Consider the following 115,343-nt stretch of genomic DNA (forward strand, 5'->3'; position numbering starts at 1 on the left):
TAGCCTGCAAAACAAAGATCGTCACCGCCACTCAAGAAGGTACAACCATTCGCGTCGAACCCATGAATAACATGCCCGTCATTAAAGACCTCATCACGGACATGTCGGCCTTTTGGGACAAGATTCGCCAGGTTCGGCCCTGGCTGCAACCAAGCGGAGCGACGCCAGAGGCTGAATACCTCGCGCCGGCAGAAGCCATGAGTCATCTGTCTGGCGTCATGACCTGCATTATGTGTGGCGTCTGCGTCTCCGACTGTACGGTGCTGGAAGTCGATTCGCGATTTGTGGGCCCGGCGGCTTTGGCCAAAGCCTATCGATTCGTCGCCGATCCTCGTGACGGACAGAAAGCCCAACGGCTCAACGCCCTGAACGAGCCAGGCGGCATGTGGGATTGCACCAGATGCATGGAATGCATACAAGTCTGCCCCAAAGGGGTTGGTCCGATGGACCGCATCATGTCATTGCGCGCCAAAGGCATGGACGAACACGTTTCATCGACATGCGGCTCACGCCATGCCGAAGTCTTTACGGATATTATTGAGCGTAAAGGGCTGCTCGATGAACCGATGCTGGCCCTGCGAACGTTTGGACTGGGAAACTGGCGCCGCCTGCTCGGCATGATTCCAGTGGCACTTCAATCGTTGCGCCACAAGAAAGTTCCACCGTCCGGCCCTTTCCACCGTGCAATTCCCGGCATTGAACAGATCAAGCGGCTGTTTGCTCGCGTAAGGAGAAACCCATGAAATACGCCTTCTTCCCCGGCTGTGTCTCGAAAGGCGCGTGCCCTGAACTGTATCAATCGGTCATGCAAGTCTACCCCAAGATCGGGATCGAGCTTGAAGAAATGACCACGGCCTCCTGCACCGGTGCAGGCGTGCTCCAGGAAAAAGACCGGCGGTTAGGCGATGTGCTCAACGCGCGGACATTTGCCCTGGCCGAACAACAGCAGTTGCCCATCATGACGATCTGTTCGACCTGTCAAGGAGTGATGAGTCAGGCCAACCATCGCATGACGACCGACCCGGCGTACCTCGCGGAAATCAATCAGATACTGGGAGAGGAAGGCTTACAGTATCAAGGCACCACGAGCATCCGGCACTTCGTGTGGATCTTATTGGAGGACGTCGGAGAGGATACACTCAGGCAGTACATCACAAAACCCCTGACCGGGTTGCGAGCCGCCCCTTTTTATGGTTGTTACCTGCAACGTCCGACCGATGCCCTCCAGTTTGACCAACATCCCGATCGCCCCAAAGCCCTGGAGCGCGTCATCGAAATCCTCGGGGCGGAAGTCGTGGATTTTCCCGGCAAGAGTCGATGCTGCGGATTCCCGATTCTCACGATCAATGAACCAAACTCTCTCACGATGGTCGCGACGCATACCTCGGACGCCAAAAGGCATGGAGCCGACATTATGGTCACGCCTTGCCCGCTTTGCCATTTAAATTTAGATGGGATGCAGGCGAAAGCTGCGGGCCAGCAGAAGACATCGATCGATCTCCCGATCCTCCACCTCCCTCAACTCCTGGGTCTGGCTATCGGAATGACGCCTCAATCGCTTGGCCTAGGCCGCAATCTCGTTTCTCCGGATTCTGCGTTGCGCAAGCTTGCCGGTGCGGGAGTTTCGTAGCAGCCATGTGAGGAAGCCGAAGATTTTTTGAGGTTGGAGAAAACAGATTATGAATTTCGACCCAGCGATAGCCGCACGTCAAGCCCTCAGACAAAGCGAAGAATGTGGAGAACTCGGTGAGTTCGAGGATGATGTGCTCGAAACCGAGGAGACGTTTTCGTCCATTCAAGGCCCCGAGGCCACACAGGCATACAAGCAGTTACAGTGCTATGGCGAGCAATTGCCCGACGCGCGGTATTTTCAGGAATTTCTCGTCTACATCACCTGGCAACAGGTGACCGAGGGACCACTGCCAGAATTTTTCCAGCAAGGACTCACATTGTGCGACCGATTTATGGAACGTTTTTCGAAAGACATCATCAATACCCCATCCTATGACCATGTCCTCGCCCTCCGACAGTCGTTCCAGGCGGGACTGGGGATTGAAACGGAAGACATCATCGAAGAACATGAAGAAGACGCATTCGCTGGCGGTGATTGAGTGCGTCGAAACACTTGGCCTGTGAATACGAACGTTCAACCCAGTCCCATCAATGGGAAAGGACTCTTCGCCGCAGAGCCCATTCGAGCAAGGCAAAAAATAGGAGAATTCGAAGGTGAAGTGATTAGCCAACGAGTAGCACGACGACGGGCGAAGACACGCCGTCACATCGCGATCGTGGAAGTGAATAATGGCAAGGCCATCGATGCGGCCGGACAGAAACACGGCTTTCGCTTCATCAATCACTCGTGCAGCCCGAATACCTACATGCGAATCATTCGAGAACGGGTAGAATTTTACTCGCTACGCCACATCAAGGTCGGCGAGGAACTCACCTGTCACTACGGTGAGTCCCACCATGAAGGCTTACGCCGATGCACCTGTCAAAGCGCCAACTGTCGGCTCTTCCTCTAGAGATCATCGAGAACCCTCGTGAACGACGGCTGTTTTTCAACGAACAGCAACCAGCAACGTTGCCTGAGAACCTCCACCAAGTATTCGTCAAGGCTTCGCGCGAAAGGACCGAAAAGATTTCTAGTTGAAGTGCTTACAAACCATTCTCCAGGAGGCGCCCTATGGATGGCCTTGCCGCATTAAACGCCGCGAATATTCAAGCCATGAAGGATCTTCCATTGATTGAATCGGCGACCAGCGTCCAGTCATCCAGACAAGTCAAAACCCCGACGGCCTTCTCGATCGACTCTGTGAGTATTTCTCCGGAAGCCGCCGCATTACAGAAAAAGAACCCGTAACCTCACGCTCCCCTGCTCCCCTCTTTTTATCGCCTCCAGCTGTTTGTAAGAACAGTCACCCCCTACAAGCAAGCCGTTGGACCTGTTGTCTTTGACTCCAAAAATTTGCCTTCCAGAGAATAGTTGCATACATTGTGTCTATTGCCCGTTTATCGCGAATCCCAATACGTTTCAAAGGGCCATGGGGCTGATGAGATTTTCCATGGTCTATTCACTCAACCGAGGACACACGTAGTATGAATATTATCCGGTTTCAAGATGCGACAGGTCACATTGGCTACGGCCAACCTCTTGGCAACAACATGGCCCAACGTATCCATGGGGATCTGTTCGGTGATTTTCAGGTAAGTGATCAAACGGCCGAGGTCGCCAAGCTCCTTGCCCCGATCGTTCCCCCCACGATCTTATGCATCGGGCTGAACTATAAAGCCCATGCGGAAGAAACAGGCGCCAAACTTCCGGAATTTCCCGTTCTCTTCATCAAGGCCGCCAACACGTTGAATCATCCGGAAGAGCCGATCATGATTCCGAGGGTCGCTCCTGGGCAAGTGGATTATGAGTGCGAACTCGCGGTTATCATCGGCAGGTCAGCAAAAAACGTGAAAAAGGCCGAAGCGCTCGATTATGTACTGGGGTACACCTGCGCGAATGACGTCAGCGCCCGACGCTGGCAAAAAGAGGGCGGAGGAAAGCAGTGGTGTCGCGGCAAATCGTTCGATACGTTTTGTCCACTTGGCCCACATCTCGTGACTCGAGACGACATCCCGAATCCGAATGACTTGAGGATTAGCACACGGTTGAATGGCGAGGTCATGCAAAATTCAAATACGTCAGACATGATCTTCGATATTCCATCATTGATCAGTTTCTTGAGTCAGAGCACCACGCTCTTGCCGGGTACGACTATTTTGACCGGCACCCCCTCTGGCGTGGGATTCACGCGGACACCGCCCGTATTCCTCGAACATGGCGATCAGGTCACGGTCGAGATAGAGCAGATTGGCGCTCTTAAAAACCCAGTGCAGGATGAAAAATAAGCTAGAGTTTAGTCTTTCTCCACCTTACCCCGCTTCCCCTTGGAAAGCGTCGGCAAAACACTTTGCATATTCCTGAGTAATGCTTGCGCCACGACTCGGTGTCCGTCTTCATTCCAATGAACATCACCTTCGATGAAGTACCTCTCGATGACCTGCTTCGCCTCACCGTCACGGGAAATGAACAGGGGGAACAAATTTAAAAAATTGACTGAACGCTCCCTGGCCCATGCTTGCCAAACAATCACTTGCCTGGAATATAGGTCGTTGTGAACGATCTGGTCCGGCCAGGGATACACGGCAAGCGTCATTCCTATTTGATGGTCCTGAAGTAACCGATACAACCGTTCCATCATCCGCCGGACCTTCTCCAAGCCTCGCTCTCCGTACTCGCGAAACAGGCGTTCATCGACCGTCCATAAACTTTTTTGTTGATTGATCCCATACCGTCGTTCCGTCTCTGTGCGGAGATCTTCGTGAGTCGGATCAAGAGCTGTCTGGATCTTGACGACCACAGTCCAGATATTTTTGAGTAGACCCGTATATTCATACACAAACTCTTTCAGCCTGGATGTTTGACTCTCGAGACCCACCACTCGCCCATCTTGCATGTCATACCGTTTTACTTCATCCTCGATATCGGAGATATCTAAAAACACGACAAGATGATCAAAATCCAACCCGACCGTCTCGAGCAGGCATTCAACTTTTTTGAAATAGATCGTGGGGGAATAGGAAGAAACGCCGGCATTCAGGACTTCAATCTTGTCCAGAGACAAGGCGTGATCCACGATGCCGACAAACGTCTTTTCATACGCGATCCCGATGCCTTCTGTGAACGAATCGCCGATAAACAAGATACGATAATTATCAGTTTTTAGCTGAACCTGACCAACGCGCTTGTCTTTAAAGCCAAGCGAATTGGTATAGAATGGACTGGAAAGATTGCCCCACTTTTGCTCCCGCTGCTCTCCATTGGCCTTGAGCGTATGATGAAAAACCGGAGACGATTCACGTAACGCTCGTCGCTCCGCATACTTATGAATCGTGCCGTATTTTTGAATATGATAGATCCCGGTCAGGACGAAGTCTGCGATGAGCGTAAGGCCAACCATGACCAGCGCCAGTATGGTCTTGGGGTACCGTTCGAACCGATTGACTCGTGAAGGCGTTTCCCGTGTAAAAGTCTTCATCGAACTCGGAAGCCAGAAGAGTCAGAGGCAATACATACGAGTATGAAGCCGAACGTAAAGGAGGAGAGCGTTGTAACCCGAAACAACGCAGATGGACTTCCAGCCCTCAGTGAACGAGGGCATCCGGAAGAGGATTCCAAATTGGCGCAAACAGGGTTCTCGGTAGAGCCGTGTCTATGACGGATTACAGCTTGAGCTGTTCTAAATTCCGGACAGCCCCTTTATCGGCGCTCGTCGTTAGGGCGGCATAGGCCTTAAGGGCGGAAGACACCACACGGCTTCGAACTTCGGTCGGCATCCACGCATCGTGCCCTTTGGCTTTCATTCGCCCACGACGCTCGACTAATTCGTCATCGGACACGTTGAGATGAATCGTTCGTTTGGGGATATCGATCTGTATTTCATCACCCTCTTCCACAAGGCCGATCGCGCCCCCCTCTGCCGCTTCAGGGGAAACATGGCCGATGGAAAGACCCGATGTACCGCCTGAGAACCGGCCGTCGGTCAGAAGGGCGCAAGCCGCACCCAAGCCTTTAGATTTGAGATAGCTAGTCGGGTACAACATTTCCTGCATCCCTGGCCCTCCCTTCGGGCCTTCATACCGGATGACGACAACATCCCCTGCCAAGATTCGATTATCGAGAATGGCCTCAACGGCAGAATCTTGTGATTCAAAAACGCGCGCGGGGCCAGAAAAGACCCAAAGCTTCTCATCGACACCGGCCGTTTTCACGATACAGCCGTTTTTGGCGATGTTGCCATAGAGCACGGCGAGACCGCCCTCTCGGCTATAGGCATGTTGGATATCGCGAATACATCCATTCTGCCGATCAAGATCCAAGGTCTCATAACGGGTGTCTTGGCTAAAGGCCGTTTGGGTGGGAATTCCAGCGGGCCCGGCCCGAAAGAACTTCTTGACAGCCTCGCTCTTCGTCACGGCCACATCCCAGTGCTCGAGTGAATCCCCAAGCGATTCACTATGCACACTCTTCACCTTCATGTTCAGCAAGCCACCTCGATTGAGCTCACCAAGAATTCCCATCATCCCGCCGGCTCGATGCACGTCTTCCATATGATACGTATCGATTGCTGGAGCCGCCTTACAAAGATTGGGAACCTTTCGCGACAACTGGTCAATATCCTGCAACGTAAAGTTCACTCCCGCCTCCTGCGCCGCCGCGAGCAAATGCAGGATCGTGTTGGTGGATCCTCCCATGGCGATGTCCATGCTCATGGCATTCGCGAACGCCTCATACGACGCAATGCTTCGAGGAAGGACTGATCCATCATCCTTTTCATAGTAACGTTTACAGAGTGCGACGATCTGACGGCCGGCTTCCAAGAACAATTCTTTTCGATCGGCATGCGTGGCCAGTAATGACCCATTACCGGGCAACGCTAGCCCCAACACTTCCGTCAGACAATTCATGGAATTCGCGGTAAACATCCCGGAACAAGACCCGCATGTGGGGCAGGCCGATCGTTCATATTCCTCCACTTCGCCATCAGACAGCTTGTCGTCTGCAGCTTTGACGATGGCATGAATGAGATTCGTATGATGATCCGCTAACTTCGTGCGTCCCGCTTCCATCGGTCCCCCGGAAACAAAAATGGTCGGGATATTCAACCGCAACGTCGCGTTCAACATGCCGGGAGTGATCTTGTCGCAGTTCGAGATACACACGAGGGCATCAGCGCAATGGGCGTTTACCATGTATTCGACAGAGTCCGAGATGATATCTCTGGATGGCAGACTGTACAGCATCCCGTCATGGCCCATCGCAATGCCATCATCGATCGCGATCGTGTTGAATTCTTTGGCGACGGCTCCGGCCTTTTCGATTTCCCTGGCCACTAATTGACCTAAGTCATGTAAATGCACATGACCAGGCACAAACTGGGTAAACGAATTGGCGATCGCGATAATGGGTTTGCCAAAGTCATCATTCTTCATTCCAGTCGCCCGCCAAAGGGCACGGGCACCGGCCATATTCCTGCCTTGGGTAGAGGTCTTTGATCGAAGTGGGGGCATCTCACAAACTCCTGTGTGTTGAAAGCTGTTTACGTGCTGCTTGCATGCTGAAAGATAATGTCAGAGATTCTAGCATCATTGGCCCACATCTGAGAAATAAGCCCCCTGTCCCAACTTTAGAGCTCTTCACAAACATTACCATTTGATCATTTCGTTGACTCTATTCGACTGAAAACAGTAAACAGAATCCCACGATGAACGGACAGATTATGGCGTCGAACGATACATGATCTTCTATCGCGAGGAGGAAAAGCTATGAAGGTAAAACACCATGTTCTGTATCTGCTGACCACCTTGTCATTGTTGGCTCCTAGCGGAGTTTGGGCAATGCCATTTCTGCCGGATTTCAATGCGGCCACATTCATCCCCGGTGCTCCCATCGACAACGCGTACTTCCCAATAGTCACAGGCGTCAGTCAAACCTACCAAGGACAGAAGGAGGAGGATGGGGAGATCGTCACAGAGAAGTTCACATTTTCCAATCTGGGTCCTGGGCCGACGATACTTGGAGTCCAGACCACCATACAGCGTGACCGCGCATTCGAAGATGGTGTGATCGTCGAAGATACGTTTGACTATTATGCGCAGGACACGGTCGGCAATGTCTGGTACTTTGGGGAAGATGTCACCAACTTTGTCTATGACGACGACGGCAATCTGATTGAAACAAACAATGAAAGCGCATGGAGAGGTGGCGTCAACGATGCGCTGCCTGGATTCATCATGCCCGCTGACCCCATCGTGGGATTCAATTACCGGCAAGAATTCGCACTTCAGGACGAAGCTGTAGACGAAGCCACGATCTTTTCACTCGGAAATACCGTCTCACTCAGTATCGGCGAGTTCACGAATACCCTGCAAATCTTGGAAGAAAACGGATTGGACCCCGATGCCAGGGAATTTAAATACTATGCTCCCGGACTGGGCCTGATTTTGGTCGAAGAAGGCCTGACTCCAAATTTACAGGATCATGAATTTCGTGTGGAATTGGTTTCTTCCGTCCCGGAACCTTCGACAGTGGTATTGATGGGATCAGGTCTGGCCGGACTGATGGGTTGGAGGTACCGAAAAAGCAAAGGGTGTTCAGATTGAAAAACCAGGGGAGATGCCTTCGTCCGCCTGGATCTCCTCAAAATCCCACCGTCAATTGTGAGCCTATCATATGATGGCTCTGTAGCTCGTTGTCCAGATCGTCGAAGGCGAAGTCGTTCTGGTAGGTTCCATAGAGATAGTCGATGGCCACACTCAAATTGTTAAAAGGCCGCCACGTTGCCGCCACGCCATATTGCCATTTCGGTTCATCTGCTAACTCATCGCTGAACTCTAAGCGAAGGGCGAATTGCAGAAAATTGACTGGAAAATAAGCCAGCTCAAAATTTGAAGAAAAGGGCTTATTGGCGTTCTTGTCAAACTCCTGAAACCTCTTCATGGCCTTCAGTGCCTCTACGGTCAATTCAAATGGAGGCATTCCTATCCGGGTATACACATTCCAGGCCGGGACACGACGCTGATAGGTATTGTTGTAGTCCAGGAGCAATGCGTCCTGACTTTCGGCAAGATCGGAAAGATACCCGGCGCCGATTATCAGCGACTCATCGTTCGACGTGTATTCAAGACTGAGACCCCAGTCAACTGCATTTTGGGTCTTTTGCTTATCGGCTTTACTTTCAAACACGTACGCTGCGAGTTCCACAGAATCCCAAAACGTGTAGTCGAGTTGGACAGCTCTTCCTCGCGTCTGACCAAATTCCAACAACGGTCCTGTCACAAAATGGCTATAATAGGCACCAAAAGGCACATAGAGCTGGCCAAGCTTAAAGCCGAAATCGGCGAGGTCGATTCCGATGAGGCCTTCGTCCAGCTCTTGATAGTGCCGACGGCCGTTTTCTTCCACCGCAAACAGCACCTCGGCTTCAAACCATTCCCCGTATTGAACCTCAAAGCCAAGCTCGACGGCCAATTCGGGATCTGGATCGTCGTTTGAATTCCTCCCGGCACGCACGCGATTAGCCCGGTATTCTTTTTCTAGATCCATGACGCCGCCAATCTTCAGCCACTCGGTGACCTGCTTGCCAAGACCAGCCTCTCTTCGCTCTTCCGGACTTCTGTAAATTCTCACGGGGTCACTTGACGATGGTTCTAAGGCCTTCCTCGTCTGCTCTTGCGCACCGGCGAAGCTTGGGCCAAGAACAAGCAGAAACAGGAGAGAACAGAGAAAAGACATAAACATTCAGGAATCGATCCGTCAACGGGCGTTTACTTAGGTAGTAGCTTTTGTATTCTAGGGTGCCAAGTTCCCGGTTGCGAAGCAATCACGCTGCGGGAAGTTCATCATATGGTAATGTTGTCACATATCAGGTTTCGCTATGATGGAATGATAAGCATGGCTTTTAACATTATCGGTAAGGTCATGAAATTCGTGCAGGCGATGATACGGAAAGAATTGTGGACAAGACGCATGACAATGAGACGTTGGCCATGTGGGATAAGGTGTCAAGGGGAAAAACATGAGAATCCTATTGGTTGAAGATGATCGCGTCATCGCTGATTTTATTCAAAAAGGCATGAAAGAAGCTGGCTTTACGATTGACCATGTAGAAGACGGTATGAGGGGTCTTGAAGCATTACTCTATGAGAGTTATGACCTGGCAATTCTTGATCTGATGTTGCCCCGGTTAGATGGCCTTTCAGTGCTTGGCCAGCTCCGGGAGCAAAAAAAAGCGCTCCCCATCCTCATCCTGAGCGCCAAGCGATCAGTCGATGAACGGGTAGACGGTCTTCGCCATGGTGGAGACGACTACCTCACAAAGCCATTTTCATTCAGCGAGTTGCTCGCGCGTGTTGAATCTCTACTACGCAGAAGCCAACGGATCACCGAGCCCACGAGCCTTACGTATGAAGACCTCTCCATCGATCTGCTTGCGCGCACGGCCAAACGGGCCGGAAAGAAGATCGACTTGCAACCCAAGGAGTTTGCCTTGCTGGAATACCTGATACGCAATTCTGGTAACGTTGTTTCCAAGACGATGATCATGGAACGTGTCTGGGATTACAACTTTGACCCTGGAACCAACGTGGTGGAAGCGCGCATCAGCAAACTCCGTGAAAAGGTCGACAAAGACTTTCACAAGCCGCTGATCCACACGATCAGGGGGCTCGGGTACGTTCTGAGGGATAACGATGCGTAAGGTTCCTAAGACATTAACCTTTCGCTTGACGCTTTCCTACGCTTCTGCCTTTCTGCTCTCTGCCATCGCAAGCCTCGGCGTGTTGTATTTTTCCATCAACAGCATCTTGAGTAATCGCATGGACGAAGATTTAGAAGAAGATATCGTGGAATACCGCGACCTTTACCAGTCAGAAGGGAAAGAGAGGGTGCTGAAAGAACTTGAGCGTGAAGCCACATCGAGTGATCAGGGCAAGATGTTCATTCGATTGATGACGGATACGGGTCAGCCAATCTTTGCCTCTGACTTGTCAGACTGGGACGGATTGAACACCGACCAGCGATATGTTCAAGACGTCATGGGAGCGAAGGCTGGACATCGCATAGACACGCTTGAGCTGCCTGACCAGGAGTATCCTGCGAGGGTCGCCTATGGCCTGATCGGCCCTGATCTCATCTTGCATATTGGAGAGTCTCAGGAAGAGACCGAAGAAATCATGGACGTACTGCTTCTGGTTTTCGCGGGGATGTTTTGTATCGCAATTCCCATAGCCTCTGGGATTGGATGGGTGATCGCCAGAAAGGCGGTCGCGGGCATTGAGGAAGTGAGTCATGCGGCGGTGGATATCGAGAAAGGGCAGCTTGACCGCCGTGTCACGATCACCAATCAGGGGGAAGAAGTCCAGAAGCTCGTAGATACGTTTAACGCCATGGCGGAACGCATTCGAACCCTCATCTCGGAAATGCGTGAAATGACAGATAATATTGCCCATGACCTTCGCAGTCCGTTGTCACGAATTCGCGCTATTTCAGAACAGGCTCTCTCATCGGCAAACAGTGAAGAAGACTATCATTCGGCCGCGTCCGATACGCTCCAAGAATGCGATCGCCTCCTTCACTTGATCAATACGACCTTAGATGTCGCCGAAGCTGAAGCCGGCGTGATGCAGACCGATCAAGAACCCGTCAACCTATCGACGCTCATCGAAGATGCCCGCGATCTCTTCGAGCCTGCCGCAGAAGAAAAAGGTATCGAATTGACATGTAAGCTCGACTCCGATTGCCGAATTCAGGGCAACCGGCAGATGCTTCAGCGCATGATCGCGAATCTACTCGATAATGCGCTGAAATATACGCCATCTCATGGCAACATTTCGATCGGCCTCGTTGGCAGGCAACATGCTCTGCGGGTCACCGTGACTGACACCGGAATCGGCATTCAACCGGCTGATCAACGGCGCGTCTTTGACCGGTTCTTCCGGTGCGATCACAGTCGTGCTCAGGAGGGATGTGGTTTGGGTCTGAGTTTTGCCCGTGCCGTGGCCTGTGCTCACGGCGGCGACATCACGCTCGTCAGCGAACCTCCTCAGGGCAGCACATTCATCATCAACTTACCCCGGCTCGCCTCACATTCCTGACACGTTCTTCCCGTATCTCACCTCCTGGTAATACAGCGATCATCTCGGGATGAACTTCGTCTAGTACTCTCCACTTCAAGCTTGGACGACGTCGAAACCTATTTTGTCCTTTCGGCGTTGAAATCACCTATCACACATGTTCAACAAAAAAACGACAGGAGGTATCACGATGAGAAAAACGACCGTTCAGTTACTTTTCCTTTCTTTAGCCATGTGCGCACTGTGGATGATCGGCATGGTTTCAGTCAGTTGGGCGAAAAATGATCACGAAGCTCCGTTTTCAAAAGCCGAATTGTTCTTTGAATTGAACAATACCGATGGCGATCTGGGCATTCATGCTTCGATCGATGGCGACCCATGGAAGAAGCTGACCATCGAAGATCCCAGGGGAAGAAAGATGTTGAACATTCGAGCGAACGGTCGCCTGGAAGCCCAAGGAATGACTGAACTCTTTTTTGAGAGTGCCGAGCCGCAATTCGAAGACCTCTCCCCTCAAGAATTCTTCAGACGGTTCCCAGCGGGAACATATGAAATCGAAGGTAAAACGCTTGAAGGCAACGAACTTGGCAGTGAGACCAAACTCACGCATGTAATGCCGGCGCCCCCGGAACCGACCGTGAATGCGTTGCCAGCAGCGCAGGTCTGCGACGCGGACGACCCTGGCTATGACGCCACCGTGACACATGCTCCTGTGACGATTGCATGGCCGGCTGTGACCACTTCACATCCTGACCCTAACGGTGGTGGCGCCGGAATTCAGCCGCCAGTTCCGGTGGTAATTCACAACTACGAGCTCGTGGTCGAAGTACTGAACCAGTCATTTCCCTCGAAATTTTATGTCATGCTCACCCCTGGGGAAACTTCGATAACGATTCCCGAGGAATTCATCGCATTGGGAACTGAGTTCAAGTACGAGGTGTTGGTCAGGGAAGAGAGTTTTAATCAAACGGCTATCGAGAGCTGCTTTGTCCTGGATTAAGGGAGTTTTTTGAATGTGTCAACGAGAGCTATCAGCTCACTGTTGAGACTGGAAAAGCTCCGGTTTCGCAGTTGGACAGAAATCAGTGAATGGGATTGGAGAGCCCCTTTGCAGACCATACTTCTGCTCCCATCATCAGAAAGCATTGGTCGCATATTTTCCAGTCGATTACACTTCTGAAAATGAAGGTAATCGACAATGGGATCCACGAGCCTCACCAATCTCACCCAAAGAAGCTTGTCAGTTCAGAGTATACAGAGCTGGCAAGCTTCTTTGCGTTTCACCTATTCAGCGACCATAACGGAGAAGTCATAAGAACGTGAAATACGCGCACACACGCAAGAGACAAACGCTCCTTCAATTCTGACGTGACGAGTTTGCCTTATCAAAGGTAACAGCTAACAAACCCCTGCCATTTTCCTCAAAAACTACGCGGCGCCTTGTTCAGTTTAGCAATGTGTCTCGTAGGACAATGATTCCAAACGGAGCATAGAGTATTTCTATCCTCAACACTAAGAGGCTTCACATGTATTGACAGCAAATTTCAAAGGTGAGAAGGTTACAAAACATACGTGTCGTCACAAAAAACTCACAAAAATGCTTATAATCGTGTCCAAAATAAAGGAACTAGCTCCAACTGGCCTGTACCTCATAGTTGTCATTGGGATGACGAGCCTGTGTTGGAACGTAGCGGCCGCTGTCGCCGAGCTCTGGCCAGCGAATCAATACTCGCAGACAGAAAGCCATGTTCAGCAAGAAACCTCCCATCGTTTTTTAGTGTCGAATGGCCGCTCCTATGCCATGATGCCACTCGAGCGGAATCAACATGTCACCCGCATCATCGATTACTATCAACATGACATTCACGAGAGATTCCAGAAATACCTTGACCGATTCGAGGGGTACAAGAAGCTGGTTCAGCGCATTTTCAGAGAAACTGGATTACCGCCAGAGCTTGGGTATCTCTCGCTCGTCGAGAGTGGCTTTAACCCCAGGGCCCTCTCGCGGGCCAAGGCGTCAGGTCCCTGGCAATTCATGAAAGCCACTGGCCATCACTATGGGCTTCATGTGACATGGTATGTCGATGAACGTCGGGATCCGGTGAAGTCAACGCGCGCCGCGGCTCGCCACCTCAGAGACCTCTTTGAGAAATTCCAGGATTGGCCTCTGGCACTCGCGGCTTACAATGCGGGTGAGTCGAAAATTACCCGCGCTATCCGGAAAAGCGGGAGCCGGGACTTTTGGAAGATCCGGCAAACGCCGTACATCATGCAAGAAACCAAGGATTACGTTCCCAGTTTTATCGCGGCAGTGCTCATTGCTTCACAACCAGCCCGTTACGGATTTGCGCTCAATCAGACAACCTCGTATTCATACGCTGAAGCGTTAGTGAGGAAGCGTGCCCATCTCAAAGCTGTAGCAAACACGACCGGAATTTCCCTTAACGTCTTAAAGGATCTGAACCCGGAGCTTCTTCAAAACATCATTCCTATCGTGGACGTCGGATATTCGCTCAAAGTTCCTCTGGGAAAAGGCTCTCTCGTACGAGAGCGCCACGATCAAATCGAAACGTGGATAAAGCCACTTCCGGATTCTGCCATGTGGTATCGGGTCCAGTTTGGGGAAACACTCGAAGACGTTGCCCGACAATTTGGTCTCACCAAACAGGCCCTCCGGCATCTCAATAACCTTAAGGAAGACGAGGAGATTCTCTGGAACGACCGTCTGCGCTTGAGATTAGATGATGGGAGCGTCCCAGACGGACTCGAAATAGAACCGCCCCCCCCGCCCACCTGGTACCGGGTCCGGTTTGGAGACACGCTGGAATCGGTCGCCGAAAAATTTAATTTGACCGTCCCAACACTCCGGCGCCTCAACAATCTCGAGAAAGATCACAAGATTCTCTGGAGCGACCGCCTGCGGGTCAGACCGGCCGAAGACGACGATCCCTCACTCGTCCCGAAAGCGGAACCGCCGCCGCCCCCGCCCACCTGGTATCGGGTCCGGTTTGGAGACACGCTGGAATCGGTCGCTAAGGAATTCAAGCTGACCGTATCAACACTCCGGCGCCTCAACAATCTCAAAAAAGACCATAAAATTCTCTGGAACGACCGCCTGCGGGTTAGACCGGCCGAAGACGACGACCTCTCACTCGTCCCAAAAGCCGGACCGCCGCCACCCCCGCCCACCTGGTATCGGGTCCGGTTTGGGGACACGCTGGAATCGGTCGCCGAAAAATTTAATTTGACCGTACTAACACTCCGGCGCCTCAACAATCTCAAGAAAGACCATAAGATTCTCTGGAGCGACCGCCTGAGGGTCAGGCCGGAAAAGAATGACAGTCCAACACCCGATCTAAAGGCTGAACCGTCCCAGCCATCCAATTGGTACCGAGTCCGTTATGGAGACACCCTCTCATCCATCGCCAAAAAGTTCGGACAGTCCGTGGCCGAACTGAAACGGCTCAATAATTTAAAAAACGACCTGATTCGATCGAACACCCGCCTTCGCGTCAAAGCTGATGATAATTCCTCTGTCGCCCTTCGCCCTGAGTAAGAAAGTTCTTGAACCGTACAAGTTCTGCGACTTTCCTTAAACATCCTGGCAATAATGTAAGCAATAATTATAGCTCTGTCGGGTATGAAGTAGATTGGCATACTGAGGGAATTCATTGGGGTGAAGGGACCGGTGGGTGGTATGTTGTTGGTTATCATTGGTGGACCGGTGCTATTGGTGGAATTATTGGAGCAACAAATGCCACGACTTGTAACTTTTGATCACGACTTCAGGAGATAACAGTCATGAAAGATTATACAGAACGCAGAATGACAGCATTCCTGACCTCCTTCGCAAGTGCCATACTATTTGCAATGTTTGTCTTTTTGCCAGCTGGAATGGCTCAACAACCAGAGGGGTTCGACCTCCGCACCTTCGACCCTTCAACTCTCCCAGGGGAACATCCACCATTTGTTAAAGGCCGCCAGTTCATTTCCTTAGAAGAACAACGGTTTCCAGAAGCAGCAATTCAGGCCATGCGTAAGGATGTTGAACAGATGAAGGCCCATGGTTTCATTGAGGCTCGGGAGTCTCAAGTCTTAACATTGGATCTTCGACAAAAAAACGTGAAAGCACATCGAGTCATGGCTGATGTGGTTCAGGCCTTAAAGATCACACCCGCAAACGTAAACGCATCGAAACTTGGTCAAGCGCAAATGATTGATATCCGAGAATCAGGCACGCGAGTGAATGATAAATGGACCGGCATCAATCGGTTATTTGTTGTCAAAAAAATGGGTCTTGTGGCGTTGAATGAATATGACTTTTCACTTGCCGGAGGAGGCGTTGCTGTTGCCGCTGAGTTATGTAACGAGCAGGTAAACGGACATCCAGCAGCATTGCGCGTGAAGGAAAGCCCCAGCAAACGAGGTATGTCAGAATTAACCTGGGTGACCGAAAACAAGGTATTTACCTTGAGTGTCAACCGAGCTTTAAAAAATCAAAAGGCTGTTAACGACTTTATCCAACTCGCCGAGAGCATCCAATAGTCGTTTGATATCACGGGAGAAATGGACCAGAAATATCCTCGACGGTTGCAAAACAAATGCCTGGCGAGCAGAAACAGAACGCCCTTACTTCAGTCTGGTAAGGGCGTTCGACTGTATCGATTGAGGCATAGATCTAGGATTGGGCCATAGTCATGAGCCAACCCTAGCACCTCACTCTGGAGCGGCATGACGTTCAATACTGTCCGATACTATTGGCCGCTAGGAAGGGAAGGCCAATCGAGGCTGATCTTAACTGGATGTTGGTTCGCGAATACGTTGGCTATGGCCCCAGCAACTTGTTGGTTCAGGGGATAGGGAAGGATCTCACTAATTGACGAGCCAGGCAAATGATTCTGATGGGTGAAATGTGGACAGGGCTTCGGGTAATACACATCTCTGTAGATTTTATCTGTATTCCACCGAAAACATTTATCTGGCAGAAACGCGCTCCTCCACTCGTGAAAAATCTGCCTCAACACGTACTCCCACAGCGCATGCGACCATCTAGGGCCTTCAAGTATGACCTGAGGCGACTGAGCCATCGAGTACGACTCCTCTTGTGTAAAAATCCCTGTGCGCGAATGTGTCTCGGCTTGAACTGTAAAGAAATCGGTGTATTTGTCAATGGTATGGTCTGTTAACTCTCAGTGACATCTCAACGTACATTTTCGTGAATGGAAGGATGGGGATGCGTCTGTACTGACATAGCGATACAGTGTTGCCCCTGAGACCTGGACGCAAGGCACAATCCAAGAACAAACGGTGAAAAAAACTCATCACTCAAACAATTTTCCACCTGTCTCACTACCTTCGTTTTTCGGCACATCCAAAGATTTGAGCTCAAGGCCTTCGATTTCCTGGAGGGTCTTGCCAGCGATGCCTTGGAGGTCGTCGTACATGCCGACGGTGGATTCCATGACGCGCTCGCCTTGTTCTTCACGCTTCGCCATGCGCATGATGGATTTTTGCAAAACTGCCTTATTGGTCAAGACGGAGAGAGGATATGAGGAATGGCATTCAAAGAGGGAAAAGGTTTGTATCAGCTTGTCGCCGTAATCTTTTTCGGTTTCGTCTCAAACTGAAAGGCTGAAAGATTGACGGGGTTAGGTCTCTTTGATAGATGAAGTACTTCTATTCCTACAACTTGATTCGAATCATCATAGTCGACAATGACACCGGGCACGACTTCCTCAGACTCGTCCACTGCAACATCAACCAACTGCAAATGTAACGCGTCGGCTTCTTCATCAATCTTCAATTTCATTGAGAAGCCTATTCTTTCCCTAGCTTCTAAAAACCAGCATGTCCAAATCGAACTTGCGTTGGTGTAACGACAACAAATTGCCCTGCTAACCGATCTTGGTAATGATCAAGTAATTGCCTGATCATTTCAATCTTGTTCAATGCCTGTTCATCTTCAAGACGTAAAAAAATGAGACCCCGGTGTGGATGACGCTCCCGATACACTTTTTCTCCAAATCCTTTGTCGTTCGTGATGAGAATCCAGTTCTCGGCATATGCCTTTTGGATAATTTCACGGTCTGTCATCCCCCGAGCTTCCTCATAGACTGAGAAAACTGCGTAGCCTGCATTTCGTAACCAGCGAGCCACGGCAGGCCCCGTACATTCATCACCAGAAAACGCACTTACCCGTTTCCCGCCAGAGGCATAAATGCTGTGTCTTCTAAAGACTTAGTGGCAAACAACAAACACGCCTGAATATCTTCCTGTCTAAGCCCTTCGTATTCTTCCAACACCTCTGTGACAGTTGTGCCATGCGCTAAAAGACCGAGAATGTATTCTACAGTTAAGCGAGTGCCCTTGATGATCGGTTTACCGACCATGACATTAGGATCAATCGTAAGCCGATTAAGCAGCTGTTGGTCATTCATGGATCCAGCCTTTCTGTACTAAGAGTGAGTGTCTCTGCCTTAACGAGTCTCAATATTTTTGAGCCTTTAGGAAACATGCGAGACGACATTTCAACCATAAATCGCATTCTTTCTTACTATTTGAGATTCCCGTAAGACGCTCCCAGCATTTATCACATGCTACGGAACATGAGACCTGGACGCAAGGCACGATCCAAGGACAAACGGTGAAGAAAACTCATCACTCAAACAATTTTCCTCCTGTCTCACCACCTTCGTTTTTCGGTGCATCCAAAGATTTGAGCTCAAGGCCTTCGATTTCCTGGAGGGTCTTGCCGGCGATGCCTTGGAGGTCGCCGTACATGCCGACGGTAGATTCCATGACGCGGTCAATTTGCGCCTCACGTTTAGCCCATTGCTTCCTGATGACTTGCCGCTCTTTGTCCAGATCCTCCTGCATAGAGGTAAAACCTTCGACGATGGCTTGAACCCGTTGACGAAATCGCGGTCCCATTAGATACTGATAGACCAATTCCATTTTGGATTGCTGGCCCTCTGTGGCCTGACGGGCTGAAGCCACTTCCATCAACGTATGGCGCAACACAAGAGCGACCGGCAAGGCCGCCTTCGGATGCGTCACCCACACTCCATCGACGAGCTCGAACGTCTCTACCTCTTTGGGCAAGGCTTGGCTCACGATCACGGCGATCTCGGCTTTGGCTTGCCGTTGATCTTCGCGTAACTTGGTCAGCCAGCCGTCGCTCCAATTTTTCGTGCGTTTCGATTCCCACAAGATCAGACCGCAGGGCTGACCGAAACCACTGACGACCCGTTGTAACACATCCCCTCCATGCTCACCCTTGGGTACCGGCTGAATCTGATCAAGAGGGAATTTGGTCGTTAAGAGGGCTTCCAACTCCAGTTCCTGCACTTCGCCTTGTAACTGCTGCGAGCCCTGCTCGGCTTTTCGTTTGAGTTCTTCGATTTGCTTCTGCATCGAGGCAATGGTCTGCTCCCGCTCTTTTACTTTGAGGCTCAAGGATTCTTCGGCCTCTTTCTTGGCTTGTTCCCGAGTGGCGATAAGCCCTTCTTGCACCCGTTTTTCGACCGTGAGATCCAGCTCTCGCCTGGCATCATCCAGCTCTCGTTGTTTCCTGAGCAGCTCAGCCTGAGTTTTCTGGGCTTCGGCTAGTTTTTCATCTCGTTGTTTGAGAATGGCTTGGAGTTCAGCAAGCTCTTTGGCTTTTTGCTCCAGGTCACTTCCTATCGCGAGCTTGGCTTTCTTGGCTTCTTCCGTAGAGATTTTGGTGCGTTCCAGCTTTAGTTTTTCCGCGATTTGCTCATCGAGGGCTTCTTTGGCTTTGGCAACTGCCGCTTCGCGCTCACGCACGGCGGCTTCTCGCTTAGCGGCATCGGCATCTTTCTGGGCCAACCGACGCTCGTAGTCCTGTTTGGTTTTTTCGATCAGTGGCACGGCGAGAGACTCCTCGAGTCTGATTTCGTTCTGACATTTCGGACAAATAATCGTCGGTTCAGTCATGTCGTTTTTCGAGCCTCTTCTATCCTCCAATCGGACGTTGGACAATCGCTAATCAACCACGGCCAATCCTAGCCAACATCTATAAAAATGTACAGGCGTAAAAACTCAGCAGAGAGGGAAGTGAGAAATCACGAAAGGGGAAAAGTAAGAGAGGTCCTTCTCCTAAGAACGGCACACCACACCATGGCCATGGCCATTCTCCACCGATGAGACAGCGAGAATTCCATTCTTGCCAAACATAAGAGGCCTGTCGGTAATGTCGTACTCCAGAAGGTACGTGCCGAAGCCCCCTTCCTGGGCCAGCAGATTCTCTCTGAATGTATTCGCTACCGTCAGCGCGACACGCGAGAGAATACTGGTCTCTCCGACTTGAGCCCCGATAATGATGGGAATTCCGCAGCGTTTGGCCTGTTCTGCGATGGCCAGCGATCTCAGGATTCCACCCATCTTAGAGATCCGGATATTGATGATCCAGGCTTTCGGAGCATCTTCGAGATGGCGGAACTGATCCAACCTCAAAAAACTCTCATCAAGAATGATAGGGACACCGAGTGACTCATAAATCTGTTTGCAGCCTGCATAGTCGCCAGCCTGCACCGGCTCCTCTATACCCAGAAACGGACAATCGAACTGGTGTAGATAGTCGATCGCTTCGCAGGAAGTCTTCCAGAGATTATTCGCATCAAGGCGTATACGAACATTCGTCACATGAGCGTTGTTGAGCATCTCAACTTTCTTTACGTCATCTGCAATAGTTCCTGTGACTTTAATTTTAAAATCCGTAAATCCTAACGCCACAAATTGTTGTAGCTGTTTTTGATACGCCGCCAAACTGTCAGTCCCTAATACGGCTGAATACTGGTAATTCCCTTGAAGTTCCGGCACGCCGACGACCGTTTCAATAGACTTTTGACTTTCTTTTCCCAAAAGGTCCAGTAGCGCCAATTCCACAGCGCACCATATCGCCGGATTTAGATCGATCTCGGTTGTGTGGGTCTCCAGCCATGAGTTGATATCTTCTAAATTTTGAAACGTAGCCCACACTGCCTGGTATTCATTGAAAAACTGTTCGCACGTTTGAAACATTTCACCTGTCACATACTGTCGAGGACATCCCTCCCCGATTCCAATGTTCCCTGTCTCAGAAGCCGCCATCACCAACACGCTTTCTGTCTGAGCACGAACCGCCGATGCATGGGCAAAGACCTGTTTAAAAGGTATCGCCAACGATCTCATAGACAACTGCTTGACCTGCATCCCAACAATCACCTCGCATATGAATAAAAATCGAACGAGCAGTCTTTGACGTACTGCAATCGCACGACTTTATACTGGGCTTCTCGCTGCCCCTCGGCAAGACAATGCCGCTTATACGATTCGGAGGTTCCGTCTTTCACGTACAGAACCTTCAAAGGCTGCAACCTTCCACTCTCACGTTTGACCTTGTACTCGATATTGAGCATGCTCAACTGACTGTCAAGCCTATGCATGACTCCTTCATTGAGCACAGGATGTTCGATACACATCGTATATTCCAGCCGGACTGGATCGGCAAGCATGAGAAAGAAGCCAAAGGCTATCCCATATTCCTGTCGGATGGCTTCCACGGCAGTCGTCACATGATGTTCGTAGAGCTTTTCTCCAGTTAGATTCGTGACTCCTTTGCCTTTTTGCACGAATTGAATCGTCGGCGTCTGATTGAACCAGCCCGTCACTTCGATAATATCATTCATGCAATACCGATACAGTCCGTTTCTAGTCGTCACGATCACATAGTACCTTTTGCCCTCTTCAACCTGGGCAAGAGTCAGGACCGGTGCATCATCATCCTCCCAATTTCCCTCCTCCACAAACTCGAAAAAGTTATCGTAGAATGTCGGGATACAACGATTGGACCGTACATCGATGTTCACACTACCGGCCAATTCACTCGACAAATATCCCATTTCGATCACTTCCGTCTTTGGCGGCAACAGTGCTTGCACTCGTGGAAGTAAGGCGGCACAGCTTCCCCCAGTCCAGGTCACCAAGGCTCGTAACCCCGGCCAGAACGAACCCAACGTCAAATGTGCCTGTTGCTCAAGAAACTTCTCTAGCTCCGTGATCCGAGATGGCTGGGGATGAGGCATGGGAATATTTACGTGAAAAACCGGCTTGTCTTTCAGGGGCAAGAGTTCTATCAGGACGGCCAGATTCTCACGAATGACATCGAAGAGTTTGATAACGGTCGAAGGATTGGCCGTCGCGATCAGTGAGAGGTTCGGCTCCGCTAAGGCGTGGGCCGCGATGGCGATGTACTTCCTATCATATTCCTCGATACGTAAGACTTCAGGAGGCAGTACAGCCTTGTCCCTGATAAAATCAGGCAACAATTCATGGAGGAATCCAGACATCGACCCGTAAGGAGTGCCGGTCTCCAAAGCTCCCTCCGCTCTCGCACTCGATAACACTAGAATCTTTCCATCAAAGATCGTTGGCAGGCCTTGATACTGGGCGAATGTCGTCAATTGTTGATGCCTGCTCAGGACACCGATCGTACTTTCCAAAATGGGGATATTTTTCGGTACTCCTGTTGTCCCACTTGTTTGAGCGTACGCCACAGGTTGCTCAATCGTGAGCCGACATTCTTTCGTCCGTTCCTGCGCCTCAATGTATGGCCGAAACTCTTCATACGTGTAAATCGGGACGGCGGCCCGATAGTCTTCGTATGATTGAATGAGATCAAAGTCATGTTCTTTTCCAAATGCCGTATTGGCATTCTTCGCCAGAATTTCATTCAAAACTTGCCTTTGGGACGACTGTGGATCATGGGTCTGCTTTATCATCGGACCCCAGACGCTCTTGTCGATCGATCGCATGTGGGAGTGAAGGTCAGTATGGCGAGACATTTCTTCAGACACGTTCGATCGGCTCCGCCTGTTTATCAACTCCGGGGATAAACGGCGTTTTCATCTGGGCGACAAAGTTGGATGGATAATGTCTGTTGATGAGTCCAAGGTCTCCGACATGCCGCCCTTTCGGTAAATACCAGGTCCCAAAGAACAGATCCCACACGATGAGATTGTTGCCGTAATTGTGATTGGATTCTTCCTTTTTCATGGAATGATGCCAGCGATGCAGTTCTGGCCCACTGACGATATAATTGAGGATGCCTAGTCGCACATCGACATTGCCGTGCTGAAAAAATCCGTTGACTGCATAACAGACAAAGTACAAACCAAGCACAGATTCCGACACTCCCAAGACAATAAACGGCAAGGCATCCAAGAAAAACTGTAAAGCTTTATCGATCGGGTGAAACCGTCCCACATTCAACCAATAGAGGGTATGAGGCGAATGATGGACCGCGTGAAATCTCCACAGGCATTCCCACTCATGAGCAAATCGATGGAGCCAATACCGAAATCCGTCAGCGATCAACATCATGAGCAACATTTGTGACGGAACGGACCAGGAACCCGGCCACACTCCCGACACGGCAAAACCATGGGGCTCAAGCAACTCCACTAACTTCACTGCAAGCGCGAAGGCTAACAGCTTCGGTAACGCGGCTTGAATCAAAATCATAAAGATGGCGTCTTGCCAAACATCGGCTCGACGCGGGAGCCAAGCTCTGCGATGAGGGAACCGATACTCAAGAATCATCATCAACAACGCGCCTATGAAAACAGAACTGTAGCTAGCCAAGTGTAATCCTGCGCCAATATTGAGCAGGAAATGATATAGGGCTACGCAAGCCGACAACACAACGGGGTACGCCCCATACCTCACGATTGTTTTCATGACGCGACAACCGATGATGCATTCGACGAGTGGCCATACCGATAGTGAAAATGTCCATAAACGAGGAGGAACGTGGCCAGAACGACGTGAAAGATCGTGGGTAACACCGCGCCAAACCAGAAATGATTCCTCGCGATCGTCAATCCGAGAATCAACCGAAGCATCATGCCTCCCAAGTACACGCCCCCCAATCCTAAGAGCATGTTTCCCCGACGTAACGAAGGAACTATGGTGAGATTGAACAGGCCTCGAATAACGTGAACACAGATCCCGATTATGATGAATTGAGCCAACACTAGTACCCCATAAGGCAGCGCACCACTATGCCAAGAGTCAAACGATGGCAGAAAAGACAGCGGATAGATCGCTTGTATGAGCTGGGCCATCACCCGGCCACAAAACATGACGAGCAATATCGACAACACCACGCCATATCGGCTAGAACTCTCATGGTGGAACGATGACGCTGTCATACGTATCTATTCGGTCATTTCACCGTGAGATTGATTCTTTTCACCTAGAGCCCGCATGGACATCCTCTCTCCCAGAAAAATCTTAATCATCGGCAATTCCGATGGAATCGGAGCTGCCGTGACTCGTGCCCTGGTTGCTCGAGGGGATAAAATTGTCGGTGTGTCTCGTAGTCCGAGTCCCCTGGACATGAACGGTCCCCGACACGAGACCCTGGATATCACATCGTCAACATACCCCGCGCTCCTGCAACGTCTTCTAGCCGAAGAAGGTCCGTTTGACGTCTGCATTTACTGTGCGGCGATTGGATCAGGCTTGACACTTCCCGATCTTTCCCGGGAAGCCCACGTCATTGAGGTTAACCTGACATCTATGGTACGAACCCTCTCTGCACTCACCCCTGGATGGATGGGACGCAGCAGCGGACATTTCATCGGCCTCTCCAGTTTGGCCGATGATTTTTACAATCAAGACGCACCATCCTATACGGCATCCAAAGCGGCCTTTAGTAACTATCTCGTGTCGATGGCGATGAAGTTGAGACCATACGGCGTGAGTGTGACGAATATTCGCTTCGGGTACGTCGACACGAAATTGCCGAAAGCCAACCACAAACCCATGATGATGACCCCAGAACGGGCAGCGGACCATGTCTTGCGTTGCATGAAGACCCGTCCGATTCAATTGAGCATCCCGAAAACGATCGGACTCATCCTCCATGGCTTACGATGGATACAATCCGTTCGAGTATGGACAGCCTGACCAGCCAAATCATGAATCTGAAACTACGGCAAGAAGTCGTAACGAAAGGAGAACGCGCACATGGCAGATGAAGAACTCATTCGGAACCTAGGCCCCTTGGGACCATTGGCGGGAACTTGGGAGGGGGATCAGGGGCTTGATGTCGCCCCATCGAAAAAACACGGCAAGAAGGAAACCTCGTTTCGTGAACACATGACCTTTGAACCGTTTGGTCCGGTGGTCAACGGCTCGCAATCGCTGTATGCCTTACGATACCGTACGACGATCTGGCCATTGGGAGAAGAGAATCCCTTCCATGAAGAAGTGGGCTATTGGCTATGGGACGCCGAAGCGAAGCAGGTTTTACGCTGTTTCATCGTCCCGCGAGGAATCGCCGTGGAAGCCGGCGGCACGGCCGAGCCCTCTGACACAACCCTGACCATGCAAGCAGATGTTGGATCAGAGACATACGGAGTGTTATCGAATCGCTATCTTGACCAACATGCAAAAACCGTCAGTTACCGACTCACGGTCACCATACATGATGGCAACAGCTTCAGCTATGAGGAAGATACGCTGTTGCAGATTGCGGGACAATCCGACGTGTTTCACCATACCGACAAGAATACGCTTAGGCGAATCACAGCGGCCTCATGATCCAAGAGTAACCATGATCAAAAAAGACTATCGCAGCTCGATAAATTCTTTTTTCTCAAAGTCATAGGTCCAGACTTCACCGGAGTCTATAGAATAGACCCAGCCATGCAGGCGAAGCTTTCCATTCTTTAACTTCGTCGCGACGGATGGATGAGTGCGAAGATGATCGAGCTGAACGACGACATTCTCCTTGATCGTCGCGACGAAGAGTTCATCGCCGGTCAAGTGTCCAAAATGGTCTGCCGCGATGCGTTGAGTCGTCTCGGCTTGCTGGAGCCAAACCTTCACGGCTGGCAACCCTTCAAGCTTATCCGGATGAAGGAGCGCTTTCATGGCCCCGCAATCGGTATGTCCGCAGACAATAATGTCTTGGATGTGTAAGACCGAAACCGCGTATTCCACCGTGGCGGTACTGCCGCCTATCGCCGCGCCGTAGGTCGGAATCAGGTTTCCTGCCGTCCGTAGAATAAAGAGGTCCCCAGGGTCTGTCTGAGTTAACAACGTCGGACTGACCCTGGAATCGGAACAGGTAATAAAGAGCGCCCGCGGCTCTTGCTTTCGGGACAGCGTCTGAAAAAGCTCTTCCTTTTCTTGAAAGATTTGACGTTGGAAGACTCGTAGACCATCGATCAGTTTCTGCATGTTCATCTCCTTTACGCCGACCGCCTCGCAGGACACGATACCGTATTCCCGTCCTCACACGATCACCAATCGGGCTCCAACAGGAACGGTCTCGAAGATATACCGGAGATCTTCGTCATTGAGCTGAATACAGCCGTGGGTGACATAGAAGCCCAGCAAATAGGTATAGAGCGCTCCATGGATAAAATAGCCATCGCCAAACCCCAGCGCATAGTCACCTAGCGCATTCGGTAGGAGCCGTTGACTCTGATCCTTCGGGACCGGAAGACCTTTTTCTATGAAGGCCCAATCCGGTCGAATCCATACCGGGTTTTTGAGTTTCGTCTCGATCGTAAATGTCCCGCGAGGGGTTTCAAACTTCCATGCTCTGGAGGGATTCGTGGGATCGTGTAATTCCTTTCCACTGCCTGTCGCGGCAAGAGCCGTATAAATGACCTGTTTCCCCCGCACTACCATGAGCAAGTTTTTGGAAAGATCCAGCAGAAGAGAGACTTCATCGTCCCGCTGTTCACGAAAGACACGATCTTTTGAGTTGTGAAACGATTCGCCATGGTTGAGGGGGATTCTCTCAGTACCCTTCTGATTCACGACATGACTGACCGGCCCCGCAAACACGAGTGGCAGCATCAGTGAGCCTAGGATGGACAAGGGCCAAACGATTCGCCAATTCATCCTGGAAGGCCTGCCCTTCTTTCAATCAAACCATATTATGGATTTCTGTCTTGCGTTTTCTCGATCGCCTGAAGAATCTGGTCTCTAATTCGAGATGCGACACCTCGCACCTTTTCCGCCTTCTCAGTGACCGCCGAATAGTCTTGAGGAGCGATTTCCTTGGGAATTTCAGCAAGCGTCGACTCGGCAGCATAGATATCGTTTTCCATCATCTCTAACACAATCTCCACATCCTTTCCCGACGGGGCTTGACTCAACATGGCCTTGGCCTCCCCAATCAGCTTACGGGCTTGAGACACGGCGAGCATGACATCGTTCTGCGCATGCTGATCGTTGCTGCTTATACTCGATGCCGTGTCACGATCGACGAGAGACGTAATCTTAGATTCCGCCTGCTTCGCCTTGTCCTCTACCTTGGCTAGAAGTTCTTCAGCTTTGGCATAGTCACGAAACAGCCAAAAGGCATCGTCCTGCGATTGAATTTCGTCGGCTGCCTCTTGAAGAGACTTCATCGCCTCTGCGAAAAGATCCGGAGCTGACTCTTCCGCCCCAGCTTGACGGGCATGTTCGAGTGCCTGCTGAGCCTTGGAAAGATCGGGTTTTGGAGAGTCGTCACAGCCCCACAACGTAATGAGACTCACCAGCATCATGGCCCGAAAGATACGTGACGTTTGTTTTATCATGACACACTCCCTGCTTTAGGCTGAATGCAATGAATAAAACCTTATGAAACCTACGCACATCATAGCATGTCATAGCCATAGGCGTGGACTCTATTGACCCGCAGCCCAAGCGTACGCCGTACACGAAAATAGTGCAACTCTGACGTCACAGGAGATCAGGACAGTGAAGACAACGATGGCGTGACAGTTAGCGTGACTTAACGGACTGCGATGGGACCAAGTGCATGGTCATTGGGAAGGCACTCTTGATGCGAAGAGCATCCCGTTACCGCGCTGCGGTTAACAGCGCATCAACGCTGGGATATTGGAGAAGGTAGTCTTCCTGGCTTCGCCGGATGACTTCATAGGCTTCTTCTCGTCCATAGACTTCAGCGATTTCACACTTTCGATGGGTGGACCCGGGAATATCCTTATACGTCAGGAAGTAATGCTTGAGCCGTTCAATCAACGCGGAGGGACAATGCTCAATTTCAAGCCACCCTTCATACACACCGTCCCCCTTCATCACGGCGATAATCTTGTCGTCAGCCTCGTCTCCATCGATCATCCGCAGACCTCCGATAGGCCGAGCCTCCAACAACACATCTCCATGCGTGATGGATTTTTCGGCTATGACGCAAATATCGAGAGGATCGTCATCTCCGACGACGTCGGTCTTCCCTGTACGGCTGGCGCACAGGCTCGCAACCCGACTGCCGCAACAAGTTCTGGGGATCAGACCATACAATGATGGGCAAATGTTGGAGAAACGTTGCGGACGATCGACTTTCAAATGGCCGGTTCGTTTGTCCAGCTCATACTTCATCGTATCGCTCGGAACGATTTCGATGTAGGCGGTGATGACTCTTGGCGCCTCAGGACCGATCGATACGCCATGCCAAGGATGTGATTTCGATACGCGACTCACGAGTTCCCAAACGGACTCCATGTCTACTTGGCTCATAGTTTTTCCCTCAAAATTCGGCTGCTCATCGTCATATTCATGACGATGAGATTGTAGATTGAATATTGGACACTTCTCCCTCACTATGTCGGGATTTCATCAAGGAATCTCAACCTCCACACAATTTTCAACACCATGCGCAGACAAAACAAGTCAGGTCATGGAATGGCACAAGAAAGCCCATATTCATCCTTGTTGCCTCCGTTCCCACTCAGTTGATAGCAGAATGCGCTCCTTCGACACTCTCTTTCCCGAGGAATGTTCACACGGTTCTCGGCCTCTAGGGTATCGGACGCATCAGTCTGAATCTAAAACCCGGAGCAAGCCTCTACCATCCGAGGCTCGGCTGAATGAGGCACAAACAGGTTGTATACGTTCTAGACAGGCAAGTCAGGGTTGTGGATGATATTCTAGCCGGTTGGTCGAGGGGAGTTCTCTACTCCACATGTTGCGTCACGGTTTTAAAGTACGCCAAAAGATCGCGGGCAGAAATGATGCCCACAATACTCTTTTCTTCTGTCACGACCAAATGCCGAATATGACGATCGGCCATGAGGTCACGCGCATACTGCGGAGACAATTTTTGATCGATAGAAATAATAGGACTCGACATCAGCTCTTGCACGATGAGTTGTCTCATATCTCGTTCCTCAGCGACGCCTTTCACGATATCCGTCTCGGTGATAATGCCGGCATATTCGTTCTGTCGCCGAACTAAGAGTGATCCAATACGTTGCTGATGCATAGAACGTGCGGCTTCATGAACAGTTGCTTCTTCCTGAATCGTACTCAAATTTTTCGTCATGAGTTGTCCGACCGTCGCCATAGGAGCACCTCCCATCTAGGTGACTAAGATCCTGTATTTTGTACCAACTTGAACGCTTTCGTCTACCATGAGAAGCGTTTTCCGTTTTTTATGAATCCCTGGCAGACTTCTACTGCTTGACTTTCTTTATCGAATTTCTTGGACGGCATTTCATATGAACAAAAATTCATGTAATATAGCCCAAACTCTCAAGACGACCCGGCATGAAGACACACACCGAGACCTGTGCAGATAAACTCAAAGTTCTGGCTGATACCACACGTCTTGCCGTTCTTGAGTCCTTGATGGACTGTCCGAAACTCGTCAGCGAGCTATTGGAAATCCTGCGCATTGAACAGAGTCTTCTATCTCACCATTTAAGCCAATTACGGGAAGCCGGCCTCGTAGAATCAACAAGAGAGGGGAAGGCCATGCGGTACCAGCTCGCGCCCGAAGTTTCCACGGCTTCTACCGGAAAGGCCCTGGATTTGGGCTGTTGTCAACTTTCTTTTCCATCACGATCGATGAAACGTCCCACACGATGATTTTTCACCTGACGAAATACCTCGCCATCGTCATCTGCCTCATCGCATGGGTGAGTTGTCGGGAAACATCAGCGACACACCCCACGACCACGAAACTCGTGATCACAGGGTCAAGCACGATCGCGCCCCTTGTCTCGGAGATCGCTAAACGGTTTGAAGCGCAACATCCGGACATTCGCATCGACGTCCAAACAGGAGGATCCTCACGCGGGATCGCCGATATCCGTCGCGGTCTTGCAGACATCGGAATGGCTTCCCGCAAGCTGAAAGAAGAGGAGCGGGATCTCTATGGAACCGTCATCGCCCATGACGGGATTGGGTTGATCGTGCACCGGTCAAACCCTCTTACGTCTCTTGATCATGATTCGATCGTGAGAATCTACACAGGGGAAATCACCAACTGGAAAGCCGTCAACGGTATCGACGCTCCCATTACAGTGGTCAGCAAGAGCGAGGGACGCGCAACGCTCGAATTATTCTTGCAACATTTCCAACTTTCAAGCTCACAAATCAAACCTCAGGTCGTCATTGGAGATAATGAACAGGGCATCAAAACCGTCGCTGGAAACCCCCATGCCATCGCGTTCGTATCCATTGGGACAGCTGAATATGACGCGGCTCAGGACGTTCCGATTAAATTACTGTCGTTTGGGACGATTCCCGCTTCTCTTGCAGAGGTTCAGGCCGGCCGTTTTCCACTGTCACGCCCTTTAACCTTGGTCACAGGAACACGTCCGACGGGTAATGTCAGCAGATTTATTGATTTCGCCACATCAACGGATATTCATGATCTGGTCAAACATCATTACTTTGTCCCCCTCAACGGGTGACCGCCTCCTCTTTCTCTCGCTTCGCAGTCTCGCGGGACTCGTGGGGATTCTCGTCTTTGGCATTTTTACATTTCTCATCATCGAAGGGTTTCCCGCGATTCGTGACGTCGGTCTCCTCGCCTTCGTGACGGATTCATCCTGGCACCCAACCGAATATCTGTACAATGTGACTCCGATGGTGGCGGCCACGCTACTGGTATCTGCCGGGGCGGTGCTGCTCGCCACGCCATTGGGCATACTCCTCGCGCTGTTTTGTCAATATTATGCGCCCACGAACATCGCGAGAGTTTACCAGCATTTTATCGAGCTATTGGCCGGCATTCCTTCTGTCGTGTATGGACTGTGGGGGCTCGTCGTGCTTGTTCCTCTCATCGCCAAACTTCACACTCCAGGATCAAGTCTGTTAGCCGGCATGCTGATCTTGACGGTCATGATTCTGCCGATCGTGACGCTCGTCAGCCAGTCAGCGCTTCAGCAAGTCCCGAAAGACCTCACGCAGAACGCGGTCGCATTGGGGCTGACTCGTTGGAGTATCATTCGCCACATCATTCTCCCGACGGCAAAGCCGGGAATCCTGGCAGGCGTGATTTTGCAAACAGGGCGAGCCCTTGGTGAGACCATGGCCGTTTTGATGGTTTGTGGCAACGTCGTTCAGTATCCTTCAAGTGTATTCGACCCCATTCGCACCCTGACGGCGAATATCGCCTTGGACATGGCCTATGCGACAGGCACTCATCGCGCGTCCCTCTTTTTCATGGGCTTGCTTCTCTTGCTCATCGTCTTGGGCCTCGTCATGATGGCGCAACACTCCAGCAGACATCATGCCTATCGTTAGTCCATCACCCCAACGGCACGATACGTTCTCTGCCTTCATCGTCTGGACCGTCGCTGGACTGTTTGGAGCCTTTTTTCTTTGGCTTACAGGAGACGTGTTGTGGCACGGCTTCGCGCATCTGTCTTGGAACTTTTTCATGCAGTCGCCAGTCGATGCGGGACGTCAAGGAGGCATCGGTTCCATCCTCGTCTCAACCGGGCTCATTCTTCTCGTCTGCATGATCGTAGCCTTACCTCTTGGACTTGCCACGGCGGTGTTTCTTTCGGAATTTACCGCGTACGCCCATGCCACCTCGCGCTATGTCCAGCGAAGCCTGGATGTCTTGGCGAGCGTTCCGTCTATCGTTTTTGGACTATTCGGCAATGCCTTGTTTTGCCAGGTACTGGGGCTCGGTTTTTCCATTCTTGCTGGCGGCCTCACGCTGGCCTGCATGATCCTGCCCATCCTGATTCGCACGACAGAACAGGGATTCCGTGCGCTGCCGCATGAGTATCGTTCTTCCGCTGCCGCCTTGGGCTTGACGAAACGGGCAACGATCCTTCACGTGTTACTGCCCGGCGCGCTTCCTGCACTGATCATCGGCTTTGTCCTGGGGCTGGGACGAGCCATAGCCGAAACGGCCGCGCTGATTTTCACGAGCGGGTACGTCGATCGAATGCCGGAATCTCTGCTGGATTCCGGCAGAACCTTGTCGATTCATATTTATGATCTGTCGATGAATGTTCCAGGAGGAGACCAAGCTGCCTATGCGACAGCTCTCGTCTTGATTTTCTGCCTGCTCATTATCAACGGTCTATCCAATCGGGTTTCCGCACGTTGGACAGACAAGAGGATGCACATCGCATGAGTTCTCAAGCCAGGCTTGACCGAAAGCAACCGCCTTCCCCCTCGAAAATTCTGTCCATCTCGCCATGTTGCGACCCTAACCCGTTCATTCAAACAAAAAATCTCTCGCTCTGCTATGAAAACCAGCCAGCGTTTCAGGATATATCGCTCACGATTCATCGCGGATGCTTGACGGCCATCGTCGGCCCGTCAGGAAGCGGAAAAACCAGCTTTTTGTTATGCCTCAATCGCCTGATCGATCTCATTCCTGGCTCTCAGGTATCAGGGAAGGCCCGCTTAGCCGGGTTGGACCTTCTTTCCCCACACATCGATGTGTTGCAACTTCGCCGACGAGTGGGGCTCATCTTCCAAAAACCCAACCCGTTTCCGATGTCTATTCACAAAAATCTGGATTTTCCCCTCAAAGAGCATGGAATCGGTACCTCTTCGATTCGACGGGACCGAATCAAAAAAACGCTCATGGATGTCGGGCTTTGGCAAGAGGTCAAAGATCGACTCGACGCGCCGGCCTTGAGTTTATCCGGAGGCCAACAGCAACGTTTGTGTATCGCTCGGGCTCTCGTGCTGTCCCCGGATGTCCTCTTAATGGACGAGCCATGTAGTGCGCTAGATCCGTTGTCCAGCGGGGTGATCGAGGATTTGCTGTTTAGCCTGCGGGGGCAATATACGGTACTCATCGTCACGCACAATCTCGGCCAGGCGCGACGATTGGCCGATTATGTCGGAGTGTTTTGGCCTCATCAGGAAGGTGGACGCTTAATAGAATTCGGGACGACGACACAGATATTTGAGACTCCTCAACACGAACTCACGAACGCCTACATCAATGGGATCCGGCGTTGATTCTTGCCATAGTCAGCACCTCGTATTTCGTATAACGCACCTTCCTTCCCTTCGATACACGCCACACGTTCAACCTTTCGACCACACTTGATCGCGTACATGATTCTCGCTCGACCGCTCAAACCTTTACATTTTACGGCACTTTGATTCGTCCGTAACACCGCTGTAACAAATGTGCTCTATGCTCAGGTCGAACTGAGTACACGAACCATTGCGATGGAATGCGATGAAATATTCTCTATACATCAACCAATTAGGAGGTTTGAATGATCACTGCCAGCATGAAAGTCATGGCTCTCATTTTTATGCTCTTGTATGGGAGCATTCTCACAACCCCAGCCTTTGCCGGAGATACCCTTGCTGATGTGCTCCGGGAAAAAGGCACGATTTCCAAAGAGGACTACATCCGCATTCAGGCCCATGAGGAGAAACAAGCTGCGGAGATGAGCAAAAAGAAAAAAGATGATGAAGTGAAAGTTGGATGGGGCAAAAAAGGTTTTTCTCTGACGACAGCGGACGGACTCTTCAGCACGTCCATTCAATGGAGATTCCAAGGCCGCTATTCGTACCCGGAGAGCGGAGACCCCCGAACGGTCAGTGCCTTCAATGACCAAGACGAACAAAACTTTGAACTCCGACGAGTCCGGATGAAAGTCGGGGGATTTGGGTATAAGCCCTGGATCCAATATTATTTCGAAATGGATTGGCAACCCAGCAGAGCCTCGGGTGAGGATTCGAACGACTCTGCACCCCGGTTACTCGATTGGCGCATCATGCTCGAGAAATTTCAATGGCTGCAGCTCCAGATCGGTCAATGGAAAGTTAACTACAACCGCGAACGGGTCGACTCCTCCGGAAAACAGCAATTCGTCGAGCGCTCGATCGTCAATCGGGTGTTTACGATCGATCGTCAAGTGGGTGTCATGATCCAAGGCCATCTGGCGCCGGGAACCTTCGCCGATTCACGATACTATCTCGGCGTGTTTAATGGATCTGGCCGAGGCGAGCTGAACGATGATGACCAGATGATGTACATGGGACGCTTTCAATGGAACTTCCTGGGCAGGGATCTCAAATGGGAGCAGAGCGACACAGAATATCATGAAAGGCCTGCCGGAAGCGTGGCATTCGGTGCGTATACGACGACCGGAAAGTGTACTCGATGGTCATCGAGCGGTTGCGGAACCTTGTCCAGTCCCGATTCTCTGGGAAACGCGTTTACGAGCGACTCCAACGCCGCCAATGGTCAATTCCGTGTCGAAGGGATGGTCGAGGAATTTGCGTTTAAATGGCGAGGACTATCGATTCAACATGAATATCATTGGAAACAAGTCAAAGACTCTGGTGGAGGCATCAGCGGCGTTCCGAGTTCCAAGACAAATCTCATGGGAAGTTACTCGCAGATTGGGTACTTTCCTCATGGCTTGATCCCGGCCATACCGAAACCGTTGGAAGTTGCATTTCGATATGCCTTCGTCGATCCAAATGTTTTTGCCAAAAATGACAAACGCCAAGAGTTTACCTTCGCGACGAACTGGTTTTTTGCCGGGCATCGAAACAAACTGACCCTGGACGTCTCTTACCTCACACTGGCCGTCCCAACCGGTAAAGATTTAATCGAAGAACGAATCCGACTCCAATGGGACGTCTCGTTCTAACGTAAGCGGCGCACTCCTCCGCTTATCTTCGACTGCCCCTCTTCCCATCAGGAGGGGCAGTCGTACCTTTTCTTCTTGAGAGTCTTCTTTATGGAATGTCCATGTAGGACACGGCTGCATGCCACGGTTCTCCCTTCAGCTTGTCAAACCAACTCAAGCGTTGAAGCTTGACCATAAACTGACTCGGCTCAAACACCAATCGTCCTGGCTCTGGGCTTATTGGCTCCAAAGGACGCAGTCGAAATGGAGCTTCGTACTCGGAATTGTCCCTCCAAATCAGTGTTTTCACGTTATAGTTACTTAAAATCATATGGAACGTCTGGTCTTTGACAAAGATGCCCCCCGAAGTCGTGGCTTCGTACAGTTCTGAAATTTCAGCCGTCTCGAAAAAGGTCACGATCTCTTCTGGAGTCGCCTGTTGAAGACCCTTGACGAACAACGGGGCGAAAAACTCGGCTTCTCGATCACTCAACGCGCGATGACGAACGCCCGGACTCGAATAGGCCGTCTCTTCTTCTTCCACGTAAAACCCTTTCAGCATTTTTGTCATCCGCTCCACAGAAATCGTCGCGGGGTGCGAATACCCTTGTCCCGACTCATCGGACGAGACGGTTTTTAGCCGCACAACACGTTGAGGGCTATCGTAAATCGTCACGGTAAAAAATTGCGGAGTAAAACAGCTCACCACGCCTCCACACAACGCGATCATCATTCCTGTCAATACGGCAATTGGTTTCATGACCCTCCTCTTCTCGTGATATGGCTTAGACACACATTGGCTGTCCATTTGAAACGGTTCTGTACCCAGGGCGTTCATCACAGACTCGACTACTATAGTGAAAGACACGATCGCTGTTCAAAATCGGATACGATCCTCTCGAAACATTTTACATAGATGACACGTCTCAGTGACACGAAAGTAACAGGAATCTCCTAAGATACATTCTCAAGAAGTCGAGTTTATCATTTTATTCTCTTAACGAAAGGAAAATCACATGGTCCACATCCATGATGTGATGAAACGGGACATCGTCACGGTCGAGGATCGCATGTCTGTCTCATCTGTCGCAAACCTCATGCGCATTCAGAGGATTGGCAGCGTACTCGTCAAACGCGAAGGAGAAATCGTCGGAATCGTCACGGAATCCGACATCGTTAGAAAGGTCGTCTCGATGCATCGATTCGCGGAATATACTCCCGTGCATCGAATCATGAGCAAACCCGTCATTTGCATCGATGAAGATAGTCCGATCTTCGAAGCTGCTGACTTGATGGACCGGTCTCACATCAGACACTTGGGCGTCGCCAATCGTCATGATGGAATTATTGGCGTACTTTCGGTCCGTGACTTATTGCACCCGGTAGCCATCGATGAATTCTAAAAGACTCGATATTTCTACACACAAGGAGAACCAAGCATTTATGACCTATCTTCAATCAGGCCTATCCGCATTAGGACGATCATTCGCCATCGATATGACTCAATTCTGGATCCAGGGCGTCAAAGTCATCCTCAGCCTTTTGATTCTCACGATCTTGACCGCCCTGGCAGGCGGCACACTCATGACGTTCATAGGACTCCAATCACTCTTCACCGAACCATTAGAGATTGCAATGCGGCAAGTCATCGTGAATACGCTGCTTCTCTTGGCCATCGTCGAAGTCCTGAAAACGACACTCACCTACTTTTCTGAAGGTCGGGTGAAAGTCACGTTTATCGTTGACACGATTCTCGTCGTCATGCTGACGGAAGTCATTTCACAATGGTTCAAAGAAGCGCATATGATCCAGTGGGGCATCCTCGGCGGGATCATTGCTACACTCGCACTCACTCGCGTGATAGCGGTCCAATGGTCACCCACAAAAATCGATGACCGTCCTGACTCATCCATCACGACCTAATCGGGCCAGAAATCTTCTCCCCCAGCCCTCCATTCATTTTCTGCATGCGGCATCATTCCTTCCCTTCCCTCCTCACGTTTCTTCAAGCCCACGTCTCTCCCGTCAGGGGGTGCGTTATGGTATGCTGCCCCCATCATGCGATGCATTTTGTTCAGACATGGGATCGCTGTTGACCGTGAAGAATGGCGTGGACATGAATGTGATCGTCCATTGACGAATGGCGGATACAAAAAAACGTGTCAAGCGGTAGAGGGCCTCGCGGTGGTATCGCCAGGCATCACGCACATACTCTCCAGCCCTTTCGTTAGGGCTCTAGAAACCGCTCAAATTATCAAGGACGTGTTAGGGTTGAAAGAAAAAGTCCAAACCTGCCAGGCACTCGTGTATGATCACGCGCCACTCCAAATGTTTCCGATCCTGACCAAATTTCCGGATGAGTCTTACCTTATCTGTGTGGGGCATGAACCGCATTTAGGGCAACTCGCGGGGTTGATGATCGCAGGAAAATGCCTTCCAGGCCTATCCCTCAAGAAGGCTGGAGCCTGTGCCATTCAATTTCAAGTAAGGCCAATAATTGGGGCAGGCCTATTGGAGTGGTGGCTGAAACCTGGTCAACTACGGCGATTAAGCCGATCATAAACCATCAGCAAACTGGGACAATGAAGGCCATCGACTGTTATCGTCGATCCATCTTCAACGTACCTGAGACTTGAACCCCGTCCTCAAGAGTAAACTTGGGCGTTGATATGGCTCCTTCCACGATCGCGGGGGCCAATAAATCAACCTGCCGGCAAGCCATGATATCTCCCCGAATCGGCCCTTGCGTAATGAGATGGTCTGCCCGAATATCCGCCACAATCACGGCGTCTTTTCCGATATGAAGAGTTTGATCAGTGTGGATTTCTCCTTCCACGTACCCGTCAACTCTTGCCATCCCGCGAACATGGAATATTCCCTGCACATGCGACCCTTTGCTGATGTACAATTCAAAGGACTGATCACGGCCTAGGATCTTCTGGTTGCTGCTTCCGGAGTTAACGATCTCCTTTCGCATAGGTGCACTCCTTTCATCTTATCCGCGTCAACTGACGGCAAGAACCTACATACAAGGACGCCGCCATTGATCCAAGAAAACACTCTTCTGTGCGTCAGCTTACGGGAGGATAGTGAAGGAAAATGGCGAGAAACAATTACCCATTCGGGTGGTTATAACCGTTTCCAGTGATACCGAAACGATCCAGCGCTCCCTTGTACGCCTTTGCTCCTCAAGACGTGAGAGAAACATCCATGTGTGTCATGATATCCAAACGGGTATCACCTTCCGCTTCTGACAACGTCATACCGCGCGAGGTTTGTCGTCTGTATCGATTGGAACGTATTTGGATTCGCTATAACACATACGCCATGTGATCATAAGCTTGAGAGAGCATACTCATGACTCAGGGAAAGGCTTCCAAGAGCAGGCTTCTCTTCATCAAAAGCGCTTTGGATTACAGGAGAACGCAGACTGAACGGACAGGCTACTACTGTCCATTCCTGATCTGAAAGACGAACTGCACGGGGCGATTGAAGAGTTTTTCGAGGAATGCCGCTCGTTTTTGAGCTGCCCAAACCTCGAGTTCTGGATCGGTCGAACAGACTAAGTCAAATTGGATACACTGCTTGATGGATACCGATACGTCTTGAACGACCCCAAATTGGCTACGGTCAAGCCCATCAGTGATACGGAGCATCGCGCTCAGAAATTTGACGACTTTTCGTTGAGGTCCGGATAGCGCCTCAAACATCGCATGTTTTTTGTGGGGAATGGCCCTCCGATGATATCGTACGACATTCGCCACGATGTCGACTTCATCGACGGTAAGCCCGGACAAATCTCCGTGCTTAATCAAGTAATACCCGTGTTTATGATGTTGACGGCGGCGAATGAGGTATCCCACATCATGTAACAATGCGGCATAGTCCAACCATTCTCGCTCTTGATCACCCAGGCCATGCAACAGCTTCAGGTCATCGAAAACCTGGAGAGCCAGCTTCGAGACATGCAGGGCATGACTTTCCGCAAAATGACACTTGCGGCCAAACAAGATGATATTCCGACGGCGTGTGTTGGGAATCTCTTTTTCAGCTTCAAGTCCTTCACGATTCCGTTTAATAAAATCGAAGATCAACCCTTCACGAAGGGCCTTGTCACTGATGGTCAGCGTTTTCGCCCCAGACTTTTCCAATAAACACCGGAAAAACATCGCCCCCGGGAGCAACGTATCCACCCGTTTGGGGTCAAGACCAGGGATCAACAAACGTGATTTCATCTCACACTGCGCGAGCTCTGCCTCGAGTGAGCGAATTTCATCAAGTTCTATCGTCGCGAGATTTAATTGAGGAACCGGTTTTCCCGTGCGCCGAAGATAAATGATTTCAGTGAGATTTCCCGCGGTCCCAGACGTCGCTACGACACTCGCGAACGTGAACTCTCGCGAAGACTTCAGGCCGACATCCAACCCGTCATTAATAGTTTTTTCTAGCTCCTTTAACTGACTTTTTGTTGGAGGATCTTGTTTGAGATACCGGTCTTTCAGCCGAATCGTGCCGAGCTTGAGGCTCCGCCCAAACAACATCTGCTTCCGGTTACACGCAATCACTTCGACTGACCCCCCTCCAACATCAGCAATCAGTGAAGGATCATCGGACAACTCCATACTATTCCCCACACCGAGATAAATAAGGCGTGCTTCTTCTTTCCCTGTGATAACCTGAACATTCAGACCGGTTTGCGCTTCAACCTCTTGAATGAACTCGCCCCCATTTTTCGCTTCCCGTACGGCACTTGTGGCCGTTGCCACGGTTCGCTCGAATCCCTTATTCCGAGCGAGCGTGGTAAGGTTTCGCAAGGCATCTATTCCCCGAGCCATCGCGGCCTCGGACAGGGTGCTATTCGTAAACGTGCCATCTCCCAGTCGTACCATATCTTTAAAACGGTCCATGACTTTGTACGAGAAGTCTGTGCCGATTTCGACCAAAACCATGTGAATGGAATTGGTCCCGATGTCAATCACGGCAAGTTTGCTCATAGCATTCTCGTGGCGAACAGATGAAGAGGAACTCCTACAGGAGGCGTTGAATAGTCAGGATACATAAAGATGTTTATCCGCTCGACGGATCGATGATACGCAGGCGGTAACCGATCCCCCAGACAGTATCGATCGCAAAATCCGAGAGGCTCAAGGACTGTAATTTTCGACGGAGTTTAACTATATGCCGGTCGATCGTTCGAGGTTCCACGAAGACGTCTTGTCCCCACACGTTCGCAAGCAACGCTTCACGAGAACAGATACCGTTCGACTCATCATACAATACTAACAAAATGTGATATTCCTTTCGAGTCAATCGTATCTTTCTCTCCCGGTAAAATACCTCCCTGGTCATCTCATGAAATTCCAACACTACGTCATTCACGGTCGGCTGCCCGGGCATTGGGCCTGGCGATTGATGCATGCTTAAGGCCGTATTTGGAGTGAACACGTCATCAACCTTTGAGTTTATCTCGTCGGTGGAGTTGGGCCATGGTTCACGGACAGTTCCACATTATTCACGATCGAAGGGTAGCAGGACGAAATTGCCGGAGTGTTAGCACTATGTAACATCCTCGTAAACAACCATTGACGAGAGCAAAACGGACTTCCCCAATGCATACCCGTCCGGAAATGTGTCGCACGGAGGCAAGAGGACGATTACTCACATTGAACATAACTGCGGAGACCTTGGACGTACGAAGATTGTTGAAGTTTATCAAGAGCCTTATTTTCGATCTGTCGGATACGCTCACGCGTCACACCATACACCTTGCCAATTTCAACACGATTCAATTCTTCCTGATCTTCACTCAACCCATATCGCTTCGTCACAATTTCCTGCTCTTTGGGACGTAGGATTGCCAAAGCCTGCAAGATACGTTCTTTCAATTGTTGCTGAGTCGCCAAATGAAACGGGCTCGGACCATGCGCACGCAACCATCCCGACGATGAACCCGACGCCGGCGATTCAACCATCAGAAAATCCAACGAAACCGGCTCGAGAATGAGCTCGCGCACACGATCCACGCATGAATCAGAAAGCTCAGATCCATCCACAATCTCCTGAAATGATGGCTCACGGCCTAATTGTTGCGCCAACCTACGCTGAGCATGATTCACGGCCCCCTTCGCCCTAGACATATGGGCCGGAATTCTCACAGTCGACTCTTGGTCGTCTAACGCTCGCCTCATCGCTTGGCAGATCCACCAGGAGGCATAAGTGCTAAATTGACTCCCTTGCTGTGGATCAAAACGTTCGACGGCTTTCATAAGTCCGATATTGCCTTCTTGAATAAAATCCATCAGGTCGAGATGCGTACCGTAATACTTTCTCGCGAGTGACACGACCAGACGAAGATTCCGTTGAACCACGACTTGCACGGCCTCATTCATACGGACTTCCACACGGTCAAGTTCATCAACGACCTTGATCAATCTATCCAGTGACATCTGCGCGACCTGTTGCGCGAGCATCGTCCATTCTTGCTGAATCCTCCGTAACGGCTCGATCGTCTCACTCTCCACATCCCTCTCTCCATAGACGTCCATCAACCGGCGAATCGATTCATCGAGTGACGCGAAAGAGACATCCATAGAGATTGGCCAATTGAGATGATGCAAGATCTGTAAAACCGTGTCTCGAGAGGCGACGACCTGAGTTCTCACATCTTTCATGTTTTGGGAAAACTTAGACACGATGGAAGGCCTCAGGCCCAGGCGACGGACGAGATTGAGGATTTGAGTTTGCAACACACCACACTCGTGCGCGATGCGGTGTTGTTTTCTTGGGACATGCCAACCTGCGCCTTTACGACAATCGGCGACTAAAAAGCGGCGCAAAAGTCCAATCGCGTCTTGAAGCAAAGCCCCCTGCGTCACCGTCTTCGCATGGTCAGGACTCACTTCATCCTGAAGGTTCGCCGCACTCTTCTGCCTTCGATAATCGATGAGATCGTTGATGGACCTGTCGCCTTTATCAACTGACACCAATAACTCAAGCAAACTATGAACCGTCATGGGATTCGTATATAACAGGGAATCGTGGCGGTCCTTCCACGTTTGGACGTCCTTTAATAACCGTCGTTGTTCTTGATGGGTAGGCAATGGCGATGAGCCGATTTCACGCAGATAGAGTTCCACGACATCAGGCTTCCTGGAAATTGAACGGACAGCGCACGTTACGGTATTTCCACGAAGATCATATGAACGTCCACGAGGCATACAAGGGTCCTTTCCATAATCCGACGTTGTTGAAGTAAGGCTCCTGATCGTGATCATTCCTTTCACCCACGCTCGATCACGATCTTGAGTTAGCGTACTTCCACGACGTTACAATCGTGTGTCAATCATGTAACTGATGTATCAAAAAAGAACTTTCGTTTCGCCGCGAATGGGCCTGAAGAACAGCCCCGCATAGGAGGGAACAATTGTCTTCTGGGCAGACAGTCACCTAGCAAGGTTGAAGCTGAGCGGCCCCCAACCTCGCCGGGTGACGTGATGCGCCATCAATAGTTCAAAAATTCGGTCTGTCTCCATGGACGCGAATGTGTGTGATGAATCCCGAGATTTTTGCAGTTCGCGTAGAAAGTCGTCGTCGCGGGCCAATCAGAAAAGATTCCTAACACGCCAACTTTCTGCGCCAGGACATCAATCGTCCGCAAGATATCCCCATCGTTTGTCAACGCATCGAGGATGGTTTGATAGTAAAACGTTCCGCCACCCCGCAAGACATCTTCCACGATTCGGCCGGAGCGCTCGGTCGTCCACGTGATGATCTTGAGGCCATGGGCTTTTGCCTCCTCCGCATATTGCGAGGGCTCGATCTCCCCCTGTTGATTCACCCTGAGGAGCATGGGCATCGGAGGCGCCACGATCTTGACGCCTCTGTCAGTCAAGTTCTTCAAAAATGGACCTGGATCCGGACGAGGGATAGGCCCACCATCAAGAAACACGGCCTGCTCGCCATATCGTGGCCGCTTCTTGATCCAGGTAAGGACATCGTCGAGGTTGAAGGATTGCGCAAACACACGATCGGGATGAATACCGGCTTCCCAGTACTCATCAATCATCTTCAAGGCATAGTTTTCCTGGCTGCCGAAAATGGCGATAATGTCCTCTTCATTCCCTTCTTTAAGTTCAGGAGTAAACTTGACACCCATCCGCTCGAATAGTGCGATACTGGCCTTGTGGGACAGCAAGGTGCCTCCCGTGGCATATAGATCCGTCCGGTAATCAGCGGTTCCACCAAGATACCCGGCCACAGTCGTGGCGACCGTATTAGCCGCATCCATCTTGCCTTTGAGAGATTGAAATTGCTCAAGCGTGAAATCCGAGGCACAGCACGTGATCGCTGCAGCATTCGTCAAGCGGCCTTGTGCATCAAATTCCGGCGGGACCTTACATTGGTGCCTGAGGTCTTCACGGGCGACGACATCTGTGGTCGTATGCAGGTCGCATTGCGCGTGACGGCACACCAATTCACCATCCTTCGTAAAAGTCACATCGCACTCCTGAATGCCGGCTCCCATGCGATGAGCCGCCTCGTAAGACTCTTGGGTATGTTCCGGAAATTGCATCGGTGCGCCGCGGTGACTGATTGAAAAGTCACTGCGTCGAAATGACTGTCTCTTCAGGCATTGCTTGAGTTCTCTCTTTAACTTCCCGCGTTCCATCTTTTCGACCAAATACGAAGGGCGAGGACCGAGTTGAACAGACTGCTCCCGTCTTTGGAGGGACACCTTGCTCACATCTGCATGATTCACATCTGCATGATTCACATCTGCATGAGTCACATTTGCATCGACTTCGGCCTGCATCACGAGTGTGAGCAGACCCAAGACCCAGAAACCTGTGATTGTTTGGCAACGCATCTATGTTCTCCTCTCCGTTTTTTAGCCTAAACAGCAGACTAAGTCTCTTCAAATCGGTGTCCCCCAGCCCATGAAAAATGGGCTGGGGCATTCCCGGCATGCATTGAAGTCGAATCTCTCTCAGATCTTATTGGAGATCATAATCATCCCGTTCAAAACCTCGTCTTCCGGGACGATCTTTGCCAAAATCATGTTTCCAATAGCCTCTTTTCTTAGACCCACGTTTCTTGAAACCTGGTGTTTCGAAATTTTTCTCGAAACCATGGGGAATGGTGAAGCCGGTGATCTTAAGAATATCATCCGTGGGGTAATCATCAACGGCCGGCATATTTCCATCCGCACTATGCTGAATGGAAAGATACGCGGTGGTCCCGGACGCATCAAACTCAAATCCTGTCGGTTCGGCCGATGAATCCCTCACTGACAGAATCTTCACGCATCCGTCTGTCTTGATATCTCGATCATCGCCATCCGGCAAGCAGGCGAAAATATCGCCATTGGGATTGTCTTCGATCACGTACACGATGCCCGTGATCGGCTGAATCGCAAGATTATCATGCGAATTGAAATCCGGATCTCCCTCGACGAACCGATTCACGGTCACCGTTCGCTCGTCCTCACTGGCCAATAGCGGTTCCTGGTCGACTCCACACAGCGTCTCGGCAAAATTATCCGCCCCCCGGTTACCGGTATTCGTCCAACAAAAGAGCACCCCCCGGCCTTCATACGTGGGGTCTTTGTGAAGATCTTCCGGGCGATAGTACCCCGTTGCACCGAGTTGATCCGCATCGGTAGGGGCATTGTTCGCGCTCACCGGCAACCAGACACCGTTACCGATTTCACATCCCTGCCCAAATTGCTGCGCATCATCTCGACAGGAAATTTGAAGCGCATAGACATTGCCCGATACGAAAGGCGAGCTCGCCAAGCTGCTGATCACAGCGCCATGAGTGTGCGGATTGTCAGGGATGAACTTATAGATCGCTCCCCCATCCGTATCTTCCATATCGGTCCCGGGACGAAGCTCATCACCTAAAATCACAACCCCCTCGTCCAAGACGGTCAACCCTTCCCAGCGCAAGGTCGGAAGGGCGGTTCGTTTCACGACAAAATCATGATCTGGCATTCCGTCTGGTTGCACGATGGCTCCACTGCTTCTATCCTGAACCGTGTAATTCTCAAAGCTCAACGGGCTCATGATTTCATAGGCGCCCCCATCTGACGTTTCTTCAGTCACCAAGTAGGTCCCCCAGGACGTCCGTCGAATCCCATCACAACGGTTCATTCCTCGAAGAATGGTTCGAACGGCCCCATTATCCAATTGGACAGTTTGGACAGCCGGGTTATATTTAGTCATTCCACTACTCAAGCTCCCAATTTCCTCGCGCCCCCCCTCAATACAAAAAACGAGGTGCGTAGGATTGTCGGCATCAGGGTAGAACGCGAACATGTCAGCCAGGTTTCCAGCTTCACGTGTGACATATTCCACCTCAAGTCCTCTGGCTATCTTGACTTGAGCGTTCGCTGCCTGCCCGACCTCTCGATATTCACCGACCGTAGACGGAGCTGAATCTTGTATTGGTTTCACCACTCCAAATAATTCTAATGATCGCTTCTGCAACAGCTTTTCGACGTATTCCCCGAAATCCATCGCCAACGCCGCCTGTCCTCCAAGTAATGTGGTGACAAAGCTCAAGGCCCCGAATGTCTTAAGAAGTGAGCGTCCTTTCATGGTATTCCTCCTGAATTTCGTTGATTGAAGTGATTCATGGTTAGGCTGCGATTTCCTTTGTGACCACTTGACTGCTGATTCCTTCCAGGATTCGACCCTCTGCGGTGTCGATCACGAACCTCGCCCTGGAAAGTCTCCTGACTGTGTTCCTTTTATTTGAAAGTCCCCGGTTACCACCCCCTTTCTTGACGAAACAGAATCCATTGAAATGAAGAACGAATATATTTTGATGAGACGACAACGAAGAAAGCGTAATGAAGTGATATTACGACCGGGTTTCTTCCCATGTGCCATCGCGTAAAGATCGTGTGACGTTTCCCCTATCGAATAAATCCAGAGCCTTCTCTCGTCACCGAATGAGAGATGTCGTACTCCAATCCCCTTCTCGCCTTTGTCGCGTCGGATGAGCGCATCGTAAAGACACTCGCCTTTACGGGCGGGACTTATAAGAATGATGCGTCATGAAAAAAGGGGAAGGCCTGCGGAACGGACATACCGCGCTGCGCTCAACCGGACACGGGGTATGCCATTACGCTGTCAATCGGATGGAGGTTGAATCGTCAAAACGGAGTCAGACCGACCTTCAATGGGCAGACGTTATTTACATATTATTAGCGATGAAGTAACGGCTCGGTAACACTGAATACCGATGAATCGTGGTAGATTGATCACCAGCCATCTATGCGAATACACGCGAAGGGATGATGGAGGAGAAAACGATAGTGACGTGTATCTTTTAACGATCGAAGGAGGACGATTGAGTTCCCACCAAAACAACATCTTTCCTGATACCTGTGACCACCAATCAGTCTTTTCTCAGGACGAACACATTCGAATACTTGATGAGTTTCTCAAGGCATCAATCGCCCAACATTCCACGGCAAGCGCTCGCGCTGGCTCGCTCCCTTTTCACGCGTACGATATTACCGCGGGAACAGAGAACGAATACCAGGCCGTCGTGATCGGGGACAAACATTCCGTTGATTTGCCCATCAGCTTAGAATCTTCGAATTTTTTCAAAAACATCGTCAGACAATCATGTTCCGGTTTGTCTTCGCGATCGGTGGTGACGGAACTCGAACAATTCCTGGATCAGTCCGCTCACACCGTCTGGGAAAATTCATGGGTCCGTTTTCCCCTCAGACGTTTGAGCCATTTCGCCCATCAAGTCCTTCAGCATGATCTGCTGGCCGACAAAAAACAGGCCGCGGGCCCTCGGCGAAGCGATATCGGTAAATTCGTGTTTTCGACACATGGAGAAGACTGGCTCCGCGTCCCGATCAGCTATGTACTCCGTTTGGCGTTAGCTGATGTCATCAGCGCGGCACCGCATCCCCACCACCTGATCCGTCAGGTTGGAGAGCAGCTGATGAATCATTATTTAAACGACAACACGTCTCCCGAAACGTTCAGTTTTTACGTCATCGAAATGAGTCCGAAACAGACCATGGGGCGTGCCGTGGGACGGGAGGCTTCGAAACGATATCTCCTGAGTCAACTGCTGGTCATGTATGCCAACCAAAAGTTTGACCTGCTCAAGAACGGGCAGCGGGCCATGATTTATTTTGCCCCACACCCTCCTATCCAGCAGAAGACCCTGAATCGTCTCATCTCGGACTCCTATTACCGGGATTTGTTCATGAATCCATGTTTGTCAGGGTGGGATAGCGGTGAAGACAAGCATCATTATATGGCCCTCTGTCACCAGGTGCTTTCTCGCAGCCACGTCAACGCCATCGCCAAGTTAAAAAACGCCGGCATTATCAAACGCAATTTAGTGACCTTACCCACACCATCAAACATCAGTCTGGCCAATAACGGCACCCACATCAGTTTAGGCAGTCGAACCCTGACAGCCATGCTGAACCAATCCCCCAATTCTGGTTTATCGACGGGCGAAAAATACGTCGGGGATTTAGTCATTAAGATCGTCGAACATTTCCTTCCTCTTTTTGTCGGCACCTATAGCGCCGCCCCCTATCGATTGGACTTTTGGGACTTTCATCCTGAACAAGTCCTGGGTTTTCTCGCTCACGAGTTGGATCACACCTATCTGCAACTACTCTGGCAACGGTGGAAACGCAAGGCGGGATTAAAAATTCTTGGAACCCCCCTGACCCCTATCGGCCCTCTATGGATGGATAAATTGCTCAGCAAGCACTTCGGACTGAAGGGCGACTTTATCCCGGACTTTCGATTAATCGATTATCTGGTCGTCCTGCCGAGTACCGACCAATGCCCGGCCCTTGACGGGACGCTCGGCAATGACCTTCGCCTCAAACGGGACCTTGGCGAGCTGGGGATTTACGATGAACGCATGTCGCTGTACCTCCTGTACAAGCTCCGTGCCTGTTCGGAACGAGGGTTTTCAGGATTCGAGGGACGTTATTATAGTTTGTTCGAAAGTTTACTGGACGACATGGCCGAAGCGGCCGATCTTCAAGCTCTCCTGACGGCTCTGGCTTTTCGATACATCTATCAATACGAAGTGACGCACGCGCATATTCCCGACACGCCTTCCATCGAGAGCGAACGGCGTCAACTGTTCTTTGGAGCTGCCTTGCACGTTCCAACCTTCTACGTGCGCGCAGACTCCCGAAATCTCTTTTTAAAGAAAATCCTGTCAAAAATGAGCAAGATCCGCTTGAGTCACCGGTTCCCCGAATACATCCGCGCCCATCACCATGAGTATCGACGAGCGCTGTTGTCCATTCTCCGCGAAGATGCTCAGGATCTCGTCGAACAATTCGGGTTGGGGGATTTTCTTGATCGGTTGGCCGCCAGACTCGAATCTCCATCAGAATGTTCCACCTTTGGAAAGTTAACCAAGGGCATTCAGGAACAAGCGGGCGTTTCCTCACCGCTCAAATTATCTGGAGAGGAATGCAACGCCGCGGCCGAAGCCTATTACCGGACCACCTTGAGAACTCGGCATATGCAAGAAGGGCTCGCGTGTTTGCGTGAGGATTGCCAGCGATTGGACTCCGACCCAAACCCGAAACTCGATCCGATAAGGCGCATGGCACGAAGTGCCCTGGGAACATCGCGAACCACTACGGAATTTCTCGATTCGATCCGGATGGATATTCTCGAAGAATCTGCAAGTCTTACGAATATCACCAAGCTCATTCGATTCACACTGCTCACGGTCCATCTTGATATGGATTCACATTCTGAGTCGACTTCACCTTCACCGGCACCGACCCATGAGCCCCATTGCACATCAGTACATTGATCGACAGACCGCTCATGTGATCACGGAGCGTTTTTTTGGCGACCGCATGGTCAATACTCTCTACTCCTCAGCGCGGGAGAGAGCGCCAGAATTATTTCACGCCCTCACGTCTTTTCGAACCTCACAACTCTTGAGTTATTGGACCTACGATTCGAGAGTCATGGCCAAATTCAGCGGCATGAGTCGTTTCACCAGATCATTAGGGATTGACCTGAGCGAGTGCCTGGACCCTCCATCCACTTTGAACACGCCACGAAAAGTCTTTGAGCGAAAAATTCGCTATTGGGATGTCCGCCCGATGGATGACGCCCAGTCTACAGTCGTCTCGCCCGCGGACGCGCGTGTGTTGTTCGGCTCGTTTGCATCCTCGTCCATGTTGTTTCTCAAAGGAAAGTTTTTTGATTTCGTCGACTTACTCGGACAGGACAAACCCCTATGGAGGCATGCGTTTCAGGACGGCGATTACGCGATTTTTCGATTAACGCCCGATAAGTATCATTACAATCATGCACCTGTCAGCGGGACGGTCATCGACAGTTACGAAATTCCAGGATGCTATCACTCATGCAATCCGGGCCCGGTCATTTCCCTGGCCACGCCTTTTTCAAAAAATAAACGAACCGTCACCATCATAGACACGGACGTCCCCGACGGATCACAAGTTGGACTTGTGGCCATGATTGAGATCGTGGCCTTGATGATCGGGACGATCGTGCAATGTTATAGCGAGCACAGGTATGACGACCCACAGGACATGTCGAAGGGATTGTTCATGAAAAAAGGGCAACCCAAAAGCCTGTATCGTCCCGGGAGTTCCACGGATGTTCTGATCTTCCAAAAACACCGCATAACACCCTGCAAGGATTTGATCGAAAACATGCATCGTCAGGATGTCCGGAGTCGATATTCTCTGGGGTTTGGACAACCGCTTGTCGAAACCGACATCACCGCACGATCAACGATCGCCACGGCCTACGAAAGCAAGGCGTATGGACAGGCTTCACGCTAAACAGAGGACCCCGTGGACAATTTCCAGTTTCTTGTGATTTTCTCCGTCACGCTCGTCTTGTTGTTCATGGGAGCATTTCGTTGGCTGCCACAGGAACAATGGCAAATGCTGGCCACTCTCCCCACGAGTAAAGCCAATCAGACAACCTGGAGAGGATTGAATCTTACCTATTACGGGTTCCTCACAGCCTGCGCTGTCTCATTCGCCGTGGGCCTGTTTTTCATATTGATGGGAACCCTCAGCATCTCAATCAGCGCGACCGTTCAATTGGCGGCTATCCTGTTGGGCATCACGGTGCCAATGGCCAAATTGATCGCCAAATACGTTGAGAAGAAACCCCATACGTTTACGATCGGAGGCTCTTCATTCGTCGGCATCGTTCTCGCCCCTTTGGCTATCTTCTTTCTGAACTGGGTCCACGCCCCATCGTCCGCAGGAATCCCTCTGATGCCGGCCCTGGCAAGCCTATGGATCTCCTTCGCCTTCGGTGAAGGACTGGGAAGGCTGGCCTGCCTCAGTTTTGGCTGTTGCTACGGAAAACCCCTGCATTCCTGTCACCCGTTTGTTCAAAAATTCTTCGCACGAATACATGTTCGATTTACAGGAATGACCAAAAAAGCTGCCTATGAGTCAGGCTTGGAATCGATCCCCCTCCTCCCCATTCAAGCCCTGACCGCGATGGTCAATACGATCGCGGGATTCATCGGATTGATACTCTTCCTCAATACGCAATTCACGCTGGCCATCATCGAAACCACCGTCGTGACGCAAGGCTGGCGAGTCATCTCAGAATTCATGAGGGCTGACCACCGGGGACAGCGAACGTTTTCCGCGTATCAACTCATGGCCCTGCTCTCCATCGCCTATTCACTCAGCCTCCTTCCCTTGTGGCCGAGTCCGTCAACCACGAAACCTTCTATCTTCGATGGTCTGACGATGGTGTGGAACCCGGCCTTCGTCCTTTCGCTTCAAATTTTGTGGATGAGTATCTTTCTCTTCACCGGTAGAAGTCAGGTCACGCATTCCACGATTGAATTTTATGTCCGTAAAGACCGGATTTAACTCGTTGGTAATCACGGGCATCGTGATGTTTTCCTGGATGTGTGTCTGGCAACCGACAGTGGCCTGGCCCCAACGGGATAGCATTCCCGAGGGTTATCCAGAGTCGCTTCGAAAGGATCTGACTTCACTGTTCGTGAAGCAGGCCCACAACCCGGACGACATCCACGTGTTACTGGCGTTGTCTGAAGTCCATCTCAGCATGGGCGACGATTTACTGACGAAGAAGAACGAGCGTCTGTCTGCCTACGAGATGGGCGTGAAGTATGCACAACAAGCCCTGGCCATCCAACCAGAGAATGCCGAAGCACATTTCTTGTACGCGGCCAACCTTGGGAACGCGACGCAAATCAAAGGGTACGCCGCAGGGATGATGAATGTCGGTGAAATCCTCTCTCATGTCCGGACAGCTCTTGCGCTCGCCCCCAACCATGCTCCAGCACATCAAATGCTCGGAGGCTTACTGGCGGAGCTTCCATGGATGCTGGGTGGAGACGTGGAGGACGCGCAAGCACATCTCGAGAAAGCCATCGCAATCGATGAACAGTACACCAATGCCAGAATTCTGTTGGCCAAACTTTTCATCAAACAAGACAAGCTCCAAGCGGCTCGCGACCAGCTACTGGCCGTGATTCACGCTCCGACTCCCCATTACCCCTACACCTGGAAAAATCAATTCCTTCCCGAAGCCCAGGCACTCCTGAAGACGATCGCCGATCATTAAACGCGTGATCGACGGGTCTTCATCAACCCGCACGAGAGCCGATCGCTTCAATCAAAAAGTTAACAGCAATGTAATTGCAGCGTAACCAAACGACTGCGTGGGATTGCTATAACGTCATGGTACGGGCTCAATCATGAACATGTTGTGCAATCCCAGTCGTCTACCCAATAGAGAACACGTCAACCAATGACCATCGTTAGTTAAGGAGGGAACATGCCAATCTTTCAGTCTCACCTAAAGACTGTTCGGAGAAAAGGACAGGTACTCATGGGAGTCAGCCTGATGCTGGCGTCTATTCTACTTCTAGTCACGGCCGGGGCTCATGGAAAATGGAAAAACCCAGAAGGACATTCCGCTGGTCTGTTCCGCCACATCGGCACATTCGATGTGATGGCAGGCAACGGCTCCGGGGTGGCGGAAATCATCGATTTCAGCGAGGATGGCAGGCAACTGATTTACACTGACGCAGAGACCGAATCGATCGGATTTGTCGACATCGCCGACCCTTCGCAACCGACCGGACAAGGTATCGTTAGAGTAGACGGCGAGCCCACCAGCCTGGTCATTCTCGGACCATGGGTTCTCGTCGGGGTGAACACTTCTGGTGGCGACTTCGACAATCCTACGGGGAAACTTGTGGTCGTGAATCGCCATACCCATCACATCGTGGCCACCCACGAACTTGGCGGACAACCTGACTCCATTGCTCTGGCTCCCGATCATCAACGGGCGGCCATTGTCATCGAAAATGAACGCGATGAGGATCAGAGCGACGGTCTTATCGACCCACCGCAGCTTCCGTCTGGGAAACTTCTCATCGTCCGCCTCAATGGGCACCCGAAGAACTGGAGCTTTACTGAGGCTGATTTGTCCCCTGTGGCGGCGACCTCGTTCGCGGGCGCTGACCTTGAACCTGAATTCGTCGACATCAATAAACAGAACGAAGCAGTGGTGTCTTTCCAAGAGAACAATCACTTGGCTGTCATCAACCTGAAAACGGGGAAAGTCATCAACCATTTTTCGGCCGGGTCTGTCGCCCTGAACAATGTCGACACCGAAGAGGAGGGCCTGATCCAACTGGATACCCATATCACGAAACGCCGGGAGCCCGATGCCGTGGCGTGGATCGACCACGACTCGTTCGCGACCGCCAATGAAGGCGATTACGAAGACGAATCCGGCGAGGAGGGCGGCAGCCGCGGGTTTACGATCTTCAACCAAGATGGAACGGTCGAATTCGAATCGGCCGAGTCATTTGAGCATTGGTTGGTTCGCGCCGGCCATTATCTCGATGGCCGATCGGAAAACAAGGGCTGTGAACCCGAAGCTGTCGAGTCCGAGACATTCGGACACCGCACGCTCCTTTTCGTGGGCTCGGAACGATGTAACGCCGTCGGCGTGTACGATGTCACGACCGGCTCGCCTGAACCGCTTCAATTGCTCCCAACCGGAATGGGACCGGAAGGACTGAAAGCATTCTCGAAGAATACACCTCAAATATTTTGGAAAAAAGTTTGGCGCACGCCGGGGGACAAGAGGCCATTCAGAAAACTGTTCACAAAACAGCACCTGTTCGCGGCTTCCACGGAATCCGAAGAGGCAGGGGATGGGATTCCGACCATGATTACCCTCTACCACTTAGATGACGGGCCCGCCTCCTACCCCATGATCGTTTCTGGCGATGACAGCAACGGATTACCCATACCGTGGGTCGCACTCTCCGGCCTGGTTGGAGACCCGACAGACGCGCATATTCTCTACGCCGTGAGCGACGCCTTCCTTGCCGAAGGATTTATTTACAAGATAGACGCTTCAAGACAACCAGCGGCGATCGTTGAACGTCTTCAGATCACCGGCGCAAGCGCGACACTCGACCCCGAAAGCATCGCCATCGGACCAGACGGCCATTTCTGGGTAGGAAGCGAGGGCAATGACAGTTCACGCCCCAATCTGGTCTTGAAGATCGATTCCAGCACCGGCGCCGTCCTGAATGAGATAACACTTCCGGCCGACTTAGTGGACATGAGACGGGGAAATGGAATCGAAGGCATCGCCGTAACCGGCACAGCCGGGGCGGAATTCGTGTATGTGGCGATTCAACGGGCGTGGCCGAATGAAGGCGATACCGACAAAGTAAACACCAAGATCGGTCGTTATCAGGTCGCCACCGGCGATTGGGGATTTGTTCACTATCCGCTCGAACCGGAAGGAGTGGGCGACTGGATTGGTCTTTCAGAGCTGACGCTTCTGCCCAACGGAGCCTTCGCCGTTATTGAACGGGATAAAGGCTGGGGACCGACGACAGGATTCAACGCGGAACTCAAGGCCATTTATGGTGTCGATCTAGCCACTGCTGAGTTCCGGGCTTTTGATGATCCGAGCGGTCTCGTGACGATCGGCAAATCTCTCTTGCGGGACGTGTTGCCCGACCTCGAAGCTGTCAGCATCTGGACGGCGGAAAAGCTGGAAGGGCTCGCGGTCACGGCTGATGGTCAGGTCTATATCGTGACCGATAATGATGGGGTCGATGGCGCGACCGGAGAAACGATTTTCCTGAACCTTGGGGATTGGGAAACCGCTTTTGCCCTCTAGAGCGACAGGTCGGGGATTATCCGGGCAACGTGAAAACATCCAATGCGCTGCCCGTGAAACAGCAATCGTTAACAGTTTTGTGATGTGAGCATAACAGCACCGACATATCATCCCTGTATCCTACAAGACAAGATGATATTTTCATCGACAACCCGTTCACCAATACTTCTGTATGATTATTGAGAAATCGAATCATCAAGTCTCCATTCCGAAAGCCGGCGCTCATTCCTGCCCACGTTGTCAGGGCTTTATCGTTAGGGAAGAATTTTGCGATGTTCACGATTCCTGTCAGCCATTATGGGTGAGTGGCATTCGATGTACCAACTGCGGGTTCATCGGAGACCCTCTCATCCAACGCCATCAAAAACTCTTACAGCAAAATACAACGTTTCCTCAACCCCGCCGACGCCGGGGATATCAACGAATGAACCCTATTCGAAAAGGCTCAGCCCCACTTCGGAATTGACACACAATGAAGGTTCTGACGGAACACCGGTGAGCACGCAAATCATCAACCGATACCCAGCCTGTCACGCAGAAGCTCAACTGGGGAAGGTCGGCTCCATCGTTCTTGCTTTTAAGGTGATAATCTTGAATGGTGCCTTCATGGTCTTCTTCACCAATCTCGTATCAACCTTGAGGCAAGACATCGTCATGTTTCGCTGTCTCTACCCGGAATGGCGAGACTCGCCCACTCGCCAAGATCGGATCTCGCCAGCGTCGATCACCCGTGCCGCGACAGAAGAAACGACAATGCCGACCTTCCCTTCCTCTTCGTCGCCACACACGTTCAAAATCCTAAGTCATGACTAAGTCGATCGACCAATTCAACGTTTCCGAATAGCACATCAACTTTGCCCCTCGAATTCGAGGGGCGCGATAGCATCGCGCCTCCAGCTTCTTCCACGAGAACGTAAGTTGCCAGCACATCCCATGGATTCAAATCAGGGTCAAACATCACATCGACCGAACCTTGCGCCACTAACCCATGCCCGAAACAGTCGGTATAGCCGCGCAAACACGAACAGAGTTCTCCGAGCCGGTGGTAGACGCCCTCACATTTCGCCTGTACAAATTGAAGCGGATCACCCACCGAAACGATGGCATCTTCCAACTTCGATGTTGACGAAATGGTGATTTTCTTGTCGTCACACCAACTGCCAAACCCTCGAGCCGCCGAATAGGTCGTACCTAACGCCGGCAGATGGATCACTCCGACTAACGCCCGGTGAAAAATCGTATCTTCAAGCGCGACAATCGTGCCAAATAGAGGAATCCCACGGACGAAGGACCGGGTTCCGTCAATCGGATCAATCGTCCATCGGAACCGGGCTCCCGTTCCTTCCAAGCCATGTTCTTCTCCGAGAATATCAATCACGTTCCCTGATGAATGTGCGGCCAATGTCTCTCTGATGTAACGCTCAGCTTCTTTATCGGCCTGTGTCACTGGAGAGGAATCGGCTTTTCGTTCGACGGGTAAATTCTCTTGGTGGAAATAACGCAGAATAACCTCAGCCGGACCTCGTGCCGCATCGATCGCCAACTGCAGCAACTCGGCCAGATCAGTATGAGGAGGGATGTCTAATTCAGGCATCATACACAAGAAAGGCTTTATTTTGGACTGGGGATGATGAGCAATGTCATATCATTACCGTCATAGGCATGCTGAACATTCAGAAACATTCCAGGGGGGTCGACTGGCGCAATGTAGATACCCGTTGCCTCCGCACCATAGGTCGTCAATGTCGCGAACAGAAACACCGAATCGGCCACTCCATCCCGGTTATGATCTGGACTCGCAATCCAAATGTCACTCCTGCCGTCATTATCCTCGACAATATAGAGATTCCCCGAATGATCCGAGGCTAAATTATCAGGGTTCCTCAATCCATAGTCTGGTTCGACATCTTCAGGGCTCATATTGGTATTGATACCCGCATATTCGGTGATGACGGGAGAATCGGTATTGATCGGAATTTGAAACACCGTATTCGTCGTGGTGGTCGAAACGTAGACATTGTCTCCGATGATTTCCAAGTCTTCAGGTCTACAAAAATCCGTGGCCTGTGCTTCTGACGCTGCAGACCGCGCATCATACGTTGGATCGGTCACGACACCGTCACGACCTGGAATGAGCGGTATCCATTGAGCCTGACCCGTTGGAGTATATCCGACCCCGGTGCGTTCTGAACACACCGTCACTTCATCAGACAGAACCTGCAAGGCAAAGAGTTGACCAGATGCCAGACGGCCATACTCGTCAGGCACAAATTTATAGATGGATCCTCCATCATATTCATCAACGACAAAAACGTTCCCTTCCTCCGTCACGGCAATACCTTCATGCGACATCCGCCCAAGCTGAGGACGATCAACACAAGATAGCTCCATGCCATTCACCTTGCATTCAAAGAGCCGCCCGAACGCTCCGGACTCCTCCCCCACAAGGAGAGTCCCCCAAGGTGTCCATTCGATACCATCCAGTCTGCTCCAGCCGCCAAATTGACGGCCTTCATGAATCGATGTTTGACCGGTCTTTAAATCAATGATCGATATGGCCGCTTGGCCTTCACCGGTTTCATGAGTTCGGTAAAGATACCGGCCGATCGCTGGACCGGATTCATTCATCGTATTCATATCCGTTTGATCACTCCCGGAAGGAAGCACATCAAGGGTCACCATCGAATTTGCACAAATCGGTCGTTCCTGAACGACGATCGACTGTGTGAACCCATGGGGTAAATTCAGAGGAGCACATGGAGGCAATTTGCTTGATTGGACAGAATTTGAAAGCGAGGAAAGGCTCCAGGAGTTTGATGTTGGATTTTCCGCCAACGCAGGTGAGAACATGAACAAAGACAGAGCAGAGGTAGTCAGGACCGATATCACGCTATGCAGAATATTCATACGCAACGTCCCATACGCCAGACATGAAACTATGAGTAACATAATACGTGAAAAATCGACCATTTACAGTGGTGATTTAACGAAACGAGTTTCATGCATTGTAACAGTCCACCGTTTAACATGAGTATTCAGTTCCAACTGATTGCCCCCTGAAGTTTGACTAAAAAACTTCACACTTTTACCATAAGACCATATGGTACACTTGATCTCTTCTTCATATTTTCTCTTTATCCATCTTTAGGTAAAAGCAGATGCCATAGGTCCATGCCTCCCTGTCCTCCTAAGCACAATCTTGCACTCGAAGTGAAGCTATCCCCCCCGGCAGACTTTCAAATCCCTCAGCGATTCACCAACAACCCGCGACCTGCTCGCCGGTTCACATCCACATACTACGATACCAAAGACCATCGTCTCGCTCGCTTGGGAATGATTCTTCGACGTCGCGTCGAACGAAGCCGAGGCACTTGGCAGCTCACGTTACCGACAGCTCAAGCCAGAAGAGCAATCGAAATTCCCAAAGGCTCGCTCAGACTTCCTGATGAACTCGCCGATCTACTCTTTGCATTCTTGAGAGGCCGTGAACCTGTGGCCATCGCAAAGCTCCGAACCGAACGACGACCGTACCATATCATCGAACAGGAACGCGTCCTCGCCGAATTGACCGTGGATCGGGTCGCCATGCTGGAAGACCGGCATATTCGCAAGCGATTTAGCGAAATCGAGATAGAACTCGTAGACGGCACGCAGAAAAACCTCAAGGCTATCACGAATCAGCTCAAAGAACTAGGAGCGCAAAACGGAATTTTCCGCCCAACACTCTACCAGGCTCTATCCGTTGATTACCCGGACAGTCAACAGACGATCGAACAGACGGCTCCATCAGTGGAACATGTCCAGCGTACGTTTCAACAACAAGTACATGACATTTTTCGGCACGATCCCGTGACCCGTTTAGGCCAAGACCCTGAGGATCTTCATCGCATGCGCGTCGCCACCAGACGGGCTCGCGCTCTTCTTCGTACCGCTCGCCCCATTCTCGAGCCGGCATGGTGTATGGACTTGCGGAACGAAATCGGGTGGTTAACCAAGGTTCTCGGGTCCGTTCGGGACTTTGATGTCCTCCTGCAAAAACTCCGGCAAGAAACATCCACCCTGACGTCCACGGAACAAAAGCTCTTTGACGCATTACTTCTTCAATTGGAGTCCAGGCAATCAAACGTTCGCACATCCATGATCGAAACGCTTCGAGGGGAACGATACCTGGCCTTCCTGGATCGACTCATCTCAGCTTCTCAACGCATGGAGGTCATCCATTCGAATATTTCGCTCCAGACCCTCGTCGGGAAAGCATTCGACAAACTCGAAAAATCCGTCGATAATCTACCTAATGAGTACACCGATGAGGATTTGCACAACTTGCGCAAACGGGCCAAACATGTACGATATGCGGCCGAGTTGGCCGAACCATGTGTCGGCAAACCGGCAACCCGCTTTATCCGGCAAATGCGGAAATTTCAGGATCTGTTAGGCGCCCATCAGGATACCGTGATGATTGAACAGCACTTGCAACATTTCCTGCGGTCTTCACGAGGCGTCAAAACAGCCTTTACCATCGGGCTGGTCGTGGAACGCCTGCGCCGACGGCGAGCAAGACTGCGGGCTACATTTCCTCACAGATGGGGCAAACTTAAAAGACAGGGGAACCGCGTGTGGAGATAGGCTCGCCTCCTAGAGCCATTCCCTATTCACAACGGCGAATACGACACTGATGAGTAACGACACTTCCATCCAAGATTCTTCCCGGCCAACCATTGATCTTCACGACCCCAAGCTCTACCTCAATCGTGAACTGAGTTGGCTGGAATTTAATAGCCGTGTCCTTGAAGAGGCCGAAGACCAAAGCCTGCCATTGCTGGAGCGGGTCAAATTCCTGGCGATTTTTTTCAGCAATCTCGACGAATTCTTCATGGTTCGCATATCCGGACTCCGTGAACAGGTGACGAGCGGAGTCGTTGAAACGGCACCCGATGGAATGGCTCCCTCCGATCAACTCAATGCGGTGCGAGAAAAATTGCTCAAACAACTTGCGCGAGTCACCAAATGTTGGGAAAAGGACCTCTTCGACAAACTTCAGGATGCGAACATTCGGCTGTTTGCCTACGATCAACTGTCTTCTGAGCAGCGTGAAACCTTACGCCAATATTTTTCACAGGAGATCTTTCCCGCGCTGACCCCCCTGGCGTTCGATCCGTCTCACCCGTTTCCTCATATTTCCAACCTCACGCTCAATCTCGCTGTCGTCGCACAGGATCCGGAACGGGGCGAATGTTTTGCCAGAGTCAAAGTTCCGAACAATTTTCCCCGTCTCATTCGAATCCCTCAAGCCGAAAGACCAAAAAAGACCAAAAAAGGACAATCCCCTGACGACACGGCACCCTACCAGTACGTCTGGCTCGAAGATATCATCACGGCCAACCTTGACTTGCTATTCCCCGGCTTGACGATTGAAGCGTCTTACCAGTTCCGCATCACGCGAGATGCCGACTTGGCGATCGAAGAAGACGAAGCGGCAGACTTATTGTCCACGATCGAAGAACAAGTCGACATGCGTCACTTTGGGTCGGTCGTACGAATGGAATTGGCCCAGCACACGCCTGACCACATTCGCAATATTCTGGTCCGAAACCTCAAACTCGCCCCCTATCAAGTGTTCACCTACGACTTTCCACTTGGGATGTCCAATCTGATGGAATTACAGCAGATTGACCGTTCTGAGCTGAAATTCCCGATTTTCCTCCATAGTATTTCGGACCGTCTCGCCAATCGGGAGTCCATGTTTTCAGCCATTCAACAGGAAGACCAACTCCTGTTTCACCCCTACGATAACTTTCTTCCCGTCGTTGACTTCGTCCGGGAAGCGGCGAACGATCCTCACGTCCTCGCCATCAAGCAAACGCTCTACCGGGTTGGCTCGAATTCGGCGATTGTCGAAGCGCTCATGGAAGCCAGGGAAAACGGCAAACAAGTCGCGGTGCTATTCGAATTACAAGCCCGATTCGACGAAGAGAATAATATCCAGTGGGCGAGGAAGTTAGAAGACGAAGGCGTCCATGTCGTCTATGGCGTCCATGGTCTCAAAACCCATGCGAAGCTCTGCCTGGTCATCCGAAAAGAGAATGACGGGCTCAGACGCTATCTCCACCTGGGGACCGGCAATTACAATCCCATCACGAGCCGAATTTATACAGACTTTAGTTTCTTGACCTGCGATGACGCGATCGGAGCCGACGTATCGGATCTATTCAATGCGCTCACGGGGTATTCCCGCAAAGAAACCTACTCCAAGCTTCTCGTGGCTCCCCATGCGATGCGGAATGAAATTCTCCGCCGGATCGACCGTGAAATCCAACGGCATCAACAGCATGGCGACGGATACCTCGCGTTTAAAATGAATGCCCTGGTCGATCAGGACTGTATACGCGCCCTGTACCGCGCTTCCCAAGTTGGAGTCAAAATCGATCTTGTGATCCGGGGCGTATGTGGGTTGAGGCCAGACATTCCCGATGTCAGTCAGACAATCAGGGTTACTTCAATCGTGGGTCGTTTCCTCGAACATTCCCGGATGTATTATTTTCGGAATGGCGGCGACGATGAACTGTACCTGGGGAGTGCTGATTTGATGGCCAGAAACCTGGATGGGCGGGTTGAGGTGTTATTTCCTATCGAAAATCAATCCCTGAAAGAGCGTCTTGTCCAGAACGCCCTTCACATTCATGTACGGGATAACGTCAAAGCCAGACAGTTAACCTCTGACGGCACATACAATAGACTTTCCCCATCTTCGCCGGAAGAGGCGTTTGATTCACAGGAATGGTTCATAAAAAACTGGAAAGATCGGATGCTCAAGGAATCCTGACGGCCGCTTCCATTCAAGAACGTTCCACTTCCGGAATGGGCAACGTCTGTTGCCAGAATTTCACGACATGCCGTTCATACTCGCGCGGATTGGTTTCCCAACCCTTTCCATGGGGCGCTTGAACTTTCCAGAGATATTTCGGTGTTCGTGCGGCATGGTACAACGTGTCGACGGAATCGCGGGGGATGAGATCGTCCAATGTCGTATCGATCAACAATATGGGTCGCGGGCTGATGTTCGCGATGACCGAAGCCGGGTTGATTCGTTCGAAATCGACGCCTAATCGGGCTTGACAGATCTGCTTGCTCATGGTCAAAAAGGGAAATTTCGGCAAACCGACCCCTTCCTTGGCATGTTGAAACGCATAATCAATCGCACTGTTCAAATCCTTGAAAGGGCTTTCGGCGACAACACCCTTGACGGCCGGCATGTTCGCGGCCGCCAAAATGGCGGTGACCCCACCCAATGAAGTGCCTTGCACACCGATTCGTTCGGGATCGACGTCAGTCCGAGCGAGGAGATACGTGATCGCCGCTTCTACATCTTTGGTTTCCATGGCCCCGAAGGTCGAATGATCCCCTTGGCTTTCTCCTCGATACCGTAAATCAACAAGCAGAACCGAATACCCCGCCTTGTGCAAGTACGCGGCGTCAGGCAGCATCCATGCGCGTGATCCCCGCCGCCCATGGACCAAAACGATCGTCGCCCGGCTGCGTCCGGCAAAAAACCATCCGGCCAGCTGCAACCCATCCTGACTGGCAAACCGGACTTGCTGAGGCTCAGGAAGGGTGAACTGGCTGAGCAAATATTTGTCTGGAACTCGCACAGGATGAATCCCAAGCTCGCAGCCAAGCCAGCTTCCGCCGACCGTCGCACTCGTGGTCAGGAATATGATTCCCACGCTTAACCAGATAATCAATCGGCGCATCGTCTCCTCGCTCTCGCAAACCCCAGGCTCAGAAAGGCAAGAGGAATAGTATATTTTGCGAAGAGAAGCAAGAATTCCATGCCGGAGATCCCAAAATTTCACAATTTCGGGGCTGACCAAGGCCATAAAATCTTTCCCGCATACGCGGCGGGTTTATGGGGCTGTTGACAAAAGGCGCCAGTGGCGTTCCTGCACCATGATCCTCCTTAGCACTTTTCTTGTCAAAATTGTCAAAATGGGTTATAGAACACACTATTATATACGTAGTTGACCCTGACGACATCCCCGCCATAACACGGCATCATTCTTTGATCGCGCCCGGCTTCTTTGAGGAAATCGGTTTTCAAAAAGCTTTATCACTCGCAAGGCCTTACCCGATGAGCCTTCATTCACCTGCATTCAAAAAAATCGTGATCTGCTGTGACGGCACCTGGAATAAACCAGAAGTCGCGATGAATTCAAAACGCTACCGGCCGACGAATGTCCTCCGTATCGCAAGAGCTGTATCAAACGTCGATGAACAGTTTCATCATCAAATTATCTACTATGATTCAGGCATCGGAACCGACGGGGGGCTGGGCCACCGGCTCATCGGCGGCCTGACGGGCTACGGACTATCCGCTCGTATCATGAAAGCCTATCGCTTTGTCTGCCATAACTACGTGGAAGGCGATGTGCTGTATTTTTTTGGCTTTAGCCGAGGGGCTTACACAGTCAGGGCGTTGGCCGGGATGATCGGAGCGGTTGGCTTGCTGCATGCCAACGATCTTCATCACCTGCCGACCGCGTTCCGTTACTACAACACCCATCCAAAACAACGGCCATCCTTGCCGTTCGCGAAAGCATTCATTGCCTCTCACCATACCCGATCGGTCAGGATCAAATTTTTAGGTGTCTGGGATACGGTGGGCGCGTTGGGCATTCCCATCCCCTACCTTCGACCATTCACGAAAAAATGGGTGGGGTTTTTCAATACGGAGCTAGGAAGCCATGTGGAACACGGATATCATGCGCTTGCCATCGATGAACGGCGAAGACCATTCAAACCAAATCTCTGGTCCCGGTACGAACAATCTCCAGGATCAGCCACCAAAGACGTCTGCCAGGTTTGGTTTCCCGGCTCGCATTCCGATGTCGGCGGAGGGGCCGACGATACGACGTTATCCGATGAGTCACTGCTGTGGATGGTGAATCGAGCCGTTCAGTGCGGGTTACACTTCCCCGATCACTTCAGGACTGACCTCGACAAGACTCACAGGCGGGAAAGCAGCAAGCCGCAGAATTCTCTGAGTCTTCCGTACAAAGGCTTAATTCTTATCGGCGTCTTTCCCCACAAACGTATCATTGGAAATCGACGGGCGGTCGAACGCTTGTACGAAAGAACTCCCAGCACCTCGCCGATCTTACGAAACCTGCCACACCGCCTATCCGCCCCGCTCGAACCCGTCATCAATGAGATGATTCACGAAAGTGCGTTTCAAAAGTACGTGGCGTGCGAAATTTCAGCACAAGGCAGTTGCTATCAACCGCCGAATCTGGCGAACGCGATCAACTCGCTCCCCGTGTTCAGGGAAAAATATTATCGAACACGTTCTCACATCAGAAAAGCACTCAACCTTAAAGGACAGGTTCTCTCCCAACAGCAGACGGAAGACTGCCGGGTTCTCGATTTTTCGCCTCACGGCGGGGCCAAACTGCAGATGTCGGAACCGGCCAACCGCATAGGTCAGACCTTTATCCTGAACATTGATGACCCTGAATATAGGGGGAAAGACTATCGAGGACAAGTCGCGTGGCAGAGCAAGTACAGCCTTGGGCTGAAGTTCCTCTCAGAGACCGGAAAATCGAATGACGATCCGCTTAGAGTTCCGCAGTGACGGTATGGCGGATAATCTTCCCTTCGACCATGTACACCACGAGTTCCGCGACATTGGTCGCATGATCGGCGATGCGTTCAATATATTTGGAGATGAAGGAAAGCCGGATGGCGCGAGAAATCGTTTTCGGGTTTTCAATCATGTAGGACAATAATTCCCGGAAGAGTTGCTCGTTCAATTCATCGATTTCATCATCGTCTTCCAGAACCTTTCGCGCCAACACCGAATCGCCGCGTACGAACGCATCTAGAGCCTCCCCGACCATTTTCAGGCATTTTTCCGCCATGGCGGGAATATCGATGTAGGGCTTCAGCTGCGGTTCTTCATTGAGTTCGATCGTCCGTTCACAGATATTTTCCGCCAAGTCGCTCATCCGTTCCAAGTCGGTGGAGATTTTCATGGCCGTGGTGATGAATCGAAGATCTCGCGCGGCAGGTTGATAGAGCGCGAGGAGATTCAGACATGCCTCGTCGACTTCGACATCCAAGGTATTGACTCGGCGGTCATTATTGATGACCTCCTGCGCCAAATCAACATCGCGACTCGTCAGAGCATGTGTCGCCTGCTGAATCTGCTCCTCGACCAAGGCACCCATTCTCAATATTTTTTGTTTCAGCTCAGTTAATTCTTCGTCAAAATGGCGCTGCACAGGAATACCTCCTCATAGGGGTCCATGTCATCCAAATCGCCCAGTCACATAGTCTTCCGTACGACGATCTCCAGGGGTAGTGAATATTTTCTTCGTAACATCATACTCGATGAGTTCACCCATCAAGAAGAACCCCGTGTAATCTGACACGCGAGCGGCTTGCTGCATGTTATGCGTGACGATGACGACCGTGAGCTGCTCTTTCAGGGAATGCAACAGTTCTTCGATCTTGCCAGTTGAAATAGGGTCTAATGCCGAGCAGGGCTCATCCATCAGCAACACGTTCGGTCTCACGGCCAAGGCGCGCGCGATACAGAGTCGCTGCTGCTGGCCGCCGGAAATCCCAAGCGCGCTCGTATGCAACCGGTCTTTGACTTCATCCCACAGCCCCGCGCCCTGGAGACTTTCTTCAACGATTTCGTCCAATTGAGCACGGCGTCGTACGCCTTTGAGTTGCGGGCCATACGCCACATTCTGGTAGATGGACTTGGGAAATGGATTGACTTTTTGGAACACCATCCCGACTTTCGAGCGTAAATCCGTGATATCCAGGGAGGGCGCGTAAATGTCCTGCCCGTCTATGCGTATGGTTCCATCGAGACGAGAACCTTCGACTAAATCGTTCAAGCGGTTAAAACAGCGTAACAAGGTCGATTTGCCGCATCCGGAAGGTCCGATAAAGGCGGTCACTTTATTTTGCAGGATCGTGAGATCAATCTTAAACAGCGCCTGTTTTTCGCCATAATAAAAGTTCGCCTTCTCGACTGTAATTTTAGCGGCAGGGCGCCGCTCATCATTATCTTGATCTGCAATCACGAAGGTCTCCACCGGTTTAGGGGATTGTTTGGCTGTCGAGGATGATTTGGAAAGAATGCCAATAAGTGAACTCATGAGTATTATACCTTCCTGACAGTATGAAATAACACGACTTATATGGCAGAAGATCTGAACTTTTTCCGCATGTGATTCCGGATGGCAATGGCCGCAAGATTCAGGAAGATGACCACCATCACAAGAATCAAGGTGGTCACGTACACCATCGGCTTTGCGGCTTCAACGTTCGGCGACTGAAAACCGACATCGAAAATGTGAAACCCGAGATGCATGAATTTGCGCTCAAAATGCACGAATGGAAAATGCGTGTCCAATGGGAGAGCCGGAGCCAATTTTACGACCCCAGTGAGCATCAGAGGGGCCACTTCGCCTGTTGCGCGAGACACCGCCAAGATTAATCCGGTGAGGATGCCCGGCAACGCGCAAGGCAGAATCACGCGAACCATGCTTTCAATCTTCGTGGCGCCTAACGCCAGAGATCCCTCTCGATATTCTCGCGGCACGGCCGAAAGACCTTCTTCTGTCGCGACGATGACAACCGGCACGGTCAATAAGGCCAACGTCAACGAGGCCCATAGGATGCCCCCTGTTCCAAACGTCGGGTTCGGTAACGCTTCCGGATAAAAAAGGCTGTCAATGGTTCCTCCGACCGCATACACAAAGAATCCCAACCCGAACACGCCGAAGACGATCGAAGGGACCCCCGCCAGGTTATTCACCGCAATACGCACGATACGGACGATCAACCCTTGTTTCGAGTATTCCCTGAGGTAAAAAGCCGCCAGGACTCCGAACGGCACCACGGCCACGCTCATGATCAAGACCATCATGACCGTTCCAAATATGGCCGGGAATATGCCTCCCTCCGTATTCGCTTCTCGAGGCTCTTCAGTCAAAACGGCCCAAAAGTTTTGACAATAGGTCAGGATTTTGTCAAACGTCCCCATCGCATTCGGACGGATGGCATCCACAATTTGCCCAACCGGTAAAGTTTTTTCCTGGCCATTCGCATCGACCAGGACCACTGAATATTCGTCCAATCGTTGTGTCAAACCTCGGAGAGAATCGACGTGAGCTTGGTACTCTTTTTCTAAACTCTGAATGTGCTGACGAAGCTCTACGACGTCCGTCGAATTCCCACGGCCTGCGAGTTCTAGGCCCCGAATTTTAAGGCGGGCGCTTTCGATCTCATGATTAATGTCGCCAATCTCGTCACGTCGTATATGTTCAATGTTGTCATGCAGTTCATTCGCCTGTTCGACCAGGGGCCCTAAACGCTTCCAGCTCTCGGCGTGTCCTGAGCTGACGGTCTCCTCTCCATGTTTGATCGCTTGAACCCAGCCATAAAAGTCACCCCATTCTCTTCGCTCGAAGGCCACCGCATCATTCGGCGTTTCAGCGGACATGATCTGGTCGGTATCGACCCATCGAAAGTCCAGGCCATAGAGGTCTCGATTCCCGATCTTCAACTGAACACGCGTTTTTCCGTCAGGAAATTGAGGAGTTTCAGAATCAGGAATGACCTCTTCCCCCTTGAGTTCCCCGAGTATTTTAGTCCCGTCTTTGAGCTGCATTTCCACGAGCGCGTGAGGCCAAAAAAACCCTAGTCCATTGATCATGATCAGGATGAGAACTCCCCCGACCAGGAGCAACGACGTGGCGACCGCTGCACCGCAGAACCAAACGAACAACGTTCCTGAGTCGAAAAACTTTTTGATCTCTCGTGTCATGATGCCGACCGCTAAAATTGGCTGTAGCGTGCCCGGAGCCGCTGTCTCACGATTTCGGCGAAGGTGTTCACCACAGACGTGAACAGAAACAGGATTAACCCCGCCAAGAAGAGCAGCCGGTACAGCGTTCCGCCATGAGGCGCCTCTGGCATTTCCACCGCAATGTTCGCCGACAACGTTCGAAACCCATTAAACAGATTCATATCCATAACCGGGGTATTACCGGTCGCCATTAAGACGATCATGGTTTCGCCCACGACGCGTCCGAGTCCGATCATCAGCGCGGAAAACAACCCAGGGCTGGCTGAAACGATGACGAGTTTGGTCAAGGTCTGCCATGGGGTCGCCCCGAGAGCGAGGGACCCCGCCACTAAATGACGCGGGACATTATTGATCGAATCTTCAGAGATGCTAAAAATTGTGGGGATGACCGCCATACCCATCGCAAAGGCGATCACGAGCGCATTCCGCTGATCATACCCCAACCCAAAGTTGGACAGTAACCATCGCTTATAGTCTGAATCAAACAGCCAACTTTCAACCTGCTGATTCATCTGCAAACAGACCCACACCGTCCCGCCCATGACGACGAGCAGCGCCAAGAGCTCCGCCACGTTCCCAGACTTGCCTCTCATCAGTGGAGGCAGAAATTGCCAGCCGACGCAGACCAGAAGAATCGCCAACGGTAGAAATATGAACATGGCCACGACTGCGGGAAAGATCTTTTCCAGCAACGGAGCGAACCACAATCCAGCAAGAAATCCCAGCACCACCGTAGGCAGGGCTTCCATGATCTCCACCACCGGCTTGACGACTGCCCGAACGTTTGGATTCATGAACATCGCGGTGTAAATCGCCGCCAATACCGCGATCGGAGTCGCGAGGAGCATCGCGTAGATCGTGCCCTTCAACGTCCCGAACATCAACGGCCATAAGCCAAATTTCGGCTCAAATGCGTCAGACCCTCCAGTTGACTGCCAAATATGATTCGGTTCTTCGTAGCCTTCGTACAATATCGCCGAAAATAACGACGCCACCGTCGATTCCGGGTGTTCATTCTCGAGATCATACACCGTGAGTATTCCCGCCTGATCCACGGCAACGACACCATCAGACTTCGGCGAAAACTTGACTGACAACACAGACGACCCGTTTCCCTCGATATTGAGTAACGTCTGATGTGACGTCGAATGATGGACGGCTATCCCACCGGAAGAATCGGTTGTGACAAATCCCTTGTCTCGCAATGAAGGAGAAATCGCGGTCACCGCCCCGTGATGCCGATCGAAGTCTCGTATTTTTTCCAATCGCGGATCTCCGCCCACATCTGGATTGATGACCGACATCCACACCGACACTGTCCCTTTATCCGTCCCGACCACGATCGATCGATCGCCGATCAAGTACGACAAAGCCGTAATGGATGTCCCGACCGAGTAGGTCCCCATCAATCTTGGGTTCTCGACAGTTCTGATATCCCAGTACATTAATTTTCCGGCAGACGTGCCGGCGATCAAATTTTCTCCAAGATCATCCAAGAGCAGGACTGAAATGGTGTCAACGCCCTCATCCGTTACTTCCGTTTGAAGGATCGTGACTTCAGTCTCTTGCGCGAAGAGACCTCCGGATTCCGACTCTTCAACTTTCGTGATGAAGAGTCGCCCCGATTCCGTCAAGGCACACATGACGGTTCCGTTTTCAATTTCACGATAGGCTAGTTGGGCGATGGGCTCAGAAGTTGGAACGGCCTTAATCGGCTCTGCAGAAGTGACGACAGGGCTTATGCTCCTCTGGTCGTTTTGAAATGTGACCTGATAATTGACATAGAGGGGAATGACCCGTCCATCACGTGTCGCGAGACCATACGTATCGCCTTTTCCCGGAGAGCGAGCGACCGTGGTCACGAGTTCTTCGTCAAATTTTGGGATTGACTCGAGGGGAACAGGCTTGCCGGCAGGCAGTGCATAGAAGGAAATCTCGCCTTTTTCCAGGAGGTATCCGACTTCCATGTATTCATCAATCCCTACGCCGATCGTGCGAGGGGATTCATTCGCCAACGATTCCACGATGTGACTGGAAGTGGTTTGCTCGTGAGAAGCCGAATAAAACAGGGGCGCGACTTCAACGAAAAGATACGTGAAAATTCCAAATATGCTGATGATCGTGGCGAGACCACCGATCGTGATGACGCTGGTGGCCAATGTGTCGACCCAGCGCCGCAAGGTTCTGGTGGTCACACCCGATAGAAAAGAAGAAGCCGGGGTTTCCGGAATATCAGCTGAATCCGCGGTCGTGTTGACGTTACTCATAAGCTTGTCGATCGTCATCTAGCCTCACCACTTCATAATCACGAAGTGGCGCATTGACACTCAAACACAAAGAGCCATGCCTTCATCCTGGAACCGCATCAAAGGCATGGCTCTCGTGCTTATTCTGACTTAACGGTTCATTGCGCCCTCATAACAGTCATGCGAGAACGTGGACAACAGAAAATCGCACGATTGAGAGTTATGACATTTCGCCAATCTTTTTATCAATCAAGTTCTGCGGCAGTGGGAAATACCCATCCTTTATGACCACCTGCTGACCCTCCTTACTATACACAAAACTTAAAAATTCCTTTACCAGCGGCGGCAAGGGTTTTCCTGGAGCCTTATTGACATAGACGAATAAGAATCGCGCCAACGGATATTTCCCGGATGACGCATTGGCAAACGTTGGATCAAAACAGCCTTGGCCTTTTTTGTCGGACAATGGGATCGCGCGGACACCTGAAGTTTTATACCCGATCCCGCTGTACCCCATCCCTCCACGGTCCTCCGTCACGCCCTGTACGACGGACGCTGAGCCTGGTTGCTCTTTGACATCATCCCGATAATCACCTTTTTTCAAGACTTTCTCTTTAAAAAACCCATAGGTTCCTGACGCCGAATTCCTGCCATACAGGCTGACCCGCCTCGACTCCCATGTTCCATTGAGACCAGCCTTTCCCCACGTGTCGATCGACACATTGTAGCCGCGCCGACGGGTCTTGGAAAAGGCCGCATCAACTTCCTCCATGCTCAGACATTGCACCGGATTATCCTTGTTCACGTACAAAGCAAGCGCATCGACGGCCACGGGAAACGCCGTTGGCTTATAGCCAAACCTGGCTTCGAATTTATCCATTTCTTTGGCTTTCATCTGTCGAGACATTGGACCGAGTTGCGCGGTCCCCTCGATCAACGCAGGAGGAGCCGTGCTCGACCCCTTCCCTTCGATCTGAATCTTGACGTTCGGGTACTGCTTTCGAAAACCCTCGGCCCATAATGTCATCAGATTATTCAACGTATCAGATCCAATGCTGTTCACATTGCCGGATACGCCACTGACTCGTTCGTAAGCTTTCCACCCAGGATCCGTCATGGAATCACTTCCGGCAAACGTCACCGACGTACCCGTCAGGATCAAACCGAGCGATAGCCCGATGAATGTGGCGCCTTTCAAGAATGGAACGTAAGACGATCCATGCTTTTCGCCCAAATGATCAAGATTGTTTTCTGCCTTCATAAATGTACCTCCAGTTAAAACGTAAAACGGTTATGCATAGTAAGGAAACAGTATGTCTGCCGTGTAACGCTCATGTTACGAAGCTGTTAACTCCATCTTCACCACTGATCGACGGACCAATTTTCCCACGGATGGGCCGAGATATTGGGGTTTCCCGAACGACCGAATCATGATTCCGTATTCAGCCTGTTCTAATTCAAGCTTTTCCTCCCCCCACAACCAACTCACGGCTTTCAGCACCTCAACCCACCGACAGTGAGGCAACTGAGCGACAAGTTCCTCCACAGACATGGAACCATTCACGTGGAGAATTGAGAGTATGCTGTCTTGCAGCTCGGCTTCCCGTTCATTCGGGCTCACTTCGTCTTGGGTATTCGCTGACTTAAAGTGTGTCATGATTCACGCTCCAAGGCTCTAGTGAATAATGAATCGTCTGTTCTTTAAGACAGCATAGCCAGAGCATGTTACGGATAGAAGTGAAGGGCGTTACATCGTCGTAAAATCTGGCTGACTGGTGAATACTCCTCTCATCCCTTACGCATCGGGTGATGAAACACAGAAAGCGTAACACAACGTGATGGGCGGCTAGGCAAGATTCATTGAAACTGAAGAAGCCTGTGCGGGAAGCACTACCTTGACCGTGGTTCCTTTTCCCACTGTGCTGTCAATGTGAATGGTCCCTCCCTGCAAATGCACAAGATGTTTGACGATAGCCAGCCCAAGCCCCGTCCCGCCTTCTTCGCGTGAGCGTGCCTTATCGACTCGATAAAACCGTTCCGTGATGCGTGAAAGATCTGAAGGGGGAATGCCTTGACCGGTGTCGCGTATCTCCAACGTCACAGGTCCAGACGCTCCGTTTGAGGACACCGTCGAGAACGTCACTTGCCCATTACTCGCCGTATACTTGAGGGCATTGTCCAGCAGATTCACGATGATTTGACTGACCCGGTCCCGATCCGCGTAAACCTGCACGTCGGCAGCAACCCGATTCTCGAACGTGATGCCTTTCTTCACGGCCTCTCGCTCGTAGATCCCAGACACTTCATTGACCACTTCCATCAATGACAACGGCTCCTGTTTCAGACAAACCTTGCCAGCCTCAATGTCCGAGAGGTTCATCAGATCCTTGACCAATCGGCCCAGCCGATCCGCGTGGGAATGGGCCACGCCCAAAAAGCGGCGATACATGGCTGGATCAGGAGACGTTTCATCGAGCAACGTCTCCAAATAGCCTTTGATGGCCGTCAGAGGGGTACGAAGTTCATGCGAGACATTCGCCACAAACTCGGCCCGGACACGCTCTAAGCGTCGGAGTTCGGTAATGTCGTGAAGCACGAGAATCAGTCCGCGCTGTTGCGCGACCAAGGCAAGCGGGATGGCATTAATCTCCAGTACCCGGCGTTGAGGGCTCGCCAGCACCACTTCCCGCTCACGAGGCTCGGCATTCGTGAGCGATTGGCACTGATCCACAAAGTCTGCCAGGTCCCGGTTCCTGACGACTTCCAACAACGGACGAGCTTCGACCTGTTCGTCAGCCAAGTCCAAGATTCTTCGCGCACTGGGATTGATCACCACGATTCGTCCTTGCCGGTCCAGAGCCATAACGCCCTCCACCATGCTATCAAGGATCATGGTGACTTTGGCCCGCTCCTCCTCAAGAGCATGCAGACGTTCTTGCACACACAAAGAAAGTTGCGTGAGAGTGTTCCGTAGCTCTTCTAATTCATTCCTGGATTCCCGATCCTGGTCTTGTTGACCGAATAACGAAAGGAGTCGCCCCGCGATACTTTGCGCGTCGTGCACCGGCCTCAAGAGTCCCTTCATGAACCAGAGAGAGACTCCAAATACCAGTGCCGCGAAACACGCCACAGTGACAATAGCCCAACCCACGTCCGGCGCGTTGTTGCTTAACACCACGCCAGTGACGATCCCGAACGCCACCAAAAGCACAGACACGACAGAAAGCATGACGGAAAGCGGACGTTTCATCGACGAGGTCGCCGCCCGTGCCTTAGGGCTCCGCATTGAATCGATACCCCACGCCTTTCACGGTCACGATTCTCCCTTGCTCAGATCCAAGTTTTTCCCGGAGTCGCCGGACGTGCACATCGACGGTCCTGGACTCAATATCGATAGCATTCGTATACCCCCAAACGGATTCGAGAATTTGATTGCGATTCAAGACTCGTCCGTTGGCCCGCATGAGCGCGCACAACAAATCAAATTCTTTGACCGTCAATTCCACGATTTGCCCTTCAACGTGCACTTGATGCTTGGCTTCATCCACATCGAGCGCTCCGACCTTCTTGATCGGGCTGTCGTCCGGCTCCCGCCCTCGACGCAACACGGCCTTGACGCGCGCCACAAGCTCTCGAGGACTGAAGGGTTTGACGATATAATCATCGGCTCCCATTTCCAGTCCTACGATTCGATCGACCTCCTCGGCTTTCGCCGTCAGCATAATGATGGCCATGTGAGCCGTCGTAGGATCCTTGCGAAGCATTCGGCAGACTTCCAAGCCATCGATTCCTGGAAGCATCAAGTCGAGGATTAACAGGTCCGGCTTCTTCTCCCGGGCCAAATGGAGCGCACTGTCGCCGGTCGCGGCATCGAGACAGAGCAACCCCTCTTTTTCAACATGAAACCGAACAAGCTCAACAATGTCGGCTTCATCGTCAACGATTAACACAGTCTGTGCCATAAATTGAGCTCCTCCCTCCTATTCGTTGACCGTCTCCTTCATGACGGGATGTTGTTGCGCAAAGTAGTCTTTGATCGCCATCATGGCTGCGCAATCATCTTCGTTATACCGTAAAATCCGTTCAAGCAAAGCCTGTTGAGAAGGATTTTTCAAATAGTCATTAAACCAGGCGATGGAATTCGCCCCAGAGGGATCAGGGTCTCTCCACCGGAACCCCACCATTTTGGCGATATGCTTGATGCTATAGGAAAAGGTGGGCCAGTCAGAGTAAATCACGATCAGATCGGAGTACAAATCGTATTCCCGTTCGACATACCGGTCAAAGACCGCTCGATCCAGCCCATATCGTTCCATGAGTTGTTTTAAAGATGTTCGCTCCTTGTGTGAATACACATAGTAGGTCCCTTCATCCACCGAGGCAAGAAAGTCCCAGAACGCTCGAACAGTCTGCTCCTCTTCTTGAGGCTCGCGCGCGAGAAAATACTGATACGATGGGGGATTTTTCCCTTCTCGAATCAAGAGACCATATAAATAGGTCAGAGATTGTGTCGGGTCATCTTCAATATCAAAGTAGATTTCGCGCGCGCGGTCCGGAAATGCGTATCCTGGTTGAATGCGTGGTTCATGGCGTAAAAGAACTTGGGCTCTCTGCTTCATCCGCGCCAGCGACCGTTCTCCCATCCTGGGGATTTTCTTCGGTGGCTTGAGATAGTCTCCTATCTCCATTCGTGCAATGTCTTCGACCGTGTGAAGCCCCACCGTTTTCATGAGAAATTTCTGTTTGCCCACGAAAAATAAACTCGTCGGGTCAGAACGTTCGCGCACCCACTGCTCGCAGCGATTGAACCATCCGCACAAATAACACTGACTGCCCAGAACCGGTTCAGAAGTATCATCCGCATTCACCAATCGACGCACCTGTTCTAAGGCCAGGGAAAAGTCGGATTCAAATGGCGCAGGATCGAACACTTCAAATTCTTTCTGGCCATTGATGATTCGCGCGAGCGTTGGAAGAGTCCCTTGGTGGCTTTTCAAGAGCATTCGATAAAAAAGCACTTGAAACGCATAATGCTCCTTGAACCTTGGCTTACGTCCTTCCGTCTGCTCCCATCCCTTGCCGGCCTTAATCTCGATCGGTTCATAACAATAATCGCCAAACCGAGAAGACGCCTCTTCGCATTTCACCAACAAGTCCGGTCGGCCCACGTAGGAATCATCTTGAAGACACCCCTGATAGATCACGGCCACGCCTTGCTCCATCAATCGAATCGTTTCGTCAAACGCGACATTCAATGAAAGCGGCTGCAAGTCCGCGACCTCCTGGTCCTCCAACGACGCCAAATATTCGCGTTCCGTTTGCAGGCCCAGTTCCCACAGCAGCCGGATAAACGTGTTGACTGTTCCTTTTTGACTCAAATCACCATGGGCGTCCAAATAGACGCGATGGGCGCACTTCGTGAAATTATACAGGTCTTGGGCTGTGATGGATTTCATGACTCGCGCAGGCGTGGCTTGAGACACCCCGTGACTATCACGCAGTGTACCAGGAACGGGAAGGCTGAAAAAGACTAGGAATCAGATGAGCAAGAAGTTATCAGGAGGAACATGCGTGGGTCGCATACTAGTACTCTCCGGCATCCGCTTCTCCCTGCTCTTCCTCCACGAAGAAATAGGTATGACAAGCTCGATCGAGCAGTGTTTTATCGAGCGTGGGAGGCACATCCTTGAACTTGGCAATGCTCACGACTTGCTCGATCAGATCTCGTGGGTGACAGCTTCGCATGTTGAGATGATACTTGTCGTAAATATTTTCGAATAAATATTCTACGGCTTCCGGCACAAATGGCACGCCCTTGCTCTCGCATATTTTTTGAAAAATATACGCATATTGTTGCCGTGTGGGATCAGCGATGTACACCTTATTCCTGATTCGTCGGAGAAACGCTTCATCGGCGAGCTTCTGGGGTTCCAGATTGGTCGCAAAAATGACGATGGTATCGAACGGAATCTGAAAGACTTTTCCACTGTGGAGGGTCAAATAATCGACGCGTTTTTCTAGCGGCACGATCCATCGGTTCAGCAAATCTCGTGGCCGAACGAGTTGCCGCCCGAAGTCATCGATCAGAAAGACTCCCCCGTTGGCTTTAATATGTGGCGGGGCTTTGTAATACTTCGCGATGGGATTGAACGATAAATCCAACATTCCCATCGTCAATTCTCCTCCCGCAAACTCGACGGGTCGACGACATAATTCCCAACGTGGGTCGCATTCGATCTTGGTTTCAATGAACGAATTCGATACCTCAACCGGTGCCCCTGAGGATTGATGCGAGATTGGGTCAAACACTTGAATGATTTGCCCGTCGACTTCCACCGCATACGGGATATAAATTTCTCCTCCCCCGACCATTTTCAGCATTTGCCCGATGGCTTCAGCGATGACCGTCTTTCCATTGCCTGGCGGGCCATACAGGAAGATAGGCCAACCAGAATTAATCGCCTCTCCGATTTGCTCCACCGTTTTTTCAGGAAGGATCAGGTGCGCCGTCGCCTGTTCGACGATCGCCCGATTAATCTTCAATCGACTAATCGGTTGACGATTGATCATCTCGGCATACTGCGCGAGCGGAACGGGAGCCGGCCCCACGTACCGACTAATCTCAAAATAGGCTTGTGCACGATTACGGCCTTCATCCGTGAGTGTATACCGATACAGAACCCCCAAGGGTTCACCATGCCCCCGTACGGCACAGAGCTTGTCTCGCTGAAGAATCGTAAACAGTTCTTTCATCACGCTATAAGGAAGCTTCAGATGTGCTCCACCACTCGCTTCTGTCAGCTCACCAGTCGACACGAGCGTTTTGACGAGTAACTGGATGAGCAATTCTTCGGACAGCCCCGTGTCCTTGAGTGACGTAGGCGCTTGTGGGCCCTTCACCGAGCGAGTAGATTCGACTTCGACCACTGGTTTCGTAAGAATTCCTGAGGCAGCACTCATACAAACACTCCATCGATTCGTGTGAAAGATGATGCGGTTTCTAGCTAAGGCTCAACGAAGAGATCATCCTGCCGACGGTAAGCTCTTCTTCGCAAAGTATTGGAGTTGGAGAAAACGCTTCCATGCGGTATCCTTAAAGAATACCCATGGTCGGCATACAGCCTTTTCATTCTCAGTCCATCACCCTTTTTCTGGGCTTTTGGCTTCGTATCGCGATCGCAGGACTCTGCCTGGGTTGCGCCGAAGATCCTTCCACACCGGCCCTCAGTTTTGGGCTGGCCAGCGGGCCAGCGAATTTTGATCCCCGCTTCGCCACAGACGCCACATCAGCCAGGTTAAATCGACTGCTCTATGCGCGACTCGTGGATTTTGATGACGCAACGCGACCGATTCCATCACTGGCCGAGTGGCAACAATTATCGCCCACCCACTACCGGTTTCACTTACGGCCACAACGTTCGGCATTCCATCATGGTCCTCGCCTCACCGCTTATGATGTGAAAGCCACGTATGAATTCGTCGTCAACCCGAAACATCACTCTCCCCACCGAAGTTCGCTCTCGCTCATTTCCAAGATTGACGCGCTCTCAGAAGACATCGTGGACTTCCATCTGAAAACGCCAGACCGGCTCTTTACGAGCTATCTTGTTATCGGCATTCTTCCGTCGAAACTTATTCAACAGCAACATCCTTTTCATAGCCATCCTATCGGCAGCGGACCCTTCGCCTTCGTCGAGCGACCAGATGACGCTCGTTGGCGCTTGATTCGCCGAGTCGATGGTCAAATGTTTGAGTTTTTACGTATTCCTGACCCGACCGTGCGGGCGATAAAGCTGTTGGCCGGCGAAATAAGCATGACGCAGAACGATCTCCCGTATGAAGTGATCGCGTTTCTTGAAGCCCAGAATCAGATTCGGGTCCAACGACAAAAAGGCGCGAACTTTACGTATCTTGGCTTTAACCTACAAGACCCCATCGTCGGTCAACGCAGCGTTCGGGAGGCCATGGCCCACGCCATCGACCGCGAGAAAATTATTCAGTATCTCTTTCAAGGTTCCGCCCAACCAGCCAATGCCCTGTTTCCTCCCGAACATTGGGTTGGCTCCCCTCATTTATCGGGATATGCGTACGATCCGGTCCGTGCCCGACAGCTGTTACAGGATGCCGGCTTCGACCGCAAACATCCGCCCCGTATTACGTACAAGACCACGACTGATCCGTTTCGACTTCGATTGGCGGCCATTCTTCAAGCGCAACTGACCGAGGTGGGGTTCCATGTTTCTATCCAAAGTCACGATTGGGGAACCTTTTACGGCGACATCAAAGCCGGTCGATTTCAGATGTATAGTTTGTCCTGGGTTGGGTTAAAGACTCCGGATATCTTTCATTACGCATTCCATAGCCAGTCCCTCCCTCCTAGCGGAGCCAACCGGGGACACTTTCTCGACGAACAGACAGACAGGCTCATCGACCAGGCACAGAGCGCCCAAGACGCCGACCAGCAACAAGCCATCTATCGCCGTCTGCAGAGTCATTTGCTCCAGGCTTTGCCTTACGTCCCATTGTGGTTCGCAGAACATGTGTTCATCGCGAAACAGGACATTCAGGGATACCGGCTTTCATCTGACGGCAACTTCGACGGTCTCCTAGAAGTCAACCCGTCACGACCGTTGATAACAGCGACGCCATCCCGTCAAGGACGGACATGACAAGATTTCTTCTGACAAGGTGTTCGAGCGCCTTGTTCGTTATCCTGGGCGTCTGTTGCCTGGTTTTCATCCTCATTCATCTGATTCCAGGAGATCCCATTGATGTCATGTTGGGAGAAAATGCACACCCCACGGACAAAGAGGCCCTGAGAAAAGCCATGGGATTCCATCTTCCAGTCCATGTGCAACTGCGCGATTATCTTCTTCGGCTGTTGCAGTTAGATCTGGGGCATTCGATTCATTCAGGTCGAGCCATCACCGAAATCCTTCAAGAACGGTTACCCGCCACGATAGAGCTCGGCCTGGCAGCGTTCCTGGTCTCGATCCTCTTGGCCTTTCCCCTGGGAATCGCAGCGGCCATGCGTCAGAATACCGTGACGGATGTCGCAGCCATGACATTCGCGCTTGGCGGAGTCTCAATTCCGAATTTTTGGATGGGGCCGATGCTCATACTCGTCGGAGCATTATGGCTAGGCTGGTTTCCGGTCAGTGGCCGAGAAGGCTTTCTCTCGCTCGTTCTTCCGGCGCTGACACTCGGAACAGCCATGGCGGCGATCTTATCGCGCATGATACGAAGCGCGCTGCTGGAAGTGATTCATGAAGACTACATCCGAACAGCCCACGCCAAGGGTCTCTCGAGCGTCCGTACCACGTTTCATCATGCGTTGCGTAATGCGATGCTTCCCGTCCTGACCCTTCTGGGTCTGCAATTAGGCGCATTACTCAGCGGAGCGGTCATTACCGAAACCATTTTTTCCTGGCCAGGCCTGGGGTCATTGATGATCGAAGCCATTCAACAACGAGATTACCCCATTGTGCAGGCCGCAATTCTGTGCATCAGCGGCCTATATATCGGAGTGAACCTCTTGACTGACGTGCTTTACGCGTGGATTGATCCTCGAATCCGTATTCAAGAGACCTCATGAATCGACTCGTGTTTCCGCTATCGCTCATCACGATTTGGGGTCTGGTCGCCATACTCGGGCCGGCGTTGCCGATCGTGCCCAATCAGATCGACCTCACAAAAATTTTGAGCCCGCCCACCTCGCTCGAATGGTTCGGGCATGATGACCTCGGACGACCGATTGCCGACCGATTGATCGTCGGAGCCCGAACCTCCTTCTTCGTTTCAATCTTCGTGGTGATGTTGGCCTCGACAGTCGGCAGCTGTGTCGGCATGCTCGCCGCTTACTATGGCGGATGGGCCGACCATGTGTTAAGCAGAGTCATCGACATTTTTCTGGCATTTCCAGGGATTCTTCTGGCTATCGCTCTGGCCGGGGTCATGGGACCAGGCATCCACAATGTCGTGCTGGCGCTGGCCTGTGTTGGGTGGGTGGGCTATGCCCGCCTGGCTCGCGGACAAGTGTTGAGTCTCAAGGAATCCGACCAAATCACTGCCGCCCGGGCACTGGGCGCCACCTCATTTCGGATCATGTTCCGTTATTTGCTCCCCGCACTCAGCGCGCCACTCCTTATTGAACTGAGTTTTGGCATTGCCAGCATTGTCATCGCGGAGGCCGGTCTTTCGTTCCTCGGACTGGGCGTACAGCCACCTGAAGCATCTTGGGGGAACATGATACGTGATGGGACCCGCTATATGCTCATGGCGCCCCATGTCGTCATTCTCCCAGGATTGGCGTTAATGTTGGTGGTCTTAGCGGTCAATCTCCTTGGAGACTGGATGCGGGACTATTTAGATGTCAAGGCAAACGTGGGCAGAAGGAACCAAGCAACATGAATCAACCCATTATCGGATATCATCTGGACGAGGAAGGCGATTGGGTGGCGGATCTGGCCTGTGGGCACGGACAGCATGTTCGACACAATCCCCCCTGGAGCGTCAGAACCTGGGTTCTCTCGGAGGAAGGTCGTAAGGAAAAACTGGGAGAACAACTGAACTGTAAACGTTGTGAAGAGCCTATGGAAGAGCCCATTGAAGACAGCAAGGACAAACCGGAGAACTTTTGAAGCCTACGAACGAAACGAATCCATGACAAGACGGTACATGACGTCACTGAGTTCGAGGAGAGAATAGGGCTTGGTCATCACGGCCTGAAATCCAAAGGCTTGATACTGTGCCATGATCGGATCATTGGAATAGCCACTCGACACGACGGCTTTGACTTCGGGGTCGATCTGGAGAAGTCGTTGCATCGTTTCCTTCCCCCCCAACCCGCCCGGCACAGTCAAATCAAGGATCACGGCGGAAAACGGATCATTGGCTTTCTGCGCATCCTGGTACAGACTGAGCGCTTCTTCCCCGTTTTTGGCCATGGCAAAGTGATACCCGCAGGAACGAAGCATCTCGCTCGCCAGGACACGAATCGACTCTTCATCATCCATCACAAGAACTTTACCCGTTCCATGTTTTTTCGTGTGCGGCAGAAGAGGCCGACGCATCGTGCCTTTCGGACAAGCCGGCAGGTACAACGAAATACACGTCCCACGCCCCGGCGTGGACTCCGCCGTCAGATGTCCGTGATGCTTTTTCATGATCGTGTACGCAGAGGTTAGCCCTAGGCCATGACCATCGGATTTGGTCGTAAAATACGGGTCGAATATTTTGGGCAAGTCTTCAGAAGCAATGCCAGACCCAACATCGGTAAATGAAACTTTCACGTAGCCTTCGCCAATCGTGGAACCCCCGAGTTCCGCAGAAGGCTCATTCATCGCATGATTCTCCCAACGGATCGTCAATAACCCCTTCGAGGTCATCGATTCAACGGCATTGGTCACGATACTCTGTATAGCTTGACTGATTTGGCCGGCATCAACTTCGACGAGCCACAGGGGCTCTTCATACTCGTACTTTCGCGCGATCGGAGAACCGGAAAGAACAAACTCCACGGTGTTCTTCACCAAAACATCCAACGACGTCACCCGCTTAATGGGATCTCCACCTTTCGCGAACGTTAACAATTGCTGGGTGAGATCCTTCGCCCGATTTCCTTCATGTTCTGCGACATGCAAATACTGAGCACCAGGACTTCCCTCTGTAAAGAATCCCTTGGCGAGTGAGATATTCCCAAGAACGCCGGTCAACAGATTATTAAAATCGTGCGCGATCCCACCGGCTAAGGTCCCGATCGCCTCCATTTTCTGGGACCGCAAGAGCTGCACATCGAGTCGACGTCTCGTTGTTTCAACACGCTTGCGTTCTGTCACATCACGGGTCACACCCACAATTCCAATCGTTCCCCCTTGTTCATCCCGGTAAAACCGGGCTTGAATCTCGGCCCAAAACACTGACCCGTCTTTCCGACGATGCTCAAGCTCCAATGTCCGAGACCGGGACAAATTGACTAAAGGGTCTTGCTCAGCCGCCAGTTCTTCTTTCATCACTGACCGCGCTCTATCGAGAGACCCTTCGGTTAACACATCTTCCAATGAAATCGTTGGGACTTCTTCGAGGGAATATCCCAACATCTGCTCGACCGAGGGACTCATGTAACGAAAATGACGGCCGTCAAGATCCATCATCCAAAGAAGATCGGTAATGTTCTCCGCCAAAAACTGGAAACGCGTTTCTGACGTATGCAATTCTTCGGTACGTTCTTTCACGATCTGCTCGAGATCATCTCGATGCCGGATCAATTCCTGCTCCATCCGTTGACACATGTTGACTTCTTCGAGTAACGCTTGATTGAGCGATTCGGCCCTATCCCGTTCTTCCGACAGGTGAGCAATCAGGCTAGAATTTTCCGACTGTAGCCCAATGGCACTGATCAGCACTTTATGATTTCGCAACATCGTCACGATCATCATGATCAGGAAGAAGATGCCCACGGCTCCCATCGCAATATGAAAATGGCTTCCTCCAGCAAAAAACCTCACGATCAGGGGCAGCGTGGCAGGCAAACTATAGGCCAGAAACGCTTCGATCGAAGCGGCATGAGCGGCTGTGGCTCCGGCAACCATGCCTCCGACGATGAGAGCCAGAAAAATCTGGTGGGGGATGGAATCCTGCGGATAGAGAAATACCGGTAACGCTCCCCAAACCAAACCAACTACGACCATTCGGGTAATAAACCAGGAATCCCAGAAAGTTGGACGGAAAGCTGGACGAGAGGATGTTTTCTTGTGCGTCTGATATTGATACAGAAGGATGATGCCGAAAATATTCACGAGGAACACGCACACTAACCATATGACGATTGACGTATGCGGAACCACGTTCCATTGCATAAAACCGAGAACACATGCGTTGACGAATGAGCCAATAATGCCTATGGGGGCATTGGCGTAGAGTTGATCAACTTGCTGAACATACACAGACTGATGATGGACAGGAAAAATTGATTTACCGCCAATGGCGGAAGAAGAGAAATCTCGACCCGGCATGTAAGGCCTAATTCCTGAGGGGAATGAGATAACCTAGCCGTACTGAAACGTCACCCAAGAACGATGAATCATGAACGTACCAATCAACACCCATCTCTGGATGACGTGTGTCAGCGTAATCAATAGGTTGCACTCGTTCCTGGCAAAAGTCAAGCAAGGTCGTAGTGCGTAGAGGAAATCCCCAGACAAATCATCTTCCCGAAATCTTCAATGCTGTTGAGCCTGCACCTGTCACCCTTACATTTTGACGAACACTGTCGTCGATCCCCAATTTCCCATCAGCCTCTATCGTCGACAGACTGAATTCTGTTAGAAAAGACGAGTGTGACACATCGTTCATGGATAATGTCTAGACAATAGAACATTGAACATTCAGGCCGTCAATGGAGCACGAGAAAGACCATCGCCCTCATCTGTCTCCTCCGAATGAATGGCCGGCCTATCGCAGACCGGATCAAGATATCGAATTTCTCACCAGGGATGAATTACGCGCAGTACGACTTCAACTGGATTGGTTAAAGCCGGAGCTCCTTCAGCAGGAAGAACACATCGCCTCAACCATCGTCGTCTTCGGCAGCGCCCGTCTACCAGAACCTCAAGCCGCTCAAGCTCAACTCACTGCGGCCAAGTCAGCCCATGAAACACAGGCGAATGAACACACCAGACGCCGACTCATCATCGCTCAAAATCAAATGCATCTCTCACGGTACTATGATGAAGCCCGAGAGTTTAGCCGCCTGGTCTCATCCACCTGCCAAATCCAAGGACAATGCGAATATGTCGTCGTCACGGGCGGGGGGCCAGGAATCATGGAAGCGGGAAACCGCGGAGCCTTTGATGTGGGTGCCAAGTCCGTAGGGTTGAATATCGCGCTTCCACATGAGCAACACCCCAATCCCTATATTACCCCCTCGCTCTGCTTTCAGTTTCACTACTTTGCCATTCGAAAAATGCATTTTCTGAATCGTGCAAAAGCCCTCGTCGCCTTCCCGGGCGGGTTTGGCACACTGGATGAGCTCTTCGAGACCTTGACCCTGCTTCAGACCAACGTCATCTCAGGGGTCAGTATTATTCTCATGGGGCAAGAGTTTTGGGAGAAACTGATCAACTGGCCGATGTTCGTCGACTCCGGGCTCATTAGCCCCCAGGATCTTGAATTGTTTCATTACGCCGAGTCCGCTCAAGAGGCCTGGGATACGATTCTCCGTGACCACCCTGAAAGGCCCGTGCCGTGAAAATGTCAGTTCTCGGAGGCGCACGTCATGTATGTAGGAACTTTTTCACTGTAGGAATCTCCCGACGCTTGTCGTATGGTCCGAACGAGTGATAGGCTTTCAGTGAAATGTCACGCAGGATTGACCTGGCGGCATACCTCCTTGGATGACCCCAACTATGCGACCGAGATCAAAACACCGGTCATTAGCCTACCCACCCCGCTGGCGTATGGGACTTCTTGTCTTCGCCGCATGCTATGCAGCTCTCTCGACAAATGCGCTCTCCAAGGGATTCCAATCACCAGAGGAATGTCTGGCCTATGACGGCGATGCACACCTGAACTGTGTGTACGCCTACATCGAAGTTCAACGCGATACGATCATGAAACTCGAATCACAGCTGCACAAAGAACAGCAAACTTCAGGGAAACTCCGGAATACTGTAGATCGTCAACTTTCCATACATGAGAGGCTTGAGCGACAGATCGCCAAACATGAAAGAAACGTGGACACCTATCGTTATCCACCAATCGGCCTGTATTCAGGATTTCCTTATGGATTTGGACAATACCCTTATCACCGAAGATTTTTCGGTCCACGATTCGGTTTCCACATTGGGCCGTACAGCCCGATATGGTGACGGAAGCCCGAACGAATCTATGAGACGATCACCTCGTGCCTAAGCAACAGACTGGCCCACACGGTTATCATACACTTACCCCCTCTTTTTCATACATTCATCAATTCATATTCAAGGAGGTTGACTATGCGTGAGTTCACATGCTGCTCTGTTGGATTGCTCCTGCTCGCCTTGTCTGGTTGCTCGAGCCCAGGGGGAAGTGCCGCGTTAGGTGTACTCGGGGGAGCGGCTGTCGGCGCGGGCGGGTATGAGTACAATCTGAAAACCCAAAAAGACCGGATCGACCAAGATCTCAAGGATGGCAAAATCGATCAGAAAGAGTACGATATCCGTAAAGACCAGATCGAGAGAGATTCACTCATACAATAACGTTTTCAACACGTACCCTCTCTTGTGTTCCTCTGAACATTCGTGACGAAATTGACTGGAACACTCAAGTTTCTCCCGGAGGCCTGGAGTCCTTCTCTCGAGAAGGACTCCAGGATCGCTCTTCATCACATCAGTCAGGAAGACTTTCCAGCCATCGTTTGACTTGTTTCCAGCCTTTTCGATTCTTTTCGTGTAAATTAAACGCATGCCCGATGTTGGGCAGAGTATGCACTTGTACGGTTCTCGCGTTTGGATAAAAACTGGCCTCTTGACCAGCAAGTCGTGCGGGCGCGATCACATCAAATTCACCCAACTGAATGAACACCGGAACCCGTATCCTATTCGACCCGGAGAACGCCTTGATAAATTTCACATCGTCAGCCGTGCCTCGAGCCATCGCTTCGAGTAACGGAAGGCCTTGGGCAAAAATGCCCCGTGGCGTTTGGTCAGCAAGATAGCGTTGATCAAACTCCACGACATCCGGATCAGCCTTCGGTAAAAAATAGAACAAGTCTTCTCGAATCTGAGATGGGATTCGGACGTAGGGATTCTGGAAGATGGCCTCGATAAGGTCCGGCGACAGGACTACATGCGGTGCGAAGGCCCAGGCGGTCACGATCAAGGCATCCGCCACATGAGGAAATGTTCCCAATGTCGCCACACTCAGAATGGATCCCAGAGAGTGACCGGTCAGGATCACTTTTCCAAAGGCGTGATGCATGGGATTCTGTCCTGACTTCAGACTCTCAAGGACCTGGGCGATCGTCAACGATGACTCATCAAGAGTCAGCCTATCTCCACCAGGCACATCAGACTGACCGCTCCCGAGCAAATCGAGGCCTAAGACCACAAAATCATTTTCGGCCATATACCGCGCATACGAATACAACCGACCGTTTATACGTTCCACATCCCAATATCGATGGTTATACGTCATGCCATGAACCAGGGTTTGTACAGGCTTGTCTCCTACGTTCAACTCAAAGAGACAGGGTCCAACCTGTTGAGGTTCCGTCAAAGACAGACAGGCAGACACATGCTCAACGTGAAAATAGAAAAACCCGGCCATCAGAAATTCCTCGCCATCTGACAAATGCACCGGAAACTTCACTTCTTGTTTCAACACATTTCCCTGTAAGGCTAAGATCTTCTCTGGAGTCAGCTTTTCTAAACCTTGCGCAAAGACCTCCGGACCAGACACCAGGCTGCACGCCACTAAGAGCCCAACCATCACACGTAATTGATACGCCATTCGCAACGTCCTCCCATCATTAAAAATGTACCTATGAATATTATGAACAAGGGGATTCATTTAGAGAGGGGCAATATCTCGATCGCAAGTATGCAGGAAATTCCTTCCACTCACAACCACATCCCTTTCAGCCTCAAGACAAGACTACGTTCAGTCATGTATAGTGAAGAAAGTGACATGTCGATCGCAGAAACAGTTCCAACGATATCCCTCTCGCTTGACGACCAACCCGCATGAGTTCAACACGCCTCAATGTATGCACTGACATCTAAGTTTGCCGCTCTCTTTCTTGACATTTTCAAGAAAAGTCGATGGAACATTCCGTCTTTCGTTGTGATTGGAATACTCGTGACCACTACATCAGCCATGTCGACAGCTCAGATCCCTCCGGAGTTGACTCCGCACTTACGTCACATCGCGAGCCTTGCTCAGACTTCGCCGGTCGTGAGAATTCCGGCTGGGTGGTTTCTCATGGGTACCGACAGGCGTGATGCCGACGCGTTCAACGTTGATACGCAATACGACGACACAGAGTTTCCTCAACGCAGGATCTGGCTTGACGAATTTGAGATTGATCAATATGAAGTCACTCTCGGCGAGTTTTTGGCGTTCTTATACCGGGAAAACCGGACTATTTCTCGGGAATTACAAGAATTGATCTGGCACCTGATTGATGTCCACTTCATCCCGGATCAAGTTTTAGCTCCGTGGCCAGCGCTCTATGTCACGTGGGAAGAAGCCGATGCCTTTTGCCAGTCACAAGGTAAACACCTTCCCACAGAAGCACAGTGGGAAAAAACGGCTCGTGGATTAACGGGACAAGTCTTCCCCTGGGGACGGGAACCTCCGAGCGACTCGGTTGTTGTCTTTGGAGCCTATCACGTCCACCAAATTCCTCTTGTCGCTACGATCGATAGTTACCCTGAAGGGCGCAGCCCTTTTCAGGCGTACCATATGGCAGGCAATGTAGCCGAATGGGTACAAGATTGGTTTGGATCAGACTATTACCCAACGATGCCGGAGCGAAACCCCACAGGCCCCAAGAATGGACGCTACAAGAGTGTGCGAGGTGGGTCGTGGAAGAGTAAACCCATCATGTTGCGAACAGCGACTCGCGGAGGCGCATTTCCCAACCAACGAGAGGCCACGATCGGATTTCGATGCGCGCGCTCGTAGTCATAGGTCTTTACTCGTCACTGATATCTCCTGAACTCTTCTGATGTAACGAATGAACACGTAAAATGAACGGCAAAATTTGATTGCCTTAGCATGGACGTTTGGCCAAGAGATTGAGCCAAGCCCCCTTCCGTTCTTGATTTTCGACACGATCCAGAGAGATCACCTCCCATTTTTCGGCTTTGACCGTTTGACTCAACTCAGCCTTGAACCACTTGGCCAGATAGCGACCTGGAATCCATTGGTCTTCAAGCACTCCTGCCTGACGGCCATACATCACCGTGATAGCCAGCCAGCCTCCGGGTTTTGTAAGAGCCCATAGCTTTTTAAACACATCGCCAGCAGAGACCTTCGAGAGGTGAATCACCGAGGCCGCAGCCCAAATACCATCAAACGTCTGTGCCAGAAATGGCAGACGCCACATGTCTGCTTGAACGAGTGGTAAACGAGGATCCCGCTTGTTCGCCGCTTGCAAGAACGACCAGGTGAGATCGACTCCATAGACGGAAAATCCTTGCCGGCGTAGATAACGAGCGTCTTGCCCCGCTCCGCATCCGAGGTCTAAGAGAACGCCATCCTTGGACAAATGGCTCATCCATACCTTCATGTGAGGAGGAATCTTGTATGTTCCGGTATTCCACTGCCGAAGAAAGCGCGATTGATGCTGTTCGTAAGCCTCAATAGTCCGGCGAGTGAAAGCTGATCGAGTCGTTATCATGTCGATGAATCCTGCGGCCGGAAAGTGCCGTCAAGAAAGGAACGGATAGAGGATAAATGCCTACTCGCCATGTCACTACAACTTGCTTATTATCACAGGCATTCGTCATGATGAGCAAACCATCGCCCCTTGGCGGTATGCGCACGATATTTGTTAGACTCGTGCGGACACAGACCGGCCCAGGTCTTCGGACATTCAACAAACTGGCGGCGGCGAGTATCCATAAGGATTTTCATTCATGATCTCCTCCACATTTTGACATTATGCGTATGTTGAATCGTTTCCTCACGCTCCTGGCCATCGTGGCATTCGGCATCGGAAATCCTTCGGAGTCTTTTGGCCACGATGGACATGCTAAGGCTTCAGACCACATCACGACATCGATCGGTCATGAAATTTCAGGCGCAGGCTTCAAGGTCTACTTAGGGGAAGGGAAAGGCGCGGCGGAAGGAATGGAACTCGATCCTTCGGTCTCAGAAAACGCCGTTCAAACAGTCGTCGAGGCGTTCAGCGTGATGACTCTCCAGCGAACTCAATATCCCAGGTATGATCAGGCTTTGAGAAAAGGGGTTCTGGACAAGGTCGTGATTGAGCCGAAAGTTTTCAATCGTTTTGTCAAGGAATTTCTCTTCCTCGTGGCAAGAACCACACAGCCGAAACAGGTTATTCTCCTCGTCAATGCCTCAATGCTCAAACAAGAACAGTATCTCAATCATCCCCAAAAACTGATCCCGCGTCTTGAGCGAGAATTTCAGTGGGTGCTGAGTAAAGCCGACACTCAGCCCAAGCCCCGAAAGGTTCTCATCGAACGAGACCTTCAGGACGCGCCCATCAAATCCGTCAAAGAAATCAAACACATGTCTGGAGAGGAACGAAACCAGACGCTTCAAGCTCTTTTTGAAACATATCTCGTCACAGTCGATGATTATCAAAGCTTACTCGACCAACCCTATTACGACGTGGGCACGACTACCCTGCTCAAGCCGGCACATCCCGATTCCACCATCAAGCTGTATGATATTCGGGTACGGGAAGCGCTGCAACGACTCATCCAAGCCCCGTATTTTGTTGAACACACGCCAAAGGCTGTCAGGAATCTCTTAAATGGACGAATCTGGTGTGTGGCATTCGTGAAGATCGACAAACGAGATTGGGCCACTCGGACGCGCGTCGCGCCCAAGGAAAAATCCGTGATCGTCGGACCCCAAAAGCAATCCGTTCAACCGGCGAAAATATTGATCAATTATCACCGCAAAGCCGAACCGGAAGACCCGTTTTACGCTGAAACACAAGGCCTTCCGATGGGCGCCCTTTCGGCCGACCAACTTGCCCGCGTCATCGCTCTAGAAATCGAGAAGAACATCACCGACAAATCCATGCGGGGTCATGTCGCCCAGGATGAACAATCCGCACCTGAGTGAAGCACGGCGGTTATGATTTTCGTTTATGAATGATGAGGCTGTTGCCGTCGGGATCAGCGATGACAGCCATGTGACAGACGGGCGTTTCGAATGGCTCGATGAGCATTGTGGTCCCGTTCGCTCGTAACTCTTGCATCGTCTGACCAAAGTCCTCCATCTCCAAAGCCGCCGACGGACCGTTAGCCGACGGCGTCCACTCCTGAGCCATATTGGTGATCGCCAGGACACTCGATCCAATTTGATATTCGACCCAACCTTGCTCGTCTGTCCCATTGACCCAAGATGGGGATAGCCCTAAAACTTCCTCATAAAACTTTCTCGCTCGTGGAAGATTCGTGATAGGATAACCCGTGAATGCAATTTCCGTTACTTTCATAACGCACTCCTTTCAGCAGAAAACCTGCACATTGCCGATCAAGACTGTCATTGCGATTATTACCTTCCTCTTGCCGCCATTCTTCGCAGCACCAGCCGTTTTTTTTCAATCACATACTTGCTGTTCGAATCTGGTCGATAGCGAAGCGGGTTGGGAAGTACGGCAGCGAGCCTAGCGGCCTGGTCACGGGTCAGCCCCTTGACCGATGTGCCAAAATACTTGCGGGACGCCGCTTCAATCCCGAAAACGCCTCTTCCCCATTCGATGATATTGAGATAGATCTCCAATATTCGCTGTTTACTGAGGGAGGACTCCAACAGGAATGTAATGATCAATTCTTTGAACTTTCGCATCGGTGTTTTGGCCGACGAAAGATACAGGTTTTTGGCAACCTGCTGGGTAATGGTACTCGCTCCCCTTACGATTCGCTGGCGCTTCACGTTCACCTTAACTGACTCCCAAACCTCATGCCAATCGACGCCGGAATGGGAATAAAACGTGCCATCTTCAGATACGACGATGGCTTGACGTACATGTTTTGGCACTCGGGAGAGAGGCACCCAATGTTGCTCGATCCTGAGTGGTTGACCGTCAGACCGCGCTTCATCGAGTCGTTGCTGCATCATCGCTGTTCTCACAGGAGTTTGAGCCTTCAATCGTACGATGCTAAAAAAAGGAATCGTGAAGAGTTCAGCGAGGAGATAAAGAAGCATGAACAACAAACATGCTTTGAATTTGTGCGCCTGAAACCAACCAATCAGCGACCTTTTGAAGGTATTCTTACGTGGGGAGGTTGTCGAATACAAAGGACGTGGCATCAATGACCGATGAGCGTAGCCGTAAAATCCTTGTCTTATTCAACTGAATATCGGACAATAGGGATCATAATCTATATTGTGTGAACTCTCCAGCGGGGGCCGGAAGAAGAAAGGAAAGCACCGCACTTACAGTATCGCCGTCCCTCAGGGCAGGCCCCTTCGCACGGCGCTGCCCGTCGTCTATCTCCCCTATCCCTGAGCATGTCAACGCAACACGATATCCAGATCGAGAGAGGAACCGCCTTCGCGATTTTCTCCTATGACATCGGAACGGCCATCAACTTGGACAAGGCCGACCTGCGAATCACGGCGACCAAGACACGTGGGCGATTGAAACGAAAACGCCCCACCCCTCAATACTTCGACTACCGTCCGCCTCCACTACGCATCAGTCAAGAGGTCGATTCATTAGCCATCGACAACTACTCGACTCGTTCCATCGTCGATGTCGTGCTATATGACTTTGGTGCCGTCTCCGTCATCTACGCCTTACCTATTCACGGGTCGTTTACGGCTTTGTTGCCACTCAGCGAAGCTTTGCATGAAAATGCCGTCCTGCTTCACAAATCACGGGAACGTGTCGACCAGTTGCTCACCACGATTCAAGATGCGGTGGAAAAACCGAACGTGGCAGAGTTCATGGAAGATTATTCGATTTTCCATGTAGAGGCCGCACAACCGGCCGTCACGGCTGCAGAAGTCTTATCAAACCTGAGCCAAAATATCGCCCAAATTCTCCGGTGTGAGAGAGAACCGCTATCGGACGAAGAAGTGCAAGACGCGACATCATGCCATATCGCGTTCGGTAAGACTGACATATCCTTCATCGACTGGAACGGGGCCTTCATCTATGGTGAGGAGATGGAGGACGTGTGTGCGGTGTTGGAATTCGCCAACGTCGAGTTACTCGAACGCCGGTACCTTGACGATCAACTCGATACGGCCCTGGACCAGGCGTATGAATCTCTCACAAAATTCCAGTGGAAGCATTTTCGTTGGCCAGGATCGTTTCATGCTGATTTACGGGGAATCGGGCAACTTCAAGTCGACAGTGCGATCTTGTTTGAACGTGTGACCAACGCCTTAAAGCTACTCGGCGATCAGTATCTTGCCCGCGTCTATCGACTCACCTCCCGCCGGTTCCATTTGCAAGAATGGGATCAGGGCATCCATCGAAAACTCGAAACGATTGAGAGCGTGTATGAGAAATTGGCCGATCAAACCGGGAATCGCCGCATGGAGGTCCTGGAATGGATCATCATTATCTTAATCGCCGTCTCGATCATTCTCCCCTTCATTCCCGGCTTCCCGGGGTATTAAATCGATGATCGAAACGATTTGGCTATGGCCACTCTTAAGTTTCCTCATCGGCGTTGGCCTGGCCTGGGGGATGACCAGTGCCCGCGCCAAGGCCTCGCGTGTCATCGCACTCAACGAGAAAGAACGGCAATGCGCCGCCGCGGAAGCCCGGATCGAGGAGCTGCGCCATCAGTTGACTTCTCTGCAAACGGAACAGACCGCGACCCTCCAACGATGGCGACAGTGCGAAGAAGAGCGAATCTCCGCAGAAACCAAATACCAAGAAGCCACCGACAGTCTGCAGGCACAGCACGGTCTTCTCGAAGAGGCCAAGACTACCTTATCCGATGCCTTTCGTTCCCTCGCCGCAGAAGCGCTGGCTGGGAATAACACAGGATTCTTGATATTGGCGGAGGAAAAATTTAAAGCCTTACGAGAAGAAAACGCTGTCGACCTTGATCGACGCCAGACTTCGATTGAAGCATTGGTGAAGCCGCTCACCCAGCTCTTGTCCACATATCAGGAGGAAACCAAAGAACTCGAGAGTAAGAGACTGCGGGAACTCAGCGCAGTCGGGGAACAATTACGTCAAGTCGCCATGGCCCACGTGACCTTACAATCCGAAACATCCAAGCTGGTCAATGCTCTCCGCTCTCCACACGTTAGAGGACGATGGGGAGAAATCGCGCTTCGAAAGACCGCGGAACTCGCTGGCATGTCACCTCACTGTGACTTTATCGAACAAGCAACGGTCACGACGACGGAAGGACGGTTACGCCCTGATATGGTCGTCAGACTTCCCTCCAAGCGAGAAGTCGTCGTCGATTCAAAGGTGCCATGTAGTGCGTTCCTGGAATCTCTCGAGTCTACGAACGATCACGAACGTCGTCGCGCCCTGGTCCGCCACGCCACGCACGTGAAGCAACATGTTCATCAACTCGCATCCAAGGAATACTGGGAGCAATTCAAAGCCGCTCCAGAATTCGTCGTCCTATTTATCCCCAACGATTCTTTCCTGGCCGCTGCGGCGGAACAGGACCCTTCGTTGATCGAATCGGCCCTGAGCAAAAATGTCGTCATCGCGACCCCCACGACCTTTATCGCCTTACTGAAAGCTATCGCATTCGGATGGAAGCAGGAACAGATCACAGAAGACGCTGAACGGATTAGTACCTTGGGGCAGGAACTTTCGGAACGGATGGGAGTCCTGATCGACCACTTCAGCAAAGTTGGAGGATCACTGGGCAAGGCCGTGGAATCATATAACGCCGCTGTCGCCTCTTTTGAAAGTCGCGTGCTCCCATCCGCCAGAAAATTCAACCAATTAGGGGCAGGTAGCAAAAAAGCCATTGATGAACTTCAGTCTATCGACCATGTTCCCCGCCGCCTGACGACGGTCAGAAAAAGCTAAAAGAGCCATGTTGCCCAGGCTTTGAACAACACGACTTCCATATGCATGACTCTCAAACGACATTCTGTCCCAAGCCGGAACGACAGTGACCATGTTCAGAAATGACAACCACAACCAGAGTCGTCAATCTCCATGAAAGCCATGGTCCTCACGCAACAGCAAGCGATCACGAACCACCCTCTTGCCTTAGCCGACCTTCCCGATCCTCATCCTGGGCCAGGACAGGTCCGGATAAAAGTTCATGTCTGTGGAGTCTGCCGGACGGACCTTCATATTGTCGAGGGTGACCTCCCGCCTTCAACTCGTCCGGTCATTCCGGGACATGAAACGATCGGCATCGTTGATCAGGTGGGACCAGGAGTCAAACGGATTAAAGAAGGTGATCGCGTAGGGATCGCATGGCTTCAAGACACCTGTCGACAATGTGAGTTTTGCCTGAGCGGTCGTGAAAATCTCTGCCGATACTCTGTGTTTAGCGGCTATCATGTACAAGGCGGCTATGCCGAATATGCGTTAGTCTCGGAACATTTCGCCTATCCTGTCCCACCGATCTTCAGCGACCAGGAAGCGGCGCCTTTATTGTGCGCGGGGATCATCGGGTATCGCGCCTTGCGGCGTAGTCATGTTCAACCAGGACAACGACTCGGGCTCTATGGATTCGGGGCTTCCGCACATATCACGATTCAAATCGCCCGGCATTGGGGATGCTCCGTATATGTCTGCTCATTCAGAAAAGAACACCGTGATCTTGCGAGACAATTAGGAGCCGTGTGGGTAGGCACCGCGTCAGAAGGTCCACCAGACAAATTGCATGGGGCTATCATGTTCGCACCGGCCGGAGAACTCGTTCCCCCAGCCCTTCAGGCGCTGGAAAAGGGAGGCACATTGGCCTTGGCCGGTATTCACATGAGTCCGATCCCACCACTCGATTATACCGGAGAGTTATTCGATGAGCGGACCCTTCAAAGCGTTACTTCGAACACCAAGCAGGACGGCATAGAACTCTTGAGCGAGGCCGCGACTATTCCCATTCGCACACACACAAAATGTTTTCCATTGGAGTCAGCGAATCAGGCGCTCCAAGAATTGAAGATGGGAACGATCCAAGGCGCTGGCGTCTTGACCCTCTCCTAAAACTTCACTATCGTACGCCATAATATTTTGGATTGCATTGTATAAATCTTCGGGTAAACTATGAACAAGATATATGCTATTCGTTAAGTAAGGAGGCGCATTGAATGGTTGGTTTGTTGAACGCTGTAGTCACAGGTCGTCAGAATATGATCCGAAAAATTTCCAACATCGTTGGCCTCTGTGTGTGCTCAATGTTCCTGACTCACAGCTTAGTGATCGCAGCCGAATCCTCGGCGAACACCACTGAGTCGACCCTGTCCGTTCCCTATAATGGGACTGTTCCCAAAGGTCCTCTGACGTTTCCGCTCTATAAAGGGAACGGGTTTCAATATTTCAGTGCAGGAGTCGGGTTGGAAGAACGTCAGCTGACCTATCCAACCTACCCGTTGAAAATGATATTAGTGCAAGGAGCTCGGGCCTTTCTCTCAAAGGTTTCCTTGACCATCAAACAACTTGATGGTCCACTCACGTTTGAGATTCCGGCTTCTCACGTTGAAGGACCATGGGTCTTCGTCAACATTCCAACTGGCACGTACCTGGTTACAGCAGAGGACTCTCAACAGCACACCATAGAGAAACAAGTCAGTGTCACTAAGGGCAAAACAACCGTGCTGTATCTTCGTTGGGCGAGTTGATTCTTCAGCCCAATGGCCATATTCGCCTCGACATACTAAACCCCAATGAGTCCACGACCCAAACCATCGTATAATTCCCGTCAGACTCTTTTTTGTCGGCGTTCTCTCTCCTCTCCAGTTGTGTTCCTCTATCCTGGTTTGAGCAATGCCTCTGACTCTGGCCCCACAACACACCTTATCCCCTAGCACCCCAGTTTCTCCTAGCGGTATTTCCCCTCACAGCACAATTAGAAATTTTTAATGTAGGTCTAATCTGAGATTCACTCCACATTGATACTGTGTGGCAAGAAAGGAGCGTTGCCGTATCATGATAAACGATATTCAATCTCTACCGGCAAACCACATCCCCTGCCCTCGATGTGAAGGACTGATGGTTCCGGAATCTTGCTTCAACCTGCATTATGACGCTGGCGAAATGGAAATTCTCACGTGGCGATGTCTGCAATGTGGAGAATTGATCGATCCCGTGATTCTTCAAAATCGGGAAAATCCTCATCTTGTCACCGGACAGAAAAAGCCACGACCCGTTCTTCCCAGCGCCCAAAGGACATCAAGGAAAAAACGGCCCTGCATTGCAAAGAGCCAGCATGGCGTGAAAGAAAACATCACACTCTAAACCACCACGATGAAGGTTGGAACATGACATACCGCATCCTAATTGTTGAAGATAATGCTGATATCCGATGGGTATTGTCCGACTTACTGGAATCGCACGGGTATCAGTGCGAAAAGGCTCCCAATGCGATCACGGCGTTAACGATGATTCAGGCGGAAAGATTTGACTTGATTCTGACTGACTACTACATGCCCAGGATGAACGGCATTGAATTTTTGAAACAACTTTCAACGCCCACTGAGCAAACAACGCCTCCGGTTATTATGATCACAGCCTGGCCAGAGCCTGATCTGGACAAGAAAGCCCGACAAGTTGGAGCGCGTGCTGTTCTACCAAAGCCCGTAAATGCTGACATCTTGCTCCTCACGATCGCACAGACCATTCAAGAGACATGAGTACAAGACCTCGGCCAATGTCGTCACACATAAACCATATAGGAGAGCGGGAAATACTTCTCCAGATGGCCGGGAGACCTTCCCATCATACCTTGGTTACCCACCACCATCACCTCGGACGAGTCTTTCCACCTCTCCTTTGTTCGAACGCGAATTTCGTCCGCTCGTTTCACTTTCAACGAGAAGACACAATAGGAAACGATACCATTCCACAACAACTTCGATACTCACCCATAAAGGTCGGCGCCATGACATTGAGTGACTCAAGAGTTCTGTTTTCTCTAATCGCAACCATGTTTCTCATCCTTCTCCTATTCTCGCCAAAAGCCCAAGCCACACAAGTTTCTCCAAGCTCTACGACGATGAGTCAAGATGAGGCCCAGCAACTGGGTGAGGAATTTGGTCTGATTGTCGGAGAAGTTGACGAAGAGCTTCGAGAGTATCTTGGCCTTCAGAAAGCCGAGGGTGTCGTCGTCTTTGAAGTCATCGGCGGAAAACCTGCCGACTTGGCAGGTATTAAAGCCAAATCAATCATCAAGGAAATTGACTCTCGAGAAATCAAAAACCTCCATGATTTTGGGACGGCGTTAAAACTCGCATTGGTCACACAAAATTTCAGCCTTGTGACCTATGAACCCGCGAAACACACCGATCAAGGTATCACAGGCGGCATTCAGTTTCATTTCGTCAGAAGCCCCAAAACCTAACACATCTCAACATTCTACTGGCCCGGACTATTCGCCCCCTCTTTCGGCATCCTTCACGACAGATTTCCTACTCGCGCAGGCTCCTGACGAGAAAGACTCATGCAACAAGAAAGATGGCGTCGCCATCGACGAAAGCCTCCACTCGTGATAAATTTGGTGAAGAAGATGTTCGAGCCGATCCTGCTCGGAGAATCATCAGCATGCGCACTGTGCCCATAACCGCGCAAGATAACCGTCAGACGAGGGTTATTCCGGCGTAGACGGATTATTCGAGTCGGTTGGATAGAGTTTCTGCAACCGATCAATAAGCGGTTGGGCTTCAGGGGTCGTGGTTTGCGTGGGGGCACTTGGAGGATGATCCCAGGTAAGCTGCGTGATATTGTACTCGTCAAACGTTCGGCGAATCACCGCCACCATCGCATCAAGCGTCACGTCATCGCCTTGACGTAAATCGATCAATCGCTCCTCTTTCTTGAGAGGAGGAGGCGTCTCATGCAGCAAAACCCAACAGCGATCGAACAGCGTTTCTCGCACATGACCGGGAATATTGAGTGTATCGAGGTCTGAGGTGGACAGGGCTAAAACCATCAGGATGAATTGCAGGTCGGGCAGGTCGGGATTTTGAACATCTAACGTTTGCATCTGTTTATGTTATCGTTCGGGCTTGAACATTGACAAGAGGTTCTCTCGACGAATCGTCATGGAATCCCAAGAACTCTCTCACATTTTTGATCGTATCGGAAAAACCCATGCGAGCAGACGACTTGAGCTTCAAACCATTCATTCAGCCATCCGATCAAGCCCCACCGGTCTGCACGTCAGTTTTGAAAATTTTGACCGCCTTGGACCTCTCCTGAAAGTCCTGCTGAAAATATCTGGTCTATGGTCCCGGGCGGTTGGTAACTCACTGGACTACGAAATCGCCGAAAATACGGTCCATCTCGCACGACTCCCAGAGTCGTTTCAAGGTTTTCGAATTCTCCACCTTTCAGACCTTCATCTTGAAGGAATCATGGACCAGGGCCAATCCCTTCAGCAAACGATCCGTCAGCTCGACTATGATCTATGCGTGATAACCGGAGACTTCCGGCTCTTAACCTACGGAGATCATGAACAGACGCTTCGTTGTCTATCTCCACTCGTCAAAAGTATTCAATGCCCACACGGCATCATCGGTATTCTCGGCAATCACGACTTTCTCGAAATGGTTCCCGGCCTGGAAAACCTGGGGATTCGCATGCTCCTCAATGAAGCCATGCCTGTTCAACGCCGGAATGAGAGTATCTGGATAGTGGGAGTCGATGACGCCCACTGGTATGAAGTCGCCGACCTTCCCAAAGCGCTGCATTCCGTCCCGCACAACGGGCAGGTAGTTCGAATTCTTCTCGCGCATTCGCCGGAACTTATTCTTGAAGCCGTCAACGCGGGGCTTGATTTATACCTGTGCGGTCACTCTCATGGGGGGCAAATTTGTTTACCGGGAGGGCATCCCATCATCGTCAATAGCCGGTGCGAGCGGACATTCAGCAGGGGGTCATGGGAGTATCACCAGATGCAAGGCTATACCTCGCGCGGAGTGGGCACATCACTCCTTCCCGTTCGGTTGTCTTGTCGTCCTGAAATCGTCATCCATACACTTGTGTAGAAGCGGCCGGACCTTCATCAAGATCCTGTCCGACTATATTTCCACAGAACATTCTCCAGACACACAAATTCCTCAAAATGGTAAGTTCAAACCGTCCGGCAGTAATTTTTTCGGCAGGATTTTCTTACCCACACCTTGTGACAACAGGTCTTTAAGCAACGCATCATTCTGCGCCAATCGATCGGTTAATTCTCCACCAATCTCCCCGAACCCTCCGAGTGTTTTTTTCAGATTTTCAATGGGTTTAGCGGTTTGCTCTGTGATGGCCGACTGAAGTTTCTGACTAAATTCTCTTGTCACGTTGTTGATCATCTTTCCCGCCGCGTCCCGGAGAATACCATCGACATCTGAATGGAGCTCGATATCGTAGTCATCAACGGTCCCCGTCACCTCTGCATTCATCTTGAGATGCGTGATGGCGGAAACGGCCTGGCTCATCGATGTGGTCAATGGATTAGAATCGCCTTGCGAGCCGGCTGAAAAGTCCAATTGACTCAGATTCCCCGAACCCTTTGCCGTAAGCGCGTGCCCTTGCAGTTGAACATTCACATTCACATCAGCCATGCCACTGACCAGTGAGACTGGCCATGAGTCATGTTCCGACAAGGCCATATTGTGCAACTTGAACCCTTTCGTCTGAAATTCAAATTGATCAGACGATTGATTCGGCTGGCGGTGATCAAGACGACCATCCAGACGGAGACTCTCGATACCCTTGAGGGCCTCTCCTTGAAACGTAAAGGTTAAGGGTTGTCCAAACACGGCCTGATTGGGGGTAATATTGTGAACGCTCCCGGAAAATTCTCCAGCCTCGATCATGGCGGAGACTTTGGCTACACGAATCAGGAAATCCACATCTTCTTCACCGGAAGATGATTCCTCGACAGCCTTGGAGTCTCCCTGTTCGAGATACGGGATGAATCGCTCGTACCAAGCCGCCCCTTGCCGAACCCAAGAGCCGAATGTCTCGCCAAAGAGTGCTTGACTGAGGTTCGACAAACCCTGCGGCGAGAGATGATATTTTTCTTTGAGCCGTTGCACATCACGCTGTGGAGCCGTCTTGATCTGCTCAAAACGGGATTTCAATGAAGCAATCGTTTCTTTCAATTCTCTTTGCGCTTCCTTCACTTCTGTAATGTCGCGTTCAATGTCTTTTTTCAGGGCTTGGATATCCTCAACACCGCCAAGAAGACCGTCGATCCCGCCTTTAGCCTCCTTTTTGAGCTGCTTTACACGTTGCTTATATTCCTTGAACTGAGCTTTTCCCGGCAACTCCTTCAATCGTTCGTTCCATTGTTCGCGTTCCCGCGCAACATCGACTTTGAGCGCGTCAATCAGCTTTACCGTCTCCAAGTTTTCATGTTCTAAAATTTGCTGAATGTCAGGAACGTCAAAAGCTGGCAACGTCATCAAAGACTGTTGGCTTGAATCCTTAGAAGGCTTCAGACCGGGAACCGCCCCGGAGTGCTGTCGTTCTGTCCCGAATCGAACCCCTTCAACTGACATCTCTTCAACAATGACCTGACGCCACAATAAAGGCAAAATGTCCATCGTCATGGCGATGCGGGAGACGTCCAGGGCATTGGACATGGGGTTTTCCGGATTGGTGACCTGCAGACGCGCCAGAGTCAATCCCGAAGGAAACAGAGTCAAGTCAGCGTGTTCGACTTCAACCAGCGCCCCGACCATTTCTGTTCCTTTCTCTTCAATCACGTTCTCGATGAGGCGATCAACGACGAAGACCCAGAACACCACGAAAACACCGATAATGATCAAGAGCGCTCCGAGCCCGAATTTGAAAAATTTCATGATAGCCCCGTCTTTGGAAATACGATGGCATTCCATTAGCCATGCGGACTAACATCAGAATACCTCCCAAACGCCCACCTGTCCAATGTCGACCGGACCGGATGCAGGGTATCTGTGGCACAAGACCGTTTTGCACTCCTCGTGAATCATTCAAACCATTAGACAGGCAACCCCGAATATCGGCATTTTTCGGAAGACAACGTATTGGGTCGAGTGATCGACCGACTGGACTCTTGACTCACTTTTCGATTTCGAGCTTTGCTGTGATGCATTTTGTGTCTGGCGTGATACGGCACTATACCGCTCAAGACATCCGGAAGAATATCGCAGGGAACATCTTCCAAGAACTTGGTCGAGGGTTTGGCATCAGGGCCGGAACGTCCTCCGACATACACGTCCACAGCTTCGATAATCTCCCCCTTTATTTTCACTTTTTTGCCAATCAGCCCGACGTCCGCCAGCAGATGATTTCCACAGCTAGCCGGACACCCGGACCAATGCATCGTAATCGGCTTGAGGTCTGTTCCGAATTTGGTTCCGAGTTTGTCTTCGAGTATCTTGGCGGTTTCAACAGCTCGGCTTTTCGTTTCGATAACGGCTAGATTGCAGTAATCGCTTCCCACGCAGCTCACCAGTCCTTTTTGAATCGGCGATGGATTATACACAAATTTTCGTAGAATCGGCTCTTCGGTCAAATCCCCGATGCGTGCATCCTTCACGTTAGGAATCAGGATCGCCTGACTATGCGCAACCCGCAACTCTCCTGTGCCGTACGTTTCCGCGAGTTCGCCCATCTTGTTCATATCATCGGCCATCATACGGCCCACAGGGATTTTTAAGCCGACATAATTCAGCCCGGAAGATTTCTGTCGATAGATCCCCATATGATCATTCACATGTTTCTTTCGCGCATCGAACCCGGCCCGCGCATATGGTCGCCCCAAACGATATTCTACTTCCGTTCGAAATCGTTCTTCTCCCCATTCATCGATAAGAAACGCCAATCGCGCCGTATTGCGTGAATCTCGAAACCCATAATCCCGATAGACACTCAGGATAGCGCAGGTCACCTTGACGACCTCTGATGAAGTCACAAACATGTCCAATGGTGACGCAATACGATATCCTCCAGACCCTAGCTTTCCACCAACCCACACATTAAATCCAGGCTCTTCACCATTTGGATTCCGCGTTGCCGGCACCAAGGCCAGGTCCTGGGATTCCAGATGAAGACAATTCTCGAGACACCCTGTCATCGCCATATTAAATTTTCTGGGAAGATTGGAATAGGCTCGATTGCCCACGATTTCTTCGTTCAAAGCATGAACAAGTGGAATGGTATCGATGAGTTCTGACGGTGCCAGACCCGCCACCGGGCATGCCATGATATTCCTCACGTTGTCCATACCGGTCTGCACGCTACACAGGCCAACCTCATGCATTCGCTTAAACACCTCTGGAACATGCTCAATCGTCAAATGTCGCAATTGAATCTGCTGACGCGTCGTGAGATCGATCACACCGTTTCCGAACGTCCGTGCAATTTCGGCCAATGTTCTCACCTGTGCCGAAGTGGCCCTCCCACCAGGGATTCGGACTCTCATCATAAAAAATCCGGGAGTGGGATTCCTGAGGAATAGGCCATACCACTTCAGCCGTTGAATATTCTCTTCGGCGATCGCCTCCCACCCTTCTCTTGCGAATCGCTCAATATCATCCAAAATATCCAAACCATCTTTTTCTGTCTTGAGTACTTCAATTTTATTCATGTCGATCATTCCTCATTCGTCACGTTGGATGATTTCCTTACCCTCGAATACCGTCAGACTCTACTCCCTGCATGATTGGGGGAGCTAACGACCTCTCACGAGAAGACGCCTCAACTCGAACTGGACTTGTGAGCCAATACGAGGCCCCAACGAATACCGCTCCACCCACAAGATTTCCAGCCCCGACAAACACCTGATTCCAAAGAAATCCGAACATCGAGATATCCTGACCATGAGGGAGCAACAAGGCCATCCCCAGCAGCGATTGATTGGCGATGCTGTGTTCAAAGCCGCTGCCAACGAAAGCAAACAAGCACCAGAAAATCAGCATAATTCTGGCTGCTTCGCTCTTGGTACGTAGAGCCATCCATACCGCTAAACAGACAAGCCAATTGCACAAAACTCCTCGAACGAACAAATCCCATCCCGATAGCGACATTTTCATAGACGCGACAGTCATCAGGAGATCAATTTTCGCGCCATTGCCCAAGACGCCGGATTGAACGACTAGCCAGGCAATGCCTAACGAACCGATCGCATTACCGATATATGACCAGAAAAATATCCATCCGACATTCGTCCAGGAAATAGCTTTCGATAGTCCACCGACTGCACAGATCATATTATTGCCCGTGAACAATTCGGAGCCTGCAAACAGGACGAGCGTCAACGCCACACCAAAAGACGCGCCCATGATGAGCTTCACGCCCGCAGCTCCTTCTGCGGCAAAAGGCGACCCGACGCTGAAGATCAATGTAATCCCAAACCCCAGGTAGACTCCTGCCAGGATCGAAAGCACAACATATCCAAGAGGGGAACGATCTAGATATTCAACCTTCTGTCTGGCGAGTTGCATGATTCTTTCGATATCAGACTTGAACATGGCGCTCTCCTTTTGGACGCTCTAGAAAAGTTAAAAAAAAACGCCATCTACCAGAAGAGGAGAACCAAACCGGTTTCCCTTCAGTAGATGGCGCCTTTGCCATCCCTCCATCCACTTTCAACGTGGAATGTATCCGTATTTAATTTTCAAGGAAAAGTATAGAGCAATTTTCTTGCCACCAAGAACAGAGCTGAAATAAGGGCAAATTCATTAATTTTATCTCGTTCATCTAGGCTTCCGACAAACAAGCAGACAATTTTGTTCGTGCATTCCGACAATATTGTCATAGCGATCTCGGGAGAGTGTGAGGAAAAAAGACGTGAATGTGGAAATACCGATGTGGTGCCTAGGAGGTAATTCGAGAAGCTCGTATTCCATACTTCTTCATCTTGTAGCCCACTTGCCTAGGCGTCAACCCTAAGACTCTTGCAGCTTTGGTCTTCACCCAACCAACGTCGGTTAAGACTTGAACTAACCGGTCACGCTCGAGATTTTGGACATCATGGGGCAATGATTTCTCCGATTGCAGACCTGGTCTCTTGCTATGAACCGTGGTCACTTCTCGAATATGGTCAATATAATCCTTCAAAGCATCAGGGACAGTCGAAAGCGTCACCGTTGCCGAACTGGCTAAGACGACCAATCGCTCGATACAGTTTTGCAATTCTCGTATGTTCCCCGGCCAATGATATCGCGCAAGCACCGACATAATCTCAGGATCAATCTGAATACGTCGACGATTCTCTCGACTGAAACGGGCGAGAAAACACTCCACCAACGATGAAATATCCTCTTTGCGTTCACGTAGTGGTGGCAAGACTAACGGAACGACGTTCAGACGATAATAGAGATCTTCTCGAAAGTCTCCTGTTGTGACCATTGCCTCTAAATCTCGGTGGGTGGCAGCCACGATTCGGACATCAGTACGCAAATTGGTCGTCCCGCCGACTCGTTCGTATTCCCGTTCTTGTATGACCCGAAGCAGTTTCACCTGTGTCTCAAGCGGGATATCTCCGACTTCATCAAGAAAGAGTGTGCCTCCTGAAGCCTGCTCAAGCTTTCCCTTTCTCGTCTGGATTGCCCCGGTAAAGGCCCCGCGTTCATACCCAAACAAGGTTGATTCAATGAGCGACTCCGGTACGGCTGCACAATGAACAGGAATAAAAGGACCCTCATTTCTCGTGCTCGACAGATGAATCCCTTTCGCCACTAATTCTTTTCCAGTCCCGCTTTCCCCGCGAATCAGAACCGTGGCCTCGCTATTGGCCACCCGCTCAATCGCATCATACACAGCCCGCATGGCCGAACTGTTTCCAATAAGTGTGTTCGAGAAAGAACTGAGCCGATGATGCGGCTTTTGCTCATCATCATTTTGAGTATTTTGGACACCACCTTTCTGCACGTCGTTCAGCAATCGTAACGCATCATGTATGCGGCGCTCAGGACTGGCCTCCTTTGTTAAGACAGACACCAGTTTTTTCACCAAGTCGTCAAGATTTGGCTGAACAATCGGCTTAATGCTCATAAACCATTGCCTTTACGGTGGGACTCTTGTTCACGATAGCCCCGATGACGGAAACCTCCGTCCAAGACTTCTGCTATTGACAACTCAAACCTTTTACCATGTCAATCACAAGTGATCACGTGCAAAAAAAAACGCCCACTCCTGTGCTTAGGAGATGGACGTTCATTGTCCTTTCGCCCCTTATGTCTCACGAAGCAACAGCCTTGTTCCCTCGCTATTCATTAGGTATCAGACAACAATGAGCTTGTCAATCCCTGTTCGTTCCCAGCTCATCAAAAACCACGTCAATATCCTTAACTCCATCGCGAAGCGATGAAGGATCACACAGATCACCTACCAGGCTGAGTGAAAATACACATTGAAATATTTAGGAGATATGTTAACTCACCTAAACAGCACACCTTTGATTTTCAAACAATTATTTGCTTGAATACTCTAAGTGATGGCATGCTACTTGCTGCCATATTAAAAGAACACGAACGATTCTTGTCAGCAGAATTATAAACCCGAATAATTGACCATGTTACGAATGACCACCATTAGCCTGTACCTTGTGATGAGTTCCGTAATGGTCACACATGCCCCCCACACCACGGCTACCCTCCTGGCTAGTGAATCGAGTAATGTTGGCTCTGACCAACAACACGGCTCAACAGACAGGGAACGGCACTCCCCCGGTAACTCCACTAAATGTGATTGGACGAGTCCCTGGCCTGCCTATTCGAGCAATCCGTTTTCTATACCTACGAGTTTACCTCCCCTGTCAGGGCGAGGAGGCATCATCGTCAACTTCTTTACGGACGATTGTCTGCTCGATTATGCGATCTCTCAAAAGGATGGCAAATATGGATCGGGCGTTGGCCGTATCGCGGTGTACGACCATGATGGTCATGAGGTATGGATAGAAGAAAATATTGACTTACGAATCAACGGCAATGCTGAACATCATGGCCTGCCAGGTTGGAGCGGTCCCGGCCTCTCGTCCGGCGATGTGGATGGCGATGGCAAGATAGAACTCGTGCATTTAGATACTGACAATCACGTCGTCATCCGCGACGGTCAAACGGGAGCCGTGAAAAAGACCTTTTCTATCGGCTATCCGGCAGGGTCAAATCCTTTGGAACGCATGAAGCAATTCTTGTCGTCTTACGGATTAACGAAAGAACGTCACTGGGGCATGGTGCAGGTTGTCAATCTTCGGGGGCAAGGATTACAGGACGCGATCCTTCAGTCCGACCACCTCCCCTTCAACCAACTCGCCGCCATTCGCTTGGATACTGGTGCCCTCCTCTGGACGTACGAGGGCTACGTCGGTCAAAAGCATGGAGGATTTCGAACGGCCGACATCGACCTTGACGGACGTGATGAAGTCATAGGCGTTACCATTCTGGATGATGACGGGAAAAAGTTAAATACCTGGGAATACCCGGTCACGATCGATACGATAGATGCCCCTCACATTGATGCGGTACATGCCTACGATATAGACCCTAGCATTCCCGGACTTGAAGTCCTTCTGCTCGAAGAACATTGGGGAAAGAGCAAGCCGGCCAATCATACGACGCTCGTCAATGCGGACAAGGTCATCTGGCGAGCAAACCGGGAATACATAGAGCCTCAAAACTCTGCGATTGGTGAATTCGATCTTTCTGCTCCTGGCCTGGAAATCTGGTCGCGAAGCCGTTTTGACAAGGCACAATTGCCCTGGATCTATAACGCTCAAGGAGAGGTTATCGCACAGTACGCACTAAACGATATGAAACCAGAAGATTGGTCAGATAGTGGAATAGAGTTTATTAATGCCATCCACTGGGACGGAAACGGCTTACAGCATATCGCAGCGAAAGAGAGGCATACTGAAGGCAAGGTGGCGATCTTGAATCCAATGACTGGAGAATTCCTCAAAGTATGGGATGAGACAGCTGCTCATCTCTTGGTGGCGGACGTGGCTGGCGATGCCCGTGAAGAAATCATCGTCTTTAACAACAAAACCAAGGAAATACGAATTTATTGGAATGAAAAACCTGGATCGGGAGACACTCAACGCCTATGGTTACACAACCATTACCAGAGAGCGAAAGATAACTATAACTACTATAGTCCATAATGGCGTAACAACATTCGCTTCAAGTAGGCAAAGAAATTATGACTGGCCAAACAGAAAAGCAGAGATTGCATGGGAAGGACAAGTTGTCCCACGAAAGACAACTTGTCTTCAGGCAGGCGGTATTCTTCCTGACAAGGTCATTAATCTCTTAATTCGTCACACCTCATCTCGAATTAGTTTCATAATCACGGGGGACCCCCAGGAATCCGTTAACCCCAACGTTCGAAATCCTTTCTCGAGAACACGAGATAATGTCGGGAACTTAAGAACTCGATGGATGGCCATGGGAAGAAAAAACTCTGGGCAACGATTCTGCAGGGTAAAACCGTGTGATTCAAACGCCTGCATCAATTCTTCTTTTTTGAAACAGTGGTAATGGCGCGTATTGCCTTCTATTTTCTTTTTTATGCTAAATAACCAGGGAGTAAGACAGTTAAAACTGTGCGTGTCTGCATAGTCGACCAAAACAGCATGTTTTGCCACTCGACAAATTTCTTCGACAAACTTCGTCCAATTTTGCATATGTGACAGCAACCGGTAGCTCGTCACCACATCAAACTCTCGATCAGAAAACGGTAATTCCAGCAGATTGCCATGAAGAAAATGACATCGTTGATCATCGACGAACGCCTGAACTCTGGCACAACAACACGCAGCGCTTCCCAGAATCGTCACATGATGTCCTTGATCCAAAAACCCGCGAATCAATTGCCCGTGGCCGCCACCAACATCCAAAATCCTCAGAAAACCCCGACTTTTGAGCAAATCGAGAGTGGTCTCTTCCTGCACACTCAATAACCATTTTCCCACCTCGCCAGAAAAACGCTGAGCATAGGCATCAGTGGATGTTTCGACATCCGGCATCTCTTCGTCTAGGGGTTTTTCCAGGTTGGGAGTTTGAAGCATAGCTTTGTCCTTGCGTACGAAGTGTACGAAAAAAACAATCTCGTTGACGCAATCTCTTTATCGGTATCATGCAAGCTAGCAAAAACCAGACCAATCAGAATCTCCTGATAGTCCTGTAAACAGAGGAAGAATCTGCCCTGTCGAGAATATCGGAATAGTCAAAAATCGAAGAAAAAATCTTCACTGGTCCACACTCATAAATACTCACAGAGCGTAGGATTTAAGTCGTCCGAGGCTCTTTGTACTTTGAGAAAATTGGCCTAAAAACTCCAATAAGTTTATAAAAGGTGAAAAAACTGAACGGCCTCGCAGACCATCTTTTGCCTGGAACGTGTGGGCAGAGTCAGATCATGCCCCTTTCTGTATGCATAAAGAATAGAAGAGAAAAAACGAACTCGATCCTTTTTTATGCGAATACTTCCGAATTGGACAGGACACGGCACATTTTTCCTTAAAGGGTCTCCTAACGATTTTCGTGCGAATATGCACCGGAAAGCATGAGCATTCCCGCTCATATTGGAAATGAGCCTTCTCGCTTGAACCGAGGTTTTTCTGTACTGTGAACTTATGCGAGTGCTACCGACTCGAAAGATGCGTCCAACGGACGATACCGACCGTAAGGAGAGGAAAAACAAATCCGATGATAAACACGGTTATGAGGAGGCTGCCAAGCTCGCTATAATCTGCCGGAATCGTCACTGCACCTGTGACAGAATTTTTCACCTCACGAGTGATGGTAAAAATTTGATTGAGGTACTGAGTTCCTAACTGACTCGCAGACAGAGCCAGATTGGTAAAAGATGCCATGACGGCGAAAAAGGTCGCTTTTAACTGCGGTGGGGCAGACTGCGCGATCCACGCAAGCATCGGAATCATGGCAATCTGCCCTAGCGGAGATTCCAATGCGGTATTGATAATCGCGATAAAACGGGCATCCACCACCCCTCCGGTCAGAGAGGCAGTCCAGTGCTGAATACCATAGTACAGGCCAAGAAATGGAAGACTCAGGATGGTTCCGACAATAGTGAGAAACACGATGACATAGGCAATAGACTTCTCAGCCATAAACCGGCGAAAGATGAACATCCCGAACAGGGTCAAACAATTGGCGATCAATGCCAGCACCGAGAGAAAGTGTTGATCAAATCCCAATACATCGATCTGAAACCAGGTCGCTCCCTCGCCTGGAAGAGGCACGGCCCTGAACACGAAGACAATCAGGGCGGTGCCTACCAACATTCGGCGCGCATCGGGGCTCAAGACTTTCACGAGCCGAGACATCAGGAACAGGATAATCGCTAGGGAGCCTCCAAACACCACTTCCTGCCCATAGGGCATTCCACCTAACCCCATCAGCATGGTGAACACGACAAACACGCCACTACCTCCGAGGATCCACCAATTGGGTTTTGGAGATGGCTGATTCGCAAAAAGCATTTTCGCGATCTCTTGCGGATCGACTCCCTGAGCGAGCCATTGCTGACGCTGACGTCGTTTGAGCACCCAGGCAAACCCAACGCCCACGACTGAAACAACCGGAATGAGTAACGCGATCTGATAGATATCCTGATAAGCCTGAATCTTATCGGCCTCATTCATGTCATTGACGTTGGCGAAGCGAATCAAATTCACCACGGAGACCAAAATCCCTCCGCCAATGATCGCCACTCGGCCGAGTGTCTGCATTGTCGTGTGCATCATGCGAAGCCGTTGATCAGCAAACGGCTGACCAGAATCATCCAGGAGAGGTATCGCTTCGACCGTCATGGCATCAGCCACCACATCCTGGAGCACATACCCGATCGGAGCCAACAACACACTGACGATATACCAATGTTCAAGCGGCATCACGTCCCGCATCATATCCGGGTCTGTAAGAAGTCCTAACATGATCGTCAGACTACACCCAATCAAAGTCGCTCCTAATACGACGAATCCGCCCTTCCACCGCCACAGAAGATCGACCAGATGGCCAAGTGGCATTTTGATCGCCCAGACCAACCCCGCCCAAAACCCCAACATGGCCAAAAATTCCGCTGATAGCCCCAGGTACTCTTTCACGAAAAACGTACTGACAATACCCGTGAGCCCGGAAATCCCAGCGGCTAGATACACCATGAGAGGTGGCAGATAGGAAAGACGGAGTTCTCGCCCCAACTGGAAAATGTTGCGATCGAACCAGGAGCGGAGTGCCCCATCCACGTGTTCCGTTTGGTTGACAGATGAATCGTTTTCCATACGGGGATTTTTTCCCTGTTGAGGTACATTCATGAAAGCCCGTTCATCATATAAGTTTAACAGCTCAATGCGTCAAGAGATCGGGAACATTAATTTTCCTTAATAACAATGAACTCAAGATCAAGACATTATATTGCGTTTTTTTTCAATATCCCCTCTTGACAATCTTGAATGAGAAATTATTTCTGTGAGAAAGACGAAGACGCCGGCACGACCATCACCATCGACACAATCGAGTGAGGACATCGTGAGAACCGATCAACCAAAAAGGAGGGCTGATCATGCTTATTCGTAAATTTGAACGGTGGCCGTTTGAAGATTTCTGGGACGGGGTTTTTGCGCTCAATCGTATTCGACGTGATTTAGATAGTCTGCTTCAAAGCCGGGAAACCGATAATGGCATGCACTCGTCAGCTGGAGTTTTCCCTCTCATGAACGTATCGGAGGACCATGAAAACTACTACGTTCGGTCGGAGATTCCGGGAATGACGCTGGATAAACTGGACGTGTCCGTGACTGGCCGAAGCCTGACCGTTGGAGGGGAGCGGAAAATCCCTTCCGAAGAAAACACCGTGCGTTACCATCGACGAGAGCGCGAAGCGGGAAAGTTTCGTAGGCAATTGAATCTTCCCACTGATGTTGAAGGAGAACGGGTCCAGGCGAAATACCGTCATGGCATCCTCATGGTCGTCCTGCCAAAAGCTGAAAGCGCCAAGCCTAGGAAAATTTCCATCAGTGGCTGACCCATGAACAGAATAATGCAGAGGATTCATTGTCATCATTGCAGGGAGGAACACATCATGGATACAGAAACTCAGGACATTCAGGCCCGTGAGAAACAAGAAGTCAAATCGACGACCGAACAGACGTCCACGGGAAAGGTTTATACACCCAGCGTGGATATTTTTGAAGACGACCAAGCACTCATCATCGTCGCCGACATGCCAGGCGTCCAAACAGATGATGTCAATATTGATCTCAGAGACGATGTCTTGACCTTGACGGGCATACCTTCAGTGTCGGTTTCTGAACAAGAACGGTACCTCATTCAAGAGTTCGAGACAGGCAAGTACTTTCGCCAATTTACGCTATCCGAAGTCATTGACCAGACCAACATTCAGGCAAAGCTGAACAATGGCGTATTACGTGTAACTCTGCCAAAAGTCGGACCGGCCAAACCTCACAAGGTAAAAATTACGGAAGGATAATTACCTCTGCTCACCTCAAGAGGCAGCCGCTCATGGCTGCCTCTTGGACAAGCTCACAAGCTTCCGCTCATTCATCATTCTCGGCTCAGTTTTCTCATTCATGACGTTAGCCAAACACGGTTTTTGCACAGACCCAGAAATCTCGACGCCAGCTGACTGGCAAAAACATTGCTCCACGATATCCCATCAAATCGCACAGTAAAACCTTTCAAGCCTCCTCTCCCTCTTGTACCTGATCAACGTGAAATAGCGATTGCCTGTGGAATAGTATGGTCGTAATAGCTACAATCACCCCGTATTCATACGCTATGAAGATTCATTCGCATTGATCTCAAACATCAAGCCCGGAGCGTCACACGATGAGTCTATCTTCAAAAAACAGCTTTGACTATGACCTCGTTTGTATTGGTAGCGGGCCGGCAGGACAACGGGCAGCGGTCCAGGCAGCCAAACTCGGCAAAAAGGTCGCGATCGTCGAAAAACGGCCGCTTGTTGGAGGAACTTGCCTGGATAAAGGAACGATTCCGAGTAAAACGTTCCGTGAAGCAGTCTTGACGCTCTCTCACCGGGAAGATTCCCACCACCCACACACAACATCCGCCACCATTCGACCGACTGCGAGTAATTTACTATCACGTGTGAATGATATCATCCAATTTGAAGGTGAAGTGGTCGAAAACCAATTATTCCGAAATAATGTGAAGATGCTGAAAGGCGATGCCTTCTTTAGCGATCCACACACACTCCGGATCACCGCAGAAGGAGACTCTGAGTCTGTTACCGCAGAGAATATCCTCATTGCCGTAGGCACCATACCCGCTCCGACACCCAATGTCCCCGTGGACGGGACAACGGTAGTCAATAGCGACGGAGTGCTAAACCTCGAGCAACTGCCGAAAACACTAGCTGTGGTCGGGGCCGGAGTGATCGGAATTGAATATGCCTCGATGTTCGCGGAATTGGGCCTTGAAGTAATCGTCGTGGATGGCCGGGATCGCCCGCTCGAATTCCTCGATGAAGAGATTGTTGACGAACTGATCCATCAGATGCGGAACAAAAATGTCCTGTTTCGATTGAATGAAACCGTGAGTCACCTCGAGATATCTTCTCATCCCCATAGACGGGCTATCTTACAGCTAGAGTCAGGCAAACGCTTGGTTTCAGATACCGTCTTGTATGCGATCGGGCGCAGAGGCGCGACGGATTCCCTCAATTTGAAAGCCGCAGGCCTGGAGACCGACAATCGGGGACGATTGAACGTCAATGAGCAATTCCAAACCGCCGTTCCGCATATCTTCGCCGCAGGCGATGTCATTGGGTACCCCAGTCTGGCCGCGACCTCATCCGAGCAGGGCCGGCTTGCAGCCTGTTACGCATTTAAGGTTCCGACTCATCCTATGGTCGACCATTTTCCGATTGGTATTTACTCTATCCCGGAAATCTCCATGGTCGGCAAAACAGAGAAGGCCCTGACAGAAGCCAAAATACCCTACGAGTCCGGGATTGCTCGATACCGAGAAATCGCCCGCGGTGCGATCATGGGTGATCAGACTGGCTTGTTCAAAATGTTATTTCATCGCGATGATCATCGGTTGCTGGGCGTACATGCGATTGGCACGGGAGCCACTGAATTGATCCACGTAGGGCAGGCTGTCCTGGGTATGGGGGGAGGATTGGACTATTTTATGAAAACGGTCTTTAATTATCCGACCCTGGCCGAATGCTATAAAGTCGCGGCACTCGATGCGTATAATAAGTTACAGGAATGAAGATACCAAAAGAATGGCGCGATTTGCGGCCAAGGACAGCCTAGGCAGTGGATTTTTCGGGACTTCATGTTGGACGACATATCTAATTACCTGGAGGACATATGACTATCGACAGCACAACACAAAAAACGTTAAGGGAGAGCCGGTTCGGACAAATCACCGCTGATAAATTAATGGAAACCGCGGTTCGATCAGAGACGAGTGAAGCCACCGCGGAGTTGATCGCCTCGATGTTAATGGAAGGCTTTGGCTCAGTTCCGATCATCGATCATGATGATCGTCTACTGGGGATCGTCTCCGAGTTTGATCTGCTGAACACCATTGCCAGTGGAAAAACCCTTGCTCAGGTCAAAGCCGGAGAAATCATGACCAGCAATCCCATCTCGGTTACCACCGATACCGACGTCTTCACGGTGATTGAAGTCCTGCAGAACAATCATCTTATCCGGGTGCCAGTCGTCAATTCTTCAGGAAAACTCGTGGGAATTTTAGCACGCCGCGATGTTCTGCGAGGTTATTTACAGGCAAATGCTTCATGGTAGAAAGCACCGTAGATACCCACTGGCTCACGCCGGTGGGTATCTACTCTTTTGAAAGACAATATCTGCTTCACCATTTTGCTTCATTCTTACGGACTGCATCTCCTCATAAGAAACAAGAACTGTAAGCTTCCCCATCAATTGGACAGTTCCAAGATAGAGTTTTTGAGCCTCGACCGTCTACCCTCTTAACCAAGCACCTGCAATAAACTTCAACAAAACCAGTTCTTCATTTCTCACTTCAATAGAATTTAAACAATGCGATACGGTCTGATGAGCCTATGGATGATTCATAAGATACAGACGACAGCGAATCCCAATACGCCCCAGTACACGGGAATCAGTTCACTCTGCTCAATCTCATATCTCCAGCGTACGGTAATTATGGAAAACGAGCATAAAGTTCAACGCCCACGAGCCCCTAATGTGTATAATGACGGTATTAGGACCAGAATTCCTTTGGATAAAATCTCAAGACTGCACTGGAAGAATACTTCAAATGCTCATCCCGAGAATCACACCTTTCCAAGGAGCCCAAGACATGCCTATCAAAATTCTTCTCATCAGCATCACTCTCTGTCTTTTAGGATTACCGCAAGCCTTCGCGGATATGGGGCCGTCTCCTCATCCCTCTGCAGATCCACACGAAGGGTACGGACAAGCGGACCTGCCACAGGGCATTATCGGAGTGGCCCTGCATATCTCGGCCCACAAGGTCGGCGACTCCGCCACACTCTACGTCAGAGCCGTACACCCCGAAGGCCCCGCAGCGAAGGCTGGCATTGCTCACGGAGATGAGATTCTGCTGGTCGATGATGAGCCACTAACAGGGAAGACTTATCAAGAAATTGTTGCGATGATCCGCGGCGACATAGGGCAATCCGTCCAGCTCAAGATCAAAGGAGAACGAGGGGTGCGTGAGGTCTCCATTCTAAGAGTTTCCGAAGATATGTTGACGGGAAAAAAGAAGACGTAACATTTCATGAAGTATGACAATGTGTGGCGCTAAGGGGCGGGGACATGCGGACGAGTGCCTGTCGAACGCCATACCATGGCATAAGCAGACGAAAACGCATGGAACAAGATTACAACATGCCTCGACTAGGAATCAGTCGATGTCTATTGGGCGATGAGGTCCGTTATGATGGGAGGCACAAACGCGATCATTTTCTGACCTCTGTTCTCGGCCACTACGTTCAATGGGTGCCAGTGTGCCCTGAGGTCGAAGCAGGACTCGGAGTTCCCCGGGAAGCCATGCAGTTGGTCGAGCCCGCTGAATCTCCGAGACTCCTGACGATCAACACAAAAAAAGATCTCACAGGTCTCATAAATCGATTTTCAAACAAAAGAATTCGGGAGCTGAAAGATCTACGGCTCGATGGCTACGTCTTCAAGAAAGATTCACCGAGTTGTGGCATTCGACATGTCCAACTCTATGACTCAGAGGATAGGCCAAGACCAAAAGGTGTTGGTTTGTTTGCTCAAGCCTTTCAACAATCATTTCCGTCAATTCCCATCGAAGATGAAGGACGGTTACAGGATGTATCGAATCGCGAAAACTTTATTGCACAGGTCTTCTGTTCCTATCGCTGGAATCAACTTTTCAAGCAAGCCTTCACCCACAAAGCCATCATGACTTTCCATGCACAACATAAATATCTTCTGCTCGCTCATTCACGGACTCATTATGAAGACCTTGGCCGATTGGTGGCCTCAGCTAAAGACTTCACTCCGAGAAGGTTAGCCATGCTCTACAGCTCTACGTTTATGGAGGCCCTGACAGTCAAAACCACCGTTCGAAAGCACGTCAATGTCCTCCAACACCTCATGGGCCATTTGAAAAAATTCTTACAGCCCGTCGAAAAAGAAGAATTCGTCGAAGTGATTTCCGATTATCACCGTGGAGCCGTACCGTTAACGATCCCTCTCACGTTGATCAGTCATTATGTTCGCATCTTTAAAATTTCGTACCTCGCGGACCAAGTGTATCTTCATCCCCATCCGAAAGAACTGATATTGAGAAACCATGTCCAACACGATTCAAAATCTTACCTACAATTGAGTAGAGTTGGTCGCTGATCTGACAGATCTAAGCATTTATATCATTCGAAAAGGGGCAATACTCTATGGTAAGACATATTTTGTCATTATTCTCACATTCTCTACCTACCGCATGAAGGAGTTAGTCACATGAGCGACACAGAACGCGGAGTCATCCTGGTTGGACATGGAGGCATTCCCAAGGATTATCCATCAGATCGTGTCTCGACGTTGAAACGATTAGAAGCCCAACGGCGGGCAGCGGGCCAACCCATGTCTCAAGAAGAACTGGAACTCGACAACCAGATACGGACCTGGCCTCGCACACCTGAAACCGACCCCTATCAAGCCGGCCTCGAAGCCTTGGCCTCACAGATGAAACCGATGCTGAACGGCGCTCACTTCTCTTTGGCCTACAATGAATTTTGCGGACCGACGCTATCGGAAGCAGTCGAACAACTCATTGGGGAAGGCGCGAAACAGATAACGATTGTCTCGACGATGTTTACACCCGGCGGGTCACATTCCGAATTCGAAATTCCTGAAGAACTGCAGGAATTGAGAGCCAAACATCCAGAAGCAACACTGAATTATGCCTGGCCGTTTAACCTCTCTCAGGTAGCTCAGATGTTGACCGACCATATCAGGACATTCTCGTAGCAACTCGCAGTCCATTTTCGCTAAAATTCAATATGGCTACAGATGAAAAGGCACCAAGAAGCCAGGGCCCGCCACGTTCGTCATCCGTTCCATTAGATACGATACACCATATCGCCGTCGTCGTATCAGAC

Annotated in this window: 107 protein-coding genes (2 of these 107 running past the window's edge); 57 read left to right on the forward strand and 50 right to left on the reverse strand. The window is 50.8% G+C overall.

What is annotated here, in order from left to right:
• The 6 genes from sdhB to MRJ96_00815 all read left to right on the forward strand — a co-directional run.
• Positions 1-743: the 3' portion of a succinate dehydrogenase iron-sulfur subunit gene (gene sdhB / locus MRJ96_00790; GenBank protein ID MDR4499977.1), read on the forward strand. Its footprint begins 217 nt before the window's first position; only the last 743 of its 960 coding nucleotides appear in the window; its start codon lies beyond the left edge, outside the window; its stop codon occupies positions 741-743.
• Entirely contained in the window at positions 740-1,630 is an 891-nt protein-coding gene (locus MRJ96_00795) for a CoB--CoM heterodisulfide reductase iron-sulfur subunit B family protein (GenBank protein MDR4499978.1), read from the forward strand. The genes sdhB and MRJ96_00795 overlap by 4 nt, the downstream gene beginning before the upstream one ends.
• A 49-nt stretch (positions 1,631-1,679) precedes the next feature.
• Complete coding sequence (locus MRJ96_00800) at positions 1,680-2,111, forward strand: hypothetical protein (protein MDR4499979.1); 432 nt, start codon at positions 1,680-1,682, stop codon at positions 2,109-2,111.
• A 21-nt stretch (positions 2,112-2,132) separates the two neighbouring features.
• A complete protein-coding gene (locus tag MRJ96_00805; GenBank protein ID MDR4499980.1) occupies positions 2,133-2,525 on the forward strand; it encodes an SET domain-containing protein-lysine N-methyltransferase in 393 nt (130 codons plus the stop codon).
• Positions 2,526-2,686: 161 nt separating this feature from the next.
• Entirely contained in the window at positions 2,687-2,863 is a 177-nt protein-coding gene (locus MRJ96_00810; GenBank protein MDR4499981.1) for a hypothetical protein, read from the forward strand.
• A 236-nt stretch (positions 2,864-3,099) separates the two neighbouring features.
• Positions 3,100-3,900, forward strand: coding sequence for a fumarylacetoacetate hydrolase family protein (locus MRJ96_00815; GenBank protein ID MDR4499982.1), 801 nt, complete (start codon positions 3,100-3,102; stop codon positions 3,898-3,900).
• Between the two features lie 8 nt (positions 3,901-3,908).
• Here MRJ96_00815 and MRJ96_00820 read toward each other — a convergent pair whose 3' ends face one another.
• A complete protein-coding gene (locus MRJ96_00820) occupies positions 3,909-5,090 on the reverse strand; it encodes a hypothetical protein (GenBank protein MDR4499983.1) in 1,182 nt (393 codons plus the stop codon).
• Between the two features lie 184 nt (positions 5,091-5,274).
• Positions 5,275-7,122 (reverse strand): dihydroxy-acid dehydratase, encoded by a 1,848-nt coding sequence (gene ilvD / locus MRJ96_00825; protein MDR4499984.1) that lies wholly within the window; start codon positions 7,120-7,122, stop codon positions 5,275-5,277.
• Positions 7,123-7,377: 255 nt separating this feature from the next.
• Here ilvD and MRJ96_00830 point away from each other — a divergent pair, with 255 nt between their 5' ends.
• The gene (locus MRJ96_00830; protein MDR4499985.1) at positions 7,378-8,214 is read left to right on the forward strand and encodes a PEP-CTERM sorting domain-containing protein; all 837 of its coding nucleotides are present in this window, start codon (positions 7,378-7,380) and stop codon (positions 8,212-8,214) included.
• Positions 8,215-8,251: 37 nt separating this feature from the next.
• Here MRJ96_00830 and MRJ96_00835 read toward each other — a convergent pair whose 3' ends face one another.
• On the reverse strand, positions 8,252-9,352 hold the full coding sequence (locus MRJ96_00835) for an LbtU family siderophore porin (GenBank protein MDR4499986.1): 1,101 nt from the start codon (positions 9,350-9,352) through the stop codon (positions 8,252-8,254).
• A gap of 277 nt (positions 9,353-9,629) precedes the next feature.
• Here MRJ96_00835 and MRJ96_00840 point away from each other — a divergent pair, with 277 nt between their 5' ends.
• From MRJ96_00840 to MRJ96_00860, 5 genes are all read left to right on the forward strand, one after another.
• On the forward strand, positions 9,630-10,310 hold the full coding sequence (locus MRJ96_00840; GenBank protein MDR4499987.1) for a response regulator transcription factor: 681 nt from the start codon (positions 9,630-9,632) through the stop codon (positions 10,308-10,310).
• Complete coding sequence (locus tag MRJ96_00845; GenBank protein ID MDR4499988.1) at positions 10,303-11,706, forward strand: HAMP domain-containing histidine kinase; 1,404 nt, start codon at positions 10,303-10,305, stop codon at positions 11,704-11,706. The genes MRJ96_00840 and MRJ96_00845 overlap by 8 nt, the downstream gene beginning before the upstream one ends.
• A gap of 169 nt (positions 11,707-11,875) precedes the next feature.
• Complete coding sequence (locus MRJ96_00850; GenBank protein ID MDR4499989.1) at positions 11,876-12,685, forward strand: hypothetical protein; 810 nt, start codon at positions 11,876-11,878, stop codon at positions 12,683-12,685.
• 609 nt (positions 12,686-13,294) lie between these two features.
• A complete protein-coding gene (locus tag MRJ96_00855) occupies positions 13,295-15,241 on the forward strand; it encodes a LysM peptidoglycan-binding domain-containing protein (protein MDR4499990.1) in 1,947 nt (648 codons plus the stop codon).
• Between the two features lie 245 nt (positions 15,242-15,486).
• Complete coding sequence (locus MRJ96_00860; protein MDR4499991.1) at positions 15,487-16,230, forward strand: hypothetical protein; 744 nt, start codon at positions 15,487-15,489, stop codon at positions 16,228-16,230.
• Positions 16,231-17,006: 776 nt separating this feature from the next.
• Here the strand turns inward: MRJ96_00860 and MRJ96_00865 are convergent.
• The 9 genes from MRJ96_00865 to MRJ96_00905 form a co-directional block, all read right to left on the reverse strand.
• Positions 17,007-17,201: a hypothetical protein gene (locus MRJ96_00865; protein MDR4499992.1), complete on the reverse strand. Its 195-nt coding sequence runs from the start codon at positions 17,199-17,201 to the stop codon at positions 17,007-17,009.
• A 68-nt stretch (positions 17,202-17,269) separates the two neighbouring features.
• A complete protein-coding gene (locus MRJ96_00870; GenBank protein MDR4499993.1) occupies positions 17,270-17,494 on the reverse strand; it encodes a DUF2283 domain-containing protein in 225 nt (74 codons plus the stop codon).
• A gap of 26 nt (positions 17,495-17,520) precedes the next feature.
• Complete coding sequence (locus MRJ96_00875) at positions 17,521-17,841, reverse strand: DUF5615 family PIN-like protein (protein ID MDR4499994.1); 321 nt, start codon at positions 17,839-17,841, stop codon at positions 17,521-17,523.
• 35 nt (positions 17,842-17,876) lie between these two features.
• Positions 17,877-18,122 carry a DUF433 domain-containing protein gene (locus MRJ96_00880; GenBank protein ID MDR4499995.1) on the reverse strand — a complete coding sequence of 82 codons (246 nt, stop codon included), beginning with the start codon at positions 18,120-18,122 and terminating at the stop codon, positions 17,877-17,879.
• A 220-nt stretch (positions 18,123-18,342) separates the two neighbouring features.
• Complete coding sequence (locus tag MRJ96_00885) at positions 18,343-19,641, reverse strand: DUF2130 domain-containing protein (protein MDR4499996.1); 1,299 nt, start codon at positions 19,639-19,641, stop codon at positions 18,343-18,345.
• 162 nt (positions 19,642-19,803) lie between these two features.
• A complete protein-coding gene (locus MRJ96_00890; GenBank protein MDR4499997.1) occupies positions 19,804-20,877 on the reverse strand; it encodes a hypothetical protein in 1,074 nt (357 codons plus the stop codon).
• Between the two features lie 29 nt (positions 20,878-20,906).
• A complete protein-coding gene (locus MRJ96_00895; GenBank protein MDR4499998.1) occupies positions 20,907-22,541 on the reverse strand; it encodes a GH3 auxin-responsive promoter family protein in 1,635 nt (544 codons plus the stop codon).
• The gene (locus MRJ96_00900; GenBank protein ID MDR4499999.1) at positions 22,534-23,424 is read right to left on the reverse strand and encodes a sterol desaturase family protein; all 891 of its coding nucleotides are present in this window, start codon (positions 23,422-23,424) and stop codon (positions 22,534-22,536) included. The genes MRJ96_00895 and MRJ96_00900 overlap by 8 nt, the downstream gene beginning before the upstream one ends.
• Positions 23,421-23,897 (reverse strand): hypothetical protein, encoded by a 477-nt coding sequence (locus MRJ96_00905; protein ID MDR4500000.1) that lies wholly within the window; start codon positions 23,895-23,897, stop codon positions 23,421-23,423. Before MRJ96_00905 ends, MRJ96_00900 begins: the two co-directional genes overlap by 4 nt.
• Before the next feature lie 55 nt (positions 23,898-23,952).
• Between MRJ96_00905 and MRJ96_00910 the strand changes: the two genes are divergently transcribed.
• Together MRJ96_00910 and MRJ96_00915 are read left to right on the forward strand one after the other, a co-directional pair.
• Positions 23,953-24,657, forward strand: coding sequence for an SDR family NAD(P)-dependent oxidoreductase (locus tag MRJ96_00910; protein MDR4500001.1), 705 nt, complete (start codon positions 23,953-23,955; stop codon positions 24,655-24,657).
• Between the two features lie 60 nt (positions 24,658-24,717).
• Complete coding sequence (locus tag MRJ96_00915; GenBank protein MDR4500002.1) at positions 24,718-25,293, forward strand: heme-binding beta-barrel domain-containing protein; 576 nt, start codon at positions 24,718-24,720, stop codon at positions 25,291-25,293.
• Positions 25,294-25,320: 27 nt separating this feature from the next.
• Here MRJ96_00915 and MRJ96_00920 read toward each other — a convergent pair whose 3' ends face one another.
• From MRJ96_00920 to MRJ96_00940, 5 genes are all read right to left on the reverse strand, one after another.
• Positions 25,321-25,935, reverse strand: coding sequence for a carbonic anhydrase (locus tag MRJ96_00920; GenBank protein ID MDR4500003.1), 615 nt, complete (start codon positions 25,933-25,935; stop codon positions 25,321-25,323).
• 54 nt (positions 25,936-25,989) lie between these two features.
• Positions 25,990-26,562 (reverse strand): L,D-transpeptidase, encoded by a 573-nt coding sequence (locus MRJ96_00925; protein ID MDR4500004.1) that lies wholly within the window; start codon positions 26,560-26,562, stop codon positions 25,990-25,992.
• An 80-nt stretch (positions 26,563-26,642) separates the two neighbouring features.
• Positions 26,643-27,290 carry a hypothetical protein gene (locus MRJ96_00930; protein ID MDR4500005.1) on the reverse strand — a complete coding sequence of 216 codons (648 nt, stop codon included), beginning with the start codon at positions 27,288-27,290 and terminating at the stop codon, positions 26,643-26,645.
• Positions 27,291-27,555: 265 nt separating this feature from the next.
• On the reverse strand, positions 27,556-28,233 hold the full coding sequence (locus tag MRJ96_00935; protein MDR4500006.1) for an inorganic pyrophosphatase: 678 nt from the start codon (positions 28,231-28,233) through the stop codon (positions 27,556-27,558).
• 436 nt (positions 28,234-28,669) lie between these two features.
• Entirely contained in the window at positions 28,670-29,059 is a 390-nt protein-coding gene (locus MRJ96_00940; protein ID MDR4500007.1) for a CBS domain-containing protein, read from the reverse strand.
• Between the two features lie 203 nt (positions 29,060-29,262).
• Here MRJ96_00940 and MRJ96_00945 point away from each other — a divergent pair, with 203 nt between their 5' ends.
• The 6 genes from MRJ96_00945 (at position 29,263) to MRJ96_00970 (ending at position 34,595) form a co-directional block, all read left to right on the forward strand.
• Complete coding sequence (locus tag MRJ96_00945) at positions 29,263-29,583, forward strand: metalloregulator ArsR/SmtB family transcription factor (GenBank protein MDR4500008.1); 321 nt, start codon at positions 29,263-29,265, stop codon at positions 29,581-29,583.
• Entirely contained in the window at positions 29,535-30,413 is an 879-nt protein-coding gene (locus MRJ96_00950) for a phosphate ABC transporter substrate-binding protein (protein ID MDR4500009.1), read from the forward strand. Before MRJ96_00945 ends, MRJ96_00950 begins: the two co-directional genes overlap by 49 nt.
• Positions 30,370-31,248 carry a phosphate ABC transporter permease subunit PstC gene (gene pstC, locus MRJ96_00955; protein MDR4500010.1) on the forward strand — a complete coding sequence of 293 codons (879 nt, stop codon included), beginning with the start codon at positions 30,370-30,372 and terminating at the stop codon, positions 31,246-31,248. The genes MRJ96_00950 and pstC overlap by 44 nt, the downstream gene beginning before the upstream one ends.
• Positions 31,235-32,095: a phosphate ABC transporter permease PstA gene (gene pstA, locus MRJ96_00960; GenBank protein ID MDR4500011.1), complete on the forward strand. Its 861-nt coding sequence runs from the start codon at positions 31,235-31,237 to the stop codon at positions 32,093-32,095. Before pstC ends, pstA (MRJ96_00960) begins: the two co-directional genes overlap by 14 nt.
• Positions 32,092-32,937, forward strand: a complete 846-nt coding sequence (locus MRJ96_00965) for a phosphate ABC transporter ATP-binding protein (GenBank protein ID MDR4500012.1) — start codon at positions 32,092-32,094, stop codon at positions 32,935-32,937. Before pstA (MRJ96_00960) ends, MRJ96_00965 begins: the two co-directional genes overlap by 4 nt.
• Before the next feature lie 266 nt (positions 32,938-33,203).
• Positions 33,204-34,595: an OprO/OprP family phosphate-selective porin gene (locus tag MRJ96_00970; protein ID MDR4500013.1), complete on the forward strand. Its 1,392-nt coding sequence runs from the start codon at positions 33,204-33,206 to the stop codon at positions 34,593-34,595.
• Positions 34,596-34,683: 88 nt separating this feature from the next.
• On the opposite strand, the gene MRJ96_00975 is transcribed toward MRJ96_00970, so the two are convergent.
• A complete protein-coding gene (locus MRJ96_00975) occupies positions 34,684-35,334 on the reverse strand; it encodes a hypothetical protein (GenBank protein MDR4500014.1) in 651 nt (216 codons plus the stop codon).
• 256 nt (positions 35,335-35,590) lie between these two features.
• Here MRJ96_00975 and MRJ96_00980 point away from each other — a divergent pair, with 256 nt between their 5' ends.
• The 3 genes from MRJ96_00980 to MRJ96_00990 all read left to right on the forward strand — a co-directional run bounded on the left by MRJ96_00980 (position 35,591) and on the right by MRJ96_00990 (position 37,136).
• Positions 35,591-35,977, forward strand: coding sequence for a CBS domain-containing protein (locus MRJ96_00980; GenBank protein MDR4500015.1), 387 nt, complete (start codon positions 35,591-35,593; stop codon positions 35,975-35,977).
• Between the two features lie 40 nt (positions 35,978-36,017).
• Positions 36,018-36,497, forward strand: a complete 480-nt coding sequence (locus MRJ96_00985) for a phosphate-starvation-inducible PsiE family protein (GenBank protein MDR4500016.1) — start codon at positions 36,018-36,020, stop codon at positions 36,495-36,497.
• Between the two features lie 135 nt (positions 36,498-36,632).
• Complete coding sequence (locus MRJ96_00990; protein MDR4500017.1) at positions 36,633-37,136, forward strand: histidine phosphatase family protein; 504 nt, start codon at positions 36,633-36,635, stop codon at positions 37,134-37,136.
• A gap of 37 nt (positions 37,137-37,173) precedes the next feature.
• Here the strand turns inward: MRJ96_00990 and MRJ96_00995 are convergent, their stop codons facing one another.
• From MRJ96_00995 to MRJ96_01020, 6 genes are all read right to left on the reverse strand, one after another.
• Positions 37,174-37,551, reverse strand: coding sequence for a polymer-forming cytoskeletal protein (locus MRJ96_00995; protein ID MDR4500018.1), 378 nt, complete (start codon positions 37,549-37,551; stop codon positions 37,174-37,176).
• Between the two features lie 469 nt (positions 37,552-38,020).
• On the reverse strand, positions 38,021-39,568 hold the full coding sequence (locus tag MRJ96_01000) for a Ppx/GppA family phosphatase (GenBank protein MDR4500019.1): 1,548 nt from the start codon (positions 39,566-39,568) through the stop codon (positions 38,021-38,023).
• 73 nt (positions 39,569-39,641) lie between these two features.
• The gene (locus MRJ96_01005) at positions 39,642-40,019 is read right to left on the reverse strand and encodes a winged helix-turn-helix domain-containing protein (protein ID MDR4500020.1); all 378 of its coding nucleotides are present in this window, start codon (positions 40,017-40,019) and stop codon (positions 39,642-39,644) included.
• A 209-nt stretch (positions 40,020-40,228) separates the two neighbouring features.
• On the reverse strand, positions 40,229-41,791 hold the full coding sequence (locus MRJ96_01010) for a sigma-70 family RNA polymerase sigma factor (GenBank protein ID MDR4500021.1): 1,563 nt from the start codon (positions 41,789-41,791) through the stop codon (positions 40,229-40,231).
• A gap of 284 nt (positions 41,792-42,075) precedes the next feature.
• Positions 42,076-43,440 carry a hypothetical protein gene (locus tag MRJ96_01015; protein MDR4500022.1) on the reverse strand — a complete coding sequence of 455 codons (1,365 nt, stop codon included), beginning with the start codon at positions 43,438-43,440 and terminating at the stop codon, positions 42,076-42,078.
• A 127-nt stretch (positions 43,441-43,567) separates the two neighbouring features.
• Positions 43,568-45,172, reverse strand: a complete 1,605-nt coding sequence (locus MRJ96_01020; GenBank protein MDR4500023.1) for a PhoX family protein — start codon at positions 45,170-45,172, stop codon at positions 43,568-43,570.
• A gap of 757 nt (positions 45,173-45,929) precedes the next feature.
• Here MRJ96_01020 and MRJ96_01025 point away from each other — a divergent pair.
• The 5 genes from MRJ96_01025 (at position 45,930) to MRJ96_01045 (ending at position 53,791) form a co-directional block, all read left to right on the forward strand.
• The gene (locus MRJ96_01025) at positions 45,930-48,407 is read left to right on the forward strand and encodes a hypothetical protein (GenBank protein MDR4500024.1); all 2,478 of its coding nucleotides are present in this window, start codon (positions 45,930-45,932) and stop codon (positions 48,405-48,407) included.
• Positions 48,379-49,416 carry a phosphatidylserine decarboxylase gene (locus tag MRJ96_01030; GenBank protein MDR4500025.1) on the forward strand — a complete coding sequence of 346 codons (1,038 nt, stop codon included), beginning with the start codon at positions 48,379-48,381 and terminating at the stop codon, positions 49,414-49,416. The genes MRJ96_01025 and MRJ96_01030 overlap by 29 nt, the downstream gene beginning before the upstream one ends.
• Positions 49,417-49,428: 12 nt before the next feature.
• Positions 49,429-50,478: a prolipoprotein diacylglyceryl transferase gene (locus MRJ96_01035; GenBank protein MDR4500026.1), complete on the forward strand. Its 1,050-nt coding sequence runs from the start codon at positions 49,429-49,431 to the stop codon at positions 50,476-50,478.
• Positions 50,456-51,199, forward strand: a complete 744-nt coding sequence (locus MRJ96_01040) for a tetratricopeptide repeat protein (GenBank protein ID MDR4500027.1) — start codon at positions 50,456-50,458, stop codon at positions 51,197-51,199. The genes MRJ96_01035 and MRJ96_01040 overlap by 23 nt, the downstream gene beginning before the upstream one ends.
• A 213-nt stretch (positions 51,200-51,412) precedes the next feature.
• Positions 51,413-53,791 carry an esterase-like activity of phytase family protein gene (locus tag MRJ96_01045; GenBank protein ID MDR4500028.1) on the forward strand — a complete coding sequence of 793 codons (2,379 nt, stop codon included), beginning with the start codon at positions 51,413-51,415 and terminating at the stop codon, positions 53,789-53,791.
• Between the two features lie 790 nt (positions 53,792-54,581).
• Here MRJ96_01045 and MRJ96_01050 read toward each other — a convergent pair.
• Positions 54,582-55,388, reverse strand: a complete 807-nt coding sequence (locus MRJ96_01050; protein ID MDR4500029.1) for a hypothetical protein — start codon at positions 55,386-55,388, stop codon at positions 54,582-54,584.
• A gap of 14 nt (positions 55,389-55,402) precedes the next feature.
• Positions 55,403-56,473, reverse strand: a complete 1,071-nt coding sequence (locus tag MRJ96_01055; GenBank protein MDR4500030.1) for a DUF839 domain-containing protein — start codon at positions 56,471-56,473, stop codon at positions 55,403-55,405.
• 489 nt (positions 56,474-56,962) lie between these two features.
• Between MRJ96_01055 and MRJ96_01060 the strand changes: the two genes are divergently transcribed.
• Both MRJ96_01060 and ppk1 read left to right on the forward strand, forming a co-directional pair.
• Positions 56,963-58,417, forward strand: coding sequence for a CYTH and CHAD domain-containing protein (locus MRJ96_01060; protein ID MDR4500031.1), 1,455 nt, complete (start codon positions 56,963-56,965; stop codon positions 58,415-58,417).
• Positions 58,418-58,466: 49 nt separating this feature from the next.
• Positions 58,467-60,614, forward strand: coding sequence for a polyphosphate kinase 1 (ppk1, locus tag MRJ96_01065; GenBank protein MDR4500032.1), 2,148 nt, complete (start codon positions 58,467-58,469; stop codon positions 60,612-60,614).
• A gap of 13 nt (positions 60,615-60,627) precedes the next feature.
• On the opposite strand, the gene MRJ96_01070 is transcribed toward ppk1, so the two are convergent.
• Positions 60,628-61,542 (reverse strand): alpha/beta fold hydrolase, encoded by a 915-nt coding sequence (locus tag MRJ96_01070; GenBank protein ID MDR4500033.1) that lies wholly within the window; start codon positions 61,540-61,542, stop codon positions 60,628-60,630.
• Between the two features lie 377 nt (positions 61,543-61,919).
• Between MRJ96_01070 and MRJ96_01075 the strand changes: the two genes are divergently transcribed.
• The gene (locus tag MRJ96_01075; protein ID MDR4500034.1) at positions 61,920-63,419 is read left to right on the forward strand and encodes a DUF2235 domain-containing protein; all 1,500 of its coding nucleotides are present in this window, start codon (positions 61,920-61,922) and stop codon (positions 63,417-63,419) included.
• On the opposite strand, the gene phoU is transcribed toward MRJ96_01075, so the two are convergent.
• The 10 genes from phoU to MRJ96_01125 form a co-directional block, all read right to left on the reverse strand.
• Positions 63,403-64,068 carry a phosphate signaling complex protein PhoU gene (gene phoU / locus MRJ96_01080; GenBank protein MDR4500035.1) on the reverse strand — a complete coding sequence of 222 codons (666 nt, stop codon included), beginning with the start codon at positions 64,066-64,068 and terminating at the stop codon, positions 63,403-63,405. The two genes, MRJ96_01075 and phoU, sit on opposite strands and share 17 nt — an antisense overlap.
• A gap of 27 nt (positions 64,069-64,095) precedes the next feature.
• Positions 64,096-64,959, reverse strand: a complete 864-nt coding sequence (gene pstB, locus MRJ96_01085) for a phosphate ABC transporter ATP-binding protein PstB (GenBank protein MDR4500036.1) — start codon at positions 64,957-64,959, stop codon at positions 64,096-64,098.
• 38 nt (positions 64,960-64,997) lie between these two features.
• A complete protein-coding gene (pstA, locus tag MRJ96_01090) occupies positions 64,998-66,632 on the reverse strand; it encodes a phosphate ABC transporter permease PstA (protein ID MDR4500037.1) in 1,635 nt (544 codons plus the stop codon).
• A gap of 11 nt (positions 66,633-66,643) precedes the next feature.
• Positions 66,644-68,959, reverse strand: a complete 2,316-nt coding sequence (locus MRJ96_01095; protein MDR4500038.1) for an ABC transporter permease subunit — start codon at positions 68,957-68,959, stop codon at positions 66,644-66,646.
• A 181-nt stretch (positions 68,960-69,140) separates the two neighbouring features.
• Positions 69,141-70,181: a phosphate ABC transporter substrate-binding protein PstS family protein gene (locus MRJ96_01100; GenBank protein ID MDR4500039.1), complete on the reverse strand. Its 1,041-nt coding sequence runs from the start codon at positions 70,179-70,181 to the stop codon at positions 69,141-69,143.
• 75 nt (positions 70,182-70,256) lie between these two features.
• Complete coding sequence (locus MRJ96_01105) at positions 70,257-70,577, reverse strand: hypothetical protein (protein MDR4500040.1); 321 nt, start codon at positions 70,575-70,577, stop codon at positions 70,257-70,259.
• A gap of 189 nt (positions 70,578-70,766) precedes the next feature.
• Positions 70,767-72,206, reverse strand: a complete 1,440-nt coding sequence (locus MRJ96_01110; protein ID MDR4500041.1) for an ATP-binding protein — start codon at positions 72,204-72,206, stop codon at positions 70,767-70,769.
• Positions 72,193-72,882: a response regulator gene (locus MRJ96_01115; protein MDR4500042.1), complete on the reverse strand. Its 690-nt coding sequence runs from the start codon at positions 72,880-72,882 to the stop codon at positions 72,193-72,195. The genes MRJ96_01110 and MRJ96_01115 overlap by 14 nt, the downstream gene beginning before the upstream one ends.
• Before the next feature lie 18 nt (positions 72,883-72,900).
• Entirely contained in the window at positions 72,901-74,376 is a 1,476-nt protein-coding gene (locus MRJ96_01120) for a TM0106 family RecB-like putative nuclease (GenBank protein ID MDR4500043.1), read from the reverse strand.
• Between the two features lie 127 nt (positions 74,377-74,503).
• Positions 74,504-75,880 (reverse strand): AAA family ATPase, encoded by a 1,377-nt coding sequence (locus MRJ96_01125; GenBank protein ID MDR4500044.1) that lies wholly within the window; start codon positions 75,878-75,880, stop codon positions 74,504-74,506.
• 146 nt (positions 75,881-76,026) lie between these two features.
• Here MRJ96_01125 and MRJ96_01130 point away from each other — a divergent pair, with 146 nt between their 5' ends.
• The 4 genes from MRJ96_01130 to MRJ96_01145 are packed head-to-tail and all read left to right on the forward strand — an operon-like array spanning position 76,027 to position 79,560.
• Entirely contained in the window at positions 76,027-77,589 is a 1,563-nt protein-coding gene (locus tag MRJ96_01130; GenBank protein ID MDR4500045.1) for an ABC transporter substrate-binding protein, read from the forward strand.
• On the forward strand, positions 77,586-78,515 hold the full coding sequence (locus tag MRJ96_01135) for an ABC transporter permease (GenBank protein ID MDR4500046.1): 930 nt from the start codon (positions 77,586-77,588) through the stop codon (positions 78,513-78,515). Before MRJ96_01130 ends, MRJ96_01135 begins: the two co-directional genes overlap by 4 nt.
• Positions 78,512-79,330: an ABC transporter permease gene (locus MRJ96_01140; protein MDR4500047.1), complete on the forward strand. Its 819-nt coding sequence runs from the start codon at positions 78,512-78,514 to the stop codon at positions 79,328-79,330. Before MRJ96_01135 ends, MRJ96_01140 begins: the two co-directional genes overlap by 4 nt.
• Positions 79,327-79,560 (forward strand): DUF3565 domain-containing protein, encoded by a 234-nt coding sequence (locus tag MRJ96_01145; GenBank protein ID MDR4500048.1) that lies wholly within the window; start codon positions 79,327-79,329, stop codon positions 79,558-79,560. The genes MRJ96_01140 and MRJ96_01145 overlap by 4 nt, the downstream gene beginning before the upstream one ends.
• A 3-nt stretch (positions 79,561-79,563) precedes the next feature.
• Here MRJ96_01145 and MRJ96_01150 read toward each other — a convergent pair whose 3' ends face one another.
• Positions 79,564-81,933: a PAS domain S-box protein gene (locus MRJ96_01150; protein MDR4500049.1), complete on the reverse strand. Its 2,370-nt coding sequence runs from the start codon at positions 81,931-81,933 to the stop codon at positions 79,564-79,566.
• 383 nt (positions 81,934-82,316) lie between these two features.
• Here MRJ96_01150 and MRJ96_01155 point away from each other — a divergent pair, with 383 nt between their 5' ends.
• The 3 genes from MRJ96_01155 (at position 82,317) to MRJ96_01165 (ending at position 84,156) form a co-directional block, all read left to right on the forward strand.
• Positions 82,317-83,168, forward strand: coding sequence for a TIGR00730 family Rossman fold protein (locus tag MRJ96_01155; protein ID MDR4500050.1), 852 nt, complete (start codon positions 82,317-82,319; stop codon positions 83,166-83,168).
• Between the two features lie 157 nt (positions 83,169-83,325).
• Entirely contained in the window at positions 83,326-83,787 is a 462-nt protein-coding gene (locus MRJ96_01160; GenBank protein ID MDR4500051.1) for a hypothetical protein, read from the forward strand.
• A 126-nt stretch (positions 83,788-83,913) separates the two neighbouring features.
• The gene (locus tag MRJ96_01165; GenBank protein MDR4500052.1) at positions 83,914-84,156 is read left to right on the forward strand and encodes a gas vesicle protein GvpG; all 243 of its coding nucleotides are present in this window, start codon (positions 83,914-83,916) and stop codon (positions 84,154-84,156) included.
• 130 nt (positions 84,157-84,286) lie between these two features.
• Here the strand turns inward: MRJ96_01165 and MRJ96_01170 are convergent, their stop codons facing one another.
• Positions 84,287-85,408, reverse strand: coding sequence for an alpha/beta hydrolase (locus MRJ96_01170; GenBank protein ID MDR4500053.1), 1,122 nt, complete (start codon positions 85,406-85,408; stop codon positions 84,287-84,289).
• A gap of 348 nt (positions 85,409-85,756) precedes the next feature.
• On the opposite strand from MRJ96_01170, the gene MRJ96_01175 reads away from it, so the two are divergent.
• On the forward strand, positions 85,757-86,584 hold the full coding sequence (locus tag MRJ96_01175) for a formylglycine-generating enzyme family protein (GenBank protein MDR4500054.1): 828 nt from the start codon (positions 85,757-85,759) through the stop codon (positions 86,582-86,584).
• A gap of 88 nt (positions 86,585-86,672) precedes the next feature.
• Here MRJ96_01175 and MRJ96_01180 read toward each other — a convergent pair whose 3' ends face one another.
• Together MRJ96_01180 and MRJ96_01185 are read right to left on the reverse strand one after the other, a co-directional pair.
• Positions 86,673-87,302 (reverse strand): class I SAM-dependent methyltransferase, encoded by a 630-nt coding sequence (locus MRJ96_01180; protein ID MDR4500055.1) that lies wholly within the window; start codon positions 87,300-87,302, stop codon positions 86,673-86,675.
• Between the two features lie 92 nt (positions 87,303-87,394).
• Complete coding sequence (locus tag MRJ96_01185) at positions 87,395-87,538, reverse strand: hypothetical protein (protein MDR4500056.1); 144 nt, start codon at positions 87,536-87,538, stop codon at positions 87,395-87,397.
• A gap of 33 nt (positions 87,539-87,571) precedes the next feature.
• Between MRJ96_01185 and MRJ96_01190 the strand changes: the two genes are divergently transcribed.
• The gene (locus MRJ96_01190) at positions 87,572-88,723 is read left to right on the forward strand and encodes a hypothetical protein (protein MDR4500057.1); all 1,152 of its coding nucleotides are present in this window, start codon (positions 87,572-87,574) and stop codon (positions 88,721-88,723) included.
• Between the two features lie 10 nt (positions 88,724-88,733).
• Here MRJ96_01190 and MRJ96_01195 read toward each other — a convergent pair whose 3' ends face one another.
• A complete protein-coding gene (locus MRJ96_01195; GenBank protein MDR4500058.1) occupies positions 88,734-89,099 on the reverse strand; it encodes a VOC family protein in 366 nt (121 codons plus the stop codon).
• 59 nt (positions 89,100-89,158) lie between these two features.
• Complete coding sequence (gene mtgA, locus MRJ96_01200) at positions 89,159-89,812, reverse strand: monofunctional biosynthetic peptidoglycan transglycosylase (GenBank protein ID MDR4500059.1); 654 nt, start codon at positions 89,810-89,812, stop codon at positions 89,159-89,161.
• Between the two features lie 306 nt (positions 89,813-90,118).
• On the opposite strand from mtgA, the gene MRJ96_01205 reads away from it, so the two are divergent.
• The 7 genes from MRJ96_01205 to MRJ96_01235 all read left to right on the forward strand — a co-directional run bounded on the left by MRJ96_01205 (position 90,119) and on the right by MRJ96_01235 (position 96,114).
• Complete coding sequence (locus tag MRJ96_01205) at positions 90,119-91,237, forward strand: hypothetical protein (protein MDR4500060.1); 1,119 nt, start codon at positions 90,119-90,121, stop codon at positions 91,235-91,237.
• A 4-nt stretch (positions 91,238-91,241) separates the two neighbouring features.
• Positions 91,242-92,627, forward strand: a complete 1,386-nt coding sequence (gene rmuC, locus MRJ96_01210) for a DNA recombination protein RmuC (GenBank protein MDR4500061.1) — start codon at positions 91,242-91,244, stop codon at positions 92,625-92,627.
• Positions 92,628-92,759: 132 nt separating this feature from the next.
• Positions 92,760-93,761: a zinc-dependent alcohol dehydrogenase family protein gene (locus tag MRJ96_01215; protein ID MDR4500062.1), complete on the forward strand. Its 1,002-nt coding sequence runs from the start codon at positions 92,760-92,762 to the stop codon at positions 93,759-93,761.
• Positions 93,762-93,907: 146 nt separating this feature from the next.
• Positions 93,908-94,396, forward strand: a complete 489-nt coding sequence (locus tag MRJ96_01220; GenBank protein ID MDR4500063.1) for a hypothetical protein — start codon at positions 93,908-93,910, stop codon at positions 94,394-94,396.
• Between the two features lie 307 nt (positions 94,397-94,703).
• Positions 94,704-95,012, forward strand: coding sequence for a phage terminase large subunit family protein (locus MRJ96_01225; protein MDR4500064.1), 309 nt, complete (start codon positions 94,704-94,706; stop codon positions 95,010-95,012).
• A 23-nt stretch (positions 95,013-95,035) separates the two neighbouring features.
• On the forward strand, positions 95,036-95,407 hold the full coding sequence (locus MRJ96_01230; GenBank protein MDR4500065.1) for a response regulator: 372 nt from the start codon (positions 95,036-95,038) through the stop codon (positions 95,405-95,407).
• Positions 95,408-95,655: 248 nt separating this feature from the next.
• The gene (locus tag MRJ96_01235; protein ID MDR4500066.1) at positions 95,656-96,114 is read left to right on the forward strand and encodes a PDZ domain-containing protein; all 459 of its coding nucleotides are present in this window, start codon (positions 95,656-95,658) and stop codon (positions 96,112-96,114) included.
• A 246-nt stretch (positions 96,115-96,360) separates the two neighbouring features.
• Here the strand turns inward: MRJ96_01235 and MRJ96_01240 are convergent, their stop codons facing one another.
• Positions 96,361-96,756 carry a hypothetical protein gene (locus tag MRJ96_01240; GenBank protein MDR4500067.1) on the reverse strand — a complete coding sequence of 132 codons (396 nt, stop codon included), beginning with the start codon at positions 96,754-96,756 and terminating at the stop codon, positions 96,361-96,363.
• Positions 96,757-96,814: 58 nt separating this feature from the next.
• On the opposite strand from MRJ96_01240, the gene MRJ96_01245 reads away from it, so the two are divergent.
• Entirely contained in the window at positions 96,815-97,759 is a 945-nt protein-coding gene (locus MRJ96_01245; protein ID MDR4500068.1) for a metallophosphoesterase, read from the forward strand.
• A gap of 72 nt (positions 97,760-97,831) precedes the next feature.
• Here MRJ96_01245 and MRJ96_01250 read toward each other — a convergent pair whose 3' ends face one another.
• The 4 genes from MRJ96_01250 to MRJ96_01265 form a co-directional block, all read right to left on the reverse strand.
• The gene (locus MRJ96_01250; GenBank protein MDR4500069.1) at positions 97,832-99,568 is read right to left on the reverse strand and encodes a TIGR03545 family protein; all 1,737 of its coding nucleotides are present in this window, start codon (positions 99,566-99,568) and stop codon (positions 97,832-97,834) included.
• Between the two features lie 158 nt (positions 99,569-99,726).
• Positions 99,727-101,337, reverse strand: coding sequence for a ferredoxin--nitrite reductase (locus MRJ96_01255; protein ID MDR4500070.1), 1,611 nt, complete (start codon positions 101,335-101,337; stop codon positions 99,727-99,729).
• A 37-nt stretch (positions 101,338-101,374) separates the two neighbouring features.
• Positions 101,375-102,220: a formate/nitrite transporter family protein gene (locus MRJ96_01260; protein ID MDR4500071.1), complete on the reverse strand. Its 846-nt coding sequence runs from the start codon at positions 102,218-102,220 to the stop codon at positions 101,375-101,377.
• Positions 102,221-102,566: 346 nt separating this feature from the next.
• Positions 102,567-103,745, reverse strand: a complete 1,179-nt coding sequence (locus MRJ96_01265) for a sigma 54-interacting transcriptional regulator (protein ID MDR4500072.1) — start codon at positions 103,743-103,745, stop codon at positions 102,567-102,569.
• A 568-nt stretch (positions 103,746-104,313) separates the two neighbouring features.
• Here MRJ96_01265 and MRJ96_01270 point away from each other — a divergent pair.
• Positions 104,314-105,852: a hypothetical protein gene (locus MRJ96_01270; protein ID MDR4500073.1), complete on the forward strand. Its 1,539-nt coding sequence runs from the start codon at positions 104,314-104,316 to the stop codon at positions 105,850-105,852.
• A 156-nt stretch (positions 105,853-106,008) separates the two neighbouring features.
• On the opposite strand, the gene MRJ96_01275 is transcribed toward MRJ96_01270, so the two are convergent.
• Positions 106,009-106,758, reverse strand: a complete 750-nt coding sequence (locus MRJ96_01275) for a class I SAM-dependent methyltransferase (GenBank protein ID MDR4500074.1) — start codon at positions 106,756-106,758, stop codon at positions 106,009-106,011.
• A gap of 576 nt (positions 106,759-107,334) precedes the next feature.
• Complete coding sequence (locus tag MRJ96_01280; GenBank protein MDR4500075.1) at positions 107,335-109,029, reverse strand: hypothetical protein; 1,695 nt, start codon at positions 109,027-109,029, stop codon at positions 107,335-107,337.
• Positions 109,030-109,277: 248 nt separating this feature from the next.
• On the opposite strand from MRJ96_01280, the gene MRJ96_01285 reads away from it, so the two are divergent.
• The 8 genes from MRJ96_01285 to MRJ96_01320 all read left to right on the forward strand — a co-directional run.
• Complete coding sequence (locus MRJ96_01285; GenBank protein MDR4500076.1) at positions 109,278-109,739, forward strand: Hsp20/alpha crystallin family protein; 462 nt, start codon at positions 109,278-109,280, stop codon at positions 109,737-109,739.
• Between the two features lie 57 nt (positions 109,740-109,796).
• Positions 109,797-110,204, forward strand: a complete 408-nt coding sequence (locus MRJ96_01290) for an Hsp20/alpha crystallin family protein (protein ID MDR4500077.1) — start codon at positions 109,797-109,799, stop codon at positions 110,202-110,204.
• Positions 110,205-110,563: 359 nt separating this feature from the next.
• On the forward strand, positions 110,564-111,973 hold the full coding sequence (gene sthA, locus MRJ96_01295; GenBank protein MDR4500078.1) for a Si-specific NAD(P)(+) transhydrogenase: 1,410 nt from the start codon (positions 110,564-110,566) through the stop codon (positions 111,971-111,973).
• A 101-nt stretch (positions 111,974-112,074) separates the two neighbouring features.
• On the forward strand, positions 112,075-112,515 hold the full coding sequence (locus MRJ96_01300) for a CBS domain-containing protein (protein MDR4500079.1): 441 nt from the start codon (positions 112,075-112,077) through the stop codon (positions 112,513-112,515).
• 538 nt (positions 112,516-113,053) lie between these two features.
• Complete coding sequence (locus MRJ96_01305; protein ID MDR4500080.1) at positions 113,054-113,488, forward strand: PDZ domain-containing protein; 435 nt, start codon at positions 113,054-113,056, stop codon at positions 113,486-113,488.
• Positions 113,489-113,532: 44 nt separating this feature from the next.
• Positions 113,533-114,591 carry a DUF523 and DUF1722 domain-containing protein gene (locus MRJ96_01310; GenBank protein MDR4500081.1) on the forward strand — a complete coding sequence of 353 codons (1,059 nt, stop codon included), beginning with the start codon at positions 113,533-113,535 and terminating at the stop codon, positions 114,589-114,591.
• A gap of 111 nt (positions 114,592-114,702) precedes the next feature.
• On the forward strand, positions 114,703-115,212 hold the full coding sequence (locus tag MRJ96_01315) for a CbiX/SirB N-terminal domain-containing protein (protein ID MDR4500082.1): 510 nt from the start codon (positions 114,703-114,705) through the stop codon (positions 115,210-115,212).
• A 32-nt stretch (positions 115,213-115,244) separates the two neighbouring features.
• A protein-coding gene (locus tag MRJ96_01320) for a VOC family protein (GenBank protein MDR4500083.1) crosses the window boundary here: on the forward strand, positions 115,245-115,343 show its start. Its footprint extends 273 nt past the window's final position; the window shows 99 of its 372 coding nt (coding positions 1-99); its start codon is at positions 115,245-115,247; its stop codon lies off the right edge, out of view.

It is taken from the genome of Nitrospirales bacterium (genome assembly GCA_031315865.1).
GTDB lineage: Bacteria > Nitrospirota > Nitrospiria > Nitrospirales > UBA8639 > JAGQKC01.

Coding starts and splice junctions, on each gene's coding strand:
- MRJ96_01240 (MDR4500067.1), bottom strand. CDS start 96,756: ATGCAAACGTTAGATGTTCAAAATCCCGACCTGCCCGACCTGCAATTC.
- MRJ96_01290 (MDR4500077.1), top strand. CDS start 109,797: ATGGATACAGAAACTCAGGACATTCAGGCCCGTGAGAAACAAGAAGTC.
- MRJ96_00845 (MDR4499988.1), top strand. CDS start 10,303: ATGCGTAAGGTTCCTAAGACATTAACCTTTCGCTTGACGCTTTCCTAC.
- MRJ96_00925 (MDR4500004.1), bottom strand. CDS start 26,562: ATGCTGCCACTCGTGTTTGCGGGGCCGGTCAGTCATGTCGTGAATCAG.
- MRJ96_01260 (MDR4500071.1), bottom strand. CDS start 102,220: ATGTTCAAGTCTGATATCGAAAGAATCATGCAACTCGCCAGACAGAAG.
- MRJ96_00920 (MDR4500003.1), bottom strand. CDS start 25,935: ATGCAGAAACTGATCGATGGTCTACGAGTCTTCCAACGTCAAATCTTT.
- MRJ96_00930 (MDR4500005.1), bottom strand. CDS start 27,290: ATGATAAAACAAACGTCACGTATCTTTCGGGCCATGATGCTGGTGAGT.
- MRJ96_01055 (MDR4500030.1), bottom strand. CDS start 56,473: ATGGTGACCCTTGATGTGCTTCCTTCCGGGAGTGATCAAACGGATATG.
- MRJ96_00830 (MDR4499985.1), top strand. CDS start 7,378: ATGAAGGTAAAACACCATGTTCTGTATCTGCTGACCACCTTGTCATTG.
- MRJ96_00835 (MDR4499986.1), bottom strand. CDS start 9,352: ATGTTTATGTCTTTTCTCTGTTCTCTCCTGTTTCTGCTTGTTCTTGGC.
- MRJ96_01060 (MDR4500031.1), top strand. CDS start 56,963: ATGCCTCCCTGTCCTCCTAAGCACAATCTTGCACTCGAAGTGAAGCTA.
- MRJ96_01020 (MDR4500023.1), bottom strand. CDS start 45,172: ATGAAAGGACGCTCACTTCTTAAGACATTCGGGGCCTTGAGCTTTGTC.
- MRJ96_01045 (MDR4500028.1), top strand. CDS start 51,413: ATGCCAATCTTTCAGTCTCACCTAAAGACTGTTCGGAGAAAAGGACAG.
- MRJ96_00870 (MDR4499993.1), bottom strand. CDS start 17,494: ATGAAATTGAAGATTGATGAAGAAGCCGACGCGTTACATTTGCAGTTG.
- MRJ96_01225 (MDR4500064.1), top strand. CDS start 94,704: ATGATAAACGATATTCAATCTCTACCGGCAAACCACATCCCCTGCCCT.
- MRJ96_01180 (MDR4500055.1), bottom strand. CDS start 87,302: ATGATAACGACTCGATCAGCTTTCACTCGCCGGACTATTGAGGCTTAC.
- MRJ96_01000 (MDR4500019.1), bottom strand. CDS start 39,568: ATGAGCAAACTTGCCGTGATTGACATCGGGACCAATTCCATTCACATG.
- MRJ96_01140 (MDR4500047.1), top strand. CDS start 78,512: ATGAATCGACTCGTGTTTCCGCTATCGCTCATCACGATTTGGGGTCTG.
- MRJ96_01040 (MDR4500027.1), top strand. CDS start 50,456: ATGTCCGTAAAGACCGGATTTAACTCGTTGGTAATCACGGGCATCGTG.
- MRJ96_01270 (MDR4500073.1), top strand. CDS start 104,314: ATGGTCACACATGCCCCCCACACCACGGCTACCCTCCTGGCTAGTGAA.
- MRJ96_00880 (MDR4499995.1), bottom strand. CDS start 18,122: ATGAATGACCAACAGCTGCTTAATCGGCTTACGATTGATCCTAATGTC.
- MRJ96_01285 (MDR4500076.1), top strand. CDS start 109,278: ATGCTTATTCGTAAATTTGAACGGTGGCCGTTTGAAGATTTCTGGGAC.
- MRJ96_00970 (MDR4500013.1), top strand. CDS start 33,204: ATGATCACTGCCAGCATGAAAGTCATGGCTCTCATTTTTATGCTCTTG.
- pstC (MDR4500010.1), top strand. CDS start 30,370: ATGATCTGGTCAAACATCATTACTTTGTCCCCCTCAACGGGTGACCGC.
- MRJ96_01220 (MDR4500063.1), top strand. CDS start 93,908: ATGATCCGAAAAATTTCCAACATCGTTGGCCTCTGTGTGTGCTCAATG.
- MRJ96_00795 (MDR4499978.1), top strand. CDS start 740: ATGAAATACGCCTTCTTCCCCGGCTGTGTCTCGAAAGGCGCGTGCCCT.
- MRJ96_01275 (MDR4500074.1), bottom strand. CDS start 106,758: ATGCTTCAAACTCCCAACCTGGAAAAACCCCTAGACGAAGAGATGCCG.
- MRJ96_01205 (MDR4500060.1), top strand. CDS start 90,119: ATGTCAACGCAACACGATATCCAGATCGAGAGAGGAACCGCCTTCGCG.
- MRJ96_00945 (MDR4500008.1), top strand. CDS start 29,263: ATGAAGACACACACCGAGACCTGTGCAGATAAACTCAAAGTTCTGGCT.
- MRJ96_00885 (MDR4499996.1), bottom strand. CDS start 19,641: ATGACTGAACCGACGATTATTTGTCCGAAATGTCAGAACGAAATCAGA.
- ilvD (MDR4499984.1), bottom strand. CDS start 7,122: ATGCCCCCACTTCGATCAAAGACCTCTACCCAAGGCAGGAATATGGCC.
- MRJ96_00935 (MDR4500006.1), bottom strand. CDS start 28,233: ATGAGCCAAGTAGACATGGAGTCCGTTTGGGAACTCGTGAGTCGCGTA.
- MRJ96_01135 (MDR4500046.1), top strand. CDS start 77,586: ATGACAAGATTTCTTCTGACAAGGTGTTCGAGCGCCTTGTTCGTTATC.
- MRJ96_01215 (MDR4500062.1), top strand. CDS start 92,760: ATGAAAGCCATGGTCCTCACGCAACAGCAAGCGATCACGAACCACCCT.
- MRJ96_01015 (MDR4500022.1), bottom strand. CDS start 43,440: ATGCGTTGCCAAACAATCACAGGTTTCTGGGTCTTGGGTCTGCTCACA.
- MRJ96_00800 (MDR4499979.1), top strand. CDS start 1,680: ATGAATTTCGACCCAGCGATAGCCGCACGTCAAGCCCTCAGACAAAGC.
- MRJ96_00915 (MDR4500002.1), top strand. CDS start 24,718: ATGGCAGATGAAGAACTCATTCGGAACCTAGGCCCCTTGGGACCATTG.
- MRJ96_00965 (MDR4500012.1), top strand. CDS start 32,092: ATGAGTTCTCAAGCCAGGCTTGACCGAAAGCAACCGCCTTCCCCCTCG.
- MRJ96_00810 (MDR4499981.1), top strand. CDS start 2,687: ATGGATGGCCTTGCCGCATTAAACGCCGCGAATATTCAAGCCATGAAG.
- MRJ96_01145 (MDR4500048.1), top strand. CDS start 79,327: ATGAATCAACCCATTATCGGATATCATCTGGACGAGGAAGGCGATTGG.
- mtgA (MDR4500059.1), bottom strand. CDS start 89,812: ATGCTTCTTTATCTCCTCGCTGAACTCTTCACGATTCCTTTTTTTAGC.
- MRJ96_01030 (MDR4500025.1), top strand. CDS start 48,379: ATGAGCCCCATTGCACATCAGTACATTGATCGACAGACCGCTCATGTG.
- MRJ96_01155 (MDR4500050.1), top strand. CDS start 82,317: ATGGAGCACGAGAAAGACCATCGCCCTCATCTGTCTCCTCCGAATGAA.
- MRJ96_00840 (MDR4499987.1), top strand. CDS start 9,630: ATGAGAATCCTATTGGTTGAAGATGATCGCGTCATCGCTGATTTTATT.
- MRJ96_01255 (MDR4500070.1), bottom strand. CDS start 101,337: ATGAATAAAATTGAAGTACTCAAGACAGAAAAAGATGGTTTGGATATT.
- sthA (MDR4500078.1), top strand. CDS start 110,564: ATGAGTCTATCTTCAAAAAACAGCTTTGACTATGACCTCGTTTGTATT.
- MRJ96_01265 (MDR4500072.1), bottom strand. CDS start 103,745: ATGAGCATTAAGCCGATTGTTCAGCCAAATCTTGACGACTTGGTGAAA.
- MRJ96_00980 (MDR4500015.1), top strand. CDS start 35,591: ATGGTCCACATCCATGATGTGATGAAACGGGACATCGTCACGGTCGAG.
- MRJ96_00890 (MDR4499997.1), bottom strand. CDS start 20,877: ATGAGATCGTTGGCGATACCTTTTAAACAGGTCTTTGCCCATGCATCG.
- MRJ96_01070 (MDR4500033.1), bottom strand. CDS start 61,542: ATGCGCCGATTGATTATCTGGTTAAGCGTGGGAATCATATTCCTGACC.
- MRJ96_01125 (MDR4500044.1), bottom strand. CDS start 75,880: ATGAGTGCTGCCTCAGGAATTCTTACGAAACCAGTGGTCGAAGTCGAA.
- pstA (MDR4500011.1), top strand. CDS start 31,235: ATGCCTATCGTTAGTCCATCACCCCAACGGCACGATACGTTCTCTGCC.
- MRJ96_00850 (MDR4499989.1), top strand. CDS start 11,876: ATGAGAAAAACGACCGTTCAGTTACTTTTCCTTTCTTTAGCCATGTGC.
- MRJ96_00985 (MDR4500016.1), top strand. CDS start 36,018: ATGACCTATCTTCAATCAGGCCTATCCGCATTAGGACGATCATTCGCC.
- MRJ96_01245 (MDR4500068.1), top strand. CDS start 96,815: ATGGAATCCCAAGAACTCTCTCACATTTTTGATCGTATCGGAAAAACC.
- MRJ96_01190 (MDR4500057.1), top strand. CDS start 87,572: ATGTTGAATCGTTTCCTCACGCTCCTGGCCATCGTGGCATTCGGCATC.
- MRJ96_00910 (MDR4500001.1), top strand. CDS start 23,953: ATGGACATCCTCTCTCCCAGAAAAATCTTAATCATCGGCAATTCCGAT.
- MRJ96_00905 (MDR4500000.1), bottom strand. CDS start 23,897: ATGACAGCGTCATCGTTCCACCATGAGAGTTCTAGCCGATATGGCGTG.
- MRJ96_00975 (MDR4500014.1), bottom strand. CDS start 35,334: ATGAAACCAATTGCCGTATTGACAGGAATGATGATCGCGTTGTGTGGA.
- MRJ96_01075 (MDR4500034.1), top strand. CDS start 61,920: ATGAGCCTTCATTCACCTGCATTCAAAAAAATCGTGATCTGCTGTGAC.
- MRJ96_01310 (MDR4500081.1), top strand. CDS start 113,533: ATGCGGACGAGTGCCTGTCGAACGCCATACCATGGCATAAGCAGACGA.
- MRJ96_01160 (MDR4500051.1), top strand. CDS start 83,326: ATGCGACCGAGATCAAAACACCGGTCATTAGCCTACCCACCCCGCTGG.
- MRJ96_01130 (MDR4500045.1), top strand. CDS start 76,027: ATGGTCGGCATACAGCCTTTTCATTCTCAGTCCATCACCCTTTTTCTG.
- rmuC (MDR4500061.1), top strand. CDS start 91,242: ATGATCGAAACGATTTGGCTATGGCCACTCTTAAGTTTCCTCATCGGC.
- ppk1 (MDR4500032.1), top strand. CDS start 58,467: ATGAGTAACGACACTTCCATCCAAGATTCTTCCCGGCCAACCATTGAT.
- pstB (MDR4500036.1), bottom strand. CDS start 64,959: ATGAGTTCACTTATTGGCATTCTTTCCAAATCATCCTCGACAGCCAAA.
- MRJ96_01095 (MDR4500038.1), bottom strand. CDS start 68,959: ATGACGATCGACAAGCTTATGAGTAACGTCAACACGACCGCGGATTCA.
- MRJ96_01195 (MDR4500058.1), bottom strand. CDS start 89,099: ATGAAAGTAACGGAAATTGCATTCACGGGTTATCCTATCACGAATCTT.
- MRJ96_01105 (MDR4500040.1), bottom strand. CDS start 70,577: ATGACACACTTTAAGTCAGCGAATACCCAAGACGAAGTGAGCCCGAAT.
- MRJ96_01230 (MDR4500065.1), top strand. CDS start 95,036: ATGACATACCGCATCCTAATTGTTGAAGATAATGCTGATATCCGATGG.
- pstA (MDR4500037.1), bottom strand. CDS start 66,632: ATGACACGAGAGATCAAAAAGTTTTTCGACTCAGGAACGTTGTTCGTT.
- MRJ96_01120 (MDR4500043.1), bottom strand. CDS start 74,376: ATGAAATCCATCACAGCCCAAGACCTGTATAATTTCACGAAGTGCGCC.
- MRJ96_00815 (MDR4499982.1), top strand. CDS start 3,100: ATGAATATTATCCGGTTTCAAGATGCGACAGGTCACATTGGCTACGGC.
- MRJ96_01150 (MDR4500049.1), bottom strand. CDS start 81,933: ATGCCGGGTCGAGATTTCTCTTCTTCCGCCATTGGCGGTAAATCAATT.
- MRJ96_01305 (MDR4500080.1), top strand. CDS start 113,054: ATGCCTATCAAAATTCTTCTCATCAGCATCACTCTCTGTCTTTTAGGA.
- MRJ96_01300 (MDR4500079.1), top strand. CDS start 112,075: ATGACTATCGACAGCACAACACAAAAAACGTTAAGGGAGAGCCGGTTC.
- MRJ96_00940 (MDR4500007.1), bottom strand. CDS start 29,059: ATGGCGACGGTCGGACAACTCATGACGAAAAATTTGAGTACGATTCAG.
- MRJ96_00860 (MDR4499991.1), top strand. CDS start 15,487: ATGAAAGATTATACAGAACGCAGAATGACAGCATTCCTGACCTCCTTC.
- MRJ96_00990 (MDR4500017.1), top strand. CDS start 36,633: ATGCGATGCATTTTGTTCAGACATGGGATCGCTGTTGACCGTGAAGAA.
- MRJ96_00900 (MDR4499999.1), bottom strand. CDS start 23,424: ATGAAAACAATCGTGAGGTATGGGGCGTACCCCGTTGTGTTGTCGGCT.
- MRJ96_01165 (MDR4500052.1), top strand. CDS start 83,914: ATGCGTGAGTTCACATGCTGCTCTGTTGGATTGCTCCTGCTCGCCTTG.
- MRJ96_01280 (MDR4500075.1), bottom strand. CDS start 109,029: ATGAATGTACCTCAACAGGGAAAAAATCCCCGTATGGAAAACGATTCA.
- MRJ96_01110 (MDR4500041.1), bottom strand. CDS start 72,206: ATGCGGAGCCCTAAGGCACGGGCGGCGACCTCGTCGATGAAACGTCCG.
- MRJ96_01315 (MDR4500082.1), top strand. CDS start 114,703: ATGAGCGACACAGAACGCGGAGTCATCCTGGTTGGACATGGAGGCATT.
- MRJ96_01100 (MDR4500039.1), bottom strand. CDS start 70,181: ATGAAGGCAGAAAACAATCTTGATCATTTGGGCGAAAAGCATGGATCG.
- MRJ96_00820 (MDR4499983.1), bottom strand. CDS start 5,090: ATGAAGACTTTTACACGGGAAACGCCTTCACGAGTCAATCGGTTCGAA.
- MRJ96_01050 (MDR4500029.1), bottom strand. CDS start 55,388: ATGATGCCTGAATTAGACATCCCTCCTCATACTGATCTGGCCGAGTTG.
- MRJ96_01235 (MDR4500066.1), top strand. CDS start 95,656: ATGACATTGAGTGACTCAAGAGTTCTGTTTTCTCTAATCGCAACCATG.
- MRJ96_01185 (MDR4500056.1), bottom strand. CDS start 87,538: ATGAAAATCCTTATGGATACTCGCCGCCGCCAGTTTGTTGAATGTCCG.
- MRJ96_01170 (MDR4500053.1), bottom strand. CDS start 85,408: ATGGCGTATCAATTACGTGTGATGGTTGGGCTCTTAGTGGCGTGCAGC.
- MRJ96_01250 (MDR4500069.1), bottom strand. CDS start 99,568: ATGAAATTTTTCAAATTCGGGCTCGGAGCGCTCTTGATCATTATCGGT.
- MRJ96_00995 (MDR4500018.1), bottom strand. CDS start 37,551: ATGCGAAAGGAGATCGTTAACTCCGGAAGCAGCAACCAGAAGATCCTA.
- MRJ96_01010 (MDR4500021.1), bottom strand. CDS start 41,791: ATGCCTCGTGGACGTTCATATGATCTTCGTGGAAATACCGTAACGTGC.
- MRJ96_01115 (MDR4500042.1), bottom strand. CDS start 72,882: ATGGCACAGACTGTGTTAATCGTTGACGATGAAGCCGACATTGTTGAG.